We start from the raw sequence: 115,343 nt of genomic DNA on the forward strand, positions 1-115,343 counted from the left end.
AATCGGCAGGTGTGCATAACCCGGTAACGCCTGGACCTGAAGACGAAATGCGCCCAGCTGGGCAGTGCTGATATCGCCATCCACCAGCACCCCGCTGATAGCCTCGCGCCCCAGGGCCTGCAAGGCATCCGTGGGCCCGGCAACGGTACGCACCCGGTACCCCAACTTGAGCAGCATGCCTCGCAGTACCAATTGATTGACGTCGTTGTCATCCACCAGCAGCACGGTGCAATCCTGGGGGCGGCGTCGCTGGGCAATCTCAGGAGCGCGAGCCAGTGGCTCCTGGGAGTCCAGCTCCACATGCAGGCGGAAACAACTGCCCTGGCCAGGGCTGGACTCATGGGTCAACTGCCCGCCCAGCAGTTCCACCAATTGCCGGCAGATCGCCAGGCCGATGCCCAGGCCACCGTACTCACGGGTCATGGTGCCATCGAGCTGGAAGAAGCGTTGGTACAAGGTGGCCTCGTCCAGATTGACGAAACCTATCCCGCTGTCGACCACCTCGAAGATCAGGCTCACTCGACCTGCCCGTGCAGGCCTGCTGATCACTCGCAAGGTCACGCCACCGCTAGGGGTGAACTTGACCGCGTTTTCCAGCAGGCACTCCAGGCAATGGCTGAGCTTGCAGCGGTCTCCCAGGAGGCGGTCAGGCATGTTCGCACCCAGGTCGACCTGGAAAGACAGGGACTTGTTGGCGGCACTGGCCCCGAACTGGGTCTGCAGGGTGCTCAACAGCGAGCGCAGGCTGAATGGCTGGAGTTGGGCCGTGAGCTTGCCGGCCTGCAGCTCGGTCAGGGTCAGAATGCCATTGACCATGCGCATCATGTCCCGTGCAGAGCCGGCGGCGGTCTGCTGGTATTGCTCAAGCTCCGGGTCCAACTCCAGGGTCTGCATCAACTCCAGGGAGCCGATGACCCCGTTCATCGGGGTCCGCAGTTCATGGGTCAAGGTGGCCAGGAACTCATCCTTGAGCCGGTTGCTGTGGGCCAGTTGCTGGTTCAGCACTTCCAGTTTCTGTCCGGTCTCCAACAGGGTCTGGGCCTGTTGCTCGCGCATCGAGTTGATGCGGTCGGCCAGGGCCAGGGAGAGCAGTGCCACCTCGATCGCCGAGCCGATCTGGCTGGCATACATGGTCAGGAACACGTTGGGCAGGTAGCCCAGCACCATCAGCGTGTTGATCACGCCTCCGAACAGGAAGGCCGACCAGGCGATGATGAAGTAGCGCGCCACCCGCAAGCCACGGCACCAGGCGACGATTCCCGCCACATAGATCACCACGGTGAAGACCAGGGCCAGGGTCGTGGCCAGGCGCAGCGCCAGGGCATAGCTGGTCATCAGCGACAGGGCCATGACCACGGCCCCAAAGGCCATCAGCGCCAGCAAGACACGATCGACCCAGGGGCTATGCCGGGCCGTTTGCAGGAAACTACGGGCGAACTGGCTGCCGAACAGGCCGGCAGAACCGATGAAGAAAGGTGTCGCGGCGTTGGCCCACCAGGGGTTGTCGGGCCAGAAGTACTCCACCGCAGCACCATTGACCGATAACTGGTAGAGACCGAAAGAAGCGATATAGACGATGTAGTAGAGGTAGCTGGTGTCGCGGACGCTGAGGTAGATGAACAGGTTGTATACCAGCATGCCCAGCAACACCCCGTAGATCAGCCCGAGCACGTACAACCGCATGGGCTGTGCCTCGAGATAAGCGGTGCTGGACCAGAGGCTCACCGGCGCCTGGATCGACCCCTCACTGGCCAGGCGCAGGTAGACGGTCTTGTGTTCGTGGGGCGAGAAATTCAGATGGAACAGGTAGTTGTTCTGGCGAATCTGCCGACTGTCGAAGGGCAAGGCATCGCCGGTGTGCCCGGCCAGGCGATAACCGCCAGCTTCGTCGGGAAGATACAGGTCCAGACGATCCAGCGGCGGATAGGCCAGCTCCAGCAACCAGCTACGTTGCGCTGCGGGGTTCGCGGGGCGATAGTCCAGATCGATCTTCAGCCAGAACGCCGAACGCGAATAGCCGGCATTGAGGGTGTCTTTTTCGTGGGGCTTGAATAGTGCGGCCAGGGGGCCTGAGCTGACATCGGCGATCGTGGCTTCGCCACCGGCATCCTCCAGGACTTGCATCACTCGGCCCAGGGGCAGGTGCGAAGTGAACTCGTCGAACTCGACGGCACCAGCCAGCATCGGCAAGCTCAACAGCAACATCAGCAAATAGCGCATTAAAGCCCCGGCGTGGCTTGTCCGGTTGTGTCAGGAAGTCCCCCCATATCCCTTTGAGTAGACGTCAACCAGCATGACCTGTTATTGGTTTGAATCCACTCTAGCATAGCCGCTGATGGCCATTGAGCACCATTGAAAATTTTAGGCTAAAGGCTCTAGGACGGGCATTTCAGCGCAATCACGCGAGCTAGAGCTGTTGCATCGGTCAGGATCGTGATCCATATCGCCAGCGCCACGCCAAGCACCGCGCTCCAAAGCGTTTGGTGGTAAGCTCGCCGCCCATGAATATCTACAGCTCCCGCCCCGTTGTCCTCTGTCTCTCCGGCCACGACCCCAGTGGCGGCGCCGGCTTGCAGGCAGATATCGAAGCCCTGCTGGCCCAGGGTTGTCACGCAGCTCCGGCTGTCACCGCCCTGACCGTGCAGGACACGGTCAACGTCAGCGATTTCCGCGTCCTGGATCGCGAGTGGGTATTGGCCCAGGCCAATGCCGTGCTCAACGACTCCACCGTCGCCGCGGTCAAGCTGGGCATGCTCGGTTCCCTGGAGATGGTCGACACCGTGGTCGAACTGCTCCAGGCGCACCCGCACCTGCCACTGGTCTGCGATCCGGTGTTGCGCGCCGGCGGCGGTGGCCGCCTGGGCAAGGATGAAGTGGGCTACGCCATGCGCGAGCGCTTGTTGCCCCTGGCGACCATTGCCACCCCCAACCTCCCTGAAGCCCGGATCCTGGCGGAACTGCCCGAAGGCACCGCCGACCAATGCGCCGAAAAACTCCTGCCCTACATCAAGTACCTGCTGATCACCGGCGGCCACGGCGACGAACACGAAGTGCACAACCGCCTGTACGGCCGCGACGGCCTGCGCGCAACCTATACCTGCCAGCGCCTGCCCGGCAGCTACCACGGCTCCGGTTGTACCCTGGCCAGCGCCCTCGCCGGTCGCCTGGCCCAGGGCGAGCATCTGGCCAGCGCAGTACAGACAGCCCTGGACTACACCTGGCGTACCTTGCGCGACGCCGAACAACTGGGCCGCGGTCAATTCGTCCCGCGCCGCTTGCCATTGGATTTCTGCTCGTAATGCCCTGAGGCCCGCCCAATGAAGCTACGTGGTCTATACGCCATCACCGACAGCCAGCTGATGGCTGGCAAGCTCCTGGAATACGTGGAGGCCGCGCTCGATGGTGGCGTCACCCTGTTGCAGTATCGCGACAAAAGTACCGATCAAGCCCGACGCCTGCGGGAGGCCGAGGCCCTGCTCGGCCTCTGCGAGCGCTACAAGACCCGCCTGATCATCAACGACGACGCCGAGCTGGCCGCGCGCATCGGTGCCGGCGTGCACCTGGGCCAGACCGACGGCCCGCTGACCCCGGCGCGGTCCCTGCTGGGACGCCAGGCGATCATCGGCGCCACCTGCCACAGCCAGTTGGAGCTGGCCGAGCAAGCGGCCAGCGAAGGTGCCAGTTACGTCGCCTTCGGCCGCTTCTTCAATTCCACCACCAAACCGGGCGCACCTGCTGCCAGCCTCGAGCTGTTGGACCAGGCCCGGGCCAGCCTGCAACTGCCGATCTGCGCGATCGGCGGCATCACCCTGGATAACGCCGCACCGCTGGTCAGCCATGGCGCCGACCTGCTGGCCGTGGTCCACGGGCTGTTCGGCGCCGACAGCGCCGAGCAGGTGACCCGTCGTGCCCGCGCCTTCAATGCCTTGTTCGATCTTTGAAACTTTTTGAGAGCCCTGCCATGTCTCGTTCCGAAACATTGTTCGCCAACGCCCAGAAACACATCCCCGGTGGCGTCAACTCGCCGGTCCGCGCTTTTCGCAGCGTGGGTGGCACCCCGCTGTTCTTCAAGCACGCCGAAGGTGCCTACGTCACCGACGAAGATGACAAGCGCTATGTCGACTACGTCGGCTCCTGGGGCCCGATGATCCTCGGCCACAGCCACCCGCAAGTGCTGGACGCCGTTCGCGAGCAGCTGGTGCACGGCCTGTCCTACGGCGCGCCGACCGCCATGGAGACCGAGATGGCCGACCTGGTGTGCTCCATCGTGCCGTCCATGGAGATGGTGCGCATGGTCAGCTCGGGCACCGAGGCCACCATGAGCGCCATTCGCCTGGCCCGTGGCTACACCGGCCGCGACGCCATCATCAAGTTCGAAGGCTGCTACCACGGTCACTCCGACAGCCTGCTGGTCAAGGCTGGCTCCGGCCTGCTGACCCAGGGCGTGCCAAGCTCGGCCGGGGTACCAGCCGACTTCGCCAAGCACACCCTGACCCTGCCGTTCAACGACATCGCCGCCGTCGAGAAGACCCTCGCCGAAGTCGGCCAGACCGTGGCCTGCATCATCGTCGAGCCAGTGGCTGGCAACATGAACTGCGTACCACCCGCGCCAGGCTTCCTCGAAGGCCTGCGCGAGCAGTGCGACAAACACGGCGTGGTGCTGATCTTCGACGAAGTGATGACCGGTTTTCGCGTCGCGCTCGGTGGCGCCCAGGGCCACTACGGCATCACCCCCGACCTGTCGACCTTCGGCAAGATCGTCGGCGGTGGCATGCCGGTAGGCTGCTTCGGTGGCAAGCGCGAGATCATGGGTTGCATCGCCCCACTGGGCCCGGTCTACCAGGCCGGCACCCTGTCGGGTAACCCACTGGCCATGGCCGCCGGCCTGACCACGCTGAAACTGATCAGCCGCCCGGGCTTCCACGCCGAGCTGAGCGACTACACCAGCCGCCTGCTCGAAGGCCTGCAACAACGCGCCGATGCCGCCGGCATCCCGTTCGTCACCACCCAGGCAGGCGGCATGTTCGGCCTGTACTTCAGCGGCGCTGACGACATCGTCACCTTCGACGATGTGATGGCCAGCGACGCCGATCTGTTCAAGCGTTTCTTCCACCTGATGCTCGAAGGTGGCGTGTACCTGGCGCCAAGCGCCTTCGAAGCCGGCTTCACCTCGATTGCCCACGGCGAGACCGAGCTGAAGCTGACCCTGGATGCCGCGGAACGCGCATTTGCCGCGCTCAAGTAAGCGCTAGCCGGCGGGCGCAGCCATCGACTGTGCCCGTCGCTGCCTTTACACAGGCATTGCCCCGGTCAATCCGGGATATGCTGGACAAACCAGCAGATATCACGCCCATGCAGCAGAAAAACGAGTAAAGACTTTGTAAGGTGGGCCCTGCTTATTTCATAATGCGCGCTTATTGGGCCCCACGCTGGGCCGCGCGCCCCTCAGAGGTAAGTCGATTCCCATGAACCGCACCGGCCGCGCCCTGACACTGGGCTGCCTGTTGCTCCTTCAACCCCTGCTCGCGCATGCACAAGCAGGCGGCAACTCGTTGTTGATCCCTGCGCTGGGGCGCTGCACTCTCGATCCCCAGGCCCAGGAACAAGCCGAGGCGCTCGCTGCGTGCCAGAAAGCCGCCGATGAAGGGGATGCACAGGCGCAATACGAGCTGGGCGAGTTCTACTACGAAGGCAAAGCCACGCCGCGCGACCTCAACCAGGCCCTGAGCTACTTCGAGAAAGCCTCGCTGCAAGGCCACGCCCAGGCACAGTTCAAGCTGGGCACCATGTTCTTCCATGGCGAAGGCGTACCGGCCAACAACGTCCAGGCCTACATCGTCTTGAAGATGGCGGCGGTCAATGGCGCCGAGGATGCCCTGGATACTGCCGATGAAGTCGCCGAGCACATGCAGCGCGACGAGCTGGAAGTCGCCACCCAGGTATTGGGTCAGATCTTTCGCAAATACCTGCTCGAACTGCAGAGCGCCGATGGGCGTTCGCCCTTCTCCCCCCTGCCCTGACAACCCTTGCCAGCCATTGGCCGGCAAAGAAAGGCAGGCGCTTGCGCAAGCGCTATCGAACGACGTTACTTCTCGGGCATCGGCATCGGGAATGGCATGACGTTGCTCACGCCCCGGGCTTCACTGATCTTTGGCGTACCCAGGCGCTCCACTTCGTCGATACGCACGATCGAATGCATCGGCACGAAACTGCGCACCACGCCTTCGAACTGCGCCTTGAGCTTCTCTTCGCTGGGATCGACCACCACCTGCGTACGCTCGCCAAAGACGAACTCCTCAACCTCCAGGAAGCCCCACAGATCGCTCTGATAGATCTGCTTGGCGTACATCTCGAACACCTGGCCCTGGTTGAGGAAAATCACCTTGTAGATTGGAGCTTCGCGTTTGGTCATGGTTGGCCGGTAGTACATCGGGGGATAAAAAAGGGGCGCGAACTATAGCATAGCTACCCGATGCACAACCCTAGGAACCTGTAGGCATGGCCCCTATAATGCGCGGTTCTTTGAATCACGTGATGACCCGTCCATGGCCAAGAAGCTTTACATCGAAACCCACGGTTGCCAGATGAACGAGTACGACAGCTCGCGCATGGTGGATCTGCTGGGTGAACACCAGGCCCTGGAAGTCACGGCTCGCGCCGAAGACGCGGACGTCATCCTGCTCAACACCTGCTCCATCCGCGAACGCGCCCAGGACCGGGTCTACTCCCAACTGGGGCGTTGGCGCGAGCTGAAACTGGCCAACCCGGAAATGGTGATCGCCGTGGGCGGGTGCGTAGCCAGCCAGGAAGGCGCGGCCATTCGCGATCGGGCGCCGTACGTTGACGTGGTCTTCGGCCCACAGACCCTGCACCGCCTGCCGGAAATGATCGATATCGCCCGCGTCACCAAGCTACCGCAGGTGGATGTCTCGTTCCCTGAGATCGAGAAGTTCGACCACTTGCCCGAGCCGCGGATCGACGGCCCCAGTGCCTATGTCTCGGTGATGGAAGGTTGCAGCAAATACTGCACCTTCTGCGTGGTGCCCTACACCCGTGGCGAGGAAGTCAGCCGGCCCTTCGACGACGTGATCGCCGAGATCATCCACCTGGCGGAAAACGGCGTCCGCGAGGTCACCCTGCTGGGCCAGAACGTCAATGGCTACCGCGGCCAGACCCATGAAGGGCGTACAGCGGACCTGGCCGAACTGATCCGCGTGGTGGCCGCCGTCGATGGCATCGAGCGGATCCGCTACACCACCTCGCATCCCCTGGAGTTCTCCGACAGCCTGATCCAGGCCCACGCCGAAGTGCCGGAACTGGTGAAACACCTGCACCTGCCGGTCCAGTCGGGCTCCGACCGTATCCTGGCGGCGATGAAACGCAACCATACCGCCCTGGAGTACAAGTCCAAGTTGCGCAAGCTGCGCGCTGCGGTACCGGGGATCTGCATCAGCTCGGACTTCATCGTCGGCTTCCCCGGCGAGACCGAGAAGGACTTCCAGCAGACCATGAAGCTCATCGAAGATGTGGGCTTCGATTTTTCCTACTCCTTCGTCTACAGCCAGCGCCCGGGGACTCCGGCCGCCGACCTGGCGGACGATACTCCCGAGGCACTGAAGAAAGAGCGCCTCAATGCCTTGCAGCACCGACTGAACCAGCAGGGGTTTGAAATCAGCCGACAGATGGTCGGCTCCACCCAGCGCATCCTGGTAACCGACTACTCGAAGAAGGACCCGGGTGAACTGCAGGGGCGGACCGAGAACAATCGAATCGTCAACTTCCGCTGCGATGATCCCAAGCTGATCGGCCAGTTCGCCGATGTCCACATCGACTCGGCGCAGCCTCACTCACTGCGTGGCTCGCTGCTATCGTAAAACCATGACCCCGACCCTGGACGGAGCTGGCTCTCCAGTGCACGCACTCTTCGAGCCGCCAGGCTCCATCGGTCGAACACAGGAGAAAGACGCCAGCAACCACCCCGGCGCATAAGAGCTTTCGCACCCAGGCTGCTGGCGTTATCCTTGAATTCATCTTAATTGCCGTTGGGCGGCTAAAAACGACCTTGAACGCACCCATAGAACCTCATCGTTTCATCCTCGAGCCTTTCGAGGCTCGCCGCTTCGCCAATCTGTGCGGGCAGTTCGACGAGCATTTGCGCTTGATCGAGCAGCGCCTGACGATCGAGATCCGCAATCGCGGCAACCAGTTCGAACTGATCGGCGAACCCAAGCACACCACCTCCGCGGAAAACCTCCTGCGCCGCCTGTACCGGGAAACCAAGGGTACCGAGCTGTCGCCGGACCTGGTGCACCTGTTCCTCCAGGAGTCGGCCGTGGAACAGCTGGACAATCCTTCGGTGGCCGATGCCGCGGTGGCCCTGCGCACTCGCAAGGGCATGATCCGTCCCCGTGGCCTGAACCAGCAGCGCTACGTCAAGGAAATCCTGGCCAACGACATCAACTTCGGCATCGGCCCAGCTGGCACCGGCAAGACCTACCTGGCGGTAGCCTGTGCAGTGGATGCCCTGGAGCGCGAGCAGGTGCGCCGCATCCTGCTGGTCCGCCCGGCGGTGGAAGCTGGCGAGAAACTGGGCTTTCTGCCGGGCGACCTGGCACAGAAGATCGACCCGTATCTGCGCCCCCTGTACGACGCGCTGTATGAAATGCTCGGTTTCGAGCATGTGGCCAAGCTGATCGAGCGCCAGGTCATCGAGATCGCGCCCTTGGCCTACATGCGCGGCCGTACCCTGAACAACAGCTTCATCATCCTCGACGAAAGCCAGAACACCACCGTGGAACAAATGAAGATGTTCCTCACCCGGATCGGCTTCGGCTCCACCGCGGTGATCACCGGCGACATCACCCAGGTCGACCTGCCCAAGGGCACCAAGTCTGGCCTGGCCCATGTGATCAAGGTGCTTGGCGACGTACCGGGAATCAGCTTCACTCATTTCATGCCCAAGGACGTGGTGCGCCATCCACTGGTGCAACGCATCGTCGAAGCCTACGAGCGCTTTGAACTGCTCAGTGCCGACGAAGCCGCCAAGACCGCTGCCGACAGGGGCAACCGCCACGATGCTTGAGCTCGACCTGCAGCGCGCCAGCCAACAGCCGGCCCCCAGCGATGAACAGTTTCGCCAGTGGTGCGAGCTGGCCCTGCGCCAACGCACCGCTGATTCGGAACTGACCATCCGCCTGGTGGACGAAGCCGAAGGCCGCGAGCTGAACCACACCTGGCGTCATAAAGATTACGCCACCAATGTGCTGTCATTTCCCGCGGAAGTGCCGGATGAACTGCTGGATATCCCACTGCTGGGAGACCTGGTGATCTGCATCCCGGTGGTCGAGCGCGAAGCGGCCGAGCAAGGCAAGGCACTCGAGGCCCATTGGGCCCACCTGGTGATCCACGGCTGCTTGCATCTGCTGGGCTACGACCACATAGATGACGAAGAAGCCGAGGAAATGGAAGCACTGGAACGAACGTTGCTTGCAGAATTGGGTCATCCCGACCCTTATGCCGATGACGAAGACTGATCAACATCCACTTGTAACAACCTAAGGATTCAGAGCAATCGCTATGAGCGAAGATCGATCGAGCAACGGGCAAAAGTCATGGCTGGGCAAACTGACCCAGGCTTTTGCCCATGAGCCGAAAAACCGCCAGGAGCTGCTGGAGCTGCTGCGCGAAGCCCATCAGAACAAATTGCTGGACAGCGAAGCGCTGGCCATCGTCGAAGGCGCCATCCAGGTGGCTGACCTGCAAGTCCGGGACATCATGGTCCCGCGCTCGCAGATGATCAGCATCAAGGCGACCCAGACCCCCCGGGAATTCCTGCCCGCGGTCATCGACTCTGCGCACTCGCGCTACCCGGTGATCGGCGAAAGCCATGACGACGTGATGGGCGTCCTCCTGGCCAAGGACCTGCTGCCGCTGATCCTCAAGGAGAACGGCGACAGCTTCAACATCAAGGACCTGCTGCGCCCCGCCACCTTCGTGCCGGAGTCCAAGCGCCTGAACGTGCTGCTGCGCGAGTTCCGCGCCAACCATAACCACATGGCCATCGTCATCGACGAATACGGCGGCGTGGCGGGCCTGGTGACCATCGAGGACGTGCTGGAGCAGATCGTCGGCGACATCGAGGACGAGCATGACGTCGAGGAAGACAGCTACATCAAGCCCCTGCCCAGCGGCGACTTCCTGATCAAGGCGCTGACACCGATCGAGAACTTCAACGAGTTTTTCGACAGTGACTTCTCCGATGACGAGTTCGATACCGTGGGCGGCCTGGTAATGAGTGCCTTCGGCCACTTGCCAAAACGCAACGAAATCACTGAAATCGGCGCCTATCGCTTCCGCGTACTCAATGCCGATAGCCGACGGATCCATCTGCTGCGCCTGACCCCCGTTTCCCGCTGAGGAACAGAGGTCACCGACCTGCCCCGCATGGACCAGCGCCCCAAGCCCGAAAAACCGGTCTTGGGGTGCTGATCTTGCGGGGCAGGTCGGTCGTGGAGTGCTGCGTGTCTCGACGCTCATCCGAATCAACCCGAACCCACTCCTCGCGCCATGCCCGACGCGACACAGGAAAGAGCTGATGAAACGCCTCTTGCAGCGCTCGACACGCCCCGGCTGGCCCGGCAACCTACTGGCCATGGTAGCTGGCGCGATTACCACCCTGGCCCTGGCCCCCTACGATATCTGGCCGCTGGCACTGCTGGCGGTCGGCTTGTTCTACGCCGGCCTGCGGGAACTGACTCCGCGCCAGGCGCTGGGTCGAGGCTGGTGCTTCGGCTTCGGCCTGTTCGGCGCCGGCACCAGCTGGATCTACGTCAGTATTCATACCTACGGTGGCGCTTCAGCCTTGCTTGCCGGCCTGCTGATGCTGGCGTTCATCGCCGCCATTGCCTGGTTCTTCGCTCTGCCCGCCTGGCTCTGGGCCCGCTGGCTACGGCGCAACGAAGCGCCTCTGGCCGACGCCCTGGCATTCGCCGCCCTATGGGTGGGCCAGGAAGCCTTCCGCGGTTGGTTCCTCACCGGTTTCCCCTGGCTCTACTCCGGCTACAGCCAGCTCGACGGCCCGCTGGCTGGATTGGCGCCCCTGGGCGGTATCTGGCTGATTTCCTTTGCCCTGGCCCTGACTGCCGCGCTGCTCTACAACCTGCCACGCCTGGCCAGGAATGGGCGTAAAGGGTTCATCGCCGCCGGCCTGGTGCTGCTGGCAGCACCCTGGGCAATCGGCCTGGCGCTCAAGGGCCATGCCTGGACCAGCCCATCGGGAGACCCGCTGTCGGTAGCGGCCATCCAGGGCAATATCGAGCAAAGCATGAAGTGGGACCCGGCGCAGCTCAACGCCCAGCTGGCGCTGTACCGCGACATGAGCATGAGCAGCAAGCGCGTGGATCTGCTGGTCTGGCCGGAAACCGCCGTGCCCGTGCTCAAGGAGTCCGCCGAAGGCTACCTGGCGATGATGGGCAACTTTGCCGCCGATCGTCACTCCGCGCTGATTACCGGGGTTCCGGTACGCCAACTGGTGCACCATGAGAAACGCTTTTTCAATGGCATCACCGTCACCGGCGAAGGTGATGGCACCTACCTCAAGCAAAAACTGGTGCCCTTCGGCGAGTACGTACCGCTACAAGAGGTGCTGCGTGGGCTGATCGACTTCTTCGACCTGCCAATGTCCGACTTCGCCCGCGGTCCAGCCGACCAGCCATTGCTGCAGGCCAAGGGCTATCAGATTGCGCCATTCATCTGCTACGAAGTGGTCTATCCCGAGTTCGCCGCTGGCCTGTCGGCTCGCAGCGACCTGTTGCTGACCATCAGCAACGACACTTGGTTCGGCACCTCCATCGGCCCCTTGCAACATCTGCAAATGGCCCAGATGCGGGCCCTGGAGGCTGGTCGCTGGATGATCCGCGCTACCAATAACGGCGTTACCGGCCTGATCGATCCATTCGGCAAGATCACCGCGCAGATCCCCCAGTTCGAACGCGGCATCCTCTACGGCGAAGTCGTGCCCATGCACAACCTGACGCCCTACCTGCATTGGCGTTCGTGGCCACTGATCGTGCTGTGCGCCCTGCTGTTTGGCTGGGCGCTGCTGACCAGCCGCATCGCCAAGACCGTCTGATACCTTTGATCCAGCCGGCTCCTGGGGAGCCGGCCCTCAACGGTAGAAAAGCCGGTAACCCAATTGGCCCGCCGCTTCATTGAGCAACTGGCCACTTTGCCAGATGGACTTGAACTCCGGCATCCAGCCGCCCAGTGGCCGGGCATTGTCCACTCCCAGGAAACCCACCGGCGCCGGCACCACCACGAACCCCGCACGCTCGAAACTCCAGGCCGAGCGCGGCATATGCCAGGCCTGGGTCACCACCACCACGCGCTTGATCCCCAGGGGCTGCAAGACTTCGGCAGTGAACTGGGCATTCTCCCAGGTCGTGCGGCTACGCCCCTCTTGCCAGCGCACTGTCACCCCAAAATCATTGAGCAATGACTCTGCCATGAGTGCCGCTTCGGTAGGTGGCGTGCCGTAGTGCAGGCCGCCACTGGTCAGCACCGGCAGGCCTGAGGCCTTGGCCAGGCGCGCAGCATAACGCTCACGCTCCAGGCCCACGCCGGTAGGCTGGTCGCTACCCCAGGCCGGGTCACCGCGCTCGCGACCGGAGCCCAGGACCACGATTGCATCTGCCTGCCCGGCCAGGCTGGCCCACTGGCTCTGTGGCAACGCAGGCAATTGCTCCAGGGCACGAGCCCCCCACTCCACCATCACTGGCAGGCTCATCAGCCAGAAACCACCCAGCCCCAGGACAAAGCAGCAGCGCGCCAGCCGCGGCCTGGAGCGGCGCAATAGCCAGGCGAGCAGAAGCAGAAGCAGGAGAATACCGGGGGGCAGCAGTAACTGTTTGATGAAATAGCGAAAAGGCATCGAGCATCTCCAAAAGATGCCCGAAGCCTATAGGGGATGCCTGTCCGGCAACAACCAATACCAACCACTTTCGCTTGCAAGGTCCTCGACAACGACCTTTATCGCCCAATGAAGGGCCCATGGGGCCTACTTGAACTGCCGGGACCGGACTTTCAGCTGATCCCGTACCGGCGCCTGGTCCTTCAGCCAGATGATCTCGGCCGAACGGGGCGCGCCCTGTTGCTGCAGACTGCCCAAAGCATTGATCTGCATGTCACGTTGACTGCGAGCCAGATAGGCCTTGATCAGTTCGAGCTCCGCAGGGCTCAAGCCCCGCAATTCCAACTCGACGGCGCGCTCGTCGCGCAACCGATCCGCGGTTCTTGCCGCGTCCAGGGCCAGAGCCAATCGATTCAGCAGCCGTTCGTACACCTCCGTATCTGTTGCTTTGCGCTGCGACTCAAGCATCCGTTCACCTCATTGAAGATAAGACTCACTCCCCTTTTTGAGCTTAGTCGGGCAGCCGCAGGCAACGCGCTGCCGCGACCAACGGCCCGCCTGCGTAATCAGGGTTTCCCTCGGTAGAGCACGGTCATGTATGCTACGACGCTTCCTGTAACTCCACTTCCAGCTCAATCGGGCAGTGAAAAACGCCTTATCCCGGCGCCTTCATCACCCGACGTTGCGTTGAAGAGGATTAGGCCACCCTTATCCAATACATAAAGTAGCCATGCACGAACATTACCAACCCCGTGAAATCGAAGCCGCCGCCCAGTCGTTCTGGGACGCGCAAAAGTCGTTTGAAGTCAGCGAACAGCCAGGCCAGGAGACTTACTACTGCCTATCGATGTTCCCGTACCCGAGCGGCAAGCTACACATGGGGCACGTGCGCAACTACACCATCGGCGACGTGATCGCCCGCTACCAGCGCATGCTCGGCAAGAACGTCCTGCAACCCATGGGTTGGGATGCTTTCGGCATGCCGGCGGAAAACGCCGCGATGAAGAACAACGTCGCTCCGGCCAAATGGACCTACGAAAACATCGCCTACATGAAGAGCCAGCTGCGTAGCCTGGGTCTGGCGGTGGACTGGTCCCGGGAAGTCACTACCTGCAAGCCGGACTACTACCGCTGGGAGCAGTGGTTGTTCACGCGCCTGTTCGAAAAGGGCGTGATCTACCGCAAGAACGGGACCGTGAACTGGGACCCGGCCGACCAGACCGTACTGGCCAACGAGCAAGTCATCGACGGCCGCGGCTGGCGTTCCGGCGCGCTGATCGAGAAGCGCGAAATCCCGATGTACTACTTCCGCATCACCGACTATGCCGAAGAACTGCTGCAAAGCCTCGACGACCTGCCCGGCTGGCCCGAGCAGGTCAAGACCATGCAGCGCAACTGGATCGGCAAGTCCCGCGGCATGGAAGTGCAGTTCCCCTATGACCAGGCCAGCATCGGTCACGAAGGCACACTGAAAGTCTTCACCACCCGCCCTGACACCCTGATGGGTGCAACCTACGTTGCCGTGGCCGCGGAGCACCCGCTGGCCACCCAGGCAGCCCAGGGCAACCCTGCATTGCAGGCGTTCATCGAAGAATGCAAGAACGGCAGCGTTGCCGAAGCCGACATGGCCACCCAGGAAAAGAAAGGCATGGCCACTTCCCTGCTGGTCGAGCACCCGCTGACCGGTGAAAAACTGCCGGTCTGGGTCGCCAACTACGTGTTGATGCACTACGGCGACGGCGCGGTGATGGCTGTTCCGGCGCACGACGAGCGTGATTTCGAGTTTGCCCAGAAGTACCAGCTGCCGATCAAGGCCGTGGTGCGCACCAGCGCTGGTGATGAAGTCGGCAGCGAGTGGCAGGCCGCCTATGGCGAGCACGGCCAGTTGATCAACTCCGGCGAGTTCGATGGCCTGGATTTCGCCGGCGCATTCGACGCCATCGAGGCCGCGCTGATCCGCAAGGAGCTGGGCAAGTCTCGCACCCAGTTCCGCCTGCGCGACTGGGGCATCAGCCGCCAGCGCTACTGGGGCTGCCCGATCCCGATCATCCATTGCCCATCCTGTGGCGACGTCCCGGTGCCGGAAGATCAACTGCCGGTCAAGCTGCCGGAAGACGTGGTGCCGGACGGCGCTGGCTCGCCGCTGGCGCGCATGCCCGAGTTCTACGAATGCAGCTGCCCGAAATGCGGTACTGCGGCCAAGCGCGAAACCGACACCATGGACACCTTCGTCGAGTCGTCCTGGTACTTCGCCCGCTACGCCTCGCCGAACTACGAAGGTGGCATGGTCGATCCGAAGGCCGCCAACCATTGGCTGCCGGTCGACCAGTACATCGGCGGCATCGAACACGCGATCCTGCACCTGTTGTACGCACGCTTCTTCCACAAGCTGATGCGCGATGAGGGCCTGGTCACCTCCAACGAGCCCTTCAAGAACCTGTTGACCCAGGGCATGGTGGTCGCCGAGACCTACTACCGCGTGGCCAGCAATGGCGGCAAGGACTGGTTCAATCCGGCCGACGTCGAAATCGAGCGCGATGCCAAGGCCAAGATCATCGGCGCACGCCTGAAGACCGACGGCTTGCCGGTGGAGATCGGCGGCACCGAGAAGATGTCCAAGTCCAAGAACAATGGCGTTGATCCTCAGGCGATGATCGACCAGTACGGCGCCGACACCTGCCGCCTGTTCATGATGTTCGCCTCGCCGCCCGACATGAGCCTGGAGTGGTCCGATTCCGGCGTCGAGGGGGCAAGCCGCTTCCTGCGTCGCGTCTGGCGCCTGGCACAAAACCATGTTGGCCAGGGCCTGCCGGGCAAGCTGGATATCGCCGCACTGGACGACGCACAGAAGGTCATCCGTCGTGCGATCCACGCTGCGATCAAGCAAGCCAGCACCGATGTAGGCCAGTTCCACAAGTTCAACACCGCCATCGCCCAGGTGATGACTTTGATGAACGTGCTGGAGAAAGCCCCACAAGCCACTGAACAGGACCGCGCCCTGCTGCAGGAAGGCCTGGAAGCCGTCACCCTGCTGCTGGCTCCGATCACGCCACACATCAGCCACGAACTGTGGACCGAGCTGGGTCAGGCCGGCGCAGTCATCGACGCCGGTTGGCCAGCCGTGGACGAAAGCGCCCTGGTCCAGGACAGCCTGCAACTGGTGATCCAAGTCAACGGCAAGCTGCGCGGTCAGATCGAGATGCCGGCCAGCGCCAGTCGTGAAGAGGTCGAGGCCGCTGCACGCGCCAACGAGAACGTGCTGCGCTTCACCGATGGACTGACCATCCGCAAGGTCATCGTGGTGCCAGGCAAACTGGTCAATATCGTCGCCAGCTAATTGGATCAGGCACCCGGTCCGGGACCGGGTGCCGAACAAGACCTTCCGGGCCGCCAGGCGGGCCCATATGGTTTCAAGGGGAGCAAGACATGATCAAACGTAACCTTCTGGTGATGGGCATGGCCCTGGTGCTGAGCGCCTGTGGCTTCCATCTGCGTGGTACAGGAACCCAGGAGCTGACCATCAAGGAGCTCGACCTGAGCGCTCGGGACGCCTACGGCCCGACTGTTAAATTGCTGCAACAGCAACTGGAAAACAGTGGCGTACAGGTCCATGCCGGCGCACCTTACAAATTGGTACTGGTGAACGAACAGAACTCCCAACGCACCCTGAGCTATAGCGGCGGTGGCAACTCTGCCGAGTATGAAATCAGTACCAAGCTGAGCTACGAAATCCTGACTCACGACAACCTGTCCATGCTGAGCGACAAGCTGGAAGTACAGAAAGTCTTCGTTCATGACGGCAACAACATCACCGGTTCAGGCCAGGAGTCGTCCCAGACCTACCAGGAAATGCGCCGCGACCTGGTCCAGCGCATGCTGATCCGCCTGCAGTTGCTGACGCCTGATCAGTTGGCCAAGCTCCAGGCCACCGCCGAAGCCAAAGCCAAGGCAGAAGCCCAGGCCCTGGAAGCAGCACGCAAGGCTGAAGCGGAAACCCCGCGACAGTCGCCAATGGAACTGCCCAACCAGTAAGCCTTGTGGGGCGCTTCGGCGCCCCACCGACCCACGCCTATGAAACTCGCTCCCGCCCAACTCGGCAAACACCTGCAAGGCACCCTCGCTCCGGTCTATGTGATCAGTGGCGACGACCCGCTGCTGTGCCAGGAAGCTGCCGACGCCATTCGCTCTGCCGTACGCCAGCAGGGCTTCGATGAGCGCCAGGTATTCAGTGCCGACGCCAACTTCGACTGGGGTAGCCTGCTGCAAGCCGGTGCCAGCATGTCGCTGTTTGCGCAAAAACGCCTGCTTGAACTGCGCCTGCCTTCGGGCAAGCCCGGGGATAAGGGCGCCGCTGCGCTGATCGAGTACTGCTCGCGCCCCGCCGAAGACACGGTGCTGTTGATCAGCCTGCCCAAGCTCGACGGTAGCGCACAGAAAACCAAGTGGGGCAAAGCCCTGGTCGAAGGAAACCAGACCCAGTTCATCCAGATCTGGCCCGTGGATGCCAACCAGCTACCACAGTGGATCCGCCAACGCCTGTCGCAAGCAGGGTTATCGGCCAGCCAGGATGCAGTGGAACTGATTGCCGCCCGGGTCGAAGGCAACCTGTTGGCTGCGGCCCAGGAAATAGAAAAGCTCAAGCTGATGGCCGAAGGCGGGCAGATCACCGTTGAAACGGTCCAGGCTGCCGTGGCCGATAGCGCACGCTTCGATGTGTTCGGCCTGGTCGATGCGATCCTCAATGGTGAAGCCGCTCATGCCTTGCGCATGCTCGAAGGACTCAAGGGCGAAGGCGTGGAACCTCCAGTGATTCTCTGGGCCTTGTCCCGGGAGTTGCGACTGCTGGCCAACCTGGCGCTGCAATTCAGCCAGGGAGTGCCGTTGGACAAGGTTTTCAGCCAAGCCCGGCCTCCTGTCTGGGACAAGCGCAAGCCGCTGATGAGCAAAGCCCTGCAACGCTACTCTGCGCAGCGCTGGGGCCAGTTGCTACTCGATGCACAGCGCATCGATGCCCAGATCAAGGGCCAGGCCAGTGGTTCCGCCTGGAGCAGCCTGAGCCGCCTGTCGCTCCTGATGGCCGGCCAGCGCCTGGCCTTGCCTGCCGAGTAAACAGGCCTGTTGACCTCGCCCGAACTAAAGAGCACTGGACAGCGGCAGCGCTCTGGCCGATGATCTGCGCCGCACAACCCACCCAGCCAGCGAGGCTCTCCATGAGCAAGCCATCCAAGCATGGTCCCAACAAGGCCAAATCCATCATTGCCCAACCACTGTTCCGCAGCCGCCAGGAACGCCCGGCCAAGGGCAAAGGCAGCTACCGCCGCGAAGCCTTCCAGTCTAAAAGCTGGGAGGCTTCTTACTTTCTGGCTGCTTGAAGCCCAGGACCCCATTGGCATGATAAGGTCTGCACCTGATTGTTATTCACTCTGGACCTGTGCATGCCCTCTTGTATTCCCCGTCGTTGGCACTTACGCCAACTGATCGCTGCCTCCAGCCTGATTCTGTTGGTCGCCTGCGCGGAAAAACCCACCGCCGCCGACGCCCAGCCGCTGCCCAACCTCCAGGCAGCTCCCATTGCGGCACCTGCCACTGTCGCGCCACTGAGCGTCGACAACCTGGATATCCAGCCCCCCCAGACGTTCGATGAATGGCTCAGAGCCTTTCGCATCGAGGCCTTGAACGCCGGGATCCGTGCCGAGGTATTCGACCGCGCCTTTACTGGCATCACCCCGGACATGAGCGTGATCAAGGCCGATCGCAGCCAACCCGAGTTCACTCGCCCGGTATGGGAGTACCTGGATGGAGCCCTCTCCGCAGTACGAGTACGCAAGGGCCAGGCACTGCTGGTCCAGTACAGTGACATCCTGCAACGGATCGAACAGCGCTATGGAGTGGACCGCCAGGCCCTCGTGGCCGTCTGGGGCATGGAAAGCAACTTCGGTGACTTCCAGGGCAACAAATCGGTGATCCGCTCGTTGGCCACCCTGGCCTATGAAGGCCGGCGCCCAGCCTTTGCCAATAGCCAACTGATCGCCGCCCTGCAGATCATCCAGCACGGCGACATCCAGCCCGAGAAAATGCTGGGCTCCTGGGCCGGCGCCATGGGCCAGACGCAGTTCATCCCCACCACCTATAACACCCATGCCGTGGATTTCGACGGCGATGGCCGCCGGGATATCTGGAACAGCCCCGCCGACGCCCTGGCTTCGACCGCCCATTACCTGCAAAGCTCAGGCTGGCAGAAGGGACAACCCTGGGGGCTGGAGGTCAAGCTCAACAGTGGATTCGACTATGCCCTGGCCGATGCCTCCACACGCAAGAGCGTTGCCGAGTGGATGCGCCTGGGGATGCGGCCAGTCAATGGCCAGGCATTGCCCTACGGCTCAGAACAGCTATCGGCTTCACTGCTGCTGCCTGCGGGCTATCGGGGCCCTGCCTTCCTGATCCTGGATAACTTCCGTGCCGTGCTCAAGTACAACAACTCATCGTCCTATGCCTTGGCGGTGAACCTGTTGTCCGAACGCTTCAACGGTACCGGGCTGATCAGTGGCAGCTGGCCCAAAGACGAATTGCCATTGAGTCGCTCCGAGCGTATCGACCTGCAAACCCTGCTCAGCGCCAGGAACTATGATGCTGGCAATCCTGACGGCATCATCGGCGCCAACACCCGCAAGGCCATTCGCAGTGCCCAGCAAGCCTTGGGCTGGCCCGCAGATGGCTATCCGACCCGCAAGCTGCTGGACAGCCTGCGCAACCCTTGAGCAGCAACCTGGCGCCAGGGACAGCCCCTGCGCCAGGCCTTGGCTACTTGAAGACCACGTCCTGGGCCAGGGTCAACGTCCTGGCCCCTGCGTCGAGCTTGACCAGGGCGCCCATGGGCAAGGTCAAGTTAGGATCGCAATGACCACTGCGCCACCCAGCCAGCACGGGAATCCGAAATGGCTCGAAGGTCTGCTTGAGCAGCCCGCAGAGCGCGCTGAAATCCACTCCGGCCACATCTCCCACCAACACCCCTCGTAGCTTGTCGAGCTTGCCCGCCAGGCGCAGGTGATTGAGCAAGCGGTCAATGCGGTACAACGGTTCGTTGACATCCTCGATGAACAGAATGGTGCCATCGGTAACGATTTCGTAAGGGGTACCCAGGGTGCTGGCGATCATCGATAGGTTGCCTCCCAGCAGCGGGCCCTGCGCGATGCCCGGCTCGATGGTCGTCAGCGCAAAGGCCACCGGATGAGGCAGCGGACTGCCCGCCCTGACCTGTCCCCTGAGCAGATTGAAGAGGGACGCCTCGGTCGGTGGCTGCTTGCCGCCCAGCAGATCGGCATTGAGCATCGGCCCGTGGAAACTGACAAAACCCGCATAACGATTTATCGCCAGATGCAGCGCCGTGATATCGCTGTAGCCGATGAAAGGCTTGGGATGTCGGCGCAGCAGGTCGAAATCGATCTTGTCCAGCAGTCGCGGGCTGCCATACCCCCCACGCAAACACAGGATCGCGTCGACTTCGGTATCGGCGAAGGCTGCATGCAGGTCGTGCAGGCGCACCTCATCACTACCGGCCAAATAGCCATCCTGCTGCCCTACCCCGGGAAAGATTCGCAGCCCATACCCTCTGGAGCGCATCCATTGAAGGGCTTTTTCAGTATCCAGCGCCGCCGGGCCAGCCGGCGCGATAAGGCCGATGACGCCTTCGGCTGCCAATGCCGGAACTGGCAGATGGGCATGAAGAGCAGCAGTCGGTTGAGTGGGCATGCAGAGTCTCCCTGTGTGAGTTCACTCAAGCACAGTAGCCATGAATGCCAGGAAACAGAAGGGGAAATCGCCCGCCAGAGACACAAAGGAGGGGGATCGGTAGACCGCCCGCAAGAATCAGCTCTTGCGGGCGGAACGAATCAGGAAACCAGGCCTTCTTTGGCCAGCTTCGCTTGTTCGTCGGCGTGGTACGAGGAACGCACCAGCGGGCCGGATGCCACGTTCTTGAAGCCCATCCGATAGCCTTCCTCGGCGAACCAGGCGAAGGTGTCCGGGTGCACGAAACGCTGCACCGGCAGGTGGTTACGCGACGGCTGCAGGTACTGGCCAAGGGTCAGCATGTCGATGTCATGCTCGCGCATGCGCTTCATCACTTCGATGACTTCGTCGTCGGTCTCACCCAGGCCCAGCATCAAGCCTGACTTGGTCGGCACGTGAGGCACCAGCTGCTTGAACTTCTGCAGCAGGGTCAACGACCACTGGTAATCCGAACCCGGGCGCGCGGCCTTGTACAGGCGCGGTACGGTTTCCAGGTTGTGGTTGAACACATCCGGTGGAGTGGCCGCGGTAATTTCCAGGGCGATGTCCATGCGGCCGCGATAGTCGGGGACCAGGGTTTCCAATTGCACATTTGGCGACAGCTTGCGGATTTCGCGGATGCAGTCGGCAAAGTGCTGGGCACCGCCGTCGCGCAGGTCGTCGCGGTCCACAGAGGTGATTACCACATACTTCAGGCGCAGGTCGGCGATGGCCACGGCCAGGTTCACCGGCTCATCGACATCCAGGGGTTTTGGACGACCATGGCCAACATCACAGAAGGGGCAACGGCGGGTGCAGATATCGCCCATGATCATGAACGTCGCGGTACCACCAGAGAAACACTCACCCAGGTTCGGGCAGGATGCCTCTTCGCAGACGCTATGCAGCTTGTGCTTGCGCAGCAACTGCTTGATCCGATCGACCTCTGGCGATACCGGGATCCGCACGCGGATCCAGTCCGGCTTCTTCGGCAACTCGGTGGTCGGGATGATCTTCACCGGAATACGCGCGACCTTCTCTGCACCGCGCAACTTGACGCCGGTTTCAACTTTCGCACGGGCCGGCCGCTCGGAAACATCCAGCGTCGGGATCAGGGTTTGAACAGCGTCTTGTTGCGCAGTAGTCATATCAGTCGATTCCGCCCGTTAGGGTCGTCTGCTCAGCATAGTCGAGGTGTTTGACGAGCTGCGCACGCAGCCGGGCACTTACCTCGGCAAATTCAATCGGTCCTGCATGGTCGCTCAGCTGGGTCATTGCCAACCCGGCGTAACCACAGGGGTTAATCCGTCGGAACGGCTGCAAGTCCATGTCCACGTTCAATGCCAGGCCATGGAAGGAGCAGCCGTGGCGAATACGCAAGCCCAGGGAGGCGATTTTCGCCCCGTCTACATAGACGCCTGGCGCATCGGGCTTGGCCGCCGCCGAAACGCCGTAGCTGGCCAGTAAATCGATCAGGCAACGCTCCATGCGGCTGACCAGTTCACGTACGCCGAAACCCAGCCTGCGCACATCCAGCAAGAGATAAGCCACCAACTGGCCAGGCCCGTGATAAGTCACCTGGCCACCACGATCAGCCTGCACCACGGGAATATCGCCCGGCACCAGCAGATGCTCGGCCTTGCCGGCCTGCCCCTGGGTAAAGACCGGAGGATGCTGCACCAGCCAGACTTCGTCCGGTGCCTCGGTACCGCGTTGGTTGGTGAAGCGCTGCATGGCCTGCCAGACCGGCTCATAGGCCATCAGGCCAAGCTCACGAAAGCCCAGCGTCTGCGACATCACAGCACCATGTGGACGACACCGGTAGCACGCAGGGCACTATTGATATCACGCAGTTGGTCTTCACCGGTGGCGGTGATGTGCAGTTGTACAGTGGTGTACTTGCCATTGCTGCTCTGGCGCTCGGCCAGGGACTTGATGTCCAGGGTGGCGTACTTGGCAAGGATCTCGATCACGGTGTCCTTGAAGCCGACGACCGTGTCACCGATCACCTTGATCGGATAGTCATCGACGGGGAATTCAATCTTGTGCGACTTAACGTCAGTGTCTGTCATGGCAGTAACGGCCTCGTAAGCCGTGGCGACGGACATGGCCCCCGCACCACTAGGGAGCGAGGGCCATGCAGGTCGACAATATCAGTTGAACAAGCCGTAGAAGAATAGACGGATGCTATCCCACATGCGACGGAAGATACCACCTTCCTCGACCGCGTCCAGAGCGATCAGGTCGGCGCTGTGCACCACTTTATCGTCCAGTTTCACTTCGACCTTACCGATCACGTCACCCTTGGCGATCGGAGCGACCAGCTGCGGGTTCATGGTCATGCTGGCTGCCAGCTTCTTCAGCTGGCCCTTGGGCATGGTCATGGTCAGGTCTTCGGCCAGGCCGGCCTTGACTTGATGGGTCGTGCCCTTCCAGACCGGCGCCTGGGCCAGTTCGGTGCCCTTCTGGTAGAAGGTCTGGGTTTCGAAGAAGCGGAAACCGTAGGTCAGAAGCTTCTGGGTCTCGGCTGCGCGGGCCTGTTCGCTGTTGGTACCGAATACCACGGCGATCAGGCGCATGCCATCACGTACCGCCGAGGACACCATGCAATAGCCCGCTTCGTCCGTGTGGCCGGTCTTCAGGCCATCGACGGTCTTGTCACGCCACAGCAACAGGTTGCGGTTAGGCTGCTTGATACCGTTCCAGAAGAACTCCTTCTGCGAGTAGATCGCATAGTGAGCCGGGTCTTCATGGATGATCGCGCGGGCCAGCAACGCCATGTCATGGGCCGACGAGTAATGCTCGGGGTTCGGCAGGCCGGTCGGGTTCATGAAGTGGCTGTTGCTCATGCCCAGGTCGCCGGCAGTCTTGTTCATCATGTCGGCGAAGGCGTCTTCGCTACCGGCGATATGCTCGGAAATCGCCACGCTGGCGTCGTTGCCCGACTGGATGATGATGCCGTGCAGCAGGTCGCTGACGGAGACTTGCGACCCCACCTTGATGAACATCCGCGAACCGCCGGTACGCCAGGCGTTTTCACTGACGGTCACTGGATCGTTCTCGCCGATCTGGCCACGGCGGATTTCCAGGGTGGCGATATAGGCGGTCATCAGCTTGGTCAAGCTGGCCGGCGGCAGGCGCTGGTCACCGTTGTTCTCCACCAGCACGTTTCCGCTGCTGGCATCCATGAGCACATAGGATTTGGCGGCCAGCTGCGGTGGCGACGGCATCGCCTCTACCGCCCAGGCGGCGGGCGTGATGATCAGCGGGACAAGCAGGCACAGGCGTTTGGCAAAGGTGGTGATGTTCATCCGTCTCTCGAAGTCGCTAATGGAAACTTGCCCCAGGGGCAAAATTATTTCAGACAACCGTCTAAAGGGCTGTCGCGTGTAACGTTGTTCACTCACTGACCCTTGCCGGGCTTTTGTTGTACGACGAGCCAACAACCAGGATCGCCCCCCAGTACCGCAAGCGAACCATCATTTCTCAGCGTCCCTACTCTGCAGTGACCACGCTCGCCTGACCCAGGTTGGCCAGGCGCACGCTATTCTGCGCTTGCTGGGTTTCTCCCGGCGATCCGAACGGCCCCAGGCGTACCCGGTGCAGCGTCTGCTGATTACGTACGATCGAACTGATGAACACCGGGGCGCTCACCATTGAACTCAACTTCGACCTCAACAGCTCGGCCGCATCCGGATTGGCGAAGGCGCCTACCTGCAGGTACTGGCCGGAAGCGGCCGCAGAACCGTTCTTGACCTGTACAGGAACCACCGCGGCCGCATGTTGCTGCGGTGGCGGAGTCCACTGCTCGACCGTACCGGCCGAACTGGTGATCACCGGCGCGCTATTCTGCGCCACTTGCGGCTCGTTGAGCATCAAAGGCGCCGGACGGCCACGCTGGGCCCACCATTGCTGAGGATCGATGCCCTCGACCTTGACTCGAGCAGTCCCGGTCTCGGCATAACCGAGCTTCTTGGCCGCCGCATAAGACAGGTCGATGATCCGGTCTGAATAGAACGGCCCCCGGTCGTTGACCCGCAGGATCACGCTGCGGTTGTTGTCCAGGTTGGTCACCCGTACATAGCTGGGCAATGGCAGTGTCTTGTGCGCGGCACTCATGCCGTACAAATCATAGACCTCGCCATTGGCGGTGTTCTGGCCGTGGAACTTGGTGCCGTACCAGGAAGCCGTGCCCGACGCCACGTAGCTCTTGGACTCCTGGATCGGGAAGTAGGTCTTGCCCAGTACCGTATAGGGATTGGCCTTGTACGGGCCGGTGTGCAGGGTTGGCGTGGCATCGGGAATGCGCGATACATCGACATCCCACCAGGGCGCGCCATCCTTGTGGGCGCGATTGATATCCAGGCCCGGCATCGAACGCACGGTATTGGTGGGTTTCTGCTGTGGCGCGCGGCTCGTCGAGCAACTGGCCACCAACAGCGACAATGCGGCAAAAGCCAGCAGCTTCAGGGGTTTGCAGATTGGCATTGCCAGCATTACTTGACGCCCCGTGCTTGGACCAGCTGTTCAGACAGCTGATGTACGGCCATGGCATACATCACGCTGCGATTATAGCGAGTGATCGCGTAGAAGTTCTTCAGACCCATCCAGTATTCCGGACCGTTATCACCCTCCAGGCGGAAAGCAGTAACCGGCATATCATCGCGCAGCGCATCATGACTCGACCAGCCCAGGGCTCGCAACTCCCCGACGGTCTTCGTCGGCTCGATCCCGGTAGTCAGGCCCTCATCTACACGATCGCCGCGCACGTCGGCGCGACTGACCACCGGCTCGCCGGCGACCCAACCATGGCGCTTGAAGTAGCTGGCCACGCTGCCGATGGCATCGTCCGGATTGGTCCAGATATTGATGTGCCCATCGCCATCGAAATCCACGGCATAGGCCCGGAAGCTGCTCGGCATGAACTGCGGCAGCCCCATAGCACCGGCGTAGGAGCCCTTGAGACTCAGCGGATCCAGTTGTTCTTCGCGCGCCAACAGCAGGAACTCGCGCAGCTCCTTGCGGAAGAATTCAGCCCGCGGCGGATAATCGAAGCCCAGGGTCGACAAGGCATCGATCACCCGATAATTGCCCGTATTACGCCCGAAAAAGGTCTCGACGCCGATGATCGACACGATGACCTGGGCCGGTACTCCGTACTCCTGTTCAGCCCGGGCCAACACCGCCTCGTGCTGGCGCCAGAAGTCCACACCGCGGGCAATGCGCGCGTCGGTGATGAACATCGGGCGGTATTCCTTCCACTGCTTGACCCGCTCGGCAGGTCGCGAAATGGCATCAAGAATTGCTTGCTTGCGCTCGGCTTCGCGGAACACGCTCATGAGCTGCTCACCGGCAAAACCGTAGTCCCGGGTCATTTCCCCGACGAATTCGGCAACCTGGGGCGAGCCTTCGTAGGCACCAGCCGAAGCAGGTTCCACGGCCCCCAGGATGCTCGCCAGACCGACCCATGGAGCATACCGAGCGGTCCAGCCACGCATTACTTGCATTGAATTCTTCACCTTAATCAAACCTGTGCGATCCACTTGCGATGGGTATGGATCGACATCAAAACCCCAAACGCTGACAGTAGCGTCACCAACGAAGTTCCTCCGTAGCTAATGAAGGGCAACGGAACTCCCACCACCGGCAACAAGCCACTGACCATACCGATGTTGACGAAAACGTAAACAAAAAACGTCATGGTCAGGCTGCCTGCCAGCAACTTGCCGAACAGTGTCTGGGCCTGCGCCGTGATCACCAGGCCGCGCCCGATCAGCAGCAGGTAGATCAGCAACAAGGCGCAGATCCCCACCAGGCCGAACTCCTCGCCCAGGACCGCGATAATAAAGTCGGTGTGGCTCTCGGGCAAAAAGTCCAGGTGCGATTGGGTGCCCAGCAACCAGCCCTTGCCGAACACGCCGCCGGAGCCGATGGCCGCCTTGGACTGGATGATGTTCCAGCCGGTACCCAAAGGATCGCTTTCCGGGTCGAGGAAGGTCAGGATCCGCTGCTTCTGGTAGTCGTGCATGATGAACATCCACATGGCAATCGCCACCGGCACCGCGGCCGCCAGCACGCCGATGATCCAGCGCCAGCGCAAACCACCCATGAACAGCACGAAGGTGCCCCCGGCCAGGATCAGCAAGGCCGTACCCAGGTCGGGTTGGCGCACGATCAGCATGAACGGCAAGCCGATCAGGATGAGGCTGATCGCCACGTGCTTGAGGTGCGGCGGCAGGGTGCGCTTGGACAGGTACCAGGCAATGGTCGCCGGCATGATGATCTTCATGAACTCCGAAGGCTGGAAGCGGATGACCCCGGGGACATTGATCCAACGGGTCGCCCCCATGGCGTTATGCCCCATCACGTCCACCACCACCAGCAGCACCACGCCGAACACATAGCCCAGCGGTACCCAGCGCGCCATGAAGCGCGGCTCGAACTGGGCGATGACAATCATCGACACCAGGCCGATACCGAAGGACGTGGCTTGCTTGGCCAACAGGTCCCAGCTCTTGCCGCTGGCCGAATACAGCACGAACAGGCTGCCGGCGGCCAGGGTCAGCAGCAGGATCAACAAAGGGCCATCGATATGCAGGCGTTGCAATAGCGTCGCCCGACGCCGCATCACATCCTCGCTGGACAGAATGCGGTCAAAATTACTCTTCACGGGCCGTAGCCTCCGTGCTGATAGGGCTGGCGAATTCTGGCTTGAGCTGGCCATCCGGGCCCAGGAGCCAGGCATCCATGACCTGGCGCACTACAGGTGCGGCGACACCGGAGCCCGACTCACCGTTCTCCACCATCACCGACACCACGATCTTCGGATTCTCGGCAGGCGCGAACCCCACGAACAAGGCGTGGTCGCGGTGGCGCTCCTGGACCTTGGAGCGGTCGTACTTCTCGCCCTGCTTGATCGCTACCACCTGGGCCGTACCACTCTTGCCGGCGATGCGATACGGCGAGCCGACCGCAGCCTTGCGTGCGGTACCCCGGGCACCGTGCATCACCTGTTGCATGCCATGGTTGACCCGCGTCCAGTCCGCCGGGTCGCGCAGCACGATATCCGGCATCGGATTGTGATCCACGGGCTTTTCGCCCTCGATGCTCTTGGCCAGATGCGGCCGGTTCCAGCGCCCCTTGCTGGCCACCAGGGCGGTAGCCTGGGCCAGCTGCAGCGGTGTCGACTGCATGTAGCCCTGGCCGATTCCGAGAATCAGGGTTTCCCCCGGGAACCAGGCCTGGCGCCGGGTCGCACGCTTCCACTCGCGGGTAGGCATCAGCCCTGGCGACTCCTCGAACATATCCAGGGAGACCTTCTGGCCGATACCGAACTTGCTCATGTAGGCCGAGAGCCGATCGACTCCCAGCTTGTGGGCCAGGTCGTAGAAGTAGGTGTCGTTGGACCGCATGATCGCCGTATCCAGGTCAACGAAGCCGTCGCCGGTGCGGTTCCAGTTACGGTATTTGTGATCGTAGTTGGGCAATTGGTAGTAGCCGGGGTCATAAACCCGGGTCGCCGCCGTGACGACCCCGGCATCCAGTCCGGCAATCGCCACCGCCGGCTTGATGGTCGAGCCTGGCGGGTAGAGTCCGCGCAGCACCCGATTGAACAGCGGCCGGTCGATGGAGTCGCGCAATTCGGCATAGGCCTTGAAGCTGATACCGGTCACGAACAGGTTGGGGTCGAAGCTTGGCTGGCTGACCATCGCCAGGACTTCACCAGTGTTCGGGTCCAATGCCACCACCGCGCCCCGTCGACCACCCAGGGCCGCCTCTGCCGCTTCCTGCAACTTGATATCCAGGCTCAGGACAATGTCCTTGCCTGGAATCGGATCGGTACGCTTGAGCACGCGCAACACACGATTTCGAGCATTGGTCTCGACCTCTTCGTAACCGACCTGCCCGTGCAGTTCCGCCTCGTAGAAGCGCTCGATACCGGTCTTGCCGATATGGTGCGTGCCGCTGTAGTTCACCTTGTCCAGGGTCTTCTGTTCTTTTTCGTTGATCCGCCCCACATAGCCCACGGAATGGGCGAAGTGCGCACCCTGTGGGTAATGCCGGACCAACTGGGCAACCACTTCCACGCCTGGCAGGCGGAACTGGTTCACTGCGATGCGGGCTATCTGTTCTTCCGTCAGCTCGAACAGGATCGGTACCGGTTCGAATGCCCGCGGCCCCTGCTTGACGCGCTTTTCGAACAGCACGCGGTCTTCGGGCGTCAGCTCCAGCACTTCGACGACCACATCGAGCACCTGCCGCCAGTCACCGGAACGCTCGCGCGTCATGCTCAGGCTGAAGCTGGGCCGGTTGTCAGCCACCACCACGCCATTACGGTCATAGATCAGGCCCCGGCTCGGAGGAATGGACTGGACGTGAACCCGGTTACTCTCCGACTTGGTCGAGTGAATTTCGTACTGGATCACCTGCAGGTAGTACAGGCGGGCAATCAGCACGCCGATCAGACAGACCACCAGAATGGCGCCGAACACCACCCGGTTACGCACCAGGCGGGCGTCTTTTTCATGGTCCTTGATACGGATCGGCTGAGACATGAGGGGCGTGGGCTACTTGTGGTAGGGGTGGCCAGACAGCACGGTCCAGGCACGATACAGCTGTTCGCCGATGAGAATCCGCACCAGGGGGTGCGGCAGGGTCAGGGGCGACAACGACCAACGCTGGTCGGCCCGCGCACAGACCTCCGGTGCCAGCCCTTCCGGGCCACCGACCATGAAGTTCACAGTACGCGAGTCGAGGCGCCAGCGATCCAGCTCCACCGCCAACTGCTCGGTGCTCCAGGGCTTGCCGTGCACCTCGAGGGTGACGATGCGCTCGTTATGCCCGACCTTGGCCAGCATGGCCTCGCCTTCCTGACGGATAAAGCGGGCCACGTCGGCATTCTTGCCTCGGGTATTGAGCGGTATTTCCACCAGTTCCAGCGCCAACTCGGACGGCAGACGCTTGGCATACTCATGCCAACCCTCTTCCACCCATTTGGGCATGCGTGAACCGACAGCGATCAGACGCAGGCGCACAGCCGTCCCTTATTGCTGGTCTTTGTTGAGCTTGGCGAAGTGCTCATGGGTGTTTTCCGGGCTGTGGTGCTTGCCGTCGGCCGCACGACTCTGCTCAGCGCCCTGCCACAGGCGCTCCAGGTCGTAGAACTGGCGGGCAGAGGCGGTCATCATGTGCACGATCACGTCGTCCAGGTCCAGCAGGACCCAGTCGCTGTCGCCCTTGCCTTCTTCACCCAGCGGGCGTACGCCCTGGGCCTTGACCATCTCGCGGACCTTTTCCAGCATCGCGCCGATCTGGCGGTTGGAGGTACCGGTGGCGATCACCATGTAGTCGGTGATGCTCTGCTTGTCGCGCACATCGATCACCAGGATGTCCTGGGCCTTGACGTCTTCCAGCGCGGCAACAGCCACCTTGACCAGATCTTCGCCTTTCATTACTTGGTTAGTCATATAAAACTCGTTCAGCTCGTATGTACGGAACGCCGCACGGCCTGGGCCGGCAGCATTCCTTCAGTTCGGCGCACGGTAAAGTCCGTGAGCATCGATATAGGCCAGGACCGCGTCAGGCACCAGGAAACGTACCGACTTACCGCTGGCCAGCAGTTGACGGATCTGGGTGGCAGACACCGCGAGCGGTGTCTGCCAGACGAATGCAATATGTCCCCCCGGCCCTGCCAGGGCCAGCGGATCGCTCACCGAGCGGGCCGCCAACAGGTTGCGCAGGGCATCCGGCGGCTCGCTATCGGCATCCGGGCGTTGCAGCACCAGGATGTGGCAATGCTGGAGCAACTCCTCCCAGCGATGCCAGGTGGGCAGGCCGCAAAATGCGTCCCAGCCCAACAGCAGGAACAACTGGTCGTCAGCAGCCAGTTCGGCACGCATCTGCTCCAGTGTGTCTATGGTGTAGGACGGTTTGTCCCGTTTCAGCTCACGGTCGTCCACCACCAGGGGTGAGACGCCCGCCACCGCACGCTCGACCATCGCCAGACGATCGAGCGCCGACACCTGCGGTGTATCCCGATGAGGCGGCCTGGCACTGGGTGCCAGGCGCAGCTCGTCGAGTCGCATGGATTCGGCCACTTCCAGTGCGCCACGCAGGTGGCCGATATGCACTGGATCGAAGGTGCCACCCAGCAGGCCGATACGTTTGCCCATCAAGTACGCACGTGACCGTCGCCGAACACCACATACTTCTCGCTGGTCAGGCCTTCCAGGCCCACAGGACCACGGGCGTGCAGCTTGTCGGTGGAAATGCCGATCTCCGCGCCCAGGCCATACTCGAAACCATCGGCGAAACGCGTCGAGGCATTGACCATCACCGAACTGGAGTCCACCTCGTTGAGGAAGCGCCGGGCATCGGTGAAGTTCTCGGTGACGATGGAGTCGGTATGGTGCGAACCATAGGTATTGATGTGCTCGATGGCCTGCTCCAGGCCATCCACTACACGAATCGAGAGGATCGGCGCGGTGTACTCGGTACGCCAGTCTTCTTCGGTGGCTTCCAGTACATCGGCCCCAAGGATCGACCGGGTCTGCTCGCAGCCTCGCAGTTCGACACCCTTGTCGCGATAGATCGCGGCCAAAGGCGGCAGGACGCGCTCGGCGATAGCCCCGTGAACCAGCAGCGTCTCCATGGTGTTGCACGGAGCGTAGCGCTGGGTCTTGGCGTTGTCGGCGATACGAATGGCCTTGTCCAGGTCCGCTGCCACATCGATGAACACGTGGCAGACCCCATCCAGATGCTTGATCACCGGCACCCTGGCATCGCGGCTGACCCGTTCGATCAGGCTCTTGCCGCCACGAGGCACGATCACGTCGACGAACTCGGGCATGGTGATCAACGCGCCGACCGCTGCGCGGTCGGTGGTTTCCACCACCTGCACCACAGGGGCTGGCAGCTCGGCCGCCGCCAACCCCTGCTGGATGCAGGTGGCGATGGCGCGATTGGAATGAATGGCTTCGGAGCCACCACGCAGGATGGTGGCGTTACCGGACTTCAGGCACAGGGCCGCCGCGTCGATGGTCACGTTGGGACGCGATTCGTAGATGATGCCGATCACACCCAACGGCACACGCATCTTGCCCACCTGGATCCCTGAAGGCAGGTAGCGCATGTCACGGATTTCACCGATGGGGTCAGGCAGCTTGGCCACCTGGCGCAAGCCTTCGATCATCTCGTCGATGCGCGCGGGAGTCAGTGCCAGGCGGTCCAGCAGGGCCGGCTCCAGACCATTGGCCCGACCATTGGCCAGGTCCTGTTCGTTGGCCGCGGCCAGTTCCGGTCGCGCGGCGTCCAGCGCATCGGCGGCCGCCAGCAGCGCACGGTTCTTCTGCGCGGTGGTGGCACGGGCGATGACCCGGGAAGCTTGGCGGGCAGCGCGACCCAAACGGGTCATGTAGTCAAGAACGGACTCAGTCATGGTCTGGTGTGGTCTTGGCAAAGAGGAAAGCGGCTGATTATAGCTGTCGCGCCCGCCCACGGACAGCGGTCACGGGCGGATGGTCGAAATACTCGCAGTTCAGCCTGAATTAAGCCTGGAGTTGTTATCATCCCGGCACTTTTCTGACCACATCTCATCACCACCATGTCCATCCTGACCTCTGCGAAACTGCCCAAAGCCCTGCCTGATGGCTTTTTCGACCGTGATGCTCAGCTCCTGGCCCGTGAGCTGCTGGGCAAGGTCATCCGCCATAAAGTCGGCGACCTGTGGTTGTCCGTGCGCATTATCGAGACTGAAGCCTATTACTGCGAGGAAAAAGGCAGCCATGCCTCCCTCGGCTTCACAGAAAAACGTAAGGCGTTGTTTCTGGATGGCGGCCACATCTATATGTACTACGCCCGGGGCGGCGACTCATTGAACTTCAGCGCCCAAGGCCCGGGCAACGCCGTGCTGATAAAGTCCGCCTACCCCTGGGTCGACGAGATTTCCGGCCCTGCCAGCCTGGCGCAAATGCAACTGAACAACCCGGACGCCAGCGGCCAGCCGCGCCCCTGGCAGAAGCTCTGCGCCGGCCAGACCCTGCTATGCAAGGCCCTCGGCCTGAAAGTCCCAGTATGGGATGCGAAACGCTTCGATCACGAAGCCCTCTTTGTCGAGAATGTCGGTGCCGCCGTACCGCAGATCATCCAAAGCACCCGCCTGGGCATACCCAAGGGCCGCGATGAACACCTGATGTACCGTTTCGTCGACGCCGCCTACGCGCCGTACTGCACCCGGAACCCGTTGCGCCGGGGCCAGGTCGAGGGCCGCGACTACCTCATCCTCGGCTGACCCCATCACCGCTCGATACTGACAATGGAGTTGAATCTATGGGCCCATGGCTCGACAGCGTGACCGCCTGGCTAAGCGGCAACCCACAGTGGCTGGCAGCCGCGGTATTTATCGTCGCGTTCGTGGAGTGCCTGGCCATCGCCGGCCTGATCGTCCCCGGCACCGTACTGTTGTTCGCTATCGCGGTATTGGCAGGCAATGGCGCCTTGTCGTTGGGCGAGACCCTGCTGCTGGGCTTCGCCGCCGGCATCCTGGGCGATGTCACGTCCTACCTGCTGGGACGTCGCTTCCACCAGCGCATCCGCCGCTTGCCAGGGCTGCGCCAGCACCCTGAATGGATCAACGGCGCCGAAGCCTATTTCCAGCGCTATGGCATCGCCAGCCTGCTGGTCGGACGCTTCATCGGCCCCCTACGCCCAATGCTGCCGATGGTGGCGGGCATGTTCGACATGCCGTTCCCGCGGTTCTTCGCCGTCAGCCTGCTGGCTGCGGCAGGCTGGTCGGTGGCCTACCTGCTGCCCGGCTGGGCCACCGGCGCGGCCATTCGCCTGCCTCTGCCCGAAGGGTTCTGGCCCCAGGCCGGCGTGGTCATCGGCAGCCTCGCGGTATTGATCGGCCTGAGCGTCAACAGCAGCCTGCGTCGCCATCGCCGGGCGACCCTGTTGATGTCCGGCCTGAGCCTGGCGCTACTGCTGGGGCTGTTCATCGGCTACCCCTACCTGGCCCAGTTCGACCAGGGGCTGATAGCCCTGGTACAGGAACACCGCGACCCGGCACTGGACAGGATCATGGTGATGGTCACCCAGATCGGCGAGTTTCGCGCCATGTTCATCATCAGCGCGGCCCTGACCCTGTTGCTGGTGCTGCTGCGCCAGTGGCGCCATGCGTTGTTCGCCGGCGCCACGCTGCTGTGCACTGCACTGGCCAATACCGCCGGCAAGTGGTTCTTCGCCCGGATACGCCCGGAAGTGCTGAGCGAGCCGCTGGCCAGCTTCAGCATGCCCAGCGGTCACGCCTCCGGATCCTTTGCCCTGTTCCTGACCCTCGCGGTGCTGGCTGGCCGCGGTCAACCGCCGCGGATGCGCTTGACCTGGCTGCTGCTGGGCTGCCTGCCGGCAATGTCGATCGCCCTGTCACGGGTTTATCTGGGAGCTCATTGGCCGACCGACATTTTTGCCGGGGCAATGCTCGCAGCCTGCGTCTGTGCCGCCAGCCTGACCCTGGTCCAGTGGCAGGCCCCGCTCAAGCCGATGCCGGCCAAGGCCTGGTGGCTGGTGCTGCCAGTGATGGTGCTGCTGTGTGCCTTCATGTCGATGCGACATTTGCCGCAAGCGCTGCTGCGCTACGCCTATTGAGTCGCCGGGAGGGTGTGGCTCAGGCGAAGAGCTCACCTTGCAACTCATCCAATAGCAGTTGAATGGCATCCAGACGCTGCTGTGGATCGTCCAGTTGCAGCAGATCGATCTTGTCCAGCTCGGAAAAGGGCAACAGGTACGCCAGTTGATTGGCCAGTGACTGTTGCCCTGCGGCCTCGACGCCCATGTCCAGGGCCTCGACCATCGGATGCTCGGCCAGGGCCTTGAGCAGCGCCACCAGGTCGGCGTCGTCTTCCTTCAATGGCTGCTCCGCCGCCTCATCCAGCCAGCGGACCTGGGCCACGACCAACTGATCCTTCTGCACCTCGCTACCAAGGACACGAAAGCGCCGCCCGCCCTTGACCCGAATGCCCAGCAAGCCATTGTCCTGCTGGTGGAAGTCGGTAATCAGTGCCTCGCAACCTACCTGGGCATAACCTGGGGCAGCCACACCAGTTTCCGCGCCCTCCAGGATGCACACCACACCGAACCCGCTCCCCTGCTTCATGCAGCGGCCGATCATGTCCAGGTAGCGAGCTTCGAAGATCTGCAAGTCCAGAATGCAGCCGGGAAACAGCACGGTATTCAAGGGGAACAGCGGCAGACTCATGACATCCATCCTCAAACCAGCAACGACACCGCCAATGGCAGCAGGACTGCCGTGGCCACGCCCATCAGACTCATCGCCAGCGCGGCAAAGGCGCCGCACTCCTCACTTTCTTGCAGGGCCACCGACGTGCCCACGGCGTGTGCCGTCATGCCCAGCGCCATGCCCCGGGCCTCGGGTGCCCGGACTCCCAGACGATCGAGCAGGCCGGGGCCGAAAATCGCACCAATCACGCCCGTGATCAGCACGAACACCGCGGCCAGTGCCGCTACCCCGCCGATCTGCTCGGCCACCAGCATGGCGATCGGTGAGGTAACCGACTTGGGTGCCATGGTCATGAGGATCATGTGCTCGGCACCGAACCACCACCCAAGCAACACGCCCAGGCTAGTGGCCAGAACCCCACCCACCACCAGCGTAGTAAATATCGGCCAGAACAACTGGCGGATACGTCGCAGGTTGAGGTACAGCGGCACCGCCAGGGCGACTGTAGCCGGCCCCAGGAGAATGCTCAGGATCTCGGTGCTCTTGCGGTACTCGGCATAGCTCAACCCACAACCGAGCAGTACCCCGATCACCAGCAGCATCGATACCAGCACCGGCTGCAGGAACATCCAGCGAGTCTTTTCGAATGCCGCCAGCACCAGTTGATAGGCCCCGAGGGTGATACCGATGCCAAACAGCGGATGGTGGATGACCGCGGCCCAGGCCCCCTGCCAATCGAAACTCATGGGCGCTCCTCCCGGCGAGCCTGGCGCTTGACCAGGCGCTGCATCAGCACTCCGGCAAAGGCCATGGAAAGCACCAGCGACAGCACCAGCGCCCCGGCGATGGCCCAGAAGTCCGCAGCGATATCCCGGGCGTAGACCATCACCCCGACAGCAGGCGGTACCAGCAACAGTGGTAGATAACGCAACAGACTGCCGGCCGCCTGGTTCAACGGCTCGCCCACTTCACCGCGCACGACCAGGAACACCAGCAGCAATAGCAGGCCGATGATCGGCCCCGGCAATACGGGCAACAGCAGATGATTGAGCGCCGTCCCGAGCAGTTGGAACAGCACCAGCCATGTCAAACCGCGTAACAACATACCGCCCTCTCCAGCCAGATCCCGTCGCGCATTATAAGCACGCAGGCGCGATGAACCGGCATTCGCCAAAAGCATGGATCTTTACCGAGCCGGATCACCATGATGATCTACAGTGGAAGTTTCGGACCGTGAAACACCGCATCGATCACCAAAAATCGTTGAACCAAGGAGAGTGTCAATGCCCTATGTTCCTGTTGCAGAGCTCAAGGATTATGTTGGAAAGGAACTGGGTCGTTCCGCATGGCTCACTATCGACCAGGAGCGTATCAACCTGTTTGCCGAAGCCACCGGTGACTTCCAGTTCATTCACGTCGACCCGGCCAAGGCCGCACAGACGCCATTTGGCAGCACCATCGCCCACGGTTTCCTGACCCTGTCGCTGATTCCGAAGCTGATGGAGGACATCCTGGTACTGCCCCAGGGGCTGAAAATGGCGATCAACTATGGCCTGGACAGCGTGCGTTTCATCCAGCCGGTGAAGGTCGACTCCAAGGTGCGGCTCAAGGTCGACCTGGTGGACGCGACCGAGAAGAAACCCGGCCAATGGCTGCTCAAGGCCAGCGTCACCCTGGAAATCGAAGGCCAGGAAAAACCGGCCTATATCGCTGAGCCCCTGTCACTCTGCTTCGTCTGATGCACCCCTGAGCGAAACGCATCACGCTGTTTCGCTCAGGCTCTCTATATATAAGGCACACGGCTACGGCATACTCGGACCCCTAATCATCCGGAACCCGTTATGCGCCCATTTGTCCCCCTGGTTTTGACCCTCCTGCTCAGCGCTTGCGGTGATGGCGAATCACTGTTGCCGCCCGATGCCCGCCTACCGGATGGCGGACGCTATCGTGGCGACCTGGTCAACGGTCTGTTGCAGGGCCAGGGCCGCATCGACTACCCCAATGGCAGCTGGTATGCCGGTCAGTTCGACAAGGGGCAATGGCACGGGCAAGGGGAATGGCACGGTAGCAACGGCGAAGTCTACCGAGGCCTGTTCCAGCAAGGGTTATTCCATGGGCAAGGCACCCTGACCACCAAGAACAGCAGCTACAGTGGCGGCTTCAAGCTCGGGCGCCGTGACGGCGAAGGCACCCTCAAAGAAGACGGCATGACCTATCGGGGCGAGTTCAAGGCCGACCTGTATTCGGGCCTGGGGCGCCTGGAACTGGACGACGGCAGCCAGTACCAGGGCCAGTTCGCCAAGGGCAAGCCCAATGGCGAAGGCCAGCGCAGCGACTCCAGCGGCAACCAGTTCAGCGGCCACTTCGTCGACGGTCAACTCGAAGGCAATGGCACGTTCAACAGTGCCGAAGGCGATATCTACGTCGGCGGTTTCAAGCACAACCAGCTCAATGGCAAAGGCCGCTATGAAAACTCCGACGGCGATGTATGGATCGGTCAGTTCAAGGACGGAGCCTTGGGCGGCAAGGGTGAGCTGATCGGCGCCGATGGCAGCCACTACCTCGGTACCTTCAGCGACTGGCGTTTCAGCGGCGAGGGGCGCCTGAACCTCAGCGATGGCAGCTTCTATGTCGGTGGATTCGACAGCGACAACTATCAGGGGCACGGGGTCCTGGTGCTACGCGACGGCAGCGTGCAAAGCGGTGTGTGGAACAACGGCCTGCGGGTTCGCGATGCCGATGGCAAGCTGCTCCCCGACCCCCTGGAAACGGCCCTGCTGAACCAGGGCCGCCTACTCAAGGAAGCCCTCGATGCCGTGCCGGCCTCGACCCCAGCCATCGAGCTCTACAGCCTGACCCTGGCCGGCGATGGCAAGCAGAGCGTATTCCTGCGTGAAGCCGACTATGTCAGCAACATGCTCGCCAGCCGTTTCGGCGCCTATGGCCAGATCCGCCTGGTGAACCACCGCGACCACATGATGAACCGCCCCATGGCCACCCGGGAAAACCTGCGCCGCGCGGCCCAGGTCCTGGCCGAACGCAGCGGTCCCGAAGACCTGGTATTCATCTACCTCACCAGCCACGGCACCAGCGAACATGAACTGGTGCTCGACCAACCACGCCTGGAGCTGGCCGACCTGCCCGCCGACGAGTTGGCCAATGCCCTGGCGCCCTTGAAGAATCGCGACAAGATCGTGGTCATCTCGGCTTGCTACTCTGGCGGTTTCATCCCGGCCCTCAAGGATGAACGAACCCTGGTCATGACCGCCTCAAAGGCGGACCGGGTATCCTTCGGCTGCTCGGAAGAAGCCGACTTCACCTACTTCGGAGACGCCCTGTTCGCCCAGGCGCTGAACCAGACCGATGACCTGGAGCACGCCTTCATGCTGGCCAAGGCGAGCGTGGCCGAGCGCGAGCAGGCGGACAACTTCGACCCGTCCGAGCCACAGATCTGGGCCCCCAAGGGGGTCATCGCCCACTGGCAGCAACTACGCAAGCAGCAGGCACGAAAAGCCCTGCAGAGTGTCTCTATCAGCAGCAAGGAAGCACAAGGCAACTAAGCTGGAACAGTATCAAGGGGGAATGACTATGTACTTGACGCCACAGCACATCCTGCTCGCCGGCGCCTCTGGCCTGACCGGGGAGCAATTGCTCGACCGCCTGCTCAACGAGCCCACCATCAGCCGGGTCCTAGCCCCCAGCAGGCGCCCATTGAGCGAGCACCCACGACTGGAAAACCCGGTCGGCGACCCTGCAACCGTCCTGCCGCAGCTGACCGGCAAGGTGGAAATCGCCTTTTGCTGCCTGGGCACCACCATCAAGCAAGCCGGCTCCGAAGCCGCCTTTCGCGCCGTGGACCTGGACCTGGTCGTGACTTTCGCCAAGCGCGCCCTGGAAATGGGTGCACGACACCTGGTTGTGGTCAGCGCCCTGGGCGCCGACCCCAAGTCGTCGATTTTCTACAACCGGGTCAAGGGCGAGATGGAAGAGGCGCTGAAGCGCCAGGGCTGGCCGCAATTGACCATCTGCCGGCCTTCCCTATTGCTCGGAGACCGGGTCGAACCGCGTCTTGGCGAGCAGTTGGTCGGTCCACTATCGCGGCTGATCCCGGGCAAGTACCGCGGCATCGAAGCCTGCCAGTTGGCTCGAGCCATGTGGCGCCTGGCCCTGGAAGAACAGAGTGGCACCCGGGTGGTGGAGTCCGACGAGTTGCGCAAGCTGGGCAAATGATCGGCTGCGCCAGGCAAGCTCCGCAGGAGGCGGCCTGGCAACTCTCCCTACAACCCGCCGGTAGCCCTGAACCCCACGCCCAACACCGTCAGCACCGACAGCGGCAAGAGCAACGTATCGAGCACAGCGCTGGCCGGCAGGTCCAGGCCCGGATACCCCGGCGCCTCGGCACCAAAGCGATCCAGGGGACAACATCCGCCCTGCAGGGCATACAGATCCAGGCGCGTCCCCGAGTACACCACCGCAGCCCCGGGCTTCGCCGCATCCAGGGTCCGGGCCGTGGCGCAGCCGCCCAACTGCAGGGCCGCCAACAGCAAAGGCAGGGCTTTACTCATCGCTGCTCAAATGATGCTCGCCCCAACGGGGCAGCATGTCCTGGGGGATATTCAGCAGGTTGAGAATTCGCGCCACCACGAAGTCCACCAGGTCATCGATGGTCTGGGGCTGGTGATAGAAACCCGGCGAGGCCGGCAGGATGGTCACGCCCAGGTTCGACAGCTTGAGCATGTGCTCCAGGTGAATACTGGAGTACGGCGCCTCGCGCGGCACCAGGATCAGCTGACGGCGCTCCTTGAGCGTAACGTCCGCAGCCCGTTCGATCAGGTTATTGCAGGCGCCGGTGGCAATCGCCGACAGGGTGCCGGTAGAGCAAGGCACCACCACCATCGCGGCCGGTGAGCCGGAGCCCGAAGCCACCGGCGACATCCAGTCCTCCTTGCCGTAGACCCGGATCTGCCCCGCCGCCGCCCCGGTGTACTCGGTCAGGAACGCCTGCATCAGCTGCGGCTTGGCCGGTAGGGTGACATCGGTCTCGGTGGCCATCACCAACTGCGCGGCCTTGGAGATCAGGAAATGCACTTCCCGGTCCTCGCGGACCAGGCAGTCGAGCAGGCGCAGGCCATATTGCGCGCCGGACGCCCCGGTCATGGCCAGGGTGATGCGTTCCGGGCCGTTGCTCATTGCAGCGCCTCGGCCAGCTTGCCGTGCAGGCCGCCAAAGCCGCCATTGCTCATGATCACCACCTGGGTCCCGGGCTTGGCCTGGCTCTTCACTCGCTCGATGATGCCGTCCAGCGAATCGCTGACGATCGACGGCACCGTGCACTGGGCCGCCGTGGCCGCCAGGTCCCAGCCCAGGTTGGGTGGCGCGTACCAGATCACCTGGTCGGCCTGGTTGACGCTTTCCGGCAGGCCGTCGCGGTGGGCGCCCAACTTCATGGAGTTGGAGCGCGGCTCGATGATGGCAATCACCGGCGCCTCGCCGACGCGCTTGCGCAAGCCATCCAGGGTGGTGGCGATGGCCGTCGGGTGGTGGGCGAAGTCATCGTAGATGGTCACGCCATGCACCTGGGCGACTTTCTCCATGCGCCGCTTCACACTCTTGAAAGCGCTCAGCGCAGCGATGCCCATGGCCGGCACCACGCCCACATGACGGGCCGCGGCCAGGGTCGCCAAGGCGTTGGCGACGTTATGCTGGCCGGTCAGTTCCCACTCGACCACGCCCTGGCTCACACCCTCGAACAGCACTTCGAAGGCCGAGCCGTCTTCGCTGTGCAGCTTGACCTGCCACTGGCCGCCGGCGCCGGTGGTCTGCACCGGGGTCCAGCAACCCATCTCGATCACCCGCTGCAAGGCGGGCTCGGTGGTGGGATGGATCACCAGGCCTTCGCTGGGGATAGTCCGCACCAAGTGGTGGAACTGCCGCTCGATGGCCGCCAGGTCCGGGAAGATATCCGCATGGTCGAATTCGAGGTTGTTGAGGATCGCGGTGCGCGGACGGTAATGGACGAACTTCGAGCGCTTGTCGAAGAACGCGCTGTCGTACTCGTCGGCCTCGATCACGAAGAACGGCGTGCCGCCCAGGCGGGCCGAGACCGCGAAGTTCTGCGGCACGCCGCCGATCAAAAAGCCCGGGCTCATCCCGGCATGCTCCAGCACCCAGGCCAGCATGCTGCTGGTGGTGGTCTTGCCATGGGTGCCGGCCACCGCCAGTACCCAACGCCCTTGCAGCACATGGTCCGCCAGCCATTGCGGGCCGGACACATAGGGCAAGCCCTTGTTCAACACATATTCCACCGCCGGGTTGCCCCGGGACATGGCGTTGCCGATCACCACCAGGTCCGGTGCGGGGTCCAGCTGGGCCGGATCATAACCCTGGGTCAGCTCGATGCCCTGGGCTTGCAGCTGGGTGCTCATCGGCGGATAGACGTTGGCGTCGGAGCCGGTGACGTGGTGGCCGAGTTCTTTGGCCAAAACCGCCATCGACCCCATGAAAGTGCCGCAGATACCGAGAATATGGATGTGCATAGTCGACCTCATAAAACATCGGCGCAGGGTAGCCTAGAGGGCTGCAATTCGCACCCTTTAGCTGACGGGGAGATCCAGCCACGGCCTGACGCCATGGCTGGTCGGAAACAAGCGAAGGCTCAGCGCGCGATACTGTGCTTGCGCAGCTTTCTATACAGGGTGTTGCGGCTGATCCCCAACTGCTCGGCGGTGTGGGTCATGTGCCAGCGCTGCTGCTCCAGCGCTGCCAGCAGGGCCACCCGTTCGGCATCCTCAAGAGGCCGCTCCGGCTGATCATCGAGGGGTTCGCTGGGCGCTATCGGGCGGTGGCCCTGGCGAATCAGCGGTGGCAGGTCCTGCACACCGATCCGACCGTCCTCGCACAGCGCCGCCAAGGTCCGCAGTACGTTTCGCAATTGCCGCACGTTACCCGGCCAGGAGTAGGCCAGCAGGTTCTGGCGCGCCGCCTCGTCCAGCACCACCGGTTGCGAGCCCGCCTCTTCGGCCAGGAGAAAATCCAGCAACTGGGACTTGTCGCTGCGCTCGCGCAAGGCTGGCAGGGCAATCTCCAGGCCATTGAGCCGGTAGTACAGGTCTTCGCGAAAACTACCGTCGCCGACTCGCTCCAGCAGGTTGCGGTGGGTGGCGCTGATGATCCGGACATTGACCGATTGCGGCTCGCCTCCGATCGGCACCACCAGTCGATCCTCCAGCACCCTCAGCAAACGAGTCTGCAAGGCCAGGGGCATGTCACCGATTTCATCGAGGAACAAAGTACCGCCATCGGCCTGTTGCAACTTGCCGCGCATGCCTTCCTTGCGTGCCCCGGTGAAACTGCCACCGCGATAACCGAACAGTTCGCTCTCGATCAGGCTCTCCGGAATGGCCGCGCAGTTGAGGGCGACGAAGGCCTTGTCCGCCCGGGCACTGGCCTGGTGCACGGCCTTGGCGAAGGCCTCTTTGCCCGAGCCGGTCTCACCATTGATCAGCAGCGGCACGTCGCGCTCGAAGACCCGCGATGCCCGGCGAAAATCGCCTTGCAGGCCAGCATCGCCAAGGCAGATGCCCGAAGCCTTAGGCACCGCCACATTCGCCGGGGCTCGCAGCATGGGTTGTACAACGGCAGGTGGCGCGCCTCGCAGCAGGGCGAACAAATGCCGCCCATCCCGGGTGCGTAATGGCCAACTGGCACTGGCGTTCAGGCTGGCGCGCCCGAACAGCTCGTCCAGGGAGCACTCGAAGAAACTGTCCACCGGCTTGCCCAACAGGCCGCCGCGGATATGCCCCAGCAGGTTCAGCGCACTCTGGTTCACCGCGCAGATCCGTCCTTCGCCGTCGAAGGCCAGCAGACCCTCGCTGAACAGGCCCACCGATTCGGCCTGCAAATGAAAGCGTAGCAACCACTGGTTCTCGAAGTAACGCAGGAAGTAGCAACTCTCGATCATCTTCGCCGAGAGGTTGACCATGGCCATGGTGTGGAACTGGCTCTGGCGGGAAACATCCTGGCGAGCCGACGACACATCCAGCACCGCCAGCAACTCGCCATGGGGATCGAACACCGGACTGGCCGAACAGGTCAGGCCGGTGTGCCGTCCACGAAAATGCTCGCCCTGATGAATCGTCAGCGACTGGCGCTCGACCAGGCAGGTACCGATACCGTTGGTGCCCTCCCGGGCCTCGCTCCAGTCAGCCCCCAGCCACAACCCGGCATGTTCGAAGATCTTGCGCTCGCTGGGAGCGGTGATGCAGTTGAGGATCACCCCACGGGCATCGGTCAGCAGTACCGCATGGCCAGCGCCAGACAATTGCTGGTGCAGGTTGGCCATTTCGGTGCCGGCGATCTGCAGGACATCCTTCAAGCGCTCCCGGCTCTCCAGCAGGCGACCGTGCTCGAGCACCGTGGGGGCCATGGAAAGAGCCGGGTCGAGGTGATAGTCCTCCAGGCAGCGCAACCAGGAGCGGGCGATGGAAGGATCGCTGCCGGGCCCCTGCAGATGAGCCTTGCCCCGGGCGACCGTCAGCACTTGCTGGGCATGGCGGGTGAGATGATTACTGCTGTGCATTTCTTATTGTTCTCCTGCTGTGCTGTCACACGCGGGCGCGATCCTGCGCCACCGAAGGTCTGGAGATCAGGGTCCATCGACGAAAACACCGATGGGCCGACGGATTTGTCCGACAGGATTCGACATTCGAGCCAGCATCCTCCAGGCGTCGTCGCATTGCAACGCCAGCTTGTCCCCTGAGCCACAGCTTGTGCCATCCAGGTTACAAACTGTCACTCAATGCTGCGCCAGATTTGTCACACGCCAGGGACCGACAGCCCCTGCTACCTGCGCAAACGCTTGATTCACATGGCTCGCGCTACGCTGGCCCGGGCTTTGCTCTACGCTTGCCATGCGCTACAGCGCGTCCTCCCCCATAAGCATAAAAGCCAGGAGATACCCCATGCGTTACGCACACCCCGGTACTGAAGGCGCTATCGTTTCGTTCAAGAGCAAGTACGGTAACTACATCAACGGCGAATTCGTCGCGCCCATCAAAGGCCAGTACTTCACCAACACCTCGCCGGTGAACGGCAAGCCGATTGCCGAATTCCCGCGCTCCACTGCCGAAGACATCGAAAAAGCCCTGGACGCCGCCCATGCCGCCGCCGATGCCTGGGGCGCGACCTCGGTCCAGGCCCGCTCGCTGATCCTGCTGAAGATCGCCGACCGCATCGAGCAGAACCTCGAACTGCTGGCCATCACCGAAACCTGGGACAACGGCAAGGCCGTACGCGAGACCCTGAACGCCGACATCCCCCTGGCCGCCGACCATTTCCGCTACTTCGCTGGCTGCCTGCGGGCCCAGGAAGGCAGCGCCGCCGAGATCGACGGCAACACCGTGGCCTACCACATCCATGAGCCACTGGGCGTGGTCGGCCAGATCATCCCGTGGAACTTCCCGATCCTGATGGCCGCCTGGAAGCTGGCCCCGGCCCTGGCCGCCGGCAACTGCGTGGTGCTCAAGCCTGCCGAGCAGACCCCGCTGGGCATCACCGTGCTCATGGAAGTGATCGGCGACCTGCTGCCAAAAGGCGTGCTCAACGTGGTGCAAGGTTTCGGCCGCGAAGCCGGCGAGGCCCTGGCCACCAGCAAGCGCATCGCCAAGATCGCCTTCACCGGCTCGACCCCGGTGGGCTCGCACATCATGAAATGCGCCGCCGAGAACATCATCCCGTCCACCGTGGAGCTGGGCGGCAAGTCGCCGAACATCTTCTTCGAAGACATCATGCAGGCCGAGCCGAAGTTCATCGAGAAGGCCGCCGAAGGCCTGGTGCTGGCGTTCTTCAACCAGGGTGAAGTCTGCACCTGCCCATCCCGCGCCCTGGTGCAGGAGTCGATCTACGACGAATTCATGCAGGCGGTGATGAAGAAGATCGAGCAGATCAAGCGTGGCGACCCGCTGGACACCGACACCATGGTCGGCGCCCAGGCTTCCGAACAACAGTTCGACAAGATCCTGTCCTACCTCGACATCGCCAAGAACGAAGGTGCGCAGCTGCTCACCGGCGGCAAGGTGGAGAAACTCGAAGGCGACCTGGCAACCGGCTACTACATCCAGCCGACCCTGCTCAAGGGCACCAACAAGATGCGCGTATTCCAGGAAGAAATCTTCGGCCCAGTGGTGAGCATCACCACCTTCAAGGACGAAGCCGAGGCCCTGGCGATCGCCAACGACACCGAGTTCGGCCTGGGGGCCGGGGTCTGGACCCGCGACATCAACCGCGCCTACCGCATGGGCCGTGGGATCAAGGCCGGTCGCGTGTGGACCAACTGCTACCACCTGTACCCGGCGCACGCCGCGTTCGGTGGCTACAAGAAATCCGGCGTGGGCCGCGAGACCCACAAGATGATGCTCGACCACTACCAGCAGACCAAGAACCTGCTGGTGAGCTACGACATCAATCCGCTGGGCTTCTTCTGATCGACCCTCCCGGCGGCCCCAGGGTCGCCGGGAGTTTTTTCGCGGCCCTGCCGCACATCTATACCTTCGTGGTCCGGTGCCACTGGCTTGCCGGACGGGACGCTGCTGTCGGAAGTTCTGAGTCAACGACCTCGCGCGCACAGCCCCGGGCTCGAACAAGAGCCTTGAAAAACAATAAGACAAGGGAGCAAAGCAATGGACCAGATCGGCAACTACGTGCTCTACCTCATCATGCTCTGTGCCGTGCTCGGCGCCCTCGCTGCCATCTATGACAGCGATCGCGGGCTGGGCAAGGAGTTCATGGAAGGCATCCACGCCACGGGCTACATCTTCGTGCCGGCGGCAGGGATCATGGCTTCCATCCCCTATCTCACCGTATTGATCGAATCGGTCTTCGGGCCCTTCTTCGAATCCCTGGGCGCCGACCCGGCCCTGGCGGCGACGATGATCATCGCCTCGGACATGGGCGGCTACCACCTGGCCTCGGCCCTGGCGGCCAGCAAGGAAGCGCTGGTGATGGCGTTGATCACCGGCTTCATGGGTGGCGCCACCATCGTCTTCTCGATCCCCATGGGCCTGGCGATGCTCGACAAGCGCGACCACAAGTACATGGCCCTGGGGATCATGTCCGGCATCCTGACCATCCCGGTCGGGGTGATGGTGGCCAGCCTGATCCTGGCCTTCAGCAACCCGATGGTCCGCGAGCTGGTCAGCACCAACTCCGAGGCCAGCTACCAACTGGCCCTGGCCGTGGGTGGCCTGTTCGCCAACCTGCTGCCGATCCTGATCTTCGTCGTGGCCCTGGCCCTGGGCCTGCGGTTCCTGCCGGACCTGATGATCAAGGGCTTCATCATCTTCGGCCGGACCCTGGACGCAGTGATCAAGCTGGTACTGGTGGCCTCGATCGTCCAGCACTTCACCGGCGTGTTCACCACGGTCTTCGGCAGCTGGGGCTTCCACCCGATCATCGCCGACGCCGAGGACCAGACCCGCGCGCTGGAGACTGCCGGCTACATCGGCATCATGCTGGCCGGGGCCTTCCCCATGGTCTACCTGCTGCGCAAATACCTGGGCAAACCCCTGGAGAGCCTGGGTGGCAAGGTCGGCCTGAGCGCCGTGGGCAGCGCCGGCATGCTGGCCACCATCGCCAACATCCTGGCGATGTTCCGCCTGGTGCGCTACATGCCGCCAAAGGACAAGGTGATCAACATTGCCTTCGGCGTCTGCGCGGCGTTCCTGCTGGGCGACCACCTGTCCTTCACCGCCAACTTCCAGCCGACCATCATCCTGCCGGTGCTGATCGGCAAGCTCAGCGCCGGTTTCGTCGCGGTGGGCCTGGCCTACTGGCTGTCGGTGCCCAAGGCCCTGCAACTGGAAGCCCAGGACCGTGCGGCCGGGATCATCGCCGAGGGCGAGTACCTGGGCGATAGCGTGCAGGAAGCGCCAGTAGGGCCCGGGCAAAAGGCCACAGCCTAAGCCCGGCACGACAAGGAACGCCTGCATGCCAGCCATCACGGGCGGCGCACCGGTATTGCTGCTGGGGCTGGACTTCGGTTCCACCACCAGCAGCGCGCTGATCGCCCAGGCCAGCCTCAGTAGCCAGTGCGTCACCGGACGCATGGCCCTCAATGAACCCCGCGTGCTGTTTCGCGGCGACCCGGTGTTCACGCCGTTCAAGGACGACATCATCGACACCGGGGCCATCGGCGACTTGATCGAAGGCTGGCTGGAACAGGCCGGAGTCCGTCCGCAGCAGCTGTTTTCCGGCGGGGTGATCATCACCGGCCTGGCCGCTCGGCGACACAATGCCCAGGCCCTGGCGCACCAGGTAGGGCAACTGCTCGGCAACGCCCTGGTGACCCGGGCCGACGACGGCGGCCTGGAATCCTGGCTGGCCTTCATGGGCAGTTGCTCGGCCCTGAGCCGTTTCCATCGCCAGCAGCCACTGCTCAACCTGGACATTGGCGGCGGTACCACCAACGCTGCCTGGGGCCTGGATGGCAATGTCCTGGCCACTGGCTGCCACTTCATCGGCGCCCGGCACCTGCAATTCGAGCCCGGTAGCTATCGGCTCAGGGAGCTCTCGGCGTTCGGCCGGGCCCTGCTCCAGCACCTGGGCATCGCCAGGGAGCTCGGCCAGGAGCTGATGCCCCTGGAGCGGGACGCTGTGCTCGCCTGGTACATCGAGGCGTTGCTGGCGATCGCCGAGGGCGACCGGGCGTTCTTCGCCACTGCGCTGGGCCGGCTGGTCGAGCAATTGCCGTTGCTCTTGCCCCAAGGCCATGCAAGCGCCGCGCTGACCTTTTCCGGCGGCGTCGGCGAGCTGCTCTATCGCCACCTGCAAGGCGAAACGCTGCCCGGCACCACCTTCTATGGCGATTTGGGCATCGACCTGGCCCTGGCCATCGCTCGCCAGCCCCGGCTGGTGGGGGATGCCAACCGACTGCTGCCGGAAAACCGCGGGCGAGCCACGGTCTATGGCCTGACCCTGCACAACACCGAGATTTCCGGCAGCACCCTGTTTTTGCCACGACCGCAGGCGCTGCCGCTCAAGGACCTGCCTATCGTCGCGCGCCTGCCCATCGATGCCAGCGAGCGCCAACTGGGCGACGCCCTGGGCCTGGCCCTGGGCAGCCGCGACGGGGCCTGCCTGCAATTGCTCGATGGCGGCCAGGTTCCCCGGTTGGAGCAGGTCCGCCAACTGGGCACGCGCCTGGCCCAGGCCCTGCAAGCGGCGGCGCCGCAGCCGCAGTGGCCTCTGGTGCTGCTGCTGGAAAGCAACATCGGCAAGGTCCTGGGCAACTACGCCACGGACTGGGGGCGCAGTGCTTGCAACCTGATCGTCATCGACGAGGTACGCGAGCGCTCGGCGCACTTCATCAACCTGGGAAAACCCCATCAGCACATCGTGCCCGTCGCCTTCTACGGCGTGCACTGAGGCGATGCGAACCAAGGAGAGTCCTGCCATGCCACTCACCGAACTCCAGCACATCCGCCTGCCCGAGGTGCCCGCCGAGCGCAGCTACGGCACCCGGGTCCTGGATCGCGAGATCCACTTCGCCAACCTCAAGGCGGTGCTCGGCGCCGCCGACATCAGCAAGGCCGGGGACCGCGTGGCTGGCCTGGCGGCGGCCGACGAAATCACTCGCGAAGCGGCCCGCAAGGTGCTCTCGGAGCTGACCCTGGGCCACTACTTCGAGCACCCTCTCACCGACCGCCATGGCCGTATCGACAGCGTCATGCAGGTCAACTACGACATCGACCACCAGGTGTTCGCCGAGATATCCGGGTTGACCCTGGGCGCCCTCAAGGACCGCCTGCTGCGCAGCCACGGCACGCAGATCCGTCGCATCGGCACGGGCCTGACCGGGGTGATGGTCGCCGCCCTGGCCAAGCTCCTGGACGTGCACGAGCTGATCCTGCTGTCCAAGAAGCTCAAGAGCGGTGCGGCCGCCAAGGCCCGGACCCTGGTGGGCCTGCCTGGCACCCTGTCGTCACGCTTGCAGCCCAACCACCCCACCGACAACCTCAGCGGCATCACCCTGCTGGTGTACACCGGGCTGAGCATGGGCTCGGGCGATGCGCTGATCGGCCTCAACCCGGCCATCGACACCGTGGACAACATCAGCGCCACCCTGCGCCACCTGGACAAGCTGCGCCGGGAAACCGGGGCCCCCACGCAGATCTGCGTGCTGTCGCACATCAAAACCCAACTGGCCTGCCTGGACCAGGGCGCGCCGGTGGAAATCATGTTCCAGAGCCTGGCGGGCACCGAGCGCACCCTGACCGACGAGTTCGACGTCACCGTGCAACTGCTCGACCAGGCCTGGCAGGCTATGGCCGAGCGGGGCCCGCTCAGGGACGTGGCGGAAAACTTCATGTACTTCGAGACCGGCCAGGGCAGCGAGCTGACCTACGGCAAGCACGAAGGCATCGACATGACCACCTGCGAGGCGCTGTGCTACGGCCTGGCCCGGCGCTATCGGCCGTACATGGTCAACAACGTCACCGGGTTCATCGGCCCGGAAACCCACCTCGACAACTTCGAGATGACCTACGCCTGCCTGCAGGACCAGTTCATGGGCAAGCTGCTGGGCCTGCCCATGGGCATGGCGCCCTGCTACACCCTGCACTCCCAGGTGACCCTGGAAGGCCAGCAGATGGCCACCGAGCTGCTGACCGCGGCCGGCGCCAACTTCTTCATGGACGTGTACCTGAGCACCGACCGCATGCTCGCCTACTTCGATACCAGCGCCCACGACAACCAGACCCTGCGCGAAGTCCACGACCTGGCCCCAGCGCCGGAGTACCTGCGCTGGGCCCTGGCCAAGGGGATCTTCCAGGAGGATGCCCATGGCAACGTCGAGCGTGGGCCGAACTGGGGCAACCCGCGGATCTTCTGCGAGTCGGACATCGACTTCCAGCGCCTGCTGGAGTCCACCCCGGCCACCTACGGCTTCGATAACGCCGGGCCGCGCCCGGCCAACACTGTCTCGCGCATCGTTCGGGCCAACCTGGCGGTAGCCCGGGAGGCGATCTACGTCGACCTGCGACCGGCCGAGATCGGCGAGATTCCCCTGCGCGAGCTGCGCACCGCCGCCCCGGACAAGCTGGCCCATCTGCAGGACCCGGAACTGGGGGCACGCCTGACCGAAGAGGTACTGCGCCAACTGCAACCGGAATACAACGACGTGCAGATCGTGATTTCCGATGGCCTCAGTGCCGAGGCCATCCATCACAACATTCCCGAGCTGCTCCCGGTGCTGATGGACGGCCTGCGCAGCCGCCAGCTGCGTATCGGCCAACCGATCCTCGCGCCCTACGGCCGGGTCAAGCTGGCGGAGTCGGTGGGTGAGGCGCTGCAACCGCAGCTGATCATCGTGTTGATCGGCGAACGCCCCGGTGGCGATGCCCTGGCCTCGCGCAGCATGTCCGCCTACCTGGGCTACCGCCTGCCGGACGACCAGGCCCGGCGCGCCGCCGCTCAGTTCAGCGGCAACCCGGATATCGGCTACGAATACACCGTGATCTCGAACATCTACAGCGGTGGCCTGCCTCCGCTGGAAGGCGGCAGCCTGGTGGCGGAAAAGGCCTTTGCCATCCTCCAGCACCGGGCTGCCGGCAACCGTCTGGAAAACCTGCTGAAGAAGGTGGCATCCTGATGATCCGCCAGCACTCGGCAACGCCCCTACATCGTTGAAACGGAGACTGAGATGGCCCAATTTTCCCACAGCGTAGGTACTCAGACCTATCGCTTCGACAGCCTCAAGGAAGTCATGGCCAAGGCCAGCCCGGCCCGCTCCGGGGACTTCCTGGCCGGAGTCGCCGCCCTCAACGACGGCGAGCGGGTGGCCGCGCAGATGACCCTGGCGGACATCCCCCTCAAGCACTTCCTCGAAGAGGTGCTGATCCCCTACGAATCCGACGAAGTTACCCGGTTGATCATCGACAGCCACGACAAGGCGGCCTTCGCCCCGGTCAGCCACCTGACCGTCGGTGGTTTTCGCGACTGGCTGCTCAGTGACGCTGCCGACGAGCAGAGCCTGCGCGACCTGGCCCCGGGCCTGACCCCGGAAATGGCCGCCGCGGTATCGAAGATCATGCGCCTGCAAGACCTGGTGCTGGTGGCGCAGAAGATCCGCGTGGTGACCAAGTTCCGCGGCACCCTGGGCCTGCGTGGGCGCCTGTCCACCCGCCTGCAGCCCAACCACCCCACCGACGAGCCGGCCGGTATCGCCGCGAGCATTCTCGACGGCCTGCTGTACGGCAACGGTGACGCCATGATCGGCATCAACCCGGCCACCGACAGCATTGCCTCGATCTGCGCCATGCTGGAAATGCTCGATGCCATCATCCAGCGCTACGAGATCCCCACCCAGGCCTGCGTGCTGACCCACGTCACCACCTCCATCGAGGCGATCAACCGTGGCGTGCCCCTGGACCTGGTGTTCCAGTCGATCGCCGGCACCGAAGCGGCCAACGCCAGCTTCGGCATCAACCTCAACATCCTCAAGGAAGGCTACGAAGCGGGGCTGAGCCTGAACCGCGGCACCCTGGGGCAGAACCTGATGTACTTCGAGACCGGCCAGGGCAGCGCGCTGTCGGCCAACGCCCACTTCGGCGTCGACCAGCAGACCTGCGAGACCCGCGCCTACGCCGTGGCGCGGCACTTCAAGCCGTTCCTGGTGAACACCGTGGTCGGCTTCATCGGGCCGGAGTACCTGTACAACGGCAAGCAGATCATCCGCGCCGGCCTGGAGGATCATTTCTGCGGCAAGCTGCTGGGCGTGCCCATGGGTTGCGACATCTGCTACACCAACCACGCCGAGGCCGACCAGGACGACATGGACAACCTGCTGACCCTGCTGGGGGTGGCCGGGATCAACTTCATCATGGGCATCCCGGGGTCCGACGACATCATGCTCAACTACCAGACCACGTCCTTCCACGACGCCCTCTACGCCCGCCAGACCCTGGGCCTGAAGCCCGCGCCCGAATTCGAGCAATGGCTGGCGCGGACCGGGATCTTCACCCAGGCCGACGGCAAGGTGCATTTCGGCAACAACCTGCCTCCGGCCTTCCGCCAGGCACTGGCCCAGTTGGGATAAGGAACAGGCTCATGCAAAAACACCCGAGCGACTCACAAAACCCCTGGCTGGAACTGCGCCGCCTGACCCCGGCGCGTATCGCCCTGGGCCGCACCGGCACCAGCCTGCCCACTGGCGCCCAGCTGGATTTCCAGTTCGCCCATGCCCAGGCCCGGGATGCCGTGCACCTGCCGTTCGACCATGCCGGACTCAGCGCCCAGCTGGCCGAGCGGGGCCGCGACAGCCTGCTGCTGCACAGCGCCGCCACCGACCGCCACAGCTACCTGCAACGCCCTGACCTGGGGCGCCGGCTCAGCGACGAGTCGGCCCAGGCCCTGCGTGAGTACGCCCAGGCCCACCCCGGCGGGGTCGACCTGGCGGTCGTGGTGGCCGATGGCTTGTCGGCGCTGGCCGTGCATCGCCACACCCTGCCGTTCCTGGCGCGCATGGAAGAACAGACCGCCGCCGAAGGCTGGTCGCTGTCGCCAGTGGTCCTGGTGGAACAGGGCCGGGTGGCGGTGGCCGACGAAATCGGCCAGCTGCTGGGCGCCAAGATGACGGTCATCCTGATCGGCGAACGCCCGGGGCTCAGCTCTCCCGACAGTCTGGGGCTATATTTCACCTACCAGCCGAAGGTCGGGCTCACCGATGCCTACCGCAACTGCATCTCCAACGTACGCCTGGAGGGCCTGAGCTACGGCATGGCCGCCCATCGGCTGCTGTACCTGATGCGCGAAGCCTGCCGCCGGCAATTGTCGGGGGTGAACCTCAAGGACGAGGCGCAGGTCCAGACCCTGGACAGCGACTCGCCCGCGGACATGAAGGGCAACTTCCTCCTGGGCCCGCCCCAAGTGTGATTTTGCAAGACGATTGCGCTTTTTAACCGCTTTGGGCAGCATCGCAACGCGGCTGCCCCGAGTCATCCAACTTGTGCCGTCACATCCACTTGAAGTTGAGAGCCATCATGCGGATTACTCAAGCAACCCTCGAGCACCTGGATCTGTTGACCCCGCTATTCGTCAAGTACCGCGAGTTCTATGGCGCCCTGCCTTACCCGGACTCTTCCCGGGCGTTCCTGGAAAAGCGCCTGCGGCGCAAGGAGTCGGTGATCTACCTGGCCCTGGCCGATGATGACAACAGCAAGTTGCTGGGTTTCTGCCAGCTCTATCCGAGCTTTTCGTCCCTGTCCCTCAAGCGGGTCTGGATTCTCAACGACATCTACGTCGCCGAGGACGCCCGGCGCCAGCTGGTGGCCGACAACCTGATGCGCACTGCGAAGAAGATGGCCAAGGAAACCAATGCCGTGCGCATGCGGGTTTCCACCAGCAGCGACAACGAAGTGGCGCGCAAGACCTATGAATCCATGGGATTTCGCGAGGATACCGAGTTCAAGAACTACATCCTGCCTATCAGCGAAGACTGAAAGCGCCCCCGGGCCTAATGCCAATCAGTCAAGCGAGGTGATCCTCTGTAGGAGCAACCGGTCGATGCTCGTTAACGGTAGCGCGTATCGACTGGATAAACGCAGCGCTCTGAAGTCCCTCGCGCCTACCCTGTCCTTAACTGATCGGCATTAGTCCCCGATCCCAGACTGCGGAGTCTGTCAGCGTGCCGACAGGTTGCGGATCGACATGTGCCGCTACAATCTGAACACGCATTTCACCTCCCAGCCTTTATAATGCCGACCTTTTCCGCTTCCCAGAAAAGTCGCACACCCTTTAAGTCCTTTTCTCAAAGCTATCGCACAGGCCTGCCGAGCCAGGCCACCACTACAGGTGCCTCAATGGATTTCAACCCGATCGACCTAATCCTTCATCTCGACGTCTATCTCGACATGTTGGTGACCAACTACGGGCCCTGGATCTACGCCATCTTGTTCATGGTGATTTTTTGCGAGACAGGACTGGTGGTCACTCCCTTCCTGCCAGGGGATTCACTGCTGTTCATCGCCGGTGCGGTAGCGGCCGGTGGCGGCATGGACCCGGTATTGCTGGGCGGGCTGCTGATGCTTGCGGCGATCCTGGGCGACAGCACCAACTATGTGATCGGACGAACGGCTGGGGAGCGTTTGTTCAGCAACCCCAATTCGAAGATTTTCCGTCGCGACTACCTGCAGAAAACCCACGATTTCTATGAAAAACACGGTGGCAAGACCGTAACCCTGGCGCGCTTCCTGCCCATCATCCGGACTTTTGCGCCCTTCGTTGCCGGCGTCGCCAGAATGCCTTATGCACGTTTCTTCGCCTTCAGCGTGGCCGGCACCATCCTCTGGGTCGGCGGCCTGGTGACCCTGGGTTATTTCTTCGGCAACGTACCGTTCATCAAGAAAAACCTGTCGCTGCTGGTGGTAGCCATCATCCTCCTGTCCCTGGTACCGATGATCATCGGTGTGTTGCGCAGCCGTTTCGGCCGTAACGCGGAAAAAGCCGAGACCCGCTGACCAGCATGTGGTCCTTGAGCGCCTGGCGCCGCAAGCGCCGCCTGGCCAAACATCCGGTCAGCGACCAGACCTGGCAGCAGGTCCGCCAGCAATTGCCCTTCCTCGACGGCATCAGTGCCGCCGAGGACCAGTGGTTGCGCGAAGCCAGCGTGCTGTTCCTGGACGACAAGCACCTGACAGCCCTGCCGGGAGTCGAGCTGCACCAGGAACAGCGCCTGCTGCTGGCCGCCCAGGCCCAACTGCCGTTGCTGCACCTGGGCGACCTGAACTGGTACCAGGGTTTCCACGAAATCATCCTCTACCCCGACGATTTCCTCAGCCCCCAGCGCCATCGCGATGCCAGCGGTATCGAGCACGAATGGGACGGCGAACACAGCGGTGAAGCCTGGCAACAGGGGCCGGTCATCCTGGCGTGGCCCGGGGTCCTGGCCAGCGGTGGCTGGGAGGCCTACAACCTGGTCATCCACGAACTGGCCCACAAGCTGGACATGCTCAATGGCGATGCCAACGGCCTGCCGCCGCTGCACAGCGACATGCGGGTCAGCGACTGGGCCCAGGTCATGCAAAGTGCCTACGACGACCTCAATCGCCAGCTCGATCATGATCCGGACGCCGAAACCGCCATCGATCCCTATGCTGCGGAAAACCCGGCGGAGTTCTTCGCCGTGACCAGCGAATACTTCTTCAGCGCCCCGGACCTGCTGGTGGCGGCTTATCCGAAAGTCTACGAGCAACTGCAGCTGTTCTATCGGCAAAATCCGCTGGCCAGGCTGCAGCAACTTCAGGCGCATGATCCGGTCTATCAAGCGCAACACTAATGTCTTGCCGGGCCATTACGTTGTTCATCTGAAGACGTGCCAGCAAGACACTGCAACCGGGGACCTACGACCCCTGGTACGTGGCATCGGTAGCGGAGTGTGTCTATAATCGCCGCCACTTTTTGGTCAATCCGGCCAAGTCATTTGGTCAACTAACGGGGGCAATGCCCAATGAGCTACAGCAAGATTCCGGCGGGCAAAGACCTGCCGAACGACATCTACGTCGCGATCGAAATCCCGGCCAACCACGCGCCGATCAAGTACGAAATCGACAAAGACAGCGACTGCCTGTTCGTTGACCGTTTCATGGCCACCCCGATGTTCTACCCGGCCAACTACGGCTTCATCCCCAACACCCTGGCTGACGACGGCGATCCCCTGGATGTGCTGGTCGTGACCCCATACCCAGTGGCTCCAGGCTCGGTGATCCGTGCTCGTCCGGTCGGCATCCTGAACATGACCGACGACGGCGGCGGCGACGCCAAAGTGATCGCGGTTCCTCACGACAAGCTGTCCCAGCTGTACGTGGACGTGAAGGAATACACCGACCTGCCACCGCTGCTGCTGGAGCAGATCAAGCACTTCTTCGAGAACTACAAGGACCTCGAAAAAGGCAAGTGGGTGAAGATCGACGGTTGGGGCAACGCTGATGCGGCCCGTGCCGAGATCCTGAAGTCGGTTGCTGCCTACAAAGGCTAAGAGGCCGTTACAAGCTTCGAGCGACAAGCTTCAAGAAAAGCCCCGAGTGATCGGGGCTTTTTTATATCTGCCGGCACCCGCACGGGTCGCTTGTCGGTGAAGAGGCCCACCCGGCCATGCATCCTGCAACAGCCTCCTGGGCACTATTTTCGCCCTCAAGGCCTCTGGATCGCGCTTCGCACTGGGAATTCCCGGCGAACATGCGTATGCTGCGCCCCATCTTTGCGCATCGGCCCTCCAGCGGCCAGATCGCCCGGCAAAGCGGATGATTTTCCCGCCTAGCCCCACAGCCAGCCGCAAGAGCTGGGTGTACGTTTTGCAGGCTGGTGCGGTTTACCAAAAATAAGCCAAGCCAGTCCCCGAGAAGCCGGCCACAAGCCGGCTTTTTAATGTCTTTTTGAAAGCCACACTCATCTACCAAAAACCGCTATAGCCTTGCTAAATCAAGGGTTTCAGCCTATTTTTATTCCTGTGACTTCCGTTTTGATCCGAGATGTTCCACGCGCAAGTGGGGGAACAAGTGGGGGAACAGAGGGCGAAAAAATGGGCAAACTGACCGCCAATAAAGTCAGAAATCTGGTTGAGGCTGGGACGTACGAAGACGGTGATGGGCTTCGTCTTTTAGTGAAACCCTCAGGACGAAAAACCTGGGTACTCCGCTTTCAATTGAACGGCAAACGTAGGGAGATGGGTCTGGGAAGTTACCCTCAGCTCGACCTGAAAAAAGCCCGCGCAGCCGCCTATGAAAATAAAGTCCAGATCCTCCACGGCACTGATCCACTAGCGAAACGACAAGCTGAACAAGCCGCTCAGCGGGAGGCAGAGCGCCGAGAACTGGCACATCTGATTACCTTCGAGAAATTGGCCACGGACTATCGAGATGCCCACGGCTCGAGCTGGTCGGAGAAATGGCGCAAGGGCTGGCTGAGGAAACTCGAGCTCTATGCATTCCCTACGGTAGGGAAGCTTTCAGCTGCCCAGATCGAGACCAAGCATCTGATCAAAGCCTTGCAGCCAATATGGTCAACTAAAACGCGGACGGCTGACGAAGTACGTGGGCAGATCGAACAGATCCTGGATGCCGCCAGAGCCCGTGGCCTCAGGACCGGAGAGAATCCGGCACGCTGGCGCGGCCATCTCGAAAACCTGCTCAACCGGCATGAGAAGAAGAAAGCTCGCAAACGCCAACATCATCCTGCATTGAAATGGCAGGACCTGCCGAAGCTCATGGAAGCCTTACGCAAGGATACCAGCCACGTTTCTGTCGCAGCTCAGTTACTGATCCTAACCGGGGCTCGCTCGCATATGGTCCGATTCGCACGCTGGGATGAATTTGACTTGGAGTTGGGTCGATGGTCTCTGCCTGATGAGCGCATGAAAACACGACAAGCGTTCGCGATTCCCCTGGCCCCGGAGGTACTTTCACTTCTGAAGGGCCTTCCGAAAATCAATATTAGAAGTCCCTACGTTTTCCCCGGCCACGGCCGAAGCGGCGTGATGCACGCTAATGGCATTCGCAATCTGCTACATGCGCTGGGTTATGAGCACATCACTCGTCACGGCTTCCGCTCAACCTTCCGGGACTGGGCAGGTGAAAGCACGCCTTTCACAAGAGATATCTGCGAGCTCGCACTGGCCCATGACGAGCGCGGGGAAACGGAAAGCGCATATTCTCGATCAGACTTTTTTGATAAGCGACGAGAGCTGATGCACGCGTGGGCCATCTACGCTACATCTACACCTGAACACACGGATGAGAGCCAACGCGAAACATCGGGGGAATGATGAGGCGGCGACCGCTGAATGCGTCGGACCTTGGGGCGCAAAGGCGACAATCCCGCAACTGCGGCGAAACCAATATCGGTGTAGGACCACGAGGTCTCTGGTTACCGACTTTAAAAGCCGGGTCCCTTTAAGCAGGGATGCGTAGCCTCCCTGCTTAAAGGGACCTCACTTAAAAAATCTAAAGCCCACGCAACTATCTGTGGAAAACCACAGATCTCCACAGGTGGATAATTTCATCAACAGCCGCAGAATTCCCGAAAAATCGAGCCTTGACCCAAATTATCCACCGGCGTAGAAAAGATCGGGCAAAGCGCTGTCATTGACAGCAACCCAGGTAGCCCGAACCTTTAAGGCTACGCCACACCGTGGTGGTTCTCCCAAAGTGCGATTAGCGTCCGGCGGCTCGCACGGTCACAGCAATGTGATGGATGCCTACTTTTACCAGAGTTCCCACTGCGGCAACTCATCCCCGTCATAGCTGCGCTGCAGCAACTCATCCGCTTGGCCATTTCATTGCGCCAACCAGCGCCCGTCTCTTTCTCCTGGAAAGAGACGGGCGCTCCTACCGCTGCTGCAGCCCATGCAATACAAGGCTTTGCGGCATTTCCCCTCGTGACAATCGGCGTGACAAACACCGAAGTCACCAGCAACAGCGATGCAGATGATGGTGCCGCAGCCTACGGAATGGACTGCACCTGACTGACAGTCAGGCATGCCCCGGTCATCACATCACTGCCTTCACCCGACTCAGGATCCCGCGGTGCCGGTCTCGTCAGCCAGCGCAGCCTCCACCCGCCCACTTCCTCGGAAGTGCTCAGGAGGCCAGATCATGAGATGCCCAAGCTCCCGGTCGTAAAGAGCCGCCAGTCCCGCGTTAGTGGACAACCCTCACAGGTCGCAGGGGCCTTGATCCCTGATAACACTCAACATTCTTGGCGGGATGACGTGGGGAAAGTCTCAAAGGTTTGGCTTCGAGAGGAGTTTTATCATGGCACTGGTAGGTAGACGGGACGGGCGGAATTTTGGCTATGGTCGGCAACTGAGCTACGCCGGGTCGCAAGCGCTGAAAGATCTGTTTGGCGGTGGACATTACGGCACGGTCAAAGCGCACAGTGATCGATGGCAGGCGTTTGTTCGGTGGTGTCGGTCAGAGGATGGGCCAGGGTTTAACGATGCGCGGCAAATAGATCGGCAGACCTTGTTGGACTATGCCGGACACCCTGCGATACCAGGCAGCTTGCTCAGGGATCCTAGGTTAGAATTCGCTCATCATCGATATCCCTTAGAAATACGTCGCTCGCTAGGCGATGAAAAGGAAAGCCGTAATGCCCCTAACGCTTCAACAACTGGAACGTCACCTGTTCAAGGCAGCAGACATTCTGCGTGGCAAGATGGATGCCTCGGAATTTAAGGAATACATCTTTGGAATGTTGTTCCTCAAACGCTGCTCTGACGTGTTCGAGGAGCGGTACGAGGAGGTCGTAGCTCAGGAAATCCAGGCGGGCAAGAGCCAAGCCGAAGCCTTTGTCTCCGCCGAAAATCCCCGCTGGTACAAGCGTGATGGCGGTTTTTGGGTGCCCCGTTCCTCGCGCTTCAAGCACCTGCTCAACGAGGCACACATCAATGTTGGCAATTTGCTCAATAAGGCGCTGGGGGGCATTGAGGAAAACAACACCTCTCTTGATGGGGTACTGGAGCATATCGACTTCACCCGCAAGGTTGGCCAGAGCAAGATCCCCGACCTCAAGCTACGTCAGTTAATCAGCCACTTCGGCCAGGTGCGCCTGCGCAATTCTGACTTCGAGTTTCCCGACCTGCTCGGCGCCGCCTATGAATACCTGATCGGCGAGTTCGCCGACTCTGCTGGCAAAAAAGGCGGCGAGTTCTACACGCCGCGTTCGGTGGTACGTTTGATGGTGCGTCTACTCAAACCTACACTGGCACACGACATCTACGACCCCTGCTGCGGTTCGGGTGGCATGCTGATCGCCGCCAAGGAATATATCGACGAGCATGGCGAAGATGGCCGCAAGGCCAACCTGTTCGGCCAGGAGTTCAACGGCACCGTCTGGTCCATCGCCAAGATGAACATGTTGCTGCACGGTATTAGTACGGCCTGGTTGGAGAACGAAGACACCCTAAGCGATCCGCGCCATTTGGAAGGAGGCGAACTGCTGCGCTTTGACCGCATCCTCACCAATCCGCCCTTCTCTATCAACTGGGGCCACACAGAGAAAGATGCCAATGGCCAGCCGGCCTGGAATCCACAGCACCCTGAGCGATTCAATTATGGGCAGGTGCCGCTGGGTTCCAAGAAGGCCGATTTGATGTTCCTTCAGCACATGCTTGGCGTCTGCCGCGACGAAGGTATGGTAGCCACAGTTTTGCCCCACGGAGTGTTGTTCCGTGGCGGGGAGGAGAAAGGTATCCGCGCTGGCATGATCGAGGATGATCTGCTAGAAGCGGTGATCGGCCTGCCGGCTAACCTGTTCTACGGCACCGGCATCCCTGCCTGTATCCTGATCCTGCGCCAACAGAAACAGGACGGGGCTAATCGCGTCAGCGGCAAACCCGTCGAGCGCCAGGGCAAAGTGCTATTTATCAATGCCGACCGAGAATACTTCGAGGGTCGCGCGCAGAACTTCTTGCTGCCAGAGCATATCGAGAAGATCGCCACCGCCTTCGATGAGTTCCGCCAGATCGACGGCCTGTCCGATATCGTCGACATCACCACCCTGCGCGATAACAGCTATAACCTGAACATCCGCCGCTATGTGGACAATGCCCCTACACCCGAGCCTCATGACGTGCGCGCCCATCTGCTTGGAGGCATCCCAAAGTCCGAAGTGACGGCCAAAGCCAGCCTGTTCCAGGCCCACGGCCTCGACCCGCAGGACTTGTTCGTCATCCGTGACGAGCGCTATTTCGATTTCCGCCCAGAATTGGGCAGCCGCCAAGCGCTCAAGCCAACCATTGAGGGCAATGTCGGCCTTCTGACCAAAGAAACCAAAATTCGCGACGCCTTTGAAAGCTGGTGGGAAGAGCACAGTCCGCGCATCACCGCGCTGGCTGGACAGATGGACAACAGCAATAGCCTAGTCAGCCTGCGTAGCGAGTTGCTACAGAGTTTCAGTCAGTCACTGGAAAGCATTGGCCTGCTCGACCCCTTCCAGGTACGCGGCATCGTTGCCGGTTTCTGGTACCAGAGTAAATATGACTTCCTCACCCTGATGGCGCGCGGTGCCAAGGGTGTGGCCGATGCCTGGCGAACCAGTATTGTCACAGCCCTGGAAGACAAAGCCAGCAAGGACAGTCCGCTGGAGCACAAGCTAGTTAAATTTCTACTTAGCGACTTCGTGAACGAACTGGCCGAGCTAGATGCCAAAAAGGCTGAACTGGAAAGCCAGCTCAAGGCAGCCGCACCAGCCAAGAGCGAGGATGGCGAACAGTCTGAAGGTGAAAGCGAAGAAACCGAAGGCGATGAGGAAGACACCGCCGACGAGGCCCAGGTTAAAGCGTGGAAGGCCGAACTGACTAAGGTTAAAAAACAGCTCAAGATCAAAAAGGAAAGCTTTACCAGCCATCTGAATCAAGCCGTTGATGGCCTGACTCCAGAAACCGCTGCCGAGCTGCTGCTGACCATCCTGCACAATGACATGCAGGCTATCGTTGAGCGCTACATCGCTGTCCGTCGCAAACAAATAGTCGCCGCCTTCTGCAACTGGTGGGACAAATACCGGGTGACGCTGACCGAGATCGAACACAAGCGCGATGCAGCCACACAGGCGTTACACGGATTTCTGCGGGAGCTGGGCTATGTCTGAAGAAGTCTCTTGGGCCAACCGGACCATTCGAGAGTGTTTGGCGGAGAGCTTCGCCGGGGAGTGGGGAACTGAGCCACTACCAGGTAATGCCCGCGTACTACGCGCTACAGATATTGACGATGACGGCCACCTTATCGGCTCTGGAGCCCTACGCCGCCTTTCTTTGAACAAGCTGAACTCTCGGAGGTTAAAGGATGGTGACATCCTACTTGAAGGCTCAGGCGGTGGACCTGACAAGCCAGTAGGTCGAGTAGCGTTCTTCGATGCAGCGCAACACCAAGATCCAGCCGTATGTTCGAATTTTTTCAAAACCCTTCGCCCTAATCAAAGTGTGATCGAGCCGAAGTTCTTGTGGCGAATGCTGATGTGGCTTTACCGTCAACCGATAATATTAACGCTCCAGCAGCAAACTACTGGCATCATCAACCTCAAGTTCGAAGAATATCTAAATGCTAACATCAAGATACCTACCAATTTGGGCGAGCAGCGTTCCATCGCAAAAATCCTAGATACCCTCGACACGTCTATCCGCGAAGCCGAGAAAATCATCGACAAGCTCAAGACCCTTAAACAAGGTCTGTTGCACGACCTCCTGACCCGAGGAGTCGGCGCAAATAGTGAACTACGCCCGCCGCAGAGCGAAGCCCCTCAACTTTACAAGGAGTCGCGTTTGGGATGGATTCCGAAGGAGTGGCAGGTCGTCGAGGTAGGAACGGTATTATTAAGAATTGATGCTGGTTGGAGTCCAAGCTGCCCGGAAGAAGTTCCTAGCGCGGGCGAATGGGGTGTACTCAAACTTAGTGCAATTACGTCAAATCGATATATTCCCTCCGAAGCAAAGAAACTACCTAGCGATCTAAAACCAATTCCAGTGCTTGAGGTGCACGTAGGAGACGTGCTTCTTGCTAGAGCAAACGGGGTTGCTGATTTTGTGGCCAGGACTGTTCTGATAGAGCAAACGCCAGCGCGACTAATGCTTTCTGATAAGACGCTTCGCCTCATACCCGACCAGTCTCGCTTACTAGCAAGTCATCTGGTGAGAGCGATGTCTTTTGAGAAAACTCGCCAGCAAATTGCTGGCATGCTCAATGGCAGTAGCGGGCAGAAAAACATATCCCAGCGACAAATTTGCAAGCTACTGATTTGCTTACCCTCCATTACCGAGCAAGGAACAGGCAACGTTAAAGTTGATGAAATAAACCAGCGCCTCAGTGCTGAAGCCTTGAGCCTAAGCAAGCTAATTGAGCTGAAAGGCGGCCTCATGAACGATCTTCTATCTGGTCGCGTACGTGTCCCCTCCAGGCTGAGAGTAACCACTCTATGAGCAACTCACGCCCTATCTCGCTAATCGATCCACCCAGCGGCTACATCGACTGGCTGAGCGAACTGAAAACCCGCATCCACCACGCCCAGCAGCGTGCGGTGCAGACAGTCAATCGCGAGTTGGTGCTGCTCTACTGGCAGATCGGCAGCGACATACTTGAGCGTCAAAGCCGCGAAGGCTGGGGCGCCAAAGTGATCGAACGGCTGGCTCACGACCTGCGTACGGACTTCCCTGATATGAAGGGTTTTTCCCGCGCTAATCTGATGTACATGCGCGCCTTCGCCGAGGCTTGGCCGGACGCTGAAATTGTCCAACAGGCTGTTGGACAATTGCCTTGGGGCCATAACCTGGTGCTGCTCGCCAAGCTGAAAGACCCGCAGCAACGGCAGGCCTATGCCCAACGGGCCGTCGAATATGGCTGGTCGCGCAGCGTACTGAGTATGCACATCGAAACTTGCTTGCTGGAGCGTGAAGGTCAGGCGCAGACCAATTTTTCGGCAAGACTGCCGGCTCCGGGCTCGGACCTGGCCCAACAGGTGCTGAAAGATCCCTATATTTTTGACTTCCTCGGCGTGAACCGGGAGGCAAACGAGCGCGAAATCGAACACGCCCTGATGCAGCATGTCACCCGTTTTCTGCTGGAGCTAGGTGCTGGGTTTGCCTTTGTTGGCCGGCAGGTTCCGCTGGAAGTGGGCGGCGACGACTTCTTCATCGATCTGCTGTTCTATCACCTCAAGCTGCGCTGCTATGTGGTGATAGAACTGAAGGCCGACAAGTTCAAGCCCGAGCATCTGGGTCAGTTGGGCTTCTACCTGACGGCCGTGGATGCACAGATGAAAGGCGAACACGATGCCCCCACCATTGGCCTGTTGCTGTGCAAGAGCAAGAATAAGGTGGTGGCGGAATACGCCCTGCGTGACAGTGCCAAACCCATGGGTGTAGCGGAATATCAATTGATGGAGGCGCTCCCAGCTGAGTTGCAAACCACCCTGCCCAGCATTGAACAAATCGAGCACGAGCTGGCCGATAATTGAGCAGCTGTTAAGCTGACATCTGCCCGTATGGGCACCAACTAAATCTGATGGAATCGGATGAGATCAGATAGATTTCATCCATTGAAAATGGAGTGGAGAGATGGGCTGGGAACTGTACGACGTTGAGCAACCCTTTGTCGCACAGCTGCAAGGACTGGGCTGGACACACATTGAGGGCAGTCTCGACATCCCGGCTGTGACGGGTCGCAATACCTTTGCCGAAGTTATTCAGGAAGCCCAACTGCGCGAACGGCTGCGAACCATCAACCTGCGCGACGGCGAACCATGGCTGGATGATGAGCGCATCAGCGAGGCTGTTTCAGCCATCACTCGCCTGGGCACCGCCAAGCTGATGGAAGCCAATCAGAAAGCCACCGAGCTACTGCTCAAGGGCATCACGGTGGATGGCCTTCCTGGCTGGGATAGCGGTCGTGGCCAGACGATCCAGTACATCGACTGGGAGACGCCGACCAACAACTACTTCACCGTGATCAACCAGTATCGAGTGGACTGCCCGCCAGGCTACAACAGTGGCAAAAAATTCATCGTCCCCGACCTGGTGTTGCTGGTGAACGGCATTCCGCTTGTGGTGGTGGAGTGCAAGAGCCCATCCATACCCGAGCCACTGACAGACGCCGTCGACCAACTGCGTCGTTACAGCAATCAACGCAAAGCGGCCTTCGAAGTTGAAGACAACGAAGGCAACGAGGCATTGTTTGCCAGTGTCCAGTTACTGATCGCCAGCAGCTTCGACGAGGCGCGCGTCGGTTGCATCGGGGCCGGCTTCGCTCATTTCGCGCAGTGGAAGACAGTCGTCGGCCCGGACGGCCAAGGCAGCGAGCAGGAAGTGGCGAGCGCACTGGGCAAATCCGCCTTGTCCGAACAGGAGCGGCTGATTGTCGGCCTATTGTCCCCTGCTCACCTGCTGGATGTGTTGCGCCATTTCATGTTGTTTATGCAGGTCGGTGGGCAGACCATCAAGACTGTCTGCCGCTATCAGCAATACCGTGCTGTAAACCGCGCCATTACCCGTCTGAAGACCGGCCAGACCCGCCACGAGCACGGTGAGTACGACCAGCGCGGCGGCATCGTCTGGCATACTCAGGGTTCGGGTAAGAGCCTGACCATGGTGTTCCTGGTGCGAAAAATGCGCACCGACTCCCAACTACGGCGCTTCAAAGTCATCGTGGTGACTGACCGTAAGGACTTGCAGAGCCAGTTGTCGGCAACCGCCACGCTGACCGGCGAGCAGCCAGAAGTGGCCTCTAGCACTGAGGGCGTAAAGGTTCTAGCTCGTCGTAAGGGGCCTGGCCTGGTCTTCGCTACCATCCAGAAGTACCGCAACTCTGAACTGGAAAACGATGAGGCACTGGGCGAAAACGATCTACCCGGAATGCCTGACGCTGGGCTCAAGGCTGCCGAGAATCGCGCCTCCTACCAAGTCAGCAAACCCTTCGAAGTATTGAACAGCGACGAAAGCATTTTGGTGCTTGTGGATGAGGCTCACCGTACCCAGGCCGGCGACCTGCAGGCCAGCCTGATGGCGGGAATGCCCAACTGCGCACGCATCGGCTTCACTGGCACACCGATCATCATGGGCGACAAGAAGCGGACCCATGAAATTTTCGGTGCATTTATCGACAAATACACTATCAAGGAAGCCGAAGCCGATGGCGCTACGGTGCCGGTGCTGTACGAGGGCCGTACGGCCCAAGGCGCGGTCAAGGATGGTGCCAGCCTGGATGAGTTGTTTGAGGATCTCTTCCGCGAACACAGTAGCGAAGAGCTGGAGCTGATCAAGAAAAAGTACGCCACCAAGGGCCATATCTTCGACGCCCCGGCGCTGATCGACGATAAAGCGCGCGACATCCTTCGTCACTACGTCACCAATATCTTGCCCAACGGCTACAAAGCTCAGGTAGTGGCTTACAGTCGGCTGGCCGCCATTCGTTATTTCAGCGCCTTACAGGGCGCTCGGGACGAACTGCTGCGCGAGGCAGAGTCACTGCCAGAAGCCGAAAAGATGCTCGACGACGAAGCCCTGTGTGTCCGTCCACCCAAAGTACAGGCGCGCATCCAGGCCTGGCGTTACCGCGAGACGCTGCGCAGCTTGGAATTCGCCGCAATCATTTCCGGAAGCAACAACGACGATCCGTCATGGAAAACGTGGACCGATGACGCAAAGCACGAACAACTGATCAAACGCTTCAAGAAGCCGTTGCGTGATGAGCATCCGGGTAAAGCCGATCCACTGGCCTTTCTGATCGTCAAGTCGATGCTGCTAACCGGCTTTGACGCCCCCATCGAAGGCGTCATGTACTTGGATCGACCAATCAAGGAGGCCGAGCTTCTACAGGCTATCGCCCGGGTGAACCGTACCGGCCACGGCAAGCGCTGCGGCATCGTCGTGGACTACTACGGCGTGGCCAATCACCTGAAAGAAGCCTTAGCAGCCTATGCTGACGAGGATATTGAAGGTGCGCTGGTCAGCATCAAGGACGAGGTGCCGATCCTGCGTGATCGCCACCTGCGAGTGGTCGATGTACTGCGGCGCCAGGGTATCGAGTCGCTGGACGATACCGAAGCCTGCCTGGCCGCCCTCAATCAGGAGAAGGTACGGGCGGAGTTCGCCGTCAAACTCAAGGCCTTCCTCGCTTCGCTCGATACCGTTTTGCCGCGGGCAGAGGGACTGCCCTTCGTCAAGGACGCCAAGCGTTTAGCCTATATTCATGCTCGCGCCCGCAACCGTTACAAGGACCTGCCGGTGCTGGGCAAGGACATCGGTGCGAAGGTGCGCAAACTGATCGACGACCACGTTATATCTCTGGGTGTCGATCCAAAAATTCCGCCTATTCAGCTGACCGATGCAGATTTCGAGAAGCAAATGTCACGCAGCTCCAACGATCGCGCCAAAGCCTCGGAAATGGAGCATGCCATTCGCTCGCACATCCGCAAGCATGCCGATGAGGATCCGGTGCTGTTTCGAAAACTGTCCGAGCGACTGAACGATATCCTCAAATCGCTCGGTGAGCAGTGGGACGTATTGGTCGCCCAGTTGCAGAAGATCATTTCCGAACTGCGCTCTGGGCAGATCAACGACGAGACAAATGCGGCGGATCTTCCCGAGCATTACGCGCCGTTTCTGCGCACCGTATTGGAGGTCGTCTGTGCCGAGGCGGACCCTCAGCCAGCTGAACTGATACGATTGAAGGATGTGACAGTGGGGTTGGTCGATCTGCTTGTTGATGAACTGCAGAGCCACCGGGACATCTGGAGCCCCCGTAAGCGGGTAGCCCAGGAAGACCTCACCGGCCGATTGTTCGACCACCTGATGCTTTTGCGACCGCCTCTTGTTGAAATCGACACCGCTGGGATACTGGCCGATCGGCTGTTGGATCAGGCTCGGGCCAGCCACGACAAGCTGATGCTGGTGTGAACATGGCAACCAGCCTGACGGTCAACGATCTGTGTCTGACACTGCGGCGCAGTGCGCGGCGCAAGACGCTGCAGATCACCGTCGAACGTGACGGCACGCTGGTGCTCTCGGCACCTCCTGAGGCGGACGAAGAGTCGCTGAGCCGATTCGTGCAGGAAAAGAGCTTTTGGATTTACTCTCGTCTGGCCGAGAAGGAACGCCTGCTTCGTGCCGTGCCCACCAAGGAATATGTGGAGGGCGAAGGCTTCCTGTACCTCGGCCGCAGCTACAGACTTAAGCTGGTCGACGAGCAGGATGTGCCCTTGAAACTGACGGGGGGACGCTTTCTGCTGCTACGAAGCCAGCTGCCACAGGCGAGGGACCACTTTATTCGCTGGTACAGCTTGCATGCCCGTAACTGGCTCGCCTTGCGGGCAAAGGAGTACCAAGGACGTATGGACGTTTCCCCCGGAGGGGTCCGGGTGCAGGATCTTGGTTATCGCTGGGGATCATGCGGTAAAGGTGAAGTTCTCTACTTCCACTGGAAGAGCATCCTTCTGCCCAAGCGCATCGCGGAATATGTCGTGGTCCATGAAATGGTCCATCTGCACGAGCCGCACCACACCCCAGAGTTCTGGCTACGGCTCGAGCGCGCCATGCCCGATTACGCACAGCGCAAGGAATGGCTGGCTGAACATGGGATTGAGGTGGAAGGGTTGTAAAAGTCGAACTGAGTCGGGCATCCAGTGCTGGTAGGCGCTAAACGCACCTCGGGAAATTGTTAAGCGGGCTTTTTATAAGCTGGATTGCAATGGAAGCCCGAACTGGCAAATTCGCTCGATTTGTCAAAATGATCAAATTTGAATCGCGTCAGGCACGTCATAAATATTGCTGGTCACCTCACTCATCAAGCGATGATCCAACAGCACTTGTAAAATCGTTGGCGCAGTTGCACTGCAGACGACTATCTTGCCATTAGCCTGATCGAAGTTCATTCCCCAATTCCTAAGCGCATTAACATTTTGCAAACTTCCCATAAATCCAGGGTTTGAATATAAGGACTTTTGCTCAATGGTGGCCATGCGTCGTAGCTGCGTAGAATTGGTTCCAATGTATTCAACGAGGGGAGCAAGATCAGAAAACAAGTTAGAGAAGTCGGCATTGACTTGCAAAGCTTTAAAAGCTTGCGTGTAAGCCTCTTTGTATTGCATTAATGACTCAAACGCACGTTTGGCGCTGATCAATAACGTGTCAGCCGAGCAGTAGAAGTCAAAGTTTTTTTCTATAGAGAAGCTGTTATTCTCAGCGGCGGAGAGCTCGCCGTTACTAAAGACCATATTGATAAATTTGTTGGGATAGGACGTTTTCCAAGATGCCGTGGAGCGTTTCACGGCATAAATGGTTTGACCGCTATGAGTAAATTTTACCACGTAACCTTGCGCGCCCTTCAACTCCTCGACGGACTCCACAGCACACTCAGGCTCTGGGCGATCTACTTGCGCTTTTAATAAAGAAAAATTGGTCGCGAGTACCGGGGTGGCCAGGCAGCTATTTTCATTCGTTTGAGCGAGGTAAGAATAGGGAGCAAACTCGGTGGTTCGATTGACTTCGTGGGTCGCCACATCCTTCAGCAGGGTGTTAACGGCATCGTCAGTTTGAACATAGGAGGTGTTAAACTTCCGATCAGTGGTGCTTCTCTTGAAAATCCACAAGTGCACCGTGGCATCGGCATAGTTAAAATTTCTAAAATTATCAAAGTGCAATTGCATGGCTACTCCTTGCAGATGTAGAAATCTTGGATAGTTTGAGCTTTGTAGCCCCCAGGAGGGAAGGCCCCTTTTTTCAGTATTTTTACCGTGCGCGAAACACCATTGATTTGAATATTGGCCTCATACAGATTCCAACCGAAAATCAACAGAAGCGGATTCATGATTATTTGCCCGGACTTGTAGGTAATGGCAAACATCCAAAGCAGAAACACTAAGAAACCTAAAAGCTTTTCCGGTTCGGAATAGCTTATCCCCATGAATGAAACCACATAGGGAAATGTGTAATTGATAATTTCGTTAGGTACCGCCTTAACGGATACAACCTCTATGCGGTGCGGGAAGGCGATACGTTTGAAAAGCTGGCTTGCTAAAAATGCCGAAGATACTGTTAACCCGACCAGCAAAATAGCAAGCACCGGATTTTTGAATGGCATGAAGGCGCAGGTCGGCGCCAGCAATTGGGACAGCTTGCAAAGTGGGCGCGACCACCATTCGAAGGGAATGTTTTGGATCGCAAGAATTATCGCTAGCGGCGTATAAGACCCAATGAAAATAAGGAACGCCGCGCTAAGTCTAAATTGCATAAAGACACCTTTTGTTGAAAGTGCCTGGTGTTTTGGCAACATTAGCAATGTTTTTTTGAGCGCTTCCTTGCTCCATCATTCGCGACTTCCTTTCAGTCAATGGCCAAAAGCTATCATGCCCAGACCATGTTTGCGTAGGTTTTGTGACCGAAGGCAATTACCAGCTAAAATTATCAAAATCATTTGATGATGATCTCACCCTCGTAGATGGCCAGACGCAGTCGTTCCCGCTGAGCATTTTTTCGGTGGGGCCTGAGGCAAGCTGCGATTTTGATGACGTCGCCAATTCGATAAAAAACAATTCGAACAGTCGAAAACACCAACGAAATAGGCCAAAAAAAGCCGGTCTTTGCCGGAAAAAAATCAGGCAAAAATCTCAAAAAGTGGGGGAACAAATGGGGGAACTGCAGATCTCATGAAAACTATAAAACATTGTTTTTCAAATACATATATCGATAAAAAGCTAACCACAAGCCGGCTTTTTAATACCTGGAATCCAGGTAGCGCTCCCCCAGACGACAGGTGCAGGATGCACGACCCACGCAAATGCTCTTCCCCTCGCAATCCCAAGTACCTGGGCTCGGCCACTATCAAAGGCCTGCTTTGCACATTGATCGTCCTTGGACTGTCCGGTTGTGTCGGCGCCTGGGTAGATATGCCTGAGAAGCAGGAATCGACGACAGTGGCTTACCAGCAGCTCGTCAAGAACGGGACTCCCCCCGTAATCACCCACACGGAGAAGACCTCGCCCCGACGCCGATGGTGCGGCACCACGATCTGGGCGGTCATTCTTCCCATCCCCTTGAAACTACCGGTTTGCGAGTCCTACGACAGCGCCATTTCCTACGGTAATGATGCGCACGGGACACCAACCCCGTTACTGCGCTCCAGCCAGACCCTGGGCTCGACGTTCCATGCCTGTGGCCCATTGATGTTCATGGCTCCCATCCTCCACGGCTACCAGGGCAATGCGCTCTGCGGGACATTCAGATAAGCCCCTGCCACTCGCGGCATTCCCGCCATGCAAGGCCAGCCATGACCGAACTCACCAACTGGCCTGCACCGTATCTGCGGGTGATTTTCAGTTCTTGCACCAACGTTCCACAGTTCTCGTACAATCCCGCCCATTAATGGCAATTTGCCGCAACCGGCTCACGAGAACTCAGGACATGGCTCTGCACATCCCCACTTTGCTCGTGGTGTCTGTGTTCATCTTCTCCTTGATGGGGCTGCTGACGTTTCATGCCTGGCTGCGTGAGCGCCGCGAGCGGCCACTGGCCTACCTGGGCGGCATGATGTTACTGGCAGCGATTGGCATGGTGCTGGTGAGTTGGCGCGACCAGGGGGTGGACTTCGTGCCGAAGATCCTCGGCAACATGGTCCTGCTACTGAGCGCGGCGCTCAACTGGACGGCGATGCGGGTCTTCGCCGGGCGTGCGCCCCATGCACTCGGCCTGCTGGCCGGCGCCGGCCTCTGGCTGGCACTGTGCATGATTCCGGCTTTCTACCACTCGATGACAGTGCGCGTTACCGTGTATTCACTCCTGGTCGGTGGATATGGCGCGGTGACAGTGCTGGAGTTCTGGCGCAGCCGGCGAAGCCTCGAGGTAGCCTGCACCCCAGCTCTGGTGCTGACGGTGCTGCACACCGTTTTCTATATCGTGCGCAGCATCACGGACCAGGGCGTGGGTATGTCCCAGGCCCTGAAAGGCCAGGGCGTGGGGGTTCCATTTTTCTCGTTCATGCTGTTCGAAGCGATGGTCTACGTGATCGGCATTGCCTACGTGACCCTGGCCATGGTCAAGGAGCGTGTCGAGCTGCGCTTCAAGGCGGCGGCGTTCTGCGATGCCTTGACCGGCATCGGCAATCGGCGGGCCTTCATGGTCCATGGCGATCACCTGCTGCTCAAGGGCCGGGATCAAGACAAGCCGGTCGCCCTGCTGCTGTGCGACTTGGACAACTTCAAGCGCCTTAACGATGCCTTCGGCCATCAGACAGGCGACCAGGCCTTGATTGCCTTCAGCCAAGTGCTATCGCAGACCCTGCGCAAGGACGATGTGTTCGCTCGTATCGGTGGGGAGGAGTTCGCCTGCCTGTTGATCGATACCGATGAAGAAGAAGCGGTACAGGCGGCCGAGCGGATCCGTGAGTCCTTCGCCCACCTGCCACTGCTGGCTCCGGGGCTGCTCAGCGTCAGCATCGGGGTCGTGACCAGCCAGGCCCTGGGCTATGACCTGTCGCGCCTGCTGTCCCAAGCCGACGAAGCGCTGTATGACGCCAAGGACAAGGGGCGCAATCGAGTGCATACCCGGTCCTGGCGGGCCCCTGCGCGACAGTTGGGCTGAGGCTTCGTAGCCCCCCGCAACGCCCGCCCAAGATCTGTGAACCACCGCCCAAAGCCCAGCAACAAGGCATTTCGCCAGTATTTCCGAGCCGCTTCGGCACGCATAAAATCGCCGCTCTCAGGACTCTCGGATGACAAGGAATGTGGAATAAAGAAGCCGCTATCAGTCACTTGAACAACCACGCCCACGCCGGTAGTACCGGACGCTGTGCGGCCTACACGCGCCAGGCGATCGAAGCCGGCGGTGGTGGCGTGATCCTGCACCGCAGGCACTCGGCCAAGGACTTTGGCTCATCGTTGACCGCCGTGGGTTTTGTCGAGCAACCAGCCGGCCAGGCACCACAAGCTGGCGACGTGGTGATCATCCAGCCCATCCCCGGCCACCCTCACGGCCACATGGCGATGTTCAACGGCAAGCTCTGGGTGTCAGACTTCAAGCAGATGCACGGTTTCTACCCTGGGCACTCCTATCGGGTACAGAAACCTGAATACAAAATCTACCGTCATCCGTAAGGGGCTCACCATGAGAATGCTCTTCTGTTCGCTGCTCGCGGCCATGGCGCTGCACCAGCCCTTGGCACTGGCCGATTGCGCCAGCTCGCCCAAGCCGGCAACCCAGGCGTTTTACAGCTGGTACCTGCAAACCTACAGCCAGGACAAGGACCCGGTGACCGACAATGCCGCCGAGATGAAGAAGTACGTCTCGGAGTCGCTGGTCGCCAAGATCAAGAAACAGATGGCCAGCCCCGATGGCCTGGAAGAGGACTATTTCCTCAAGGCCCAGGACTACATGGATGAGTGGCTGACCCAGATCCAGGTCAGCGAACCGCAGATCCAGGGCTCCACCGCCAAGGAGCAAGTGACCCTGGGCAGCACCCCCGACACCACCCAGGTCGTCGATGTGCGCATGGTCAAGGACAAAGGCTGCTGGAAGATCGACGAAGTACTCTCCACCGCCGACCAGAGCGACTGATCCACCCTCCCCTCATCGCCTGGCCAGCATCATCGCTGGCCGGACATGACCGCGGCCCCAGTGGCTATTTCCCTGCCGATGAACGCTGGTTCATGGCAGGGATCGATCACGGATAGCTGAAGCTGCGTACCAGGGTCAGTTCCCCTGGGGCACGCATCGGCACGATGAACGATTCACTCTTCTCATTCGCCGTCCCCTCCTCGGTGATCACCGTCACCTGGGCGGTGGTCAGGGGCTGCACGGCGTTATCCTGGCCGCCATCCCCGTCGTCGTCCGAGCGATAACCGCCACCGTAGTAGTTCACATACACCAGGTACTGGCCCTTGAGCGGTGCAGGCATGGAGAAGATCTCCGGGCCATAGCCGGTGGTCACGTCCACGTCCAGCGCCGCCCCATTGGGAGCCACCCGGTCGCCGTACCAGATATGCGCACCATCCGGAGTCACCAAGTGCAGGTCCAGGTCAGTGTTGTCGCTGTCCCAGGACAACAGCACCCGCAGCTTGGGCGGCGTGGTGCCACCACCGGTATTGAGGAACTGCACGCGCTTGCGCTGCTGGCCATCGGGGCTGCGTACTTCGACGCTATTGCTACCGTTGGGAAACGAATAGGGTCGGTCGAAACCGCCATCCTCGTCGACCTTGAGCGGCATGCTGATGCCATTGATGATGAGCTTGCCCGGCTGCGAAGCCTTGGGCGAACCCTTGATCTGGCCACGGATACGCGCGGTATCGGCCTGGCCTTGCGGGGTGTTCACCGACGAGGCCGGATAATTGACGCTCTGGCGATACTGCTCGCCGTCGTCGGCGCGGGTGCGCCACCCGCCTTTGGGGGTGTCGAGCTGGATGCCGCTGTCGGCCAAGGCCGCGGGCAGGCTGAACATTCCACAAAGGAACAGGAGCACAGGGGTAGCAGGAAATTTCATGGCCTATTCCAATAAAAGATGGCGGGCAAGCCCTTCGATGTAGGTTTCATCCTGGCCGTTGGGATGGGCTTCAAAGGCCAGGTGCAGGTATTCATGGGTCAGGTCGAGGCGGTCCTGCAGCGACAGCACGCCACGCACGTAGATCCGTTGCCGTTCGCGGTCCACATAGGGTCGACCGAAGCCCAGGCGACAAACCGCGAACTGGCTGATTTCGTTGTAGCCCACCTCTTGCTCCAGCGGTTGGCGCCAACGCCGCCGCTGTTTCATCAACCAGTCCTGGGCCGCTGGCAAGGGCTCGCAGGACGCCACCGGGTTGTCCCAGCGGCTGAGGCTGGCACGTGGGTAGGCATGCAACAGGATGGCATCGTAGCGTTGGCCAGCGCCGGCCTGCTCCACAGCCTGCTGCCAGGACAGCTTGTCCGGTGCCTGCAAGTCCGAGTGATAGGTGACCTGGGTCCCGGCCAACACCAGCCCATCGGTCCAGGCGGCAACCGCCCGGGCCTCGGTGGTCGCCGGACGCGGGGCGACCCGCTGGCGGCTGCTGCTGTCGTCGATGCTCAGGCATTCGCCACTGCGCTCGGCGTTCTGCAGCAGGTAGGTACGGATCGCCACCGCCAGGGCCTTGGCCGCTTCCCGTGGCTCGCTGCTGGCTTCGCGCTGCAATACCCGGGCTACGTACTCTTCACGGTCCAGGCGCGCCACCAACCGTTGCGCCAAGCCCTCCTGTTGCAGGAACAGCTCGCCGGCGCTGTGGATATCCAACTGGTTGCCGTTGGCAAACACCACCCGGTAATCCCCTTGCAGGGCACCGGGCCCGACCGGCTGGCCATTGCGGCTGACGCTTTTCAGCGGATAGCGGGAGAACAGGCTGACTTGCACGCAACGATCCTTGTCCACAGGCGGATTGTCCGGCAGCACCTGGTCCAAGGCCTGCGCGTAGTCCTTCAACACCCGCTGGCTGGTGCCACGTCCGCCGACCCACAGCGGTGTACCGTCCACCAGCCAGCCGGCAAAGCCGCCTTGGCGCGATTGTGGATCATGCTCCGCCAGCCAGCTCCAGGTCTTGACCCGCAACCGCCCGCCGAGGGCGCCCACCACACTGCCGTCACCGGCGTTGAGCACCACATCCAGCAGTACCCGGCGAGCGGTGTCCTGGGCCGGTAGTTGGGCAAGCACCTGCAGCAGTTGCGCAACGGGTACCCGGGTTTGGGGCTGCAGTCGGTCCAGGTCTTGCAGCCAGTCGGGGGCCTGCCGTGCCTGCCAGTAATCGCGCCATTGCCCAGCCGACAGCTGCAGGCGCGCAGGCTCGAAGTACAGGCCGCAGGAACGTACCAATGCCTGATCCCGGGCAATGCTGCCGCCTGCCGAGCAACAGTACACCTCGTCCCTGGACTTGCCCTGGCAGGCGTACGCCGGCTCCTGGGCGCCGGTGTCCACCAGCCAGGCATAAACGAAGAGTTTCCAGATGCTGCCCAGGGGCGCCTGCAGTTCTGGCGACAGGGGCTCACGCGCCACAACCTGGGTCCTGGAAAGACTCACCAGCTCACTGTCCGGAGCAGTTTTCCAGGCCAGGTGCAGAGGCTCGTCCTGGGCCGTCGCCAGCCCAGGAAGCAAACACAAACACAGCCAGGTCCAACGTCGCAGCATGTTACTTGACCGAAACCTGGCCCAAGGCCGGAGTACGCTCCTGGGCCTGATGCTCCGGTGCATAGACCTGGTAGAAGCGTGCCGGCGGCAGGTTGAACTGGCCTTTCTGGGAGAAACGGACCAGATGGCGCAGGCGTACTTCGCTGCTGTCGTTCAGCGCATCCAGCGGCACCCGGTAGCTCATCTGCCCCGGCTCGGCACGGGCCTTCTCCAGCGATGCAGCTTCGCTGCCCGCAGGGCCGGCCAGCTTGATACCCCAGGTAGTGCGCTCCACGTCGGCGCCCGGCGGCAGCGGTACCTCCAGCATGCCGTACAGCAGCGGCCGCTTGCCTTCGTTGGCGATGATCACCTCATCCAGGTACAGGCCATCGCTGGCGATCGGCTTGTTGCCCACCGGTTCCAGCTTGAAGGTGAAGGCCTCGTCTCCTGGCACCAGCCGCAGCAGGCGCCGAGTGATATTCACCGGCGCAGGCGTGCCACCCTCGACCTTGCTCAGGTAGCTCAGCGACGCTTGCAGTGGACGCTCCGGCACGGCATTCAAGGCCAGCACCGCAGGCGGCTGCGCGCCCTGCCACTGCCAGTAGCTTTCGCCGCTGGCGCCCTGGCGCTGCTTCCAGCCCTGCCCCGGGTTCAAGGCCACGGCCGGAGCCGATTGAGCCACGCTGCGTTGCAGCCAGGTCAGGGCCAGGGCCCGTTCCAGGGTCGATTGCGATGGCAGCAGGCGTTGCAGCAAGGCCCGCGCAGCCGCTTGATCGAATGGCTTGAGCGACAGGTTCAAGGCTTGGGCGAACGGCTGGGAACTGAGCTCCACTTGCTGTTGTGCCGATTCCAGCTGGGCGACGAACGCCGGCGGTGGCGTGACCTTGGCATCCCGTGCCAGGGCCGCCGCCAGCACCCGGGCACTGGCCAGGCCCAGGGCGGAATCAGGATCATCCATCACCAGGCTGGCGCTATCGTCATCCTGCACGCTGGCTTGCGCACCCTCCCCGGCCTTGGCCAGGTCGTCCATCAGGCCGCTGACCAGGGTATTGATCGGCAGTTTCATCTCACGGGCGAAAGACAGGATCAGCGCCCGTTGCAGCAATGGCGTATTCCCGGCCTGCTTGGCGTAGACCTCCAGGACCCGCTGCCAGTGCTCCGGTGGCAGGTTCAGGTCCATGACCTTGCTGGCGTTCCAGTCGGCGTAATAGGCATAGGCCGTGAGGAAGGCATCCGGATCGGCGTCCTCGCCCCACCAGGTGAATGCCGCTTCCGGCCCGGCCATGTGCACCAGGCGCAGGCGGCTGTTCTGCATCATCAGGCGCAGGCGATCACGGATCTGCGGATTGCCCGCCAGTGCCGGGTAGGCAACGCTCAGCGGCAACAACTGGCTGGCCGTCTGCTCGACACCGCCGTAGGGGTATTCCAGCAGATCGTCCAGGGCCGTACGGAACAACGCCTGTGGGCTGTCATCCAGGCGCAGGCGGATCTCCCCGGCATCGGCCGGCAGGCCCAGTGGCGTGCTGGTGGTCACCACATCCAGGCTCTGGGTCTGCACGGTCTGCCAGCCAGCGGCGTTGCTTGCCAGGCGCACGGCCAGGGTGTCGACGGTCTTGCCGCCCTGCACCAGCTCGGCGCTCCAATCGCCATTGCCCGGGGCAATGGCCGGCAGGGCCACGTAGTTGATGCCGTTATTGAGGGTCACCGGCAGGCGCTGGGACTCACCGGCGTAGTGCACCACCAGCTCGGCCTTGACCGGTTGCTCGGCCTGGCTGAACGCAAAGACCCCGAGGTCCGGTTTGTCGCCATTGCGGAAACGCGTCGGGCCGCTCCACTTCAGGTACAGGGCCTTGTCGGAACGCACGAACTGCTTCTTCTGGCCCACCTGGCCATCGTCGGCGATGGCACGGGCGGTGATGCGCCAGCGGGTCAACGAGTCGGGCATGCGGAAGGTGAAACGGGCCTTGCCGCTGCCGTCGGTCACCAACTCCGGCTGCCAGGCAGCGGTGTCGACGTCTTCGCGGCGCGGACGCTCCAGGACCTTGACCCCACGCTCGCTGCGATTGGCCTTGCCCGGCGCCGTCGGGCTGCCCGGCAGGGCCACGTCGTAGCTGATGAACGACAGGCTGGCACTGGTGCGCACGTTGTTGCGCCGTGGATGGTAGAAGAACTGATCGATGCTCGGCGCCACTTCCGGCTGCAGCGCGTAGACCATTTCGTCCACCACGCTGACCGTCAGGTGGGCCGGCACCGGCTTGCCGGCGAACTGGGTGGAGAGGTCCACGGTGACGGTGTCACCCGGCTGGTATTTCTCCTTGTCGGTCTGGATGGCCACGTCGATCTGCGGCGTCAGCACCTTGATCCCAGCGTTCTGGAAGCTGTATTCGCCACCCTTGGTGTAGAGCACGGAGAAGGTCAGGTTCGGCGCGAAGCTGTCCTTGACCGGCACTCGGGCGCGGTACTGGGTCGGGCTGAGTTTTTCCACTTTCAGCCAATCACCACCCTGGGACAGCAGTGCCGTGCCCTCGACCTTGTCACGCTCCAGCGACAGCAGCGCGTCGTTGATCGGCTCGGGGAAGGTGATCAGCGCCAGGGCTTCATCACCGGCCTTGTATTCGGGCTTGTCGAGGACGATCTCCACGGTACCCGGCACGGCCTTGACCCCTTCGCCGGTAACCGAATGGCTGGTGCCCCCCACGACCCGGTCATGCTCGTCGCGCAGGGTCAGGTTGTAGGTACCGGGACGTTCGAAGGCCAGGGCGAAGCCGCTGTCGCCAGCGGCCAGCTTGCCCTCGCCGGTGGACTGGTCTTCCATGCGCACCCAGCTGTAGCGGCTGGGCAAGACGTTCTTGCTCTGCTCGCTGGTGTTCTGGTTGGCGTAGCTGAACTGCACCTTGTCGCCCACCGCGCTGAAGCGCTGCGGGGCGCTGAGGCTGAAGCTCGCGGCGCCACGCTCGATGAGGATTTCCTTGGTGGTCTTGACCCGATAGGCGGCGCCATCGCTGGCGAACACGGTGAGCATGTAGCGGCTGGGCTTGTCCGCCGCCGGCAGATCGAGGCTCGCGCTACCCTTGGAGTCGGTGGTCAGTTCGGCGCTGGTCAGTTCCACCGGGAACTGGCCCATGTACTGCAGTTCGTTGTCCACCATGGACAGCTGCTGGGCCCGCAGGCTCAGTTGCAGGCGCGCATTGGCCACCGGCTTGCCATCAGGATAGAGCAGCACCAGGTTGCCCTTGACCGCCTCGCCGGTCTTGAAGTCCGGCTTGGCCAGGCTCAGGGACACCTCGAAGTGCGGCTTGATGTACTCGGCTACGCGAAAGGCGCTGCTGTAGACCTGGTCCTTGTAGCGCAGGCGCAACTCATAACCGCCCGCCACCGCATTCTCCGGCAGCTGGAAGCGGCCCTGGGTGCCGGACTTGGAATCCAGGTTCAGGGTCAGGTTCTGCAGGGCGGTGCCTGCGGCATCCAGCACACTGACATTCACCGTACCGGCACCGGGCAACACCGAATCCCGGGCGTTCTTGAACTCGCGACCGACGACCTTCAGCGATACCCAGTCGCCCGGACGGTACAGCGGCCGGTCGGTGAAGGCATAGAGCTTGGTGTCGTAGATCTCGCTGTCGTAGTAGAAGTTCTCGGAGACGAACACCCCGCCTTCCTGGTCTTCACCGATCACATAGGAACGCTCGGGGCTGACGTGCTTCAAGCGCACCAGGCCCTGCTCATCGGTGGCGCCGCTGTTCATCACGCCCAGGCCGTCGGTCCACAGCACGTTGACCTTGGGCACCGAGTTGCCTTCATGCTTGCCCGCTGCCCAGACCAGCAGCTCGTCACCGGCAATCTTGCTCACCGCCACGGTATTGGAGACGAACACCATGGTGGTGGCGCGGTACTTGCCCACCAGGGCTTCGACCAGGTACAGGCCTGGCTTGAGCTGCCCCAGGGGAATGTAGACGTTGCCCGGGGCGACGTTGATGAAGTCACTGGAAGACCCGGCCAGGTTGACTCCGGCCGGCGGCTGGATCGGCTTGGCCTGCCACAGCGGATAGCGGAACTGGGTCACCAGCGGCAAGCCCGGGACCAGGCCGAACTGCGGCTGAGCGTCATAGGGCGTCGGCGCCAGCAACGAGTTGCCGACCTTCAGCTCCGGAACCTCTTCGGTCACCTGCTTGCGCGACTCGTAGGAGAAGGCGCGTTGCATCACCCGGCGCGACTTGCGATACCAGTTGTCCCAGAGGTAGGCCAGGGTGTTGGACAACCCTTCGCCCTTGAACTGGCCATCGCTGACCACCCGATGCAGGTTCTTCTGGCGCTTGAGGAAGTCCAGCGGCTGGTTGATCCGGTAGACCCGGATGTCCGCGCCGCCATAGGGCTCCATGCGAAAACGCCGATAGTCGCGACCCGGGGCCTCGAGGCGCACCATGGCCTGCTCGTCGCTGGCAAAACTGCTGTCGGACAGCAGGAAGAAACTCTCCCCGGCGACCGCTGCGTAATCGCTGGCGGGCACGGAGTCCTCGGCGTTGACCAGGGCCACGGGAGCCACCAGGGTCAAGGCCAGGGTCAGGCGAAACAGAAAACGGGACATACGCGATTCGCTCATTGGGTGAGGAAGTTCAGTCGATAGATGCCGATGAAGTTCGGGTTGGCGGGGTCGGGTATCCATCGGGTGTCCTTCCATGTCATCAGTTGCTGCACGCTGGCCGAGCGCATGCCGTTATCGGTGGGGGTGGTGGTGCCGGTGTGATAGGCAATGTTGCGGCCCATCCAGATCATCAAGTGCTGGTCGTCGCCCTGGTCGAAGAACAACAGGTCGCCGGGGCGCGCCTGGCCCAGGTCGCGGCTCACCAGATGGCTGTTGAACTGGATCAGCTTGATCGCATTGACGTAGGGGCCGACCTTGCCGCCGCCCTGCTGCCACTGCTGGGCCAGGGCGCGCTGGCCTTCGCTCAGTTGCAGCTCCGGGGGCAGGTAGCGGTTGGACAGGCCATTGGCCCGCAGCCATTTGCTGTCGTGGTTCTTGAGCGCTTCATTGGCGGCAAAACGCACCAGCCCCGCGCAGTCCTGCTGGTACCAGCGCGGGCTCGGGCCCTGGCTCAACTGCTCCTGGGCGATGCGCACGAACCAGGCACGAAACACCTGGGACTGCTGCACATCCAGCGGCGCAACCGTGGTCGCGCCCACTGCACTGCTGAGCAGCAGGGCCAGCAGGCCAAGACGGGTCAGGCCATGGCGCAAGGCGTTCACAGGGCTTGCCATTGCAGCGGCAGCCATTGCCAATGGCCATTGGGCTCGCTGCCTTCGGGCAGGGTCAGGGCGTATTTGCCATAACCGCCGAGGGTGCGCAGCTTGGGCACCAGGTAGGTCTGCGCGGCGTTGTTGAATACCGGCTCCATGTCCTGGGGCAGGCTGTCGAAGGTTTCCTGCTGGATCAACTGCGCCAGGGACTGCGGCCCCAGGTAGATCGGCATCAGGGCATTCTTCGGCGCCACGTCGGCCAGGGGCGGGAAGCGCTTGTCCAGGGTGCCCAGGGCCTTGGTCACCAGCTTGTCATCCAGGGAGAACACCAGGGTCGAGCCATGGCGGGCCAGGCTGACCTGCATGAAGGCGCGGCCAGTGATGGCTTGCGGGTCCTTGGCCTGCTTGGCCGGGTACGGGCCGAAGTTCGAGCTGACCTGGCGCTGCCACTGGTGCACGTTGCCGTCCTGCTGCTCGACCACCGGGAAGATCCGCTGCGCCACCTTGCTCTCGCGGGAACCCACCATGGAGCCGAACAGCTTGCCCAGGTCGGCGTCGAGCTTGGCGCTGTCCTTGTCCTTGAGGCTGGCCACCAGCAACGGCGTGTACAACCGCGAGTCGGCGTACCAGCACAGTCCGGCGCTGCCGGACATGTGTTCGGTCAGGGCCTGGGCCACCGACTCCTCGGCGCCGAGCTTGACCAGCAACGGCTTCTGTTGCTGCGCCGCCAGGGGCAGCGCCACGCAGGCACTGGCCCCCATGGGCATGGCCTGCCAGATCGGCTTGAAGTCGAAGTCCGGTTGGTCCTCTTGTTCTTCCATGGCCAGGTAGCTGTGCCAGCCCTTGTCGTCCATGTCGAAGCGCAGGCCGGCGAAGTTGGGGATAAAGCGCTGGTAACCCATGGCCAGGACGCTGGAGTTGACCGCCAGGCGCTGCTGCACCTCAGGCTTGCGCGCCTCCAGGCCAAAGGCCTCGGGAAACAGCTTGTCGCCGTTGAGCAGCGCTTCCAGGGCCTTGGTGGAGACCGCGCCATGTACGTCGCTGACGCCAGAGTCCAGGTCATACAGCTGGGTCGGGTTGGACAGCACCACCAGCTTGTCGCCATGGGAAGCGAAGGCCAGGGACTTGTTGGCGTTGAAGTTCAGCTGGTAAAGGGTCACCGCATCGCCGCCGACCTTGAGCTCCGCCAGCTTGCTCAGCTGGCTGTCATCCAGGGCAGCCTTGGCCAGGGGCTCGAGCAGCTTGGCCAGGCCGCCACGGTCCATCACCAGCAGGAAATCCTTGAGCCGGCCGTCGACGCCGCGCCACAGGGCGATGTCCGCTGGCTGGTCGAGCAGTTGCTCGATCAGGTTGTCCTGCAGCTTCAGGTCATGCTCGTAGATGATTCGCCGCAGGCTGCCGATCAGGCCCAGGCGGTCGGCATGGGCCTGGTAATAGAAGACGAAGTCCTCGGTCAGGGTTTCACGCAGGAACGGTACGGCCAGCAGGTCCTTGGGCAACTGGGCCAGGGAGTGGGTCTCCAGCAGGCCATCGGGGCGGCTCAGGCCCAGCTTGTCGCCGGGCAGCTCGGCCACCGAGGTCTTGGGCTTGCAGCCCACGCCGGTGGCGACGGCCGCCGCCAGGCACAGGCCCATGACCAGGGCTGGCCAGCGCCGCTGGCTGCCGGGTTGTTCAGTGCCGGGGACGCCGGCCGCCGGGGATGCTGTGTTTTCGCTCATGATTCACAAAGCCCAATTCATCCGTGGTGCGGGATGTTCAATAGTTGAAAGACTTGACCAGCAACAGGTCGCCGATGGCCCGCATGGGCACGATAAAGGTCTCGCGTTTCTCATCGACGGTGTTTTCGTTAAGGATCAGGTTGATCTGCGAGGTGATCACTTCGTTCTGGTTGCTGCGTTCATCGAAGTTGTAGCCACCACTGCCGAAGTTGCCCCAGTAGTTGACGTAGATCAGGTAGGTACCGCGCAGCGGCGCGGTCATGGTGAACATCTCCGGCCCCGGGCCATCGACCCCGTCCGGGTCCAGGCCACCGCCATTGGTCAGGCCCGGATGGCCGAAGTACGCATGCTGGCCGTCGGGCGTGATGATGTGCATGTCCAGCTCGGCCTTGGGGTCGTCCCAGCCGAGCACCACGCGGATACGTGGCGGGGTCTTGTTCGGGTTGGATTCGTAGAACTGCACGCGCTTGAGCGACTTGCCCTCGGAGCTGCGCACTTCGACGCTGTTGGAGCCAGCACCAAAGGCATAGGGACGACCGAAGCGCCCCTGTTCGTCGGTGTAGAGATTGAGCGGATTACCGTTGACCGACAGGCTGTGGGGTTGGCGCAAATGGCCAATGGCCTTGAGCTGGCCCTCGATCATGGTGCGGTTGCGCTGAATGCCGCGATCGATGGGCGGTGTCGGATAGGCCACGCGGTCCTGTTCGGTGCGGTCGAGCAACCCGGAATAGCGCCAGCCGCCCAGGGGCTCCTGCAGCTCGGCCGAAGGTTCGGCCCGTGCGCCAACGGACACCAGCAGGGTCAACAAAAGGAAGGATAGAGCGCGCATGTAGTGCGTCCTGCCATGCATGGGAAAACCCTGGCGCCAGATCCTCGGCGCGGCTGCGAAACATTCGGAAGGTCGCCCAATGATGATGGGCGCTCAAAGGGCGCAGATTATCGATTTGCCGTCTGTTGCACAATTGGGGAAAAGGGATTTTGCGAGGGAGTCGGCATCGGCCTGGAAGCCACGCCAGCCGTGCCATTACGGTGACATCACCCTTCAAGAGCAAGGGGGTAAACACCTCAATATTTGCGTCACTTCGCCTTCGCTCCCGGATGCTGCCCGCCCTCGTATCCGGCCCATCCCGCAAGGTTTCATCCTGCCGCTCGGCAGCGGATTTTCATCCTGTGCGCACGAGCCTGCCCAGCGTGCCAGCGAGCGCTTCTCATTTGCCCGAAACCCCAGTGTCTGCTAGTGTCGCGCCGGTTTAACGTCACCCGGGATAGCCGCCATGGCCCGCAAAAAAGCTGCCTTAGATTTCGAACAATCCCTCGCCGACCTGCAAACCCTGGTCGAGCGTCTGGAGAACGGCGAGCTGTCGCTGGAAGACTCGTTGACCGCCTTCGAACAAGGCATCGGCCTGACCCGTGATTGCCAGGCCGCCCTGGCCCAGGCCGAACAGAAGGTGCAAATCCTGCTGGAGCGCGATGGCGAGCTGGCCGAGCAACCCTTTTCGGCGGAACAACCAGAATGATCGCCACCTACCAGGCCAACTGCCAGGCCCGTGTCGATGCGGCGATGCAGTCGCTGTTCAGCGCGCCCAGTCCCGAACTTGCCCGCCTCTATGAGGCCATGCGCTACAGCGTGATGAATGGCGGCAAGCGCGTCCGCCCACTGCTGGCCTACGCCGCTTGCCAGAGCCTGGGCGGCAAGCCGGAGCAGGCCAACGGTGCGGCCTGCGCGGTGGAGCTGATCCACGCCTATTCCCTGGTGCACGACGACCTGCCGGCCATGGACGACGACGATCTGCGCCGCGGCCAGCCCACTACTCACAAGGCGTTCGATGAGGCCTGCGCGATCCTCGCCGGCGACGGCCTGCAGAGCCTGGCCTTCAGCGCCCTGCTGGACCCGCGTCTGAGCGATGCCAGCGCCGAGATCCGCCTGCGCATGGTCACCACCCTGGCCCAGGCCGCAGGCCCGGCGGGCATGGTCGGCGGCCAGGCCATCGACCTTGGTTCGGTGGGGCTCAAGCTCGACCAGAAGGCCCTGGAATACATGCACCGGCACAAGACCGGCGCGCTGATCGAAGCCAGCGTCATCCTCGGCGCCCTGGCCAGCGGCCGGGCCGAAAAGGATGAACTCAAGGCCCTGCAAACCTATGCCCAAGCCATCGGCCTGGCGTTCCAGGTCCAGGACGACATCCTCGACGTCGAGAGCGATACCGCGACCCTGGGCAAGCGCCAGGGTGCCGATATCGCCCGGGACAAGCCGACCTACCCGGCGCTGCTGGGCCTGGCAGCGGCCAAGGAGTACGCCCTGGAACTGCGAGACCAGGCCTTGCATGCCCTGCGTCCGTTTGACGCGGCAGCCGAACCCTTGCGGGAGCTGGCGCGGTATATCGTCGAACGCCGCAACTGATCTAAGGCCGGGCAAAGGACCGCATATCGGCCAAGTTCAGTGCTCTGCGTGGGCAGCTTGCGATGCATAAGGTAAACTGCCGCCTCTTTCTACACCTATAACGATTCGCCTGATGCCCACGACGTTTCATGAGATTCCCCGCAAGCGCCCGACCACGCCATTGCTCGACCGTGCCCAGACGCCGGACGGCCTGCGCCGGTTAGGCGAAGCCGAGCTGGAAACCCTGGCCGATGAATTGCGCCTGGAATTGCTCTATACGGTCGGCCAGACCGGTGGGCATTTCGGTGCCGGCCTCGGCGTCATCGAGCTGACCATCGCCCTGCACTACGTGTTCGATACCCCGGACGACCGGCTGGTATGGGACGTGGGCCACCAGGCGTATCCGCACAAGATCCTCACCGGTCGCCGCGAGCAGATGGCCACCCTGCGCCAGAAAGACGGCCTGGCTGCCTTCCCCCGGCGCTCGGAGAGCGAGTACGACACCTTCGGCGTCGGTCATTCCAGCACCTCCATCAGCGCCGCCCTGGGCATGGCCATCGCCGCCCGCCTGCAGAACAGCGAGCGCAAGGCCATCGCCGTGATCGGCGACGGCGCCCTGACCGCGGGCATGGCCTTCGAGGCCCTGAACCACGCGCCGGAAGTGGACGCCAACATGCTGGTGATCCTCAACGACAACGACATGTCGATCTCGCGCAATGTCGGCGGCCTGTCCAACTACCTGGCCAAGATCCTCTCCAGCCGCACCTACGCCAGCATGCGCGAAGGCAGCAAGAAAGTGCTGTCGCGCCTGCCCGGTGCCTGGGAAATCGCCCGCCGCACCGAAGAGTACGCCAAGGGCATGCTGGTGCCCGGCACCCTGTTCGAAGAGCTGGGCTGGAACTACATCGGCCCGATCGACGGCCACGACCTGCCGACCCTGATCGCCACCCTGCGCAACATGCGCGACCTCAAGGGCCCGCAGTTCCTGCACGTGGTGACCAAGAAGGGCAAGGGCTTCGCCCCGGCGGAAGTCGACCCCATCGGCTACCACGCCATCACCAAGCTCGAACCCCTGGACGCTCCGGCAGCCGCACCGAAAAAAGCCGGCGGGCCGAAGTATTCCGGCGTGTTCGGTGAGTGGCTGTGCGACATGGCCGCCGCCGATTCGCGCCTGGTGGGCATCACCCCGGCCATGAAGGAAGGCTCGGACCTGGTGGCCTTCAGCGAACGCTTCCCGCTGCGCTACTTCGACGTGGCGATTGCCGAGCAGCACGCCGTGACCCTGGCAGCCGGCATGGCCTGCGAAGGCGCCAAGCCGGTGGTGGCGATCTACTCCACCTTCCTGCAACGCGGCTACGACCAGCTGGTCCACGACGTGGCGGTGCAGAACCTCGACGTCCTGTTCGCCATCGATCGCGCTGGCCTGGTGGGCGAAGACGGCCCGACCCACGCCGGCAGCTTCGACTTGTCCTACCTGCGCTGCATTCCCGGCATGGTGGTGATGACCCCCAGCGACGAGAACGAACTGCGCAAGATGCTCACCACCGGCCACCTGTACAACGGCCCGGCAGCGGTGCGCTATCCACGTGGCACCGGCCCCAACGCACCGATCGACAAGGACCTGGAGCCGATCGAGATCGGCAAGGGCGTGATCCGTCGCCAGGGCAAGCAAGTGGCGCTGCTGGTATTCGGCGTGCAACTGGCCGAAGCGCTGAAGGTGGCCGAGAAGCTCGACGCCACCGTGGTCGACATGCGTTTCGTCAAACCCCTGGACGAAGCCCTGGTGCGCGAGATCGCCGGCAGCCACGAGCTGCTGGTGACCATCGAGGAAAACGCCATCATGGGCGGCGCCGGCAGTGCCGTCGGCGAGTTCCTGACCCAGGAAGGCATTCTCAAGCAGCTCCTGCACCTGGGCCTGCCGGATGCCTACGTCGAACACGCCAAGCCAGCGCAGATGCTCGCCGAGTGCGGCCTCGACGAAGCCGGCATCGAAGCCTCGGTGCGCCAGCGCCTGCAGCTGCTGGGCCTGGCGTAAGCTGTAGCGCCCCATGCTGAGCGCCCGCCACGCGGGCGCCAGCTTCTCCCCATCCACGGCCCATCACCTCCTGCGGCCGAACCCGCGCCGTGCGAAAAGGAGCAGCCATGAAACTCTCCCGCCTTGCCCTGCCCCTGTTCCTGCTGCCCGGTGGCGAACTGCTGGCCGACACCTCCGACCGCGACCAGGCCCTGAAGCTGCCGGACACCCTGATCAGCGCCAACCGCCAGGTACAGGCGCGCAACGACAGCAGCGCGGCGAACACGGTGTTCACCCGGGAGGACATCGACCGCCTGCAACCCACCAACCTGACCGACCTGCTGCAACGGGTTCCCGGGGTGCAGGTTGCCCAGAGCGGCGGACGCGGCGCCCTGCCGAACATTTTCATTCGCGGCACCAAATCGGCCCAAAGCCTGGTGCTGGTGGATGGTCAGCGCATCGGCAGTTCATCCAGCGGCGACAGCAACCTGCAGTTCATCAGCGTCGAGCAGATCGAGCGGGTGGAAGTGCTGCGTGGCTCGCGCTCGGCGATCTACGGCAGCGACGCCATTGGTGGAGTGATCCAAATCTTCACCCGCCGCAGCGCCGACTCGGGACTGCATGGGCGCATGCGCGTTGCCGCTGGCAGCAACCAGACCTGGGAGCGCAGCCTGGGACTGTCTGGCGGCAACCAACGGACCCGCTTCAGCCTCGGCGCCAACCTGGATGAAAGTGCCGGAATCGACTGGACCCACACCTCCTACCCCAGCGATACGGATCACGATGGCTACCGCAACCAATCCCTGAGTTTTACCCTAAGCCATGCCCTCAGCGACGACCTGGAAGTGGGCTTCAACCTGCTGGATAACCGAGGCCGCAGCCGTTATGACAAGCCTTTCGCCGCGGAGCAGGACCCTTACACCGACTTCACCGTCAGCAGCGCCAGCGGCTTTATCGATGCGACGGTCAATGACCGCTGGCAGTCCCGACTGGAACTGGGTCACAGCGAAAACCGCGACCTCAAGCGTAATAAGCTCAGCGACGAACGTAGCGTGTTCAACACTTACCGCGACTCACTTGCCTGGCAAAACGATCTGCGCCTGACTGCGCAACACAGCCTGATTCTTGGCGCTGACTGGTACGAGGACCGACTCAATACCGGCCCGGCCTTTTTCATCGGCAGCACCCCACAGTACTTCGCCGAGGACAGCCGATGGAACCGGGCTGCATTCATTCAGCACCGTTTTCAGGCCGACAGCTTCTCCACCGAGCTGGGTCTGCGCCGCGACCAGAACCAACAGTTCGGCGGACACAGTAGCTGGAGCGGAACCTTCACCCTGCCCCTGACACCGGACAACGACCTGCTGCTGACTTACAGTGAGGGTTTCCGTGCCCCAACATTTAACGACCTCTACTTCCCAGACAGTAGCGGTTCTAAAAACAGCAACCCGAATCTGAAACCCGAAATCTCGAAAAGCTACGAGATGCAGTGGCGCAGTCAGCTCAACGACAGCAGCCGACTGGAGGTCTCGCTGTATCGGACCGATCTTCGGGACGCGATCATCTTCAAAAACGATGGTCCACAAAACATCAGTTCGGCACGTATCAACGGCTTTGAAACCTCACTGAAGCAGGAGTTGTTCGGTTGGCAGGGCAATCTGGGGTTGGCCATCATCGACCCTCGCGACCGCGACAAAGGCCATACACTCCCCCGACGCGCCCGGCGTACTCTTAGCCTGGATCTGGACCGACAGTTCGATCGCCTGGGCCTCGGCGCCAGTTGGCTGGCGGTGAGTGGTAGCTATGACGACGAGAAAAACACGCAGCGGCTTGGCGGTTATGGTCTGTTCGGCCTGCGCAGCAGTTGGGCAGTCAACCAGGAGCTCAAGCTGGACCTGAAGCTCGACAATGTCTTCGACAAGTCCTATTCCCGTGCGCTCTACAGCCACCAGGGCAGCGACTACGGCTACCGCGAAGAAGGTCGGACCTGGATGCTCGGGGTGACCTGGACCCCTGAGCTGTAGAACCGGCTCAACGCTCGGGCGCGATCAATGCACACAGCTTGGCCACTGCGCCGACCATCTGCCCGCTGGGCCGCTCCAGGCCCTTGTCCATCACCAGCAACAAACGCCCCTGCTCAACCGCGGCAATCTGCGGCCAGGCCTTCCAGGCATCCAATTGCCCCTGGGCCGTGGCGAGAATCGCCTGCGGGTTACGCTGCAACACCGATTCGATGCTGACCTGGGGCGCCGGCAGCGGTTGATCGGCAAATACATTGCGCGCCCCGCAGACCGCCAGGGCGTCGCTGATGATCTGGCCACCACCCACCGTGTATAGCGGACGATCCCAGACCTGATAGAACACCGGCAGGGGCAACTCGCGGCGATAGCGCTGGCGCAGTTGCGCAAGTTGCTGGTCCAGCTGGGTCGCCAATGCCTGGCCGGCTTGTGCTCGCCCCAGGCGCTGGCCGATCTCGGCGATCTGGGCGGTCAGCTGCGCAAGGTCATGGGGTTCGGCAACCAGGGTGGGAATGCCCAGGCGCGCCAATTGCTCCTTCTGGGCCGGTCCGACACTGCCCGGCCAGAGCAGCAGCAAGTCCGGCCGCAGGCTCAGCAAGCGCTCGATATCCAGCTGGCCGTAGCGCCCTACCGAAGGCAGGTCCTTGAGGGGTACCGGGCGCTCACCGGCATCCAGCACGCCCACCAGCAGGTCGGCGGCGCCCAGTTCGACGACAATTTCCGAGAGCGATGGCGCCAGGCTGACGACCCGCTCGGCGGCCAGCGCCTGGCCACACAGAGCCAGCAGCAAGACGGCCAGCCAGCGCTGCATCAACCGAGTTGGCGTGGGATGCGGTAGAGGTAGAACAACACCGCCGTGGACAGGGCCAGGAGCATCAGCGGCACGGCCTCAAGGCCGACGAACACCGCCAGGGCACCGATCCAGGCTGGCAACGCTGCCACCAGCAGGGCCGTGCGCCGCCGCGCTGCCAGGTCGATCCAGGCCGCTGGTTCTTCTGGGGTATCGAGGGCTTTCTGGGTGGCGATCAAGCCGTGCTTGTAGGCACCGAAAAAGCGCAGGCTGACGAACATCGACGCCACCCCGGCAATGAAGAACGGCATCGCCAGCACCGGCAGAATCGGCTCGCCCTGGCCGAATACGGCGTTGAGCACGAACAGCGGCAGCAACGCCAACGCCAGGTACTGCCACCAGCTGACGGCCAGGCGCCGCCTCACTTGGCCCCGGGTCACGCGCGGTCGACCTCGCCCTGGTGCTCGTTACCCATCATGTGGTCGAGCTTGCTGGCCTTGGTCGCCAGGTAGAGTTTGTTGTGCGGGTTATGGCCGGTATGCAGAGGCACGCGCTCGGCGACCTGGATGCCCATCTCGGTCAGGGCCTTGACCTTGCGCGGGTTGTTGGTCATCAGGCGCAGGGCCTTGACGCCCAGGTGCTCGAGCATCGGCAGGCACATGGCGTAGTCGCGCTGGTCGGCGGCGAAACCCAGGCGCTCGTTGGCCTCCACGGTATCGGCACCGCCATCTTGCAGTTCATAGGCGCGGATCTTGTTCAGCAGGCCGATACCCCGGCCTTCCTGGCGCAGGTACAGCAGCACCCCACGGCCTTCACGGGCGATGGCCCGCAGGGCGGCTTCGAGCTGCGAACCGCAGTCGCAACGCTGGCTGAACAGGGCATCGCCGGTCAGGCATTCGGAGTGCAGGCGACCGAGCACAGGCGCGCCGTCGGCGATATCGCCCAGGCTGAGCACCACGTGCTCGCGACCGGTGGCTTCGTCGAGGAAACCGTGCATGGTGAATTGCGCAAAGGGGGTGGGCAGCTTGGAAGCGGCAACAAAAACAACGGGCACTGTTGTGCTCCTGATCTGTATGGGGACTGGAGATTCGCAGAGGCGGCATTGTAACAGCAGCCTCCACTGGACGCTTAGGCTGAATTATCGTGGATAAAGATCGATAAGTTTGATCACCGGACCACCGGCTAGCGCTTCTCGTCAAAGGGATAAGGTTGCTTCCAGCGCTGGAAGATCGGCCGCAGGCCACCACTCTTCACCAGTTGTTCCATGCGTTGGTCATACAACGAAAGCAGGGCGCGCCCGCGCGCGGTATCGGCAAAGCCCAGGTACAGGGGCAATTCCACCAGGTGCGAACGCTTGAAACGGGAAGGGTCTTCGGCCTGCCCAAGCACGTAGTCGACTTCGGTCTGGCCATCGATGTAAAAGTCGGCGCGGTGGTACAGCAGCATCGGCAGGATCCCGACACGACGCCGGATCTCGTTGTAGATACCGATGTTGGGCAGGTAGTCCTGGTACTTGTAGCCACGCACCCAGACCAGCCGGTAGCTGGCCAGGTTGGCAAGGCTCAACTCAGGACCGCCGGCCAGGCCCAGGGCGTAGATATGGTCGTTGTCGTAGTTCCAGCGCGGATAGAGCACGCCAGGCGATTCATTGTGGTAGGCACCGGCCTGGGCATCCACCTCGCCACGTTGCACCAGCCCGACCGAACGGGTGTAGGGCACGCTACTGCGCTCGACCTTTACCCCCTGGGGCTCGAAGACCTCCCGCAGGATATCCCAGGACAAGCCCTGGCCGTCGGCCTCGCTGTACTGGTCCCACTCCTCGCTGGCAATGCGAATCTGCCTGGGCAACGACGCTTGTTCGCCGGCCCATGCGTTACAACAGTTCCAGAGGACCAGCAACGCCAGTAGCCCGCGACAGACACCCATGCCTTGCCCCTCAGCTGAAACACCACACCAGCCCTTGCATCGCGAGCCAGGCGAAAACCCCGGCCAGGACATCATCGAGCATGATGCCGACACCGCCATGGACATGCCGGTCGACCCAACGGATGGGCCAGGGCTTGAGAATATCGAAGAAGCGGAACATCAGGAATCCCGCCAGCAACCACTGCCAACCGGCGGGCACCAACCACAAGGTGATCCACATGCCGACCATCTCATCCCAGACGATGCCTTCATGGTCATGCACCCGCAGATCGTCGGCTACCTTGCCGCACAGCCAGAAGCCGAACAGCATGGTGATGCCGAGCATCAGCCAGTAGCCCCAGTCCGGCAACATCTGCCAAAACGGAATGAAGGGTAGCGCAACCAGCGAACCCCAGGTGCCCGGGGCCTTGGGCAGGGTGCCCGAGCCAAAACCGAACGCGAGGAAATGCCAGGGGTTACGCCAGACCGACGGGGGTACGAACTCCGCCGGAACCTGATTGGGATGATCTGTCACGGTGTCTCCGGAAAGTGTTGGTAGCCCCGGATGCCCGGGGTGATGTCCTGCCCTGCGGCATCCAGCAAGGCCACGCCCTGCCCCGCCACCACCTGCCCCACCACATGCACGGGCCAACCCGCGGCCTGCAATGGCGTCAAGTCGGCAGGTGGCAGGGTGAAGGCCAGCACATAGTCGTCGCCGCCACTCAAGGCCGCAGCACGAGCGCCCTCCAGGCCGAGAAAGTCCACCAGGGGCCTGGACAGGGGCAGCGTGTCCAGCACCACTTGCAACCCGACCGATGACGCCGCGGCGATATGCCCGCAATCGGCCAACAGCCCATCGGAGATATCCAGGGCTGCCGTGGCCTTGCCACGCAACGCCTGGCCCAGGGCCAACTGCGGTTGCGGCGACCAGTAGCGGGCCAGCAACGGCTCGGCCACTGCCGGCGCGGCCTGGCGCTGGCCCAGCACCAGTGGCAGGGCGCCAGCGGCATCACCCAGCGGACCGCCGACACACAGCAGGTCACCAGGCCGCGCGCCGCTGCGGGTCAGGGCCCGGCCTGCGGGTACGCGGCCGAACACCGTCATGGTCAAGGTCAGGGGGCCCCGGGTGGTATCGCCGCCGATCAAGCGCACGGCGCAATCCTGGGCCATGGCATTCAAGCCACGGGCATAGGCGGCGAGCCAATCGGTGGCTACCGCTGGCAAGGTCAGGGCAAGGGTAAAGGCCAGCGGTGTGGCGCCCATGGCGGCCAGGTCGCTGACAGCCACCGCCAGGGAACGTTGGCCAAGAAGGAAGGGATCGCAGGGATCGGCGAAATGCACACCCGCCACCAGGGTGTCGGTGGAAATCGCCAATTGCTCGCCAGGAGCAACTGCCAGCAAGGCACAGTCATCGCCGATCCCCAGGGCAACGCCCTCGCCACCCTGCGCACAAGGCGCGGCAGCGAAGAAGTTACGGATCAGTTCAAACTCGCCCATGGCAGCTACAAGCGCGGATCAGCGCTTGAACGCCTTCACTTCTGCTGCACGCAGGCGTGGGGCCAGCTTGTCGAGTACGCCATTGACGAACTTGTGGCCATCGGTGGAACCGAAGACCTTGGCCAGTTCGATACCCTCGTTGATCACCACGCGGTATGGCACGTCGACACGCTTGAGCAGTTCCCAGGTGGACAGGCGCAGGACGGCCAGTTCTACCGGGTCCAGCTCATCGATGGCCAGGTCCAGGCAAGGTACGAGCGCATTGTCGATCTCGTTCTTGTTGGCCGGGACCCCGTGCAGGATTTCACGGAAGTAGGCGCCGTCGATGTCGGTGAAATCGTTGTCGACCCGAAACTGCGCTTCGATCTCGTTCAGCGAATGCTTGGCCATGTGCCATTGGTACAGCGCCTGGGTCGCGAGCTGACGGGCTTCGCGACGCTTGGCGCTCTTGGATGGCTTGCCGGCACTGGCAGGCTTGGGATCGCGCGGGTTGAAACGATCGCTATCGTCGCTAATCACTTGGCCTCCAACTGCGCCAGCAGGCTGACCATTTCCAGGGCGGACAAGGCAGCTTCAGCCCCTTTGTTGCCGGCCTTGGTGCCGGAACGCTCGATGGCTTGTTCGATCGAGTCGACGGTCAGCACGCCAAAGGCTACCGGCACGCCAAACTCCATGGACACCTGGGCCAGACCCTTGGTGCATTCGCCAGCAACGTATTCGAAGTGCGGGGTACCGCCACGAATGACCGCGCCCAGGGCGATGATCGCCGCGTATTCACCCTTCTGCGCGACCTTCTGGGTCACCAGGGGAATCTCGAAGGCGCCGGGAGCGCGGATGATGGTGATGTCGCTTTCGCTCACGCCATGGCGAACCAGGGCGTCAACCGCGCCGCTGACCAGGCTTTCGACGACGAAGCTGTTGAAGCGGCCGACCACCAGGGCATAGCGGCCTTTAGGGGCGATGAAGGTACCTTCGATGGTCTTCAGGGTCATTCGACAAATCTCTTAAAGAGCCGGAGCGTGTCTAGTACACGCTCCTGAGTGATATTTGAACCGCGAATTTCAAGCTGGCAGCGGCCGGCTTTTATTCGGAGGGCACGTATTCTACAACTTCCAGGTCGAAACCGGATATCGCATTAAACTTCATCGGTGCGCTCATCAGGCGCATCTTGCGCACGCCCAGGTCACGCAGGATCTGTGAGCCGGCGCCCACGATGCTGTAGGTGGTCGGCTTCTTCGCAGGCGCGTGCTCGGCGGTTTCCCGGATGTGCGCCAGCAATACGTCGCCATCCAGCGGATGACCCAGCAACAGCACCACGCCACTGCCGGCCTCGGCCACGGTAGCCATGGCCGCGCGCAGGCTCCAGCGCCCCGGTTGCTTGACCATCAGCAGGTCGCGCAGCGGGTCCATGTTGTGGACCCGCACCAGGGTCGGCTCCTCGGCACAGATCTCGCCCAGGGTCAGCGCCATGTGCACGTCGCCTTCCACGGAATCACGATAGGTCACCAGGTTGAACTGGCCCAGTTCGCTGTCCAGGGGCTGCTCGGCAATCCGCTGAACGGTACGTTCGTGGATCATCCGGTAGTGGATCAGGTCGGCGATGGTGCCGATCTTGATACCGTGCTCGGTGGCAAACGCCTCGAGTTCGGTGCGCCGGGACATGGTGCCATCGTCGTTCATGACCTCGCAGATCACGCCACTGGGCTCGAAGCCCGCCATGCGCGCCAGGTCGCAGGCCGCCTCGGTGTGACCGGCACGGGCCAGGGTACCGCCGGGCTGGGCCATCAGCGGGAAGATATGGCCTGGGCTGACGATGTCCTCGGCCTTGGCGTCCTTGGCCGCGGCGGCCTGCACGGTACGCGCCCGGTCGGCAGCGGAGATGCCGGTGGTCACGCCTTCGGTGGCCTCGATGGACACGGTGAACTTGGTACCGAAGCCACTACCGTTGCGGGGCGACATCAGTGGCAGCTTGAGCATTTCGCAACGCTCGCGGCTCATGGGCATGCAGATCAGGCCACGGGCGTGCTTGGCCATGAAGTTGATGTGCGCAGCCGTGCAGCACTCGGCGGCCATGATCAGGTCGCCTTCGTTCTCGCGGTCTTCGTCATCCATGAGGATGACCATCTTGCCTTGGCGGATGTCTTCGACCAGTTCTTCGATGCTGTTGAGCGCCACTCGGCACCCCCCTTCTTTCAAAATTTGAGGTTCAGGATTTGAGATAGCCGTTAGCGGCCAGAAAGCTTTCGGTAATGGTGCTGCCCGAGGCCTCGGCGGCCTTGTCACCCAGCAGCAAGCGCTCCAGGTAGCGCGCCAGCAGGTCGACCTCGAGGTTGACCTGACGGCCCGGCCGGTAGTCGGCCATGATGGTTTCCGCCAGCGTGTGGGGCACGATGGTCAATTCGAACTCGGCGCCATTCACCGCGTTGACCGTCAGGCTGGTGCCGTCGACGGTGATCGAGCCTTTATGGGCGATGTACTTGGCCAGCTCCTTGGGAGCCCGGATGCGGAACTGGATGGCCCGGGCATTCTCTTCCCGGCCCACGACCTCGCCGACACCATCGACGTGACCGCTGACCAGATGACCGCCCAGGCGAGTGGTCGGGGTCAGGGCCTTCTCCAGGTTGACCCGGCTGCCGGCCTTCAACTGGTTGAAGGCGGTGCAATCCAGGGTCTCGCGGCTGACATCGGCCCAGAAACCATCGCCGGGCAATTCGACGGCGGTCAGGCAGACGCCGTTCACCGCGATGCTGTCGCCCAGCTTGACGTCGGCCAGGTCGAGCTTGCCGGTTTCTACATAAACCCGCACATCTCCGCCTTTTGGGCTCAATGCGCGAATGCTGCCGATGGATTCGATGATGCCGGTGAACATGGAGTCCTCCTCGAGAACGGGCCGCCGGATAGGCGAAAGTCGGGAATTATACGCTCGCTGGCGGGGCCGGGATGGCAGTGACTCGCCAGTCATCGCCCACTGCGCGCATTTCGATGATCTTGAGCAATGGCGCCTCGCTCATCCGCGCCAGGGGCCAGTCCAGCAAAGGCTGGGCCGTGGACCCCAGGAACTTGCCAGCGACGAAGATCTGGTACTCATCCACCAGCCCTTGCCGGGCGAACGCTCCAGCCAGGCGCGGGCCGGCTTCCACCAGCACCTCGTTGACGCCGCGAGCGGCCAGCTCCTGGAGCAGGCGGCGCAAGTCCACCTGGCCATCGGCGCCAGGTACATTCAGGCACTCGGGACCATTGGCATGTTGCTCCTCGACAGCCGCACAGGTGGCTACCAGGGCGGGCCCGGCCTTGAAGAACGGAGCCCCCAGCGGCACTCGCAGGCGACCATCGACCAGGACTCGCAGCGGCGGCCGGCTCATGGCCAAGGCCGTCTGCTCGGGGTCCAGGCCCAGTTCGCCAGCGCGTACAGTCAACCGGGCATCGTCTGCCAGCACCGTGTCGGCACCGGTCAAGACCACGCTGGACTCGGCGCGCAGGCGTTGCACCGCCGAGCGTGCCGCGGCTCCGGTGATCCACTGGCTTTCGCCGCTGTCCATGGCAGTACGACCATCCAGGCTCATGGCCAGCTTGACTCGCACATAAGGCAATCCATGCTCCATGCGCTTGAGGAAGCCCTTGTTGATCGCTCGCGCCTCACTCTCCAGCACACCGCTCTGGACGGCAATGCCGGCCTCGGCCAGGCGTCGCATGCCACGACCGGCGACTTGCGGGTTGGGGTCTTGCATCGCCGCGACCACCCGTGCAACCCCGGCACCGACCAGGGCATCGGCACAAGGCGGGGTACGACCGTGGTGGCTGCAGGGTTCGAGGGTCACGTAGGCGGTGGCGCCACGGGCCTTTTCCCCGGCGGCGCGCAAGGCATGCACCTCAGCGTGAGGTTCACCGGCCCGCACATGCCAGCCTTCGCCCACCACTTCGCCGTCGCGCACGATGATGCAACCGACACGAGGATTGGGATGGGTGGTGTACAAGCCCTTGCGCGCCAGTTCCAGCGCGCGGGCCATGTAGTGGGCGTCGAGGATCGCTTGTTCCGCTGGCTGGCTCATTGCTTGGCCGGCTCACGGGCAAGGCGATCGATCTCTTCGCGGAATTCGTCGAGGTCCTGGAAACGCCGGTATACCGAGGCGAAGCGGATGTAGGCGACTTCGTCGAGCTTTTGCAGCTCGCCCATCACCAGTTCACCCACGACCAGGGACTTCACCTCGCGCTCGCCAGTGGCACGCAGCTTGTGCTTGATATGGGCCAGCGCCGCTTCCAGGCGCTCGACGCTCACCGGGCGTTTTTCCAGGGCGCGCTGCATGCCCGCGCGTAGTTTGTCTTCGTCGAAGGGCTGGCGGCTGCCATCGGTCTTGATCAGACGCGGCATCACCAGTTCGGCAGTTTCGAAAGTAGTGAAACGTTCACCACAGGCCAGGCATTCACGCCGGCGACGAACCTGTTCGCCCTCGGCGACCAGACGCGAGTCGATGACCTTGGTGTCGTTGGCACCGCAGAAGGGACAGTGCATGGTGGCAGGCAACAAAAAAGTCGGGTGGGGACCGGCCATTGCTGGCCAATCCCCCCCTAAGAACCGTACGTGCGCCTTTCGGCGCATACGGCTCAAGCCGTCATTAAGCCCCTAGATGGAGCCGGTTTATCCACGTGCAGACCACGGGTGTGGAGCTGATGGTGGCAGTTGGGGTGCAAGAGTACCCGATTACCCAGCGAGTCACTACCGCCCTGAGTGCGGAAGGTCACGTGATGGTCGTGCCATCCCGTCTCTCTGGTGATGGGTTGCTTGCACAACAGGCACAGGCCTTTTTGGTTGGCGTATAAACTGCCGATTTGCTTCCGATACTTCAGCTTATTCAGCATCCGGTCCATCCGCAGCTTTTCGCCCATCGCCTCCATGGCAGGGTCGTAGGGGTTGTAATCCCCACTCACCTTCTTGTGCCGCTCGATCGGAGTATCCGCAAGGGAATACAGCCCGACCTCCCGCCTCTTGCCGTTCTCCTCCAGAACCATGGTGGCGAACATCCAGCTTTTCCCTGCAATGGTTCGGAAATACTTCTTCCGGACCCACTCAAGAGATTTGTTGGGATGCCGCCTTTTCGCCCAACGCCAGAGTTTCACAAAAACTCTGTGGTCCATCCAGCTATACACTTGCTTGGCCACTACTGGCTGATGGTAAAGCGCCCAACCCCTTAGCATCGGGTTCAGCAGTCGGATCAAATCTTCCTGCTTACTCGTCTTATGGGTGTCGATTGCTTCCCTGACCTTGCTATAGAACGCCTTGACGTTCTTTTTACTCGGCTTGATCAGTAACGTTCCGTCGTATTTCCGGAAATTCCATCCAAGGAAGTCGAAGCCTTCGTCGATATGGGCGATTCGCGTTTTCTTGGGTGACAGCCGTAGTCCCCGTGCTACGAGGAACTGCTCTACCCAAGGTTTCACTTCGTTTTCCAGTACCTCCGGGGAGGCTCCCGTGATCACGAAGTCGTCTGCGTATCGCACCACATTCACCTTCAGCTTTTTCGCCCTTGTCACTCCTAGGTGTTGCTTGAGGAGTGTTTCCAGACCATCTAGTGCCAGATTTGCCAACACGGGGGAAATGATCCCCCCTTGTGGCGTACCCGCATCCGTTGCGTGTAACTGCCCCTTGTGGATAACACCGGCCTTCAACCACTGCCGAAGCATCCGTACATCCGTAGGGGCATTCCTTAGCAGCCATTCATGGTTGATGTTGTCGAAGAACCCTTCGATGTCCGCGTCCAGTACCCATTGAGCGGAGACTTTCTGGGATAGGCATACGAACAACTGCGCCATCGCATCCGCCGTGGAACGTTCGATCCTGAAGCCGTAGCTATTTGGATCGCCTAGGGTTTCAGCAACGGGAGACAGAGCCAGCATGTACAGCGCTTGCATGGCTCTATCCGTCATGGTCGGTATGCCCAGCGGGCGTTCCCGTCCATCCGACTTCGGGATGTAGACTCGCCGTAGTGGCCGAGCCTTGTATCCCCGCGTTTTCAACAAACCAACCGCATTCCATTTCGCGTTAGGTGTATCCCAGAGTTGCTTATCGACTCCCGCCGTGCGGCGCCCCTGATTTTCCGTGACTCTCCGTACGGCCAAGTATCTGGCCGACTTCGAGCGGGTGAGCATCCGTTGCAGGGATTTAACCCTGCGCCATTTGCCCTCCCGACAAGCCTTCGCAATTCGCACCTGCATTCCCCGGACGTTCCGCTGAACCCGACACCAATCGACGTCGTGCCACTGCTGCGGAATGCCGGAAAGCGCAGGCTCACCATGCTGGCTGAGCTCTTTCATGCTGCTTTCCTCTCAAAGTGAAACCACCCGAACGGAAGGCGCACGTACCCCTATCGGGGTGCATGCACCCCGTCAGGGTAGGATTATCAAGGGCCGATGAAGCCAAACCCTGAAGTTGATGAGACGGTCTCAGTCAGAGTCATTGCGACAGAAGACCACGCAGAAGTCTGCCCGGTTTCCCGTGGGGTGATGTTCCAACCCCTATCCAGACCATTACAGCCTGGCGTTCGCTTTCTCTGCGATCCCATACCCGCACCGCCAACAGTGTTCCTTGCGGTTCACCTGCCCAAAGGGCAGCGATACGGGCTTACCACGTTCCCTATCTGTCACACGACTGGGTTAGGACCCGCCTTTTCGCCGGTGGTCTTGATGACGACGTATCTCCACTCCCTACAGGGATAACCGACCACATACCTTTTGGTTAGAGCCTGACAGCAGCTTTGGCTCCTTCATGCTCACGGCGTTTATCAACGGTTCACGTTAGTTGTCCCTACCAGTCAGCCTTGCGCCTCAACCCGGTACTGCTCCGAGTCTCTACAGGCTCCCTCACGGAAGAACCGTACCCTTTACGGGGGCTACGTTGTCGGGCGAGCTCCGAACAACACTGTTGCCAGTGATGCACGTCGCCCTAGGCTACCGTTGGTCGTACAACGAGTCCGCTACCATCCTGTGAAAGCAATGGTTGGACAATGACAGACAGAGCTTTCGCTCATGTCTCCGGGGAAATGGAAACGGGGACGACCGAATAGGTCGCTCGCTTCTGAATTGTAACCTCCTGTTTCAAACGAGCAGGAGGAGACCCCTGCGGGGGTCTGAGCTCCCACAAGGGTTGGATTTAAGAGGCTCTCCAAAACCGGGGTACCGGTTCTGCGGTCGTGCTACCGAGGGCTAAACGACCTTTGGGCTTGCCTGTCGCCGCAGCGATAAGTCCTTGAAGGCAATGGACTTCCGGGCTGGTTTTGTTTCCTGGGGATGGTTACCTAGGTATTCGATTTCCTTGCGGAAATCCCATCAAGCTGACCATACAGCTTGGTGCTGGAGACACGCTACGCGTGTCGCACAGGGAGGGCCATGGTAGCGCATCCCACTGGCAAGACAAGCCATAGCCTTTACGGTATACAGACCGACTATTATGTTTCGCACATGGAAACCTGCCTTGTTGGAGCTTCAAATGCCGCTCAGACCGCTTGTTCTGCTCAGTCTTGTCAGCCTGCTGGTCGCTTGCAGCAGCGATGCCCCGAAACCCGCGGCGCCCACTTCCTCGCAGCAACAGTCGGTGAAAAAGAACCAGGAACCTGTCGATCTCGGCCCCTTGCCGGCCTATCAGCGCGAGTTGAGCGGCAGCCTTGACGGCGTACCAGCCGGCGCCGATGTCGAGCTGGCCCTGCTGGTGATCGATGAGCGCGGGCGTCCGCAACGCCTGCTGGCCAGTAGCAACCTCACCGGCACCAGCCAGCCCCTGCCATTTCGCCTGCGCTTCGCTCCCGAGGCCTTTCCGGCCGGCGCCAGGGTCGAGCTGCGTGGCCGTGCCAGCCAATCCGGGCAGTTGATCCTGCACCTGCCGGCACGCCGCATCGACCAACCCACCACCCAGGCCCTGGGGCAATTGCAGCTCGTCAAAGCCCCATGAACGTACCGCTCGACCTGCAAGACGCCCTCGGCGAGCTGCTGGGTGACGCACGATTGGTAGCTTGCGAATTGCCCGAGACCGAGCTCCGGCTCTGGCTGATCGATGCCCAGAACATGGACCGCGCCTTCACCCCCGAGGAGACCCGGCGCATCCTTCACGAACCGCCCTACTGGAGCTTCTGCTGGGCCAGCGGCCTGGCCCTGGCCCGCTACCTGACGGCCCACCCGCATTGGGTGCAAGGCAAGCGGGTGCTGGACTTCGGTAGCGGCTCCGGCGTAGCGGCAATCGCCGCGGCCAAGGCTGGCGCGCTGGAAGTGGTGGCTTGCGATCTCGACCCCCTGGCCATTGCCGCCTGCCGGGCCAATGCCGAGCTCAATGAGGTGGAACTGGGCTACAGCACCGACTTTTTCAACGAAGCCGATCGCTTCGACCTGATCCTGGTGGCCGACGTGCTCTACGACCGCGCCAACCTGCCCCTGCTGGATGAATTCCTCAGTCGTGGCCGTGAGGCCCTGGTGGCGGACTCCCGGGTCAGGGACTTCCAGCATCCGCTGTACCAACGCCTGGAAATGCTCAATGCCCTGACCCTGCCGGACCTGGCCGAGCCCTGGGAATTTCGCAATGTGAGCCTGTACCACGCACAACGGCCATTGGCCCGGGCAACGGTCGCGCCAGCGATGGCGATCACCCCCGAGCACGCTTTATAGTGGCGCCATAACCGCTTATTCGAGAGACCCAATGAGTCAGGACACGCCGTACATCTTCGATGCCCATACCGCTGATTTCGACCAGTCGGTGATCGAGAACTCCTTCCACAAGCCGGTCCTGGTGGACTTCTGGGCCGAGTGGTGTGCGCCCTGCAAAGCGCTGATGCCGATGCTGCAGCAAATCGCCGAGAGCTATCAGGGCGAACTGCTGCTGGCGAAGGTCAACTGCGACATCGAGCAGGACATCGTCGCCCGCTTCGGCATCCGCAGCCTGCCCACCGTGGTGCTGTTCAAGGATGGCCAGCCAGTGGATGGTTTTGCCGGTGCCCAGCCCGAATCGGCGGTCCGGGCCATGCTCGAGCCTCATGTGCAGATGCCCCCACCGGCGGCGGCCGATCCGCTGGAACAGGCCGAGATCCTGTTCAGCGAGGGCCGTATCGGCGACGCCGAAGCCCTGCTCAAGGCACTGTTGAGCGAAGACAACAGCAATGCCAAGGCCCTGATCCTCTACGCCCGCTGCCTGGCCGAGCGCGGGGAGCTGGGCGAAGCCCAGACCGTGCTCGATGCGGTCAAGAGCGATGAGCACAAGGCCGCCCTGGCCGGGGCCAAGGCGCAGATCACCTTCCTCAAGCAGGCCGCAAGCCTGCCGGATGCCGCCGACCTCAAGGCACGCCTGGCCAAGGACCCTCAAGACGACGAAGCGGCCTACCAACTGGCCATCCAGCAACTGGCCCGCCAACAGTACGAGGCCGCCCTGGAAGCCCTGCTCAAGCTGTTCATGCGTAACCGCAGCTACAGCGAAGGCATTGCCCACAAGACCTTGCTGCAAGTCTTCGACCTGCTGGGCAACGATCACCCGCTGGTGACCACCTACCGGCGCAAGCTGTTCGCCGCGCTGTATTGATCCTGCCGGGGCCGACCGGCCAGCTGAAAGGCCTGGCCGGCCCGGTAATCCATACCCTTAGGGTACCCAATGGTAGATCGGGGTATCCGCGCCGCTGATCACCTTCACCTGGGCACAGTGGCGCAGGCGTACCAGCAAACGCTTGCCTGCCGCCGCGCTGCCAGTCAGCCCCTCCAGTTGCTCCAACAACTCCGGCCCGCTCATCTGGCCGGCCTGGCACAGCAGGTCCTTGGCGGTCTGCCACAGGGTGTCATCCTGGCTCGCAGGCTTGCTGGCCATGCCAGTGGCCACCGGTTGGGCCGCACCGCCGGCCTGCAATTGCCCTCCCAACTGCCCGGCCAGTCGCGCCCAGTCGTCCTCGTCCAGCTCCAGGGTCAAATCCACCGGCCAGTCGCCGATGCTTCCGTGAATCCGCACCATCGCTGTGCTCCCAAAATTTTCTGACGAGCATGCTCCCACGCGTCTTGCGCAACGCCAAGCGGGCAGTCAAACTCTGCCGGCAATATCGTTATAAGATTACATAACATTTATTTCATCTTCGCCTCGGAGACTCGCCATGCGCCGCCTGCTACTCGCCTTGCCGTTCGCCCTGTTGCCACTGGTCGCTGCCCAGGCCGCGCAAGCCCATGAACACGAGCATGAACACGGCAGCCTCGGAACCCACGAACATGGCGTGGCTCGCTTGAACGCAGTGCTCGACGGCCAAGCCCTGGAGCTGGAACTGGAAAGCCCGGCGATGAACCTGGTGGGTTTCGAACACGCCCCGAGCACCGACGCCGACAAGGCCAAGGTGGCCGCCGCTCGCAAGCAACTGGAACAACCGCTGGCCCTGTTCAACCTGCCCTCCGCAGCCAGTTGCAGTGTGGCCAAGCAGGAGCTGGAAAGCCCGTTGTTCAGCGACCAGCCCGCCGCCGATCATGATGATGACGAGCACGAAGAAACCAACGACGGCCACGCTCATCACCATGAACACAGTGAGATCCACGCCCATTACCAGTTCACCTGCACCCAGCCGGGAGCCCTGAAGGACCTCGACCTGGCACAGGTCTTCAAGACCTTCCCCGCTACCCAGAAAATCCAGGTACAACTGATTTCGCCAAGCGGCCAGCAGGGGGTCGAAGCTACCGCCAAGGCCGCTACGCTGAAGTTCTGAGCGCCACTCCCGGCGATATCCACTTGCTGATCGGCTGAACATGACCCAAGCACTCATCGAACTGTCCGACCTGGGCTTCAACTGGCCCGGGCATCCACCACTGCTGGATATCCCGGCCTTTGCCCTGGAGGTCGGCGAAACGCTGTTTCTCAAGGGCCCCAGCGGGAGCGGCAAGACCACCTTGCTGGGCCTGCTCGGTGGCGTGCAGAAACCCAGCCGGGGCAGCATTCGCCTGCTGGGCCAGGAGTTGACCGAACTGTCCGCCGGCGCCCGCGACCGCTTTCGTGTCGATCACACCGGCTACATCTTCCAACAATTCAATCTGCTGCCCTTCCTTTCGGTGCGCGAGAACGTCGAGTTGCCCTGCCACTTCTCCAAGCTGCGGGCCAGCCGCGCCGTGCAGCGCCACGGCAGTGTCGACCAGGCCGCAGCCACCCTGCTGGCCCACCTGGGCCTGAGCGATCCTGGCCTGCTCGGCCGCCGCGCCGATTCGTTGTCCATCGGCCAGCAGCAACGGGTCGCGGCGGCCCGGGCATTGATCGGCCAGCCAGAACTGGTGATCGCCGACGAACCCACCTCGGCACTGGACCATGACGCCCGCGAGGCCTTCATCCAGTTGCTGTTCACCGAATGCCGCGAGGCCGGCGCCAGCCTGCTGTTCGTCAGCCACGACCAGAGCCTGGCTCCCCTGTTCGATCGCAACCTGTCGCTGGCCGAACTCAATCGCGCCGCCAAGCCTGCCGAGGTCTGAGATGTATCTGTTCCGCCTAGCCATGGCCAGCCTGGCTAACCGCCGTTTCACCGCATTCCTCACGGCCTTCGCCATCGCCCTTTCAGTCTGCTTGTTGCTGGCGGTAGAACGGGTGCGCACCGAAGCCCGGGCCAGCTTCGCCAGTACCATCAGCGGTACCGACCTGATCGTCGGCGCCCGCTCGGGCTCGGTGAACCTGCTGCTGTACTCGGTGTTTCGTATCGGCAACGCCACCAACAACATCCGCTGGGACAGCTTCGAGCACTTCGCCAGCAACCCGAAGGTGAAATGGGCAATCCCGATTTCCCTGGGCGATTCCCATCGCGGCTATCGGGTCATGGGGACCACCGAAGCCTACTTCCAGCACTACCAATACGGCCACCAGCAGAACCTGCAACTGGCAGTGGGCCGGGCCTTCGCCAGCGATCCATTCGAGGTGGTGCTGGGAGCCGAAGTCGCCGAGGCGCTGCACTACAAGCTGGGGGAACAGCTGGTACTGGCCCATGGCGTAGCGGCCATCAGCCTGGTCAAGCACGATGACAAGCCCTTTACCGTCGTGGGCATCCTCAAGCGCACCGGCACACCCGTGGACCGTACCCTGCACATCAGCCTGGGCGGCATGGAGGCCATCCACATCGACTGGCACAACGGCGTGCCCGCTCGCGGCGAAGGACGCATCAGTGCCGACCAGGCTCGTAACATGGACCTCACGCCCCAGGCCATCACCGCGTTCATGCTTGGCCTGAACAGCAAGATCTCGACCTTCGCCCTGCAACGCGAGATCAATGAGTTTCGTGGCGAACCCATGCTGGCGATTCTCCCCGGCGTGGCCCTGCAGGAACTCTGGAGCCTGATGGGGACCGCCGAGAAGGCCTTGTTCGTGGTCTCGCTGTTCGTGGTTCTCACGGGCCTGATCGGCATGCTCACGGCGATCCTCACCAGCCTCAACGAACGCCGTCGGGAAATGGCCATCCTGCGCTCGGTGGGCGCCCGCCCCTGGCATATCGCGACCCTGCTGGTACTGGAAGCCTTTGCCCTGGCGCTGGCAGGCGTGCTGGCCGGGCTGGGCTTGCTCTACCTGGGCATCGCCCTTGCCCAGGGCTACGTGCAGTCGAACTACGGCCTGTACCTGCCGCTCTCGTGGCCGACCCAGTATGAGTGGACGCTACTGGGCGCTATCCTGGTCGCCGCGCTGCTGATGGGTTGCGTGCCGGCATGGCGCGCCTACCGGCAATCCCTGGCCGATGGCCTGTCGATTCGTTTGTGAGCACCGATTGATGAAGAACCAACGCCTGTCGGGCCTGCTGCTTGCCCTGTCCTTGCTGGTCAGCCCACTGCTATGGGCAGGCGCCCCGCGGGACCTGACCTGGGTGGAAATGATCCCGGCCGACGCCCCGCCGGAAGTACCGAACATGAAGCCCCTGCATGACCTGTCCCAGATGAGCGATGCGCTGTCTGCCGAGTCAGCGCCCGCCGCCAAGCAGGAGTTGCCCGACGCCCCGGTGGTCAAGAGCCTCGATGGCCAGTCAGTGCGCCTGCCCGGCTACATCGTGCCCCTGGAGGTGAACGAAGAAGGCCGCACCACGGACTTCCTGCTGGTGCCGTACTTCGGTGCCTGCATCCATGTACCACCGCCCCCGTCGAACCAGATCGTCCACGTCACCAGCGAACTGGGGGTCAAGCTCGATGAGCTGTACCAGCCTTACTGGATCGAAGGCGCCATGCAGGTCAAACCCTCCACCAGTGAACTGGCGGATGCCGGTTACCAGATGGCGGCACAGAAAATCTACGTCTACGAACTTCCGGAGTGACTACAACGGCGTCAAGGGCGAACGGCAAAAGAGTGCGGGGCAAAAGAATAGTTCAGGCGCTGGCTGGGGGTTCGCAATTTCATTGAGCTGAGTCAAGGCGATCAACTTGACGGTCCTTACCATTGGACATAGCCAATTTGAATCGTCCTTTGGAGCTCCCATGCACAAGTCACTGCTTAGCGCTTCCCTGATTGCGCTCGCACTCGCCGCCCCGATTGCCAACGCCCACGATGCTGGTGACATCATCGTTCGTGCCGGTGCGATCACCGTCAATCCAAAAGCCAACAGTTCCGACGTCAAGGTCGACAGCGGTCCCCTGGCCGGTGCCAACCTGGGCGGCAAGGCGACCATGAGCAGCGACACCCAGCTGGGTCTCAACTTCGCCTACATGGTGACCAACAACATCGGTATCGAACTGCTGGCCGCGACTCCGTTCGAACATGACGTGAAAATCAAGGACACTTCCCTGGCCCCGGCCAACGGCAAGCTCGGTACCCTCAAGCACCTGCCACCTACCTTGAGCGTGGTGTACTACCCACTGGACCACAAGTCGGCGTTCCAGCCTTATGTCGGTGCCGGTATCAACTACACCTGGATCTATGACGAACACGTCGGCAGCCGTGCCCAATCCGCAGGCTTCGACAACTTCCGCGCCAAGAACTCCTGGGGCCTGGCCTGGCAGGTCGGTGCCGACTACATGCTGACCGACAACATCATGCTCAACGCCCAGGTGCGCTACATCGATATCGATACCCGGGCCTATGTGGATAACAATGCCCTGGCCGCCGGCACTCGCGCCAAAGTCAACGTCGATGTCGACCCTTGGGTCTACATGGTGGGCCTGGGCTACAAGTTCTAAGCCCGCCAGACACAAAAAAGGCGCCTTTGCAGGCGCCTTTTTCATGACCGAGAAAAGCCTCAGCGCCCGAGCAAGCGGGCCAGGCCGACCTTCATCGGAGTGGGCTCGGCAAAGGTAAAGCGCTGTAGCAACCGTTGGTTGTTGGCTCGCGAATGCCGAATATCGCCGGAGCGGGCCGGACCGTAGCTGATCGGGGGCAGCTCACCCACGACCTCGGCCAGGGCCGCGAGCATCTGCTTGAGGCTCAGCGCCTGGTTCAAGCCGACGTTGACGGCCCCCACTTCCAGCCGCGGAGCCTCGATGGCCTGCACCAGTACATCCACCAGGTCACCCACATAGACAAAGTCCCGGGTCTGCTCGCCATCGCCGAACACGGTGATCGGCAGGCCCTGCTCGGCCCGTTCGCTGAAGATGCTGATCACCCCGGAATACGGCGATGATGGGTCCTGGCGCGGGCCAAAGATATTGAAGAAACGGAAGACCGCAGGCTCCAGGCCGTGTTGGCGCCGGTAGAAGTCGAAGTAGTGCTCACTGGCCAGCTTGTCCGAGGCATAAGGCGTCAACGGCGCCTTGGGCGTGTCTTCATCGATGGACTGGCCTTCGCCATTGTTGCCATAGACCGCCGCGCTGGAAGCGAACAACACCCGTTTCACACCATGCTGGCGCATGGCCTCGCACACATTCAGGGTGCCGATGAAGTTGCTCTGGTGGGTCTGTACCGGATCGTCCACCGAAGCCTGTACCGAAGCCACGGCAGCCAGGTGGGCCACCGCACTGCAGCCCTGCATGGCCCGGTTCACCAGGGTCGCATCGGCGACATCGCCCTCGATCAATTCAACCCGCGGGTTATCCAGCGGCAAGTTGCTTGGTTTGCCAGTGGACAAGTCGTCCAGCACCCGCACCCGATAGCCCTTGGCCAACAGGGCGTCGGTCAGGTGCGAACCAATGAAGCCGGCACCGCCGGTGATCAATACAAGGCCATCAGCCATGACGATAGAACCTATCCAGTAAACTCGGGAGCGCGGCACGCCAGGCCCGCGGCTTGATTCCGAAAGTGTGAAGAATCTTCTTGCAGGCCAGCACCGCATGCTGCGGCTCTTCGGCAGCATCGGCGAACGCGGCGTGGGCCTGCGCGGTGGGCGCCTCCACAGCCAGCGGACGCAATTGCCGTGCCTCGCTGAGTACCGCCTGGCCCAAGGCCAGGGGCGTGGTCGCTTCCTGGCCCGCGTAGTGGTAGGTGCCCCACAGAGGCGCAGCGCAGTCGAGTTGCTTGAGCACCGAAATGATCACCCTCGCAGCGTCGTCCACCGGCGTCGGATTGCCCCGGCGGTCATCGGCCATGGGCAACGCCTGCGGCGACTCGGCCAGGGCCAGGAAACGCCCGAGGATACCCTCGGCACTGTCATCCAGCAGCCAGCCGAAACGCAGCAGTACATGCTGCGGGCAGGTGGCGCGCACGCTTTGCTCGATGCGCCACAAGGCCTGGCCGTGCAACCCCAGGGGTACGGGCTCGTCCTTCTCGCTATAGGCCGTGGCCCGGGAACCATCGAATACCCGGTAGCTGGAAGGCTGCACAAGGATGATGTTGTGATGCTGGCAAAGCTCGGCCAGGCGTTCGACCGCCCGTTCCTGGCCGCCCAGGCGCTCCTCGCTCACGGCCTCCGCCTGAAACCAGTCGAAGTAGTAAGCCAGGTTGATCAAGGCATCCGGGCGGGTGTCATCGAGCAGTTGCGTGAGACTCGCGGCGTCCCAACCGTCTTGCGGGGGACGAGGCGCGAGGAAGTTGATGTCTTCCTCCGCACCCAGGCGAATCAGCGCCTGCCCAAGGGCATTTCCGCCGCCCAGTAACATAAGGCGCATTCGCATAGAGTCAGCAGGCCCAGTCTGTTCAGAACGATGGTTTGGATTGGCCGATCTTAGGGGATCGGCCGTCAAGAATTGCCAGAATCGTTGCATTTTGCGGGTTTGTGGCGCAACCGTCACTGAGAATGTGTCGATGCCTCCCAACGGCGATAGCCGCTGCTTGCAAGTTACCCCGGACGGCCGCATAACTTCTGCCATGAACCTTGCCGAATCCGCGAACCTGGCACTGGACGGTTTTCACCCGGCCGTGCGCGCCTGGTTCCAGCATACTTTCGCCGCTGTGACCACGGCCCAGGCCCAGGCCTGGCCGCTGATCGCACAACGGCGCTCGACCCTGATCGCCGCACCGACCGGCTCGGGCAAGACCCTGACCGCCTTTCTCGCGGTCATCGACGAGCTGGTGCGCCAAGGCCTGGACGCGGGCGGCCAACTGCCGGATGCCACCCTGGTGGTCTACGTCTCGCCGCTCAAGGCCCTGAGCAACGATATCCAGGTCAACCTGCAAGCGCCCCTGGCCGGGATCACCGAACAACTGCGCCTGATGGACCTGCCACAACTGGCCATTCGCACTGCCGTACGCACCGGCGACACCCCGCAGAAAGAGCGCAGCGCGATGCGCAAGAAGGCTCCGCAGATCCTCGTCACGACCCCCGAATCCCTCTATGTCCTGCTGGGCTCGGACTCCGGACGACAGATGCTGGCCACTACCCGCACCGTGATCGTCGATGAGATCCACGCGCTGGCCGACAGCAAGCGCGGCAGCCATCTGGCCCTGAGTCTGGAGCGCTTGCAGGCGCTCTGTAGCGAACCCTTGTTGCGCATTGGCCTGTCTGCCACGCAAAAACCCATCGAGGCGGTCTCGCGCTTTCTCGCCGGCCAGGGGCGACCCTGCGAAATCGTCGATATCGGCCATGCCCGTCCCCGGGACCTGGCGATCGAAGTACCACCGGTGCCGCTATCGGCGGTAATGGCCAACGATATCTGGGAGCTGGTCTACGAGCGCCTGTGCAGCCTGGCCCGGGCACATCGCACCACCTTGATATTCGTCAACACCCGGCGCCTGGCCGAACGCCTGGCCCGACACCTGAGCGAGCGCCTGGGCAAGCAGGCAGTAGCCGCGCACCACGGTAGCCTGGCCAAGGAACAGCGCCTGGAAGCCGAGCAACGGCTCAAGTCTGGAGACCTGCAAGTGTTGGTCGCCACGGCCTCCCTGGAACTGGGCATCGACATCGGCGATGTCGACCTGGTGTGCCAGATCGGTTCGCCAGGCTCGATTTCGGCGTTCCTGCAACGGGTCGGGCGCTCCGGGCACCAGGTAGGCGGCACGCCCAAGGGCCGCCTGTTCGCCCTGACCCGGGACGACCTGGTCGAATGCACCGCCCTGCTCGATTGCGTGCGCCGGGGAGAACTGGACAGCCTGTCGATCCCCCGGGCGCCGCTGGACGTACTGGCCCAGCAAATCGTCGCCGAGGTCAGTTGCCAGGAATGGCCGGAAGCCGCCCTGCTGGACATGCTGCGCCGAGCCACGCCCTACGCCGACCTGGACGCGCAGCACTACCAGGCGCTGCTGCGGATGCTCGCCGAAGGCTTCAATGCCCGCCAGGGCCTGCGCAGCGCCTACTTGCATCGCGATGCCCGGGCCCGGACCCTGCGGGGCCGTCGAGGCGCCAGGCTGACCGCCGTCACCAGCGGCGGGACCATCCCCGACAATGCCGACTACAGCGTCTTGCTCGAACCCCAGGGCCTGAACATCGGCAGCGTCAACGAGGACTTCGCGGTAGAAAGCAGTGCCGGCGATGTGTTCCAGCTGGGCAATACCTCCTATCGCATCCTGCGGGTGGAATCCGGCAAGGTGCGGGTCGAGGACGCCCATGGGCTGCCACCGAACATCCCATTCTGGCTGGGCGAGGCACCAGGGCGCAGCGCCGAACTGTCCAGTGCCGTGGCGCGCCTGCTGGCCAAGCTGGACGCCCTGCTCGACGCGACCCCAGGCCAGTTGCAGGGAGCCATCGACTGGCTACGCGGCGAACCTGGGCTGGACCCTGCCAGCGCCGAGCAACTGGTGGATTACCTGGCCCAGGCGCGCCAGGCCCTGGGCGCCCTGCCCTCCCAGGACACCTTGATCATGGAGCGGTTCTTCGATGAGTCCGGCGGTACCCAGCTGGTGATCCACAGCCCCTTCGGCAGCCGGATCAACCGCGCCTGGGGCCTGGCCCTGCGCAAGCGCTTCTGCCGCACCTTCAATTTCGAACTGCAAGCGGCCGCCAGCGAAGACGCGATTGTCCTGTCGCTGTCCACCAGCCACAGCTTCGCCCTGGACGAGGTCTGGCGCTATTTGCACAGCAATAGCGCCGAGCACATCCTGGTCCAGGCACTCCTGGATGCCCCGCTGTTCGGCGTGCGCTGGCGCTGGAATGCCGGTGTAGCCCTGGCCCTGCCGCGCTTCAGCGGCGGACGCAAGGTGGCGCCGCAGATCCAGCGGATGAAAAGCGAAGACCTGATCGCCAGCGTGTTTCCCGACCAGATCGCCTGCCTGGAAAACCTCGCCGGCGAACGACAGATTCCCGACCATCCGCTGGTGGAGCAAACCCTGGACGACTGCCTGCACCAGGCCATGGACTGTGAAGGCTGGCTCGGACTCCTGCGTCGCATGGAACAGGGCCAGGTCCGTCTGCTCAGCCGCGAACTGCCTGCTCCTTCGCCGCTGGCAGCCGAGATTCTCAACGCCAAGCCCTATACCTTTCTCGACGACGCCCCTCTGGAAGAACGCCGGACCCAGGCTGTGCTGGCGCGGCGCTGGAGCGATCCACAAGCCAGCGACGACCTCGGCGCCCTGGATGCCGACGCGATCAAGGCCGTGGCCGCCGAGGCCTGGCCGACACCAGGCAGTGCCGATGAAATGCACGAAGCCCTGATGAGCCTGGGTTGCATCAGCGCCACCGAGGTCCAGGCCAACCCCGGTTGGAGCCAGTGGCTGGAAAGCCTGGCCAGCCAGGGCCGCGCCTGCGCCCTGCAACCGGACCCCGAGCACAGGCTATGGCTGGCCCTGGAGCGCATCAACTGCCTGCAAGCGGTCTATCCAGGGCTCCCTGTGCAACCGTCACTGCAACCGCTAGCGGGTTTCGACCAGGCCTGGGACGCGCAAGACGCGCTGGTGGAGGTGGTCCGCGCGCGGCTCAGTGGCTTCGCCCCACTGACCCTGGAGCAGATCGCCACGCCCCTGGGCCTGACAGCCGGGGAAATCAGCCAGGCCCTGGTCCAGCTCGAGACTGAAGGCTATGTGCTGCGCGGTCGCTTCAACCCCGGCAGTCGCCAGGAACAATGGTGCGAGCGGCACCTGCTGGCGAGGATCCACCGCTATACGGTGAAGCGCCTGCGCCGGGAGATCGAGCCCGTGGCCCTGCAAGACTTCATGCGGTTCCTGTTCGACTGGCAACGCCTGTCCCCGCACACCCAGGGCCAGGGCAGCGCCATGCTGGCCGAAGTGGTCGGCCAGCTCGAAGGCTATCCGGCCGCTGCCTCGGCCTGGGACAGCGACCTGCTGCCCATGCGCCTGAAGGACTACAGCAGCCGTTGGCTGGATGAACTGTGTCGCAACGGCAAAGTGGCCTGGAGCCGGATCAACGCCAGTGGCAAGCCTGCCAGTACGGCCTTGCGCAGCACGCCGATCGTGCTCCTGCCCCGGGCCCAGGCGCCTCTCTGGAACAGCCTGGCCAACCCCACCGGCGCCACGCTGTCGGCCAAGGCACAAAAGGTTCACGACGTGCTCGGCCAGCAGGGCGCGCTGTTCTTCGATGAACTGCTGCATGAAAGCCACTTGTTGCGCAGTGAACTGGAAAACGTGCTGCAGGAGCTGGTGGGCGCAGGCCTGGTCAACGCCGACAGCTTCGCCGGCCTGCGGGCCTTGATCACGCCCGCGAGCAAACGCCAGAGCCGCAGCGGCCGGCGTGGCCGTGGAGCCTTGATCGGCGGCATGGACGATGCCGGGCGCTGGGCGCTGCTACGCCGCTCATCGAGCCAGGACCCGGCGATCACCCTCGAGCATGTGGCCATGACCCTGTTGCGGCGCTACGGCGTGGTGTTCTGGCGCCTGCTGGAGCGCGAGGCCGATTGGCTGCCCACCTGGCGCGAACTGCTGCGCACCCTGCATCGCCTGGAGGCCCGGGGAGAAATCCGCGGCGGGCGTTTCGTCAGTGGCCTGGCCGGCGAACAGTTCGCCCTGCCAGAGGCCATTCCAGTGCTGCGCCAAGTACGCCACCGCCCCCACGATGGCAGCCTGGTAGCGGTGTGCGGCGTGGACCCGCTGAACCTGGCCGGGACCTTGCTGCCGGGCCCCAAGGTCCCGGCCTTGAGCGGCAACCGCCTGGTGTACCGCGATGGCCTGCCGGCCGCTGCCGAGATCGCCGGAACCCAGCACTTCTGGCTGGAACTGGCCCCCCAGGACGCCCAGGCCCTGCGCAACAAGCTGGTACGGCACGCCCTGTAGCCTCACCACCAACGGGGGCCAGGGCTCACTGCGGACGCGGTGCCTCGGGCAACAGCAGGGCCGACTCCTCCTGCTCCGGTTCATCCTCATGGCTGCGTCGCGCTGGCAACATCACCTGCTGTGGATAAGTCTGGGCGAAATGCACCCAGGGCGAGTTATCCACAAGCTTCTTCAAGCGCTGGTTGAACGCCCGGGTCACCGCGTACTGGCCGCCGGACACCGTACGAAACTGCGCCGTCAGCACCACGCCGTTGAGGTCCATTTTGTCCACCCCGAACACGTCCAGGCCGCCTTGCAGGCTGTACTTGAGGAATGGATCGTCGCTGATGGAGCGGCCAGCCTCGCGGATCAGCTCGATGGCCTTGTCGACATCGGAGTCGTAGGTGAACTGCACCGAGAAGAAGGCGAAGGCAAACTGCCGCGATTGATTGGTGACCGCCTTGATCTGGCCGAACGGCACCGAGTGCACGAAGCCCTTGCCATCGCGCAGGCGCAGCGTTCGGATGGTCAGGCCCTCCACCGTACCGGCATGGCCGGAATCCAGCACCACCCAATCACCGATGGACAGCGTGTCCTCGATGATGATGAACAGGCCGGTGATCACGTCCTGTACCAATTGCTGGGAACCGAAGCCAATGGCCAGGCCGACCACCCCGGCACCGGCCAGCAATGGCGCCACGTTGATCCCCACATTGGCCATGGTGGTGATCGCGCAGATCACCACCAGGATGATTTTAATCGCGTTGCGCAGCAACGGCAGGATGGTCTTGACCCGGGTGCTGGGCTGGCGCGCGGCGCGTTTGTTGAGGGGCGGCTTGAGGGCCTCCTGGATCGCGGTATCCAGCACCACCCACAAAAGCCAGGTCACCAGGAAGATCAGGCCGATGCTGCTCAACGAGTCGCTGATGGCGCGGCCCACGGCGTTGCGTTGGGCGAACTCGAACAGCGAGAGCCCCCAGATACGCCCGAGTATTTCAATGAAGGCAATCGCCATGACAATCCTGAGCAAGGCGTGTAGCAGGCTGAGGAAGCGCTCCTTGTAGGCGCTGCTGCGCTGGATCGCCGCGGCACTGCGCGACTTGAACACGTGTTGCAGCAGGGTGCTGAGAAAGACCGTGGCAATCAGCAAGGCGGTGGTCAGCAAGGCGCAGCGCAAGGTCTCCTGGCTGTCCTCTCCGGCGCCGATCAAATTGACCGCCGAGACCAGCACCATCAGCAGGATCGGCCAGTACCAGAGCCCGGAAAAGATCCGCAGCGACTCCTGCAATGCAGGTTGGCCAAGACGCTGGGACAGCGGACGGTTGCGAATCAGCTGCGCCACCGGTCGGCGCAAGCGGACCACCAGCATGGCGAAGAACACCGAGGCCAGGAGGCCGGTGGCCACCGCCACGCTGCTGGTGATGTTGCCGCCCAGTTGGCGAGCGATCTGCGGACTGGCCAGGGCATCGCTGAGGGCCGCAAGGAACCCCATGAGAAACAGCGGCTTGGGACAGTAGCCGCGGATCACCCGGACCGCCGGGCGCTTGTGCCCCACGTTGAACAGCACGATCAGGCACAACAGCACCGAGGTGGAGACGATCCCGCTGCTGGTGGCATAGGCCAGGCACAACGCCAGGGCGCGCCCCACTGAACCTGCCAGTGAATGGCTGGCGTACAGCGTCAACGGCAGGCTGATCAACGCCGGCAAGGTGTAGGGCAACAGGTACTCCAGCAACGCCTGGCCCCGTGGGCGCGCCAACAGCCAGCGCTGCTGCGCCAGCCGTCGTACCAGCCATCCT

Annotated in this window: 101 protein-coding genes and 1 pseudogene (2 of these 102 only partly in view); 53 read left to right on the forward strand and 49 right to left on the reverse strand. The window is 62.2% G+C overall.

Annotated elements, in window-relative coordinates; translation table 11 throughout:
• Positions 1-2,220: the 5' portion of a hybrid sensor histidine kinase/response regulator gene (locus ATY02_RS32480; RefSeq protein WP_068579628.1), read on the reverse strand. The gene continues 147 nt to the left of window position 1, outside the view; only the first 2,220 of its 2,367 coding nucleotides appear in the window; it begins with the start codon at positions 2,218-2,220; the stop codon falls past the left edge of the window.
• A 281-nt stretch (positions 2,221-2,501) separates the two neighbouring features.
• Between ATY02_RS32480 and ATY02_RS32485 the strand changes: the two genes are divergently transcribed.
• The 4 genes from ATY02_RS32485 to ATY02_RS32500 all read left to right on the forward strand — a co-directional run bounded on the left by ATY02_RS32485 (position 2,502) and on the right by ATY02_RS32500 (position 6,020).
• Positions 2,502-3,299, forward strand: coding sequence for a hydroxymethylpyrimidine/phosphomethylpyrimidine kinase (locus ATY02_RS32485; RefSeq protein WP_068579625.1), 798 nt, complete (start codon positions 2,502-2,504; stop codon positions 3,297-3,299).
• Positions 3,300-3,317: 18 nt separating this feature from the next.
• A complete protein-coding gene (gene thiE / locus ATY02_RS32490; protein WP_068579622.1) occupies positions 3,318-3,941 on the forward strand; it encodes a thiamine phosphate synthase in 624 nt (207 codons plus the stop codon).
• Between the two features lie 20 nt (positions 3,942-3,961).
• Positions 3,962-5,245, forward strand: coding sequence for a glutamate-1-semialdehyde 2,1-aminomutase (gene hemL / locus ATY02_RS32495; protein WP_068579618.1), 1,284 nt, complete (start codon positions 3,962-3,964; stop codon positions 5,243-5,245).
• Between the two features lie 220 nt (positions 5,246-5,465).
• Positions 5,466-6,020 (forward strand): tetratricopeptide repeat protein, encoded by a 555-nt coding sequence (locus ATY02_RS32500; RefSeq protein ID WP_068579613.1) that lies wholly within the window; start codon positions 5,466-5,468, stop codon positions 6,018-6,020.
• 65 nt (positions 6,021-6,085) lie between these two features.
• Here ATY02_RS32500 and ATY02_RS32505 read toward each other — a convergent pair whose 3' ends face one another.
• Entirely contained in the window at positions 6,086-6,412 is a 327-nt protein-coding gene (locus tag ATY02_RS32505) for a DUF1820 family protein (RefSeq protein WP_007927079.1), read from the reverse strand.
• A gap of 133 nt (positions 6,413-6,545) precedes the next feature.
• Here ATY02_RS32505 and miaB point away from each other — a divergent pair, with 133 nt between their 5' ends.
• The 5 genes from miaB (at position 6,546) to lnt (ending at position 12,130) form a co-directional block, all read left to right on the forward strand.
• Positions 6,546-7,874 (forward strand): tRNA (N6-isopentenyl adenosine(37)-C2)-methylthiotransferase MiaB, encoded by a 1,329-nt coding sequence (gene miaB / locus ATY02_RS32510; protein WP_068579610.1) that lies wholly within the window; start codon positions 6,546-6,548, stop codon positions 7,872-7,874.
• Positions 7,875-8,062: 188 nt separating this feature from the next.
• Complete coding sequence (locus ATY02_RS32515) at positions 8,063-9,082, forward strand: PhoH family protein (RefSeq protein WP_068579607.1); 1,020 nt, start codon at positions 8,063-8,065, stop codon at positions 9,080-9,082.
• Positions 9,075-9,533: an rRNA maturation RNase YbeY gene (gene ybeY, locus ATY02_RS32520; RefSeq protein ID WP_068579606.1), complete on the forward strand. Its 459-nt coding sequence runs from the start codon at positions 9,075-9,077 to the stop codon at positions 9,531-9,533. The genes ATY02_RS32515 and ybeY overlap by 8 nt, the downstream gene beginning before the upstream one ends.
• 43 nt (positions 9,534-9,576) lie before the next feature.
• Positions 9,577-10,416, forward strand: coding sequence for an HlyC/CorC family transporter (locus ATY02_RS32525; RefSeq protein WP_068579604.1), 840 nt, complete (start codon positions 9,577-9,579; stop codon positions 10,414-10,416).
• Between the two features lie 190 nt (positions 10,417-10,606).
• Positions 10,607-12,130: an apolipoprotein N-acyltransferase gene (gene lnt / locus ATY02_RS32530; protein ID WP_068579666.1), complete on the forward strand. Its 1,524-nt coding sequence runs from the start codon at positions 10,607-10,609 to the stop codon at positions 12,128-12,130.
• 36 nt (positions 12,131-12,166) lie between these two features.
• Here lnt and ATY02_RS32535 read toward each other — a convergent pair whose 3' ends face one another.
• Positions 12,167-12,928, reverse strand: coding sequence for a YdcF family protein (locus tag ATY02_RS32535; protein WP_068579602.1), 762 nt, complete (start codon positions 12,926-12,928; stop codon positions 12,167-12,169).
• A 126-nt stretch (positions 12,929-13,054) separates the two neighbouring features.
• The gene (locus ATY02_RS32540) at positions 13,055-13,375 is read right to left on the reverse strand and encodes a hypothetical protein (protein ID WP_068579601.1); all 321 of its coding nucleotides are present in this window, start codon (positions 13,373-13,375) and stop codon (positions 13,055-13,057) included.
• A gap of 262 nt (positions 13,376-13,637) precedes the next feature.
• Between ATY02_RS32540 and leuS the strand changes: the two genes are divergently transcribed.
• The 5 genes from leuS (at position 13,638) to ATY02_RS32565 (ending at position 19,665) form a co-directional block, all read left to right on the forward strand.
• Complete coding sequence (gene leuS / locus ATY02_RS32545; RefSeq protein WP_068579598.1) at positions 13,638-16,244, forward strand: leucine--tRNA ligase; 2,607 nt, start codon at positions 13,638-13,640, stop codon at positions 16,242-16,244.
• An 89-nt stretch (positions 16,245-16,333) separates the two neighbouring features.
• Entirely contained in the window at positions 16,334-16,939 is a 606-nt protein-coding gene (gene lptE / locus ATY02_RS32550) for an LPS assembly lipoprotein LptE (RefSeq protein WP_068579595.1), read from the forward strand.
• Between the two features lie 39 nt (positions 16,940-16,978).
• Positions 16,979-18,016 (forward strand): DNA polymerase III subunit delta, encoded by a 1,038-nt coding sequence (holA, locus tag ATY02_RS32555; protein WP_068579593.1) that lies wholly within the window; start codon positions 16,979-16,981, stop codon positions 18,014-18,016.
• Positions 18,017-18,117: 101 nt separating this feature from the next.
• Complete coding sequence (gene arfA, locus ATY02_RS32560; RefSeq protein WP_007927093.1) at positions 18,118-18,279, forward strand: alternative ribosome rescue factor ArfA; 162 nt, start codon at positions 18,118-18,120, stop codon at positions 18,277-18,279.
• A gap of 63 nt (positions 18,280-18,342) precedes the next feature.
• Positions 18,343-19,665: a lytic murein transglycosylase gene (locus tag ATY02_RS32565; protein ID WP_068579577.1), complete on the forward strand. Its 1,323-nt coding sequence runs from the start codon at positions 18,343-18,345 to the stop codon at positions 19,663-19,665.
• A 43-nt stretch (positions 19,666-19,708) separates the two neighbouring features.
• Here ATY02_RS32565 and ATY02_RS32570 read toward each other — a convergent pair whose 3' ends face one another.
• The 13 genes from ATY02_RS32570 to ATY02_RS32630 form a co-directional block, all read right to left on the reverse strand.
• Entirely contained in the window at positions 19,709-20,656 is a 948-nt protein-coding gene (locus tag ATY02_RS32570; RefSeq protein ID WP_068579574.1) for a S66 peptidase family protein, read from the reverse strand.
• A gap of 140 nt (positions 20,657-20,796) precedes the next feature.
• The gene (gene lipA, locus ATY02_RS32575; protein WP_068579572.1) at positions 20,797-21,822 is read right to left on the reverse strand and encodes a lipoyl synthase; all 1,026 of its coding nucleotides are present in this window, start codon (positions 21,820-21,822) and stop codon (positions 20,797-20,799) included.
• Between the two features lies 1 nt (position 21,823).
• Positions 21,824-22,471, reverse strand: coding sequence for a lipoyl(octanoyl) transferase LipB (gene lipB, locus ATY02_RS32580; RefSeq protein WP_068579570.1), 648 nt, complete (start codon positions 22,469-22,471; stop codon positions 21,824-21,826).
• A complete protein-coding gene (locus ATY02_RS32585; protein ID WP_025129297.1) occupies positions 22,471-22,746 on the reverse strand; it encodes a DUF493 domain-containing protein in 276 nt (91 codons plus the stop codon). The genes lipB and ATY02_RS32585 overlap by 1 nt, the downstream gene beginning before the upstream one ends.
• A gap of 81 nt (positions 22,747-22,827) precedes the next feature.
• Positions 22,828-23,985 (reverse strand): D-alanyl-D-alanine carboxypeptidase family protein, encoded by a 1,158-nt coding sequence (locus ATY02_RS32590; RefSeq protein WP_068579568.1) that lies wholly within the window; start codon positions 23,983-23,985, stop codon positions 22,828-22,830.
• Between the two features lie 184 nt (positions 23,986-24,169).
• A complete protein-coding gene (locus ATY02_RS32595; protein ID WP_068579565.1) occupies positions 24,170-25,171 on the reverse strand; it encodes a septal ring lytic transglycosylase RlpA family protein in 1,002 nt (333 codons plus the stop codon).
• A complete protein-coding gene (mltB, locus tag ATY02_RS32600) occupies positions 25,171-26,181 on the reverse strand; it encodes a lytic murein transglycosylase B (protein ID WP_068579562.1) in 1,011 nt (336 codons plus the stop codon). The genes ATY02_RS32595 and mltB overlap by 1 nt, the downstream gene beginning before the upstream one ends.
• A gap of 17 nt (positions 26,182-26,198) precedes the next feature.
• Complete coding sequence (gene rodA / locus ATY02_RS32605; RefSeq protein WP_068579663.1) at positions 26,199-27,302, reverse strand: rod shape-determining protein RodA; 1,104 nt, start codon at positions 27,300-27,302, stop codon at positions 26,199-26,201.
• Between the two features lie 31 nt (positions 27,303-27,333).
• Entirely contained in the window at positions 27,334-29,229 is a 1,896-nt protein-coding gene (mrdA, locus tag ATY02_RS32610) for a penicillin-binding protein 2 (RefSeq protein WP_068579560.1), read from the reverse strand.
• A 12-nt stretch (positions 29,230-29,241) separates the two neighbouring features.
• On the reverse strand, positions 29,242-29,709 hold the full coding sequence (gene rlmH, locus ATY02_RS32615) for a 23S rRNA (pseudouridine(1915)-N(3))-methyltransferase RlmH (RefSeq protein ID WP_011063671.1): 468 nt from the start codon (positions 29,707-29,709) through the stop codon (positions 29,242-29,244).
• A gap of 9 nt (positions 29,710-29,718) precedes the next feature.
• On the reverse strand, positions 29,719-30,141 hold the full coding sequence (gene rsfS, locus ATY02_RS32620; RefSeq protein WP_083235698.1) for a ribosome silencing factor: 423 nt from the start codon (positions 30,139-30,141) through the stop codon (positions 29,719-29,721).
• 60 nt (positions 30,142-30,201) lie between these two features.
• Positions 30,202-30,846 carry a nicotinate-nucleotide adenylyltransferase gene (gene nadD / locus ATY02_RS32625; RefSeq protein WP_068579553.1) on the reverse strand — a complete coding sequence of 215 codons (645 nt, stop codon included), beginning with the start codon at positions 30,844-30,846 and terminating at the stop codon, positions 30,202-30,204.
• On the reverse strand, positions 30,846-32,111 hold the full coding sequence (locus tag ATY02_RS32630) for a glutamate-5-semialdehyde dehydrogenase (RefSeq protein ID WP_068579550.1): 1,266 nt from the start codon (positions 32,109-32,111) through the stop codon (positions 30,846-30,848). Before ATY02_RS32630 ends, nadD begins: the two co-directional genes overlap by 1 nt.
• Before the next feature lie 165 nt (positions 32,112-32,276).
• Here ATY02_RS32630 and ATY02_RS32635 point away from each other — a divergent pair, with 165 nt between their 5' ends.
• Both ATY02_RS32635 and ATY02_RS32640 read left to right on the forward strand, forming a co-directional pair.
• Positions 32,277-32,963 (forward strand): DNA-3-methyladenine glycosylase, encoded by a 687-nt coding sequence (locus tag ATY02_RS32635; RefSeq protein WP_068579547.1) that lies wholly within the window; start codon positions 32,277-32,279, stop codon positions 32,961-32,963.
• A gap of 38 nt (positions 32,964-33,001) precedes the next feature.
• Positions 33,002-34,318, forward strand: coding sequence for a bifunctional DedA family/phosphatase PAP2 family protein (locus tag ATY02_RS32640; RefSeq protein ID WP_068579543.1), 1,317 nt, complete (start codon positions 33,002-33,004; stop codon positions 34,316-34,318).
• A 19-nt stretch (positions 34,319-34,337) separates the two neighbouring features.
• On the opposite strand, the gene ATY02_RS32645 is transcribed toward ATY02_RS32640, so the two are convergent.
• Genes ATY02_RS32645 through ATY02_RS32655 form a run of 3 tightly spaced genes read right to left on the reverse strand, consistent with a single transcriptional unit; the run spans position 34,338 to position 36,015 of the window.
• On the reverse strand, positions 34,338-34,928 hold the full coding sequence (locus ATY02_RS32645) for an LON peptidase substrate-binding domain-containing protein (RefSeq protein ID WP_068579540.1): 591 nt from the start codon (positions 34,926-34,928) through the stop codon (positions 34,338-34,340).
• An 11-nt stretch (positions 34,929-34,939) separates the two neighbouring features.
• Entirely contained in the window at positions 34,940-35,656 is a 717-nt protein-coding gene (locus tag ATY02_RS32650; RefSeq protein WP_068579536.1) for an LrgB family protein, read from the reverse strand.
• Positions 35,653-36,015, reverse strand: a complete 363-nt coding sequence (locus ATY02_RS32655; protein ID WP_068579533.1) for a CidA/LrgA family protein — start codon at positions 36,013-36,015, stop codon at positions 35,653-35,655. The genes ATY02_RS32650 and ATY02_RS32655 overlap by 4 nt, the downstream gene beginning before the upstream one ends.
• A 178-nt stretch (positions 36,016-36,193) precedes the next feature.
• On the opposite strand from ATY02_RS32655, the gene ATY02_RS32660 reads away from it, so the two are divergent.
• The 3 genes from ATY02_RS32660 (at position 36,194) to ATY02_RS32670 (ending at position 39,140) form a co-directional block, all read left to right on the forward strand.
• Complete coding sequence (locus tag ATY02_RS32660) at positions 36,194-36,649, forward strand: MaoC family dehydratase (protein WP_068579530.1); 456 nt, start codon at positions 36,194-36,196, stop codon at positions 36,647-36,649.
• Positions 36,650-36,751: 102 nt separating this feature from the next.
• Positions 36,752-38,470, forward strand: a complete 1,719-nt coding sequence (locus tag ATY02_RS32665; protein WP_068579527.1) for a C13 family peptidase — start codon at positions 36,752-36,754, stop codon at positions 38,468-38,470.
• 28 nt (positions 38,471-38,498) lie between these two features.
• Entirely contained in the window at positions 38,499-39,140 is a 642-nt protein-coding gene (locus tag ATY02_RS32670; protein ID WP_068579524.1) for an oxidoreductase, read from the forward strand.
• Between the two features lie 47 nt (positions 39,141-39,187).
• On the opposite strand, the gene ATY02_RS32675 is transcribed toward ATY02_RS32670, so the two are convergent.
• From ATY02_RS32675 to ATY02_RS32690, 4 genes are all read right to left on the reverse strand, one after another.
• Positions 39,188-39,475 carry a YceK/YidQ family lipoprotein gene (locus ATY02_RS32675; RefSeq protein WP_068579522.1) on the reverse strand — a complete coding sequence of 96 codons (288 nt, stop codon included), beginning with the start codon at positions 39,473-39,475 and terminating at the stop codon, positions 39,188-39,190.
• Positions 39,468-40,100: a flavin prenyltransferase UbiX gene (ubiX, locus tag ATY02_RS32680; protein ID WP_068579519.1), complete on the reverse strand. Its 633-nt coding sequence runs from the start codon at positions 40,098-40,100 to the stop codon at positions 39,468-39,470. Before ubiX ends, ATY02_RS32675 begins: the two co-directional genes overlap by 8 nt.
• The gene (mpl, locus tag ATY02_RS32685) at positions 40,097-41,446 is read right to left on the reverse strand and encodes a UDP-N-acetylmuramate:L-alanyl-gamma-D-glutamyl-meso-diaminopimelate ligase (protein ID WP_068579516.1); all 1,350 of its coding nucleotides are present in this window, start codon (positions 41,444-41,446) and stop codon (positions 40,097-40,099) included. Before mpl ends, ubiX begins: the two co-directional genes overlap by 4 nt.
• Before the next feature lie 119 nt (positions 41,447-41,565).
• Positions 41,566-43,488, reverse strand: coding sequence for a sigma-54-dependent Fis family transcriptional regulator (locus ATY02_RS32690; RefSeq protein ID WP_068579514.1), 1,923 nt, complete (start codon positions 43,486-43,488; stop codon positions 41,566-41,568).
• A 382-nt stretch (positions 43,489-43,870) separates the two neighbouring features.
• Here ATY02_RS32690 and ATY02_RS32695 point away from each other — a divergent pair, with 382 nt between their 5' ends.
• The 17 genes and pseudogenes from ATY02_RS32695 to ATY02_RS32780 all read left to right on the forward strand — a co-directional run bounded on the left by ATY02_RS32695 (position 43,871) and on the right by ATY02_RS32780 (position 68,039).
• A complete protein-coding gene (locus tag ATY02_RS32695) occupies positions 43,871-45,391 on the forward strand; it encodes an aldehyde dehydrogenase family protein (protein ID WP_068595430.1) in 1,521 nt (506 codons plus the stop codon).
• 195 nt (positions 45,392-45,586) lie between these two features.
• The gene (gene eutH, locus ATY02_RS32700) at positions 45,587-46,867 is read left to right on the forward strand and encodes an ethanolamine utilization protein EutH (protein WP_068579677.1); all 1,281 of its coding nucleotides are present in this window, start codon (positions 45,587-45,589) and stop codon (positions 46,865-46,867) included.
• Positions 46,868-46,892: 25 nt separating this feature from the next.
• Positions 46,893-48,329 carry an ethanolamine ammonia-lyase reactivating factor EutA gene (locus tag ATY02_RS32705; RefSeq protein ID WP_068579680.1) on the forward strand — a complete coding sequence of 479 codons (1,437 nt, stop codon included), beginning with the start codon at positions 46,893-46,895 and terminating at the stop codon, positions 48,327-48,329.
• Between the two features lie 28 nt (positions 48,330-48,357).
• Entirely contained in the window at positions 48,358-50,553 is a 2,196-nt protein-coding gene (locus tag ATY02_RS32710) for an ethanolamine ammonia-lyase (protein ID WP_068579683.1), read from the forward strand.
• A gap of 51 nt (positions 50,554-50,604) precedes the next feature.
• Positions 50,605-51,999 carry an ethanolamine ammonia-lyase subunit EutB gene (locus tag ATY02_RS32715; protein WP_068579687.1) on the forward strand — a complete coding sequence of 465 codons (1,395 nt, stop codon included), beginning with the start codon at positions 50,605-50,607 and terminating at the stop codon, positions 51,997-51,999.
• Positions 52,000-52,010: 11 nt separating this feature from the next.
• A complete protein-coding gene (gene eutC / locus ATY02_RS32720) occupies positions 52,011-52,835 on the forward strand; it encodes an ethanolamine ammonia-lyase subunit EutC (RefSeq protein ID WP_068579689.1) in 825 nt (274 codons plus the stop codon).
• A gap of 107 nt (positions 52,836-52,942) precedes the next feature.
• Complete coding sequence (locus ATY02_RS32725) at positions 52,943-53,401, forward strand: GNAT family N-acetyltransferase (protein ID WP_068579692.1); 459 nt, start codon at positions 52,943-52,945, stop codon at positions 53,399-53,401.
• A 360-nt stretch (positions 53,402-53,761) separates the two neighbouring features.
• Positions 53,762-54,418 (forward strand): DedA family protein, encoded by a 657-nt coding sequence (locus tag ATY02_RS32730; protein ID WP_068579694.1) that lies wholly within the window; start codon positions 53,762-53,764, stop codon positions 54,416-54,418.
• Between the two features lie 5 nt (positions 54,419-54,423).
• The gene (locus ATY02_RS32735; protein WP_068579697.1) at positions 54,424-55,236 is read left to right on the forward strand and encodes a zinc-dependent peptidase; all 813 of its coding nucleotides are present in this window, start codon (positions 54,424-54,426) and stop codon (positions 55,234-55,236) included.
• A gap of 171 nt (positions 55,237-55,407) precedes the next feature.
• Positions 55,408-55,935 (forward strand): inorganic diphosphatase, encoded by a 528-nt coding sequence (ppa, locus tag ATY02_RS32740; RefSeq protein WP_068579703.1) that lies wholly within the window; start codon positions 55,408-55,410, stop codon positions 55,933-55,935.
• Positions 55,936-56,478: 543 nt separating this feature from the next.
• On the forward strand, positions 56,479-57,720 hold the full coding sequence (locus tag ATY02_RS32745) for a tyrosine-type recombinase/integrase (protein ID WP_068579674.1): 1,242 nt from the start codon (positions 56,479-56,481) through the stop codon (positions 57,718-57,720).
• A gap of 988 nt (positions 57,721-58,708) precedes the next feature.
• A pseudogene (locus ATY02_RS36315) lies at positions 58,709-58,939 on the forward strand (integrase); the annotation flags it as partial.
• Between the two features lie 106 nt (positions 58,940-59,045).
• Entirely contained in the window at positions 59,046-61,544 is a 2,499-nt protein-coding gene (locus ATY02_RS32760) for a type I restriction-modification system subunit M (RefSeq protein WP_068585659.1), read from the forward strand.
• On the forward strand, positions 61,537-62,868 hold the full coding sequence (locus ATY02_RS32765; RefSeq protein WP_068585656.1) for a restriction endonuclease subunit S: 1,332 nt from the start codon (positions 61,537-61,539) through the stop codon (positions 62,866-62,868). The genes ATY02_RS32760 and ATY02_RS32765 overlap by 8 nt, the downstream gene beginning before the upstream one ends.
• A complete protein-coding gene (locus ATY02_RS32770; protein WP_068585653.1) occupies positions 62,865-63,902 on the forward strand; it encodes a PDDEXK nuclease domain-containing protein in 1,038 nt (345 codons plus the stop codon). Before ATY02_RS32765 ends, ATY02_RS32770 begins: the two co-directional genes overlap by 4 nt.
• Before the next feature lie 100 nt (positions 63,903-64,002).
• Positions 64,003-67,338: a type I restriction endonuclease subunit R gene (locus tag ATY02_RS32775; protein ID WP_068585650.1), complete on the forward strand. Its 3,336-nt coding sequence runs from the start codon at positions 64,003-64,005 to the stop codon at positions 67,336-67,338.
• 2 nt (positions 67,339-67,340) lie between these two features.
• The gene (locus ATY02_RS32780; RefSeq protein WP_068585647.1) at positions 67,341-68,039 is read left to right on the forward strand and encodes a M48 family metallopeptidase; all 699 of its coding nucleotides are present in this window, start codon (positions 67,341-67,343) and stop codon (positions 68,037-68,039) included.
• Between the two features lie 132 nt (positions 68,040-68,171).
• Here the strand turns inward: ATY02_RS32780 and ATY02_RS32785 are convergent, their stop codons facing one another.
• Both ATY02_RS32785 and ATY02_RS32790 read right to left on the reverse strand, forming a co-directional pair.
• Complete coding sequence (locus ATY02_RS32785; protein WP_068605544.1) at positions 68,172-69,086, reverse strand: DUF4868 domain-containing protein; 915 nt, start codon at positions 69,084-69,086, stop codon at positions 68,172-68,174.
• Positions 69,087-69,088: 2 nt separating this feature from the next.
• On the reverse strand, positions 69,089-69,670 hold the full coding sequence (locus ATY02_RS32790; protein ID WP_068579106.1) for a hypothetical protein: 582 nt from the start codon (positions 69,668-69,670) through the stop codon (positions 69,089-69,091).
• Positions 69,671-69,813: 143 nt separating this feature from the next.
• Between ATY02_RS32790 and ATY02_RS32795 the strand changes: the two genes are divergently transcribed.
• From ATY02_RS32795 to ATY02_RS32810, 4 genes are all read left to right on the forward strand, one after another.
• Positions 69,814-70,089 (forward strand): hypothetical protein, encoded by a 276-nt coding sequence (locus ATY02_RS32795; protein ID WP_141698142.1) that lies wholly within the window; start codon positions 69,814-69,816, stop codon positions 70,087-70,089.
• Positions 70,090-70,839: 750 nt separating this feature from the next.
• Positions 70,840-72,015, forward strand: a complete 1,176-nt coding sequence (locus ATY02_RS32800) for a sensor domain-containing diguanylate cyclase (protein WP_068579031.1) — start codon at positions 70,840-70,842, stop codon at positions 72,013-72,015.
• Positions 72,016-72,155: 140 nt separating this feature from the next.
• The gene (locus tag ATY02_RS32805; RefSeq protein ID WP_068579033.1) at positions 72,156-72,527 is read left to right on the forward strand and encodes a cytoplasmic protein; all 372 of its coding nucleotides are present in this window, start codon (positions 72,156-72,158) and stop codon (positions 72,525-72,527) included.
• A 10-nt stretch (positions 72,528-72,537) separates the two neighbouring features.
• Complete coding sequence (locus tag ATY02_RS32810; RefSeq protein ID WP_068579036.1) at positions 72,538-72,987, forward strand: DUF3828 domain-containing protein; 450 nt, start codon at positions 72,538-72,540, stop codon at positions 72,985-72,987.
• A gap of 106 nt (positions 72,988-73,093) precedes the next feature.
• Here the strand turns inward: ATY02_RS32810 and ATY02_RS32815 are convergent, their stop codons facing one another.
• The 6 genes from ATY02_RS32815 to ATY02_RS32840 are packed head-to-tail and all read right to left on the reverse strand — an operon-like array spanning position 73,094 to position 83,317.
• Complete coding sequence (locus ATY02_RS32815; protein WP_068579038.1) at positions 73,094-73,909, reverse strand: YfaP family protein; 816 nt, start codon at positions 73,907-73,909, stop codon at positions 73,094-73,096.
• A 3-nt stretch (positions 73,910-73,912) separates the two neighbouring features.
• Entirely contained in the window at positions 73,913-75,556 is a 1,644-nt protein-coding gene (locus ATY02_RS32820) for a DUF2300 domain-containing protein (protein ID WP_068579041.1), read from the reverse strand.
• A gap of 1 nt (position 75,557) precedes the next feature.
• Complete coding sequence (locus ATY02_RS32825) at positions 75,558-80,135, reverse strand: alpha-2-macroglobulin family protein (protein ID WP_083235619.1); 4,578 nt, start codon at positions 80,133-80,135, stop codon at positions 75,558-75,560.
• Positions 80,132-80,791: a DUF1175 domain-containing protein gene (locus tag ATY02_RS32830; protein ID WP_068579044.1), complete on the reverse strand. Its 660-nt coding sequence runs from the start codon at positions 80,789-80,791 to the stop codon at positions 80,132-80,134. Before ATY02_RS32830 ends, ATY02_RS32825 begins: the two co-directional genes overlap by 4 nt.
• Positions 80,776-82,488, reverse strand: a complete 1,713-nt coding sequence (locus tag ATY02_RS32835; protein ID WP_068579046.1) for a DUF2138 domain-containing protein — start codon at positions 82,486-82,488, stop codon at positions 80,776-80,778. The genes ATY02_RS32830 and ATY02_RS32835 overlap by 16 nt, the downstream gene beginning before the upstream one ends.
• Before the next feature lie 37 nt (positions 82,489-82,525).
• Complete coding sequence (locus tag ATY02_RS32840; RefSeq protein WP_068579048.1) at positions 82,526-83,317, reverse strand: YfaP family protein; 792 nt, start codon at positions 83,315-83,317, stop codon at positions 82,526-82,528.
• A gap of 445 nt (positions 83,318-83,762) precedes the next feature.
• On the opposite strand from ATY02_RS32840, the gene ATY02_RS32845 reads away from it, so the two are divergent.
• From ATY02_RS32845 to ATY02_RS32860, 4 genes are all read left to right on the forward strand, one after another.
• Positions 83,763-84,005 carry an exodeoxyribonuclease VII small subunit gene (locus ATY02_RS32845; RefSeq protein ID WP_068579050.1) on the forward strand — a complete coding sequence of 81 codons (243 nt, stop codon included), beginning with the start codon at positions 83,763-83,765 and terminating at the stop codon, positions 84,003-84,005.
• Positions 84,002-84,889: a (2E,6E)-farnesyl diphosphate synthase gene (ispA, locus tag ATY02_RS32850; protein WP_068579052.1), complete on the forward strand. Its 888-nt coding sequence runs from the start codon at positions 84,002-84,004 to the stop codon at positions 84,887-84,889. The genes ATY02_RS32845 and ispA overlap by 4 nt, the downstream gene beginning before the upstream one ends.
• A gap of 112 nt (positions 84,890-85,001) precedes the next feature.
• Entirely contained in the window at positions 85,002-86,903 is a 1,902-nt protein-coding gene (gene dxs, locus ATY02_RS32855) for a 1-deoxy-D-xylulose-5-phosphate synthase (protein ID WP_068579054.1), read from the forward strand.
• Positions 86,904-87,010: 107 nt separating this feature from the next.
• Positions 87,011-88,906, forward strand: a complete 1,896-nt coding sequence (locus ATY02_RS32860; RefSeq protein WP_068579056.1) for a TonB-dependent receptor domain-containing protein — start codon at positions 87,011-87,013, stop codon at positions 88,904-88,906.
• 7 nt (positions 88,907-88,913) lie between these two features.
• On the opposite strand, the gene ATY02_RS32865 is transcribed toward ATY02_RS32860, so the two are convergent.
• The 13 genes from ATY02_RS32865 to ltrA all read right to left on the reverse strand — a co-directional run bounded on the left by ATY02_RS32865 (position 88,914) and on the right by ltrA (position 99,401).
• On the reverse strand, positions 88,914-89,711 hold the full coding sequence (locus tag ATY02_RS32865) for a cobalamin-binding protein (protein WP_068579058.1): 798 nt from the start codon (positions 89,709-89,711) through the stop codon (positions 88,914-88,916).
• A complete protein-coding gene (locus ATY02_RS32870) occupies positions 89,711-90,130 on the reverse strand; it encodes a hypothetical protein (RefSeq protein WP_022641265.1) in 420 nt (139 codons plus the stop codon). The genes ATY02_RS32865 and ATY02_RS32870 overlap by 1 nt, the downstream gene beginning before the upstream one ends.
• Positions 90,127-90,744, reverse strand: coding sequence for a GTP cyclohydrolase II (gene ribA / locus ATY02_RS32875; protein WP_022641266.1), 618 nt, complete (start codon positions 90,742-90,744; stop codon positions 90,127-90,129). Before ribA ends, ATY02_RS32870 begins: the two co-directional genes overlap by 4 nt.
• Before the next feature lie 128 nt (positions 90,745-90,872).
• On the reverse strand, positions 90,873-91,616 hold the full coding sequence (locus ATY02_RS32880; protein ID WP_068579059.1) for a substrate-binding periplasmic protein: 744 nt from the start codon (positions 91,614-91,616) through the stop codon (positions 90,873-90,875).
• A gap of 10 nt (positions 91,617-91,626) precedes the next feature.
• A complete protein-coding gene (locus ATY02_RS32885; RefSeq protein WP_068579061.1) occupies positions 91,627-92,130 on the reverse strand; it encodes a phosphatidylglycerophosphatase A in 504 nt (167 codons plus the stop codon).
• Positions 92,127-93,092 (reverse strand): thiamine-phosphate kinase, encoded by a 966-nt coding sequence (gene thiL, locus ATY02_RS32890; RefSeq protein WP_068579064.1) that lies wholly within the window; start codon positions 93,090-93,092, stop codon positions 92,127-92,129. The genes ATY02_RS32885 and thiL overlap by 4 nt, the downstream gene beginning before the upstream one ends.
• An 18-nt stretch (positions 93,093-93,110) precedes the next feature.
• Complete coding sequence (gene nusB, locus ATY02_RS32895) at positions 93,111-93,611, reverse strand: transcription antitermination factor NusB (RefSeq protein ID WP_068579066.1); 501 nt, start codon at positions 93,609-93,611, stop codon at positions 93,111-93,113.
• On the reverse strand, positions 93,608-94,084 hold the full coding sequence (gene ribE, locus ATY02_RS32900) for a 6,7-dimethyl-8-ribityllumazine synthase (RefSeq protein ID WP_022641271.1): 477 nt from the start codon (positions 94,082-94,084) through the stop codon (positions 93,608-93,610). The genes nusB and ribE overlap by 4 nt, the downstream gene beginning before the upstream one ends.
• A 91-nt stretch (positions 94,085-94,175) precedes the next feature.
• Positions 94,176-95,267 carry a bifunctional 3,4-dihydroxy-2-butanone-4-phosphate synthase/GTP cyclohydrolase II gene (ribBA, locus tag ATY02_RS32905; protein ID WP_068579068.1) on the reverse strand — a complete coding sequence of 364 codons (1,092 nt, stop codon included), beginning with the start codon at positions 95,265-95,267 and terminating at the stop codon, positions 94,176-94,178.
• A 31-nt stretch (positions 95,268-95,298) separates the two neighbouring features.
• Entirely contained in the window at positions 95,299-95,961 is a 663-nt protein-coding gene (locus ATY02_RS32910) for a riboflavin synthase (protein WP_068579070.1), read from the reverse strand.
• A gap of 46 nt (positions 95,962-96,007) precedes the next feature.
• Positions 96,008-97,141: a bifunctional diaminohydroxyphosphoribosylaminopyrimidine deaminase/5-amino-6-(5-phosphoribosylamino)uracil reductase RibD gene (gene ribD, locus ATY02_RS32915; protein WP_068579072.1), complete on the reverse strand. Its 1,134-nt coding sequence runs from the start codon at positions 97,139-97,141 to the stop codon at positions 96,008-96,010.
• Positions 97,138-97,602, reverse strand: coding sequence for a transcriptional regulator NrdR (gene nrdR / locus ATY02_RS32920; protein ID WP_031320603.1), 465 nt, complete (start codon positions 97,600-97,602; stop codon positions 97,138-97,140). The genes ribD and nrdR overlap by 4 nt, the downstream gene beginning before the upstream one ends.
• Before the next feature lie 92 nt (positions 97,603-97,694).
• Positions 97,695-99,401: a group II intron reverse transcriptase/maturase gene (ltrA, locus tag ATY02_RS32925; protein ID WP_046482543.1), complete on the reverse strand. Its 1,707-nt coding sequence runs from the start codon at positions 99,399-99,401 to the stop codon at positions 97,695-97,697.
• 1,171 nt (positions 99,402-100,572) lie between these two features.
• On the opposite strand from ltrA, the gene ATY02_RS32930 reads away from it, so the two are divergent.
• Genes ATY02_RS32930 through trxA form a run of 3 tightly spaced genes read left to right on the forward strand, consistent with a single transcriptional unit; the run spans position 100,573 to position 102,642 of the window.
• The gene (locus tag ATY02_RS32930; RefSeq protein ID WP_068579073.1) at positions 100,573-101,031 is read left to right on the forward strand and encodes a YbaY family lipoprotein; all 459 of its coding nucleotides are present in this window, start codon (positions 100,573-100,575) and stop codon (positions 101,029-101,031) included.
• The gene (locus tag ATY02_RS32935) at positions 101,028-101,738 is read left to right on the forward strand and encodes a class I SAM-dependent methyltransferase (protein ID WP_068579074.1); all 711 of its coding nucleotides are present in this window, start codon (positions 101,028-101,030) and stop codon (positions 101,736-101,738) included. The genes ATY02_RS32930 and ATY02_RS32935 overlap by 4 nt, the downstream gene beginning before the upstream one ends.
• Before the next feature lie 31 nt (positions 101,739-101,769).
• Complete coding sequence (gene trxA, locus ATY02_RS32940) at positions 101,770-102,642, forward strand: thioredoxin (RefSeq protein ID WP_068579076.1); 873 nt, start codon at positions 101,770-101,772, stop codon at positions 102,640-102,642.
• A 57-nt stretch (positions 102,643-102,699) separates the two neighbouring features.
• On the opposite strand, the gene ATY02_RS32945 is transcribed toward trxA, so the two are convergent.
• Positions 102,700-103,062: a hypothetical protein gene (locus ATY02_RS32945; protein WP_068579078.1), complete on the reverse strand. Its 363-nt coding sequence runs from the start codon at positions 103,060-103,062 to the stop codon at positions 102,700-102,702.
• A 136-nt stretch (positions 103,063-103,198) separates the two neighbouring features.
• Here ATY02_RS32945 and ATY02_RS32950 point away from each other — a divergent pair, with 136 nt between their 5' ends.
• From ATY02_RS32950 to ATY02_RS32970, 5 genes are all read left to right on the forward strand, one after another.
• A complete protein-coding gene (locus ATY02_RS32950) occupies positions 103,199-103,795 on the forward strand; it encodes a DUF2796 domain-containing protein (protein WP_068579079.1) in 597 nt (198 codons plus the stop codon).
• Positions 103,796-103,835: 40 nt separating this feature from the next.
• Positions 103,836-104,546: an ABC transporter ATP-binding protein gene (locus ATY02_RS32955; protein ID WP_068579081.1), complete on the forward strand. Its 711-nt coding sequence runs from the start codon at positions 103,836-103,838 to the stop codon at positions 104,544-104,546.
• A gap of 1 nt (position 104,547) precedes the next feature.
• Entirely contained in the window at positions 104,548-105,813 is a 1,266-nt protein-coding gene (locus ATY02_RS32960) for an ABC transporter permease (RefSeq protein ID WP_068579083.1), read from the forward strand.
• Positions 105,814-105,823: 10 nt separating this feature from the next.
• Positions 105,824-106,357: a DUF3299 domain-containing protein gene (locus tag ATY02_RS32965; RefSeq protein WP_068579086.1), complete on the forward strand. Its 534-nt coding sequence runs from the start codon at positions 105,824-105,826 to the stop codon at positions 106,355-106,357.
• A gap of 160 nt (positions 106,358-106,517) precedes the next feature.
• Positions 106,518-107,216: an OmpW/AlkL family protein gene (locus ATY02_RS32970; protein WP_068579088.1), complete on the forward strand. Its 699-nt coding sequence runs from the start codon at positions 106,518-106,520 to the stop codon at positions 107,214-107,216.
• A gap of 59 nt (positions 107,217-107,275) precedes the next feature.
• On the opposite strand, the gene ATY02_RS32975 is transcribed toward ATY02_RS32970, so the two are convergent.
• Together ATY02_RS32975 and ATY02_RS32980 are read right to left on the reverse strand one after the other, a co-directional pair.
• Positions 107,276-108,205 carry an NAD-dependent epimerase/dehydratase family protein gene (locus ATY02_RS32975; protein WP_068579089.1) on the reverse strand — a complete coding sequence of 310 codons (930 nt, stop codon included), beginning with the start codon at positions 108,203-108,205 and terminating at the stop codon, positions 107,276-107,278.
• On the reverse strand, positions 108,198-109,082 hold the full coding sequence (locus ATY02_RS32980) for a sugar nucleotide-binding protein (protein ID WP_068579091.1): 885 nt from the start codon (positions 109,080-109,082) through the stop codon (positions 108,198-108,200). The genes ATY02_RS32975 and ATY02_RS32980 overlap by 8 nt, the downstream gene beginning before the upstream one ends.
• Positions 109,083-109,275: 193 nt before the next feature.
• On the opposite strand from ATY02_RS32980, the gene ATY02_RS32985 reads away from it, so the two are divergent.
• Entirely contained in the window at positions 109,276-113,565 is a 4,290-nt protein-coding gene (locus ATY02_RS32985; RefSeq protein ID WP_068579093.1) for a DEAD/DEAH box helicase, read from the forward strand.
• A gap of 25 nt (positions 113,566-113,590) precedes the next feature.
• Here the strand turns inward: ATY02_RS32985 and ATY02_RS32990 are convergent, their stop codons facing one another.
• Positions 113,591-115,343: the 3' portion of a mechanosensitive ion channel family protein gene (locus ATY02_RS32990; protein ID WP_068579096.1), read on the reverse strand. It continues 353 nt past the right edge of the window; only the last 1,753 of its 2,106 coding nucleotides appear in the window; the start codon falls outside the window, past its right edge; it ends in the stop codon at positions 113,591-113,593.

Source organism: Pseudomonas sp. BIOMIG1BAC (assembly GCF_001705995.2).
Lineage (GTDB): Bacteria > Pseudomonadota > Gammaproteobacteria > Pseudomonadales > Pseudomonadaceae > Aquipseudomonas > Aquipseudomonas sessilinigenes.

Coding starts and splice junctions, on each gene's coding strand:
- ATY02_RS32500 (WP_068579613.1), top strand. CDS start 5,466: ATGAACCGCACCGGCCGCGCCCTGACACTGGGCTGCCTGTTGCTCCTT.
- ATY02_RS32985 (WP_068579093.1), top strand. CDS start 109,276: ATGAACCTTGCCGAATCCGCGAACCTGGCACTGGACGGTTTTCACCCG.
- ATY02_RS32865 (WP_068579058.1), bottom strand. CDS start 89,711: ATGCAGCGCTGGCTGGCCGTCTTGCTGCTGGCTCTGTGTGGCCAGGCG.
- ATY02_RS32630 (WP_068579550.1), bottom strand. CDS start 32,111: ATGACTGAGTCCGTTCTTGACTACATGACCCGTTTGGGTCGCGCTGCC.
- ATY02_RS32595 (WP_068579565.1), bottom strand. CDS start 25,171: ATGCTGGCAATGCCAATCTGCAAACCCCTGAAGCTGCTGGCTTTTGCC.
- miaB (WP_068579610.1), top strand. CDS start 6,546: ATGGCCAAGAAGCTTTACATCGAAACCCACGGTTGCCAGATGAACGAG.
- holA (WP_068579593.1), top strand. CDS start 16,979: ATGAAACTCGCTCCCGCCCAACTCGGCAAACACCTGCAAGGCACCCTC.
- ltrA (WP_046482543.1), bottom strand. CDS start 99,401: ATGAAAGAGCTCAGCCAGCATGGTGAGCCTGCGCTTTCCGGCATTCCG.
- ATY02_RS32880 (WP_068579059.1), bottom strand. CDS start 91,616: ATGGGTGTCTGTCGCGGGCTACTGGCGTTGCTGGTCCTCTGGAACTGT.
- mrdA (WP_068579560.1), bottom strand. CDS start 29,229: ATGTCTCAGCCGATCCGTATCAAGGACCATGAAAAAGACGCCCGCCTG.
- ATY02_RS32955 (WP_068579081.1), top strand. CDS start 103,836: ATGACCCAAGCACTCATCGAACTGTCCGACCTGGGCTTCAACTGGCCC.
- eutC (WP_068579689.1), top strand. CDS start 52,011: ATGCAAAAACACCCGAGCGACTCACAAAACCCCTGGCTGGAACTGCGC.
- ppa (WP_068579703.1), top strand. CDS start 55,408: ATGAGCTACAGCAAGATTCCGGCGGGCAAAGACCTGCCGAACGACATC.
- hemL (WP_068579618.1), top strand. CDS start 3,962: ATGTCTCGTTCCGAAACATTGTTCGCCAACGCCCAGAAACACATCCCC.
- ATY02_RS32950 (WP_068579079.1), top strand. CDS start 103,199: ATGCGCCGCCTGCTACTCGCCTTGCCGTTCGCCCTGTTGCCACTGGTC.
- mpl (WP_068579516.1), bottom strand. CDS start 41,446: ATGCACATCCATATTCTCGGTATCTGCGGCACTTTCATGGGGTCGATG.
- ATY02_RS32805 (WP_068579033.1), top strand. CDS start 72,156: ATGTGGAATAAAGAAGCCGCTATCAGTCACTTGAACAACCACGCCCAC.
- rsfS (WP_083235698.1), bottom strand. CDS start 30,141: ATGACTAACCAAGTAATGAAAGGCGAAGATCTGGTCAAGGTGGCTGTT.
- ATY02_RS32765 (WP_068585656.1), top strand. CDS start 61,537: ATGTCTGAAGAAGTCTCTTGGGCCAACCGGACCATTCGAGAGTGTTTG.
- ATY02_RS32640 (WP_068579543.1), top strand. CDS start 33,002: ATGGGCCCATGGCTCGACAGCGTGACCGCCTGGCTAAGCGGCAACCCA.
- ATY02_RS32960 (WP_068579083.1), top strand. CDS start 104,548: ATGTATCTGTTCCGCCTAGCCATGGCCAGCCTGGCTAACCGCCGTTTC.
- ATY02_RS32815 (WP_068579038.1), bottom strand. CDS start 73,909: ATGAAATTTCCTGCTACCCCTGTGCTCCTGTTCCTTTGTGGAATGTTC.
- ATY02_RS32635 (WP_068579547.1), top strand. CDS start 32,277: ATGTCCATCCTGACCTCTGCGAAACTGCCCAAAGCCCTGCCTGATGGC.
- ATY02_RS32930 (WP_068579073.1), top strand. CDS start 100,573: ATGCCGCTCAGACCGCTTGTTCTGCTCAGTCTTGTCAGCCTGCTGGTC.
- ispA (WP_068579052.1), top strand. CDS start 84,002: ATGATCGCCACCTACCAGGCCAACTGCCAGGCCCGTGTCGATGCGGCG.
- ATY02_RS32585 (WP_025129297.1), bottom strand. CDS start 22,746: ATGACAGACACTGACGTTAAGTCGCACAAGATTGAATTCCCCGTCGAT.
- ATY02_RS32770 (WP_068585653.1), top strand. CDS start 62,865: ATGAGCAACTCACGCCCTATCTCGCTAATCGATCCACCCAGCGGCTAC.
- ATY02_RS32910 (WP_068579070.1), bottom strand. CDS start 95,961: ATGTTCACCGGCATCATCGAATCCATCGGCAGCATTCGCGCATTGAGC.
- lptE (WP_068579595.1), top strand. CDS start 16,334: ATGATCAAACGTAACCTTCTGGTGATGGGCATGGCCCTGGTGCTGAGC.
- ATY02_RS32535 (WP_068579602.1), bottom strand. CDS start 12,928: ATGCCTTTTCGCTATTTCATCAAACAGTTACTGCTGCCCCCCGGTATT.
- ATY02_RS32570 (WP_068579574.1), bottom strand. CDS start 20,656: ATGCCCACTCAACCGACTGCTGCTCTTCATGCCCATCTGCCAGTTCCG.
- nadD (WP_068579553.1), bottom strand. CDS start 30,846: ATGGGCAAACGTATCGGCCTGCTGGGTGGCACCTTCGATCCAGTGCAT.
- ATY02_RS32775 (WP_068585650.1), top strand. CDS start 64,003: ATGGGCTGGGAACTGTACGACGTTGAGCAACCCTTTGTCGCACAGCTG.
- ribE (WP_022641271.1), bottom strand. CDS start 94,084: ATGACCCTGAAGACCATCGAAGGTACCTTCATCGCCCCTAAAGGCCGC.
- eutH (WP_068579677.1), top strand. CDS start 45,587: ATGGACCAGATCGGCAACTACGTGCTCTACCTCATCATGCTCTGTGCC.
- ATY02_RS32675 (WP_068579522.1), bottom strand. CDS start 39,475: ATGAGTAAAGCCCTGCCTTTGCTGTTGGCGGCCCTGCAGTTGGGCGGC.
- ATY02_RS32840 (WP_068579048.1), bottom strand. CDS start 83,317: ATGCGCGCTCTATCCTTCCTTTTGTTGACCCTGCTGGTGTCCGTTGGC.
- ATY02_RS32565 (WP_068579577.1), top strand. CDS start 18,343: ATGCCCTCTTGTATTCCCCGTCGTTGGCACTTACGCCAACTGATCGCT.
- leuS (WP_068579598.1), top strand. CDS start 13,638: ATGCACGAACATTACCAACCCCGTGAAATCGAAGCCGCCGCCCAGTCG.
- ATY02_RS32690 (WP_068579514.1), bottom strand. CDS start 43,488: ATGCACAGCAGTAATCATCTCACCCGCCATGCCCAGCAAGTGCTGACG.
- ATY02_RS32820 (WP_068579041.1), bottom strand. CDS start 75,556: ATGCTGCGACGTTGGACCTGGCTGTGTTTGTGTTTGCTTCCTGGGCTG.
- ATY02_RS32525 (WP_068579604.1), top strand. CDS start 9,577: ATGAGCGAAGATCGATCGAGCAACGGGCAAAAGTCATGGCTGGGCAAA.
- ATY02_RS32715 (WP_068579687.1), top strand. CDS start 50,605: ATGGCCCAATTTTCCCACAGCGTAGGTACTCAGACCTATCGCTTCGAC.
- ATY02_RS32975 (WP_068579089.1), bottom strand. CDS start 108,205: ATGGCTGATGGCCTTGTATTGATCACCGGCGGTGCCGGCTTCATTGGT.
- nrdR (WP_031320603.1), bottom strand. CDS start 97,602: ATGCACTGTCCCTTCTGCGGTGCCAACGACACCAAGGTCATCGACTCG.
- ATY02_RS32790 (WP_068579106.1), bottom strand. CDS start 69,670: ATGCAATTTAGACTTAGCGCGGCGTTCCTTATTTTCATTGGGTCTTAT.
- arfA (WP_007927093.1), top strand. CDS start 18,118: ATGAGCAAGCCATCCAAGCATGGTCCCAACAAGGCCAAATCCATCATT.
- ATY02_RS32725 (WP_068579692.1), top strand. CDS start 52,943: ATGCGGATTACTCAAGCAACCCTCGAGCACCTGGATCTGTTGACCCCG.
- ATY02_RS32810 (WP_068579036.1), top strand. CDS start 72,538: ATGAGAATGCTCTTCTGTTCGCTGCTCGCGGCCATGGCGCTGCACCAG.
- lipB (WP_068579570.1), bottom strand. CDS start 22,471: ATGTCGCAGACGCTGGGCTTTCGTGAGCTTGGCCTGATGGCCTATGAG.
- lipA (WP_068579572.1), bottom strand. CDS start 21,822: ATGACTACTGCGCAACAAGACGCTGTTCAAACCCTGATCCCGACGCTG.
- ATY02_RS32980 (WP_068579091.1), bottom strand. CDS start 109,082: ATGCGAATGCGCCTTATGTTACTGGGCGGCGGAAATGCCCTTGGGCAG.
- ATY02_RS32505 (WP_007927079.1), bottom strand. CDS start 6,412: ATGACCAAACGCGAAGCTCCAATCTACAAGGTGATTTTCCTCAACCAG.
- ATY02_RS32760 (WP_068585659.1), top strand. CDS start 59,046: ATGCCCCTAACGCTTCAACAACTGGAACGTCACCTGTTCAAGGCAGCA.
- ribD (WP_068579072.1), bottom strand. CDS start 97,141: ATGAGCCAGCCAGCGGAACAAGCGATCCTCGACGCCCACTACATGGCC.
- ATY02_RS32665 (WP_068579527.1), top strand. CDS start 36,752: ATGCGCCCATTTGTCCCCCTGGTTTTGACCCTCCTGCTCAGCGCTTGC.
- ubiX (WP_068579519.1), bottom strand. CDS start 40,100: ATGAGCAACGGCCCGGAACGCATCACCCTGGCCATGACCGGGGCGTCC.
- ATY02_RS32745 (WP_068579674.1), top strand. CDS start 56,479: ATGGGCAAACTGACCGCCAATAAAGTCAGAAATCTGGTTGAGGCTGGG.
- ATY02_RS32965 (WP_068579086.1), top strand. CDS start 105,824: ATGAAGAACCAACGCCTGTCGGGCCTGCTGCTTGCCCTGTCCTTGCTG.
- ATY02_RS32800 (WP_068579031.1), top strand. CDS start 70,840: ATGGCTCTGCACATCCCCACTTTGCTCGTGGTGTCTGTGTTCATCTTC.
- ATY02_RS32860 (WP_068579056.1), top strand. CDS start 87,011: ATGAAACTCTCCCGCCTTGCCCTGCCCCTGTTCCTGCTGCCCGGTGGC.
- ATY02_RS32540 (WP_068579601.1), bottom strand. CDS start 13,375: ATGCTTGAGTCGCAGCGCAAAGCAACAGATACGGAGGTGTACGAACGG.
- ATY02_RS32945 (WP_068579078.1), bottom strand. CDS start 103,062: ATGGTGCGGATTCACGGAAGCATCGGCGACTGGCCGGTGGATTTGACC.
- rodA (WP_068579663.1), bottom strand. CDS start 27,302: ATGCGGCGTCGGGCGACGCTATTGCAACGCCTGCATATCGATGGCCCT.
- ATY02_RS32710 (WP_068579683.1), top strand. CDS start 48,358: ATGCCACTCACCGAACTCCAGCACATCCGCCTGCCCGAGGTGCCCGCC.
- thiL (WP_068579064.1), bottom strand. CDS start 93,092: ATGGGCGAGTTTGAACTGATCCGTAACTTCTTCGCTGCCGCGCCTTGT.
- trxA (WP_068579076.1), top strand. CDS start 101,770: ATGAGTCAGGACACGCCGTACATCTTCGATGCCCATACCGCTGATTTC.
- ATY02_RS32835 (WP_068579046.1), bottom strand. CDS start 82,488: ATGAGCGAAAACACAGCATCCCCGGCGGCCGGCGTCCCCGGCACTGAA.
- ATY02_RS32590 (WP_068579568.1), bottom strand. CDS start 23,985: ATGAACATCACCACCTTTGCCAAACGCCTGTGCCTGCTTGTCCCGCTG.
- ATY02_RS32970 (WP_068579088.1), top strand. CDS start 106,518: ATGCACAAGTCACTGCTTAGCGCTTCCCTGATTGCGCTCGCACTCGCC.
- thiE (WP_068579622.1), top strand. CDS start 3,318: ATGAAGCTACGTGGTCTATACGCCATCACCGACAGCCAGCTGATGGCT.
- ATY02_RS32660 (WP_068579530.1), top strand. CDS start 36,194: ATGCCCTATGTTCCTGTTGCAGAGCTCAAGGATTATGTTGGAAAGGAA.
- ATY02_RS32670 (WP_068579524.1), top strand. CDS start 38,499: ATGTACTTGACGCCACAGCACATCCTGCTCGCCGGCGCCTCTGGCCTG.
- mltB (WP_068579562.1), bottom strand. CDS start 26,181: ATGCAAGTAATGCGTGGCTGGACCGCTCGGTATGCTCCATGGGTCGGT.
- ATY02_RS32785 (WP_068605544.1), bottom strand. CDS start 69,086: ATGCAATTGCACTTTGATAATTTTAGAAATTTTAACTATGCCGATGCC.
- ATY02_RS32485 (WP_068579625.1), top strand. CDS start 2,502: ATGAATATCTACAGCTCCCGCCCCGTTGTCCTCTGTCTCTCCGGCCAC.
- ATY02_RS32825 (WP_083235619.1), bottom strand. CDS start 80,135: ATGAGCGAATCGCGTATGTCCCGTTTTCTGTTTCGCCTGACCCTGGCC.
- ATY02_RS32645 (WP_068579540.1), bottom strand. CDS start 34,928: ATGAGTCTGCCGCTGTTCCCCTTGAATACCGTGCTGTTTCCCGGCTGC.
- ATY02_RS32830 (WP_068579044.1), bottom strand. CDS start 80,791: ATGGCAAGCCCTGTGAACGCCTTGCGCCATGGCCTGACCCGTCTTGGC.
- ATY02_RS32845 (WP_068579050.1), top strand. CDS start 83,763: ATGGCCCGCAAAAAAGCTGCCTTAGATTTCGAACAATCCCTCGCCGAC.
- ATY02_RS32695 (WP_068595430.1), top strand. CDS start 43,871: ATGCGTTACGCACACCCCGGTACTGAAGGCGCTATCGTTTCGTTCAAG.
- ATY02_RS32655 (WP_068579533.1), bottom strand. CDS start 36,015: ATGTTGTTACGCGGTTTGACATGGCTGGTGCTGTTCCAACTGCTCGGG.
- ATY02_RS32705 (WP_068579680.1), top strand. CDS start 46,893: ATGCCAGCCATCACGGGCGGCGCACCGGTATTGCTGCTGGGGCTGGAC.
- ATY02_RS32735 (WP_068579697.1), top strand. CDS start 54,424: ATGTGGTCCTTGAGCGCCTGGCGCCGCAAGCGCCGCCTGGCCAAACAT.
- ybeY (WP_068579606.1), top strand. CDS start 9,075: ATGCTTGAGCTCGACCTGCAGCGCGCCAGCCAACAGCCGGCCCCCAGC.
- ATY02_RS32935 (WP_068579074.1), top strand. CDS start 101,028: ATGAACGTACCGCTCGACCTGCAAGACGCCCTCGGCGAGCTGCTGGGT.
- ATY02_RS32650 (WP_068579536.1), bottom strand. CDS start 35,656: ATGAGTTTCGATTGGCAGGGGGCCTGGGCCGCGGTCATCCACCATCCG.
- dxs (WP_068579054.1), top strand. CDS start 85,002: ATGCCCACGACGTTTCATGAGATTCCCCGCAAGCGCCCGACCACGCCA.
- ATY02_RS32730 (WP_068579694.1), top strand. CDS start 53,762: ATGGATTTCAACCCGATCGACCTAATCCTTCATCTCGACGTCTATCTC.
- ATY02_RS32780 (WP_068585647.1), top strand. CDS start 67,341: ATGGCAACCAGCCTGACGGTCAACGATCTGTGTCTGACACTGCGGCGC.